Consider the following 96452-nt stretch of genomic DNA (forward strand, 5'->3'; position numbering starts at 1 on the left):
GAGGCCGAGATCGAGAACCTCAGGCACCTGGCGGAGGTCCTCGCCGACCCACGCCCCTAGGGGGTTGCAGTCAGCCGCGCCACGACGGGCCGTTGGCCGCGTACGGCGCGCAGGGGACGGGGTGGGGGGTGTCCGCCCGCAGCGGCCGGCGTCCGTTACCGAGCCCCTGCTCAAGGGGCCGAGCCGCCGGACCGAGGACGGATACCCCCCACCCCGTCCCCGTCCCCGACCCACCACCGAACCGAACGCGCTGCACAAGCCCCCACCGGAGGAGCAGCTGCGCCGCAGGCATTCAGGGGCGCGGGGAACTGCGCACAACGCCCGCCCCCACCGGACCCGCAGTCGTCACGGTCCGGCAACCGGCGGCTGCGACACCGGGCCCGCCCGGTCCAGCAACCCCGTTCGCGCGGCCAGTGCCGCCGCCTCCAAACGAGAGCCCACGCCCAGTTTCATCAGCACCCGCTGCACATGAGTCCGGGCCGTGGACGGCGCTATCCCCATCCCCGCCGCGATCAGCCGCGTGTCCTCCCCGTCGGCCACCCGCACCAGCACCTCCACCTCCCTGGGCGTCAGCATCTGCAGCAACCGCTGCCCCTCGTCGTCCGGCTGGGCCGCGGGATTCAGCAGTTCGCTGAACGCCCCCTGAAGCAACTGCGGAGCAACCGCCGCCTCCCCCGCCCGAGCCTTCATGATCGCCCGCTCGACGCCCTCGATCCGCTCGTCGTGCCGCACATAACCGGAGGCCCCCGCGGCGAAGGCGGCGGCGATCCCCCGAGGACTGGGCACCGGTCCCAGCACCAGTACCGCCACCTGCGGCCGCTCCCGCTTGATCTTCACGACCGGATCGAACATCCCCGGCTCGGCCGGCGTGGCCGTCCCCAGCAGGCACACCTCGGGCGCCCGGCTGATCACCAGCTCCGCCGCCCCCGCGGCAGGCGCCGCCGCCGCGAGCACCCGGTGCCCGCGCAGTTTCAACGCCGAGGCCAGCGCCTCGGCGAGCAATCGGTGGTCGTCGACCACCATGAGCCGAACTCCCATCGAGCAACCCCCCAGTCCCCCCAATGGATCCGCGTGACTGCCCCACTATGGATGCCCACCGATCCCCCCGGACAGGGCCCCCTCCCGGCTCCCCCGCCCTTCATGCCCCCGGAAGCTACACGCTTGTTCGACGTTGCGCTTCCCCTACTGGTGAGAAGTGCCCCGGATCGATGGAATTTCTGGGTTTCGCCTCATTCGCGGTTGAAAGACCTCACGCGTCCTCGGCGAGCTCCAGCCACCGCATCTCCAGCTCCTCGCGCTCCCCGGCGAGGTCGCGCAGTTCGGCGTCGAGGGAGGCCACCTTGGCGAAGTCGGTGGCGTTGTCGGCGATCCGGGCGTGCAGCTTCGTCTCCTTCTCGGAGATCTTGTCGAGCTGCCGCTCGATCTTCTGGAGCTCCTTCTTGGCGGCCCGCTGATCGGCGGAGCTCCCGGCGGGCTTCTCCACGACGGGCGCCGAGGCGGCCGCCGCCTCCTCCATCCGCTGCCGTCGCTCCAGGTACTCGTCGATACCCCGCGGCAGCATCCGCAGGGTGGCGTCCCCGAGCAGCGCGAAGACCCGGTCGGTGGTCCGCTCGACGAAGAACCGGTCGTGGGAGATGACGACCATCGAGCCGGGCCACCCGTCGAGGACGTCCTCCAGCTGGGTCAGCGTCTCGATGTCGAGGTCGTTCGTGGGCTCGTCCAGGAACAGCACGTTCGGCTCGTCCATCAGCAGCCGCAGCAGCTGCAGCCGACGCCGCTCACCACCGGACAGATCCCCGACCGGCGTCCACTGCTTCTCCTTGTTGAAGCCAAAAGTCTCGCAGAGTTGCCCGGCGGTCATCTCGCGCCCCTTGCCGAGGTCGACGCGCTCCCGCACCTGCTGGACGGCCTCCAGCACCCGCAGCGCGGGGTCGAGTTCGGCGACCTCCTGCGAGAGATAGGCCAGTTTGACGGTCCGGCCGACCACGACCCGTCCGCCCACCGGCTGCTTCTCGCCCTCGGTCCGCGCCGCCTCGGCCATGGCCCGCAGCAGGGACGTCTTCCCCGCGCCGTTGACCCCGACGAGGCCGATCCGGTCACCCGGACCGAGCTGCCAGGTCACATGCTTGAGCAGCACCTTCGGGCCGGCCTGGACGGTCACGTCCTCCAGCTCGAAGACGGTCTTGCCCAGCCGCGACGACGCGAACTTCATCAGCTCGCTGCTGTCCCGCGGCGGCGGCACGTCCTTGATGAGCTCGTTGGCGGCCTCGACGCGGAAGCGCGGCTTGGACGTACGCGCGGGGGCGCCCCGCCTGAGCCAGGCCAGCTCCTTGCGGACGAGGTTCTGCCGCTTGGTCTCCTCGGTGGCGGCGATCCGCTCGCGCTCGGCACGCGCGAAGACGTAGTCGGAGTACCCGCCCTCGTACTCGAAGACGTCGCCCTTCTGCACGTCCCACATGCGGGTGCAGACCTGGTCGAGGAACCACCGGTCGTGGGTGACGCACACGAGCGCGGAGCGCCGCTCGCGCAGGTGCTTGGCCAGCCAGGAGATGCCCTCGACGTCGAGGTGGTTGGTGGGCTCGTCGAGGACGATCAGGTCCTGTTCCTCGATGAGCAGCTTGGCGAGGGCGATACGGCGTCGCTCGCCACCGGAGAGCGGCGCGATGACGGTGTCGAGGCCCTGCGGGAAGCCGGGCAGGTCGAGCCCGCCGAACAGCCCGGTCAGCACATCGCGGATCTTGGCGTTGCCGGCCCACTCGTGGTCGGCCATGTCCCGGATGACCTCGTGCCGCACGGTGGCGGCCGGGTCGAGGGAGTCGTGCTGGGTGAGGACCCCGAGGCGCAGTCCGCCGGAGTGCGTGACGCGTCCGGTGTCGGCGTCCTCCAGCTTGGCGAGCATGCGGATCAGGGTGGTCTTGCCGTCGCCGTTGCGGCCCACGACGCCGATGCGATCGCCCTCGGAGACGCCGAGCGAGACACCGTCCAGCAGGGCACGGGTGCCGTACACCTTGCTGACGTTCTCGACATTGACCAGATTGACGGCCATTTCTCTCCTGCCCAGGGGGATCGATCGACCCTCCAGGGTAGTCCGACCGCTAGGGCCCTATCACCGTCGCACCCGGCACCGGCCCCGACGCCGTACGCACCGTCCGGCAGGTGCCGGAGGCGCGCAGCGCGTCCGCGATCTTCGTCGCCGCCCCGGCGTCGCGGGCGAGGAAGGCCGTGGTGGGGCCCGACCCCGAGACGAGCCCGGCGAGGGCGCCCGCGGCACTGCCGGCCGCGAGGGTGTCGGAGAGTTCCGGGAAGAGCGAGAGGGCGGCGGGCTGCAGGTCGTTGGAGACAGCGGCGGCGAGCGCGTCCGGGTCGCCTCCGGCGAGCGCGTCGAGCAGCTGCTCGGAGGCGACGGGCGCGGGGACGTCGAGGCCCTCGGTGAGCCGGTCGAACTCCCGGAAGACGGCCGGGGTCGACAGCCCGCGCTCCGCCACGGCGAAGACCCACGCGAAGCTGCCGCCGACCTCCAGCGTCCTGAGCTTCTCCCCGCGACCCGTCCCGAGCGCGGCCCCGCCCACCAGGCTGAACGGCACGTCACTGCCCAACTCGGCGCAGATGTCGAGCAGTTCCGCACGGGAGGCGCCGGTCCCCCACAGTGCGTCGCAGGCCAGCAGCGCACCCGCGCCGTCCGCGCTGCCGCCCGCCATGCCGCCGGCGACGGGGATGTCCTTGGCGATGTGGAGGTGGACGGCGGGATCCAGACCGTGGCGCTCCGCGAGGGCGATCGCCGCGCGAGCCGCGAGATTCGTGCGGTCCAGGGGGACCTGCGCGGCGTCGGGGCCCTCGCAGGTGATACGGAGCTCGTCGGCGGGGGTCACGGTCACCTCGTCGTGGAGGCCGACCGCGAGGAAGACGTTGGCCAGGTCGTGGAAGCCGTCGGGGCGGGCTGCGCCGACGGCGAGCTGGACGTTGACCTTGGCGGGGACGCGGACGGTGACGCTCACTGCTCGACCGGCTCCTTCGGCGGCTGGGGGGTCGCCCCCCGGGATGACGCGGCCTCCGCGATACGCGCGAACTCCTCGACGGTGAGCGACTCCCCGCGGGCCTGGGGCGAGACCCCGGCCGCCACGAGGGCCGTCTCGGCGGCCGCGGCCGAACCCGCCCACCCGGCGAGCGCGGCCCGCAGCGTCTTGCGGCGCTGGGCGAAGGCGGCGTCCACGACGGCGAACACCTCGCGCTTCGACGCGGTCGTCCTGATCGGCTCGGTCCTGCGGGTGAGCGCGACGAGCCCGCTGTCGACGTTGGGCGCGGGCCAGAAGACGTTGCGGCCGATCGACCCGGCCCGCTTGACCTCGGCGTACCAGTTGGCCTTCACGGACGGGACGCCGTACACCTTCGAGCCGGGCGGTGCGGCGAGCCGGTCGGCGACCTCCGCCTGGACCATGACGAGGGTGCGCTCGATGCTCGGGAAGGTGTCGAGCATGTGCAGCAGCACGGGTACGGCGACGTTGTACGGGAGGTTCGCGACCAGTGCGGTGGGCGCGGGGCCCGGCAGCTCGGTGACGTGCATGGCGTCGGAGTGCACGAGGGCGAAGCGGTCCGCACGGTCGGGCAGGCGGGCGGCGATGGTGGCGGGCAGCGCGGACGCCAGTACGTCGTCGATCTCCACGGCGGTGACGCGGTCCGCGGTCTCGAGGAGCGCGAGGGTGAGCGAGCCGAGGCCGGGGCCCACCTCCACGACCACGTCGTCGTCCCTGACGCCGGCGGTGCGGACGATCTTCCGGACCGTGTTCGCGTCGATCACGAAGTTCTGGCCGCGCTGTTTGGTGGGGCGTACGCCTAGGGCGGCCGCGAGTTCGCGGATGTCGGCGGGGCCGAGGAGGGTGTCTGGGGAGGGGCTGCTCACGTGGACAGCCTAGCCGCGGGCCGGTGGCGGCTCGTCGCGCAGTTCCCCGCACCCCTAGCCGGGTCCCTGCAGGCGGGTTCCGCAGTGCGGCCAGGGGCTCGCTCCCCTGCGTACGTACAGCTTCTTCGCGCGGAGCGTCTGTTCCGCCGCGGGCGCGTCCTGGGGGCGGCCCGAACCCCCCAGCAGCTCCCAGGTCCTCGTGTCGAACTGGTACAGGCCGCCGTACGTCCCTGACGGGTCCACCGCGTTAGGGCGGCCGCCGGACTCGCAGTGCGCCAGGCCCTGCCAGTTCAGGTGGTCCGCGCCCCGCACGGACGTCGGCATCGGCTTCGTGCCCACCCTGACCACCTGTGCCCGGGGTTCCCGCACCGTCTCGACCCCGGTCCGCCGTGGCTTCTGCTGCACCCCGTTGACGGTCCGCAGGGAGTACGTGACCCGCCGCACCCCCGGCATCCCCGTCTGCTGCACGACCTCCGTGCCTTTGAAGAGGGAGTCGTCCTCGCTCCGCTCCTCCCGGAAGGGGATCAGCTCCTCGCGCACTTCCCTGCTCCCGGTGATCCGCAGCACCGTGACGGTCTGCCCCTCGCGGGGAAAGCTCCCGGGCGCCACCGAGGTGGTGTCCATCCCGCTCAGCGTGACCCCCGCCTCATCGACGGCCTCGGCCACGGTCGCCGCGTTGGTCCGGATCGTCCGCGCCCGGCCGTCGGCCATGATCGTCACGGTCCGCTCGGTCCGCACGTCCAGGGCGAGCCCTTCCCGCCCGATCCGCCGGGAGCGCGAGGTGGACACGTACGCGCCCTCCGCACGCACCCCGAGCTGTTCGAGCGCCCCGTGCACCGTCCGTGCCGTGGTCCACACCTCACGCCGGTGGCCGTCGAGCGTGAGCCGCAGGGGGCGCCCGTACCGCACCGCGACCTCGTCCCCGCTTTCGAGCCGTTCGCCGGGTGCGGGTGCGACCACGTCGTGCGCCCCGACCGTGACGCCCTCCTCGGCAAGCAGTTCGCCCGCGTCGTCCGCGAAGGTGTGCAGGGTGCGCGGCTTGCCGTCGACGGTGAGCTCGATCGCCTTGTCCTTGGCGACGAACGCGGTGGTGCCCCCGGCGAGGAAGGCGACGACCAGCGCCTGCGGGAGCAGCCGGCGCATGGCGCTGTCGGGGCGCTCCGCGTACCGGGTCCTGCGTCGGCGGGCGGCCCGACGGCCCACCGCGGCCTGCCGCGCGAGCGGTGGGTCCGGCATCTCGTACGCGGGCCGGTAGGTGTCCTCGTAGGGCAGTGTGCGTCCCGTGTCCGGCGCCCCGTACACCCCGTAGGCGAGCGTCTCGGTGGTGTCCGGACCGGTGGGCGGCATGCCGATACCGCCGTACGGCGAGGGTTCGTACGGCGCGGTCGGGCCGTACGTCTCGTAGGCCTCGTACGTCTCGTACTGCGAGTTGCTCACGACGACACGCTCCAGGGGTCCGGATCGGGCCCACAGAACCTAGCGGAGCGTTCGTCACTCTCCAAAGCGACCCGGCTACCCGGAGTTACGTTCGAGGGGAGTCGGTGACCGTCAGTACCCGAAAGCGCGTGCGGTGTTCGCGGCGAGTGCCGTGGCCAACGCGTCCTCGTCGATGCCGCGCACGGCGGCCATGGCGCGCACCGTGACCGGAATGAGATAGGGGGCGTTGGGCCGTCCGCGGTACGGCGCCGGTGTCAGGAAGGGCGCGTCGGTCTCCACGAGGAGCAGTTCGAGAGGCGCCACGGCCACCGCGTCCCGCAGGTTCTGGGCGTTCTTGAACGTGACGTTGCCGGCGAAGGACATGAAGTATCCGGCGGCGGCGCAGATCTCCGCCATCTCGGCGTCACCGGAGTAGCAGTGGAAGACGGTGCGCTCGGGGGCGCCCTCCTCCTTCAGCACGCGCAGGACGTCCGCGTGGGCGTCGCGGTCATGGATGACGAGCGCCTTGCCGTGCCGCTTGGCCATCTCGATGTGGGCGCGGAAGGACGCCTCCTGCGCCTCCTTGCCCTCGGGCCCGGTGCGGAAGTGGTCGAGGCCGGTCTCGCCGACGCCCTTGACCTGCGGGAGTGCGGCCAGGCGGTCGATCTCGGCGAGCGCCTCGTCCAGCGCCGGTGTGCCCCCCGCCTGCCGAGCGCCCTGCCTCGACCAGCCGTCGGGGTCGCCGTGGACGATCCGGGGCGCCTCGTTGGGGTGCAGCGCGACGGTGGCGTGGACGGCGTCGTACCGGTCCGCCGTCTCGGCCGCCCACCGCGAGCCGCGCACGTCGCAGCCGACCTGGACGACCGTGGTCACCCCGACCGAGGCGGCTTTCGCGAGCCCCTCCTCCACGGTCCCGTCCTGCATGTCCAGGTGGGTGTGGGAGTCGGCGACGGGCACCCGCAGGGGCTCCGGCAGCGGCGGGGCCGCGTTCTTCTCGCGCGGGCTGTTCGAAGGCATGCCCCGATCCTACGAAAGGGGCATGCCCACCCGGACGGCGGAGCGGTCAGCTCGCCTTGCGCTGAAACACGTGCAGCAGGTCCGCCAGGTGCCAGTGGTGGTCCTCGGCCGGCCCCTGGGCGCCGTCCCCGGCCTTCGGTGCCTCCACGGGCCCGGCGGGGGGCGCGGCGTGCTGACGGTGCGCCGCGTCACGGGCGGACGCGACCCGGCCGGGCCGCATGATCCGTACGACCTGGTGGTCGCAGTTCGCGCACGCGGGCTTGGAGAGCGGCGAGGGCACGACCCGTCCGTCCACCATGTACTGCACGAACTCCCGGCCGTCGCCGTCGATGTGGTGCTCTATCTCGTACGACTGCTCCCACCCGTGCCCGCAGCGCATGCAGGCGAAGGAGTAGGACTCGTTGACGACGGCTGTCGCACCGGGGTGCCCTGCGATCTCGCTCATGCCAGCTCCTGTGTGTCCGCTGGTTCGAAGGACGGGTACGTCCCTCACCCCAGTGGACGCCTCCCGGGACCCGATGGCGACAGGCCTGTCGACTGTTGGAGCCGATTTGGACCTTCCTTGCCAAACCGGCCCGCCAGGCCGCTCGGAGCTTTGCATTCCGAGACACCGCTTTGCACGCACATGGGGCGCACGCTCAGAAGTCATGCGCCCTGCTCAGAGGGGGTGTGACCCACCTCATGCAGGCCGTCAGGAAGTGGCGTTCTTCGCCGCGACGACCGCATCGAAAACGACCCTCTTGGGCACTCCGGCCTCGACGGCCACCGCGGCGATCGCCTCCTTGCGCCGCTCCCCCGCCTCCTCCCGCACCCGCACCCTGCGCACCAGCTCCACGTCGTCGATCTCCCCGGCCCCCTTTTCGGGCGCCCCCTCGACGACGACGGTGATCTCTCCCCGGACGCCGTCCGCGGCCCACTCGGCGAGCGCGCCCAGCTCCCCCCGCTTGACCTCCTCGTACGTCTTGGTCAGCTCCCGGCACACCGCCGCCCGACGCTCGGCCCCGAACACCTCGGCCATGGCGGCGAGGGTGTCGTCGAGCCGGTGGGGCGCCTCGAAGTACACGAGGGTGCGCCGCTCCTCGGCGACCTCCCGCAGCCGGGACAGCCGCTCGCCGCCCTTGCGCGGCAGGAACCCCTCGAAGCAGAACCGGTCGACGGGCAGCCCGGACAACGCCAGCGCGGTGAGGACCGCGGACGGCCCCGGTACGGCGGTGACCCGGACGTCCTTCTCCACGGCCGCCGCGACCAGCCGGTACCCGGGGTCGGACACCGAGGGCATCCCGGCGTCGGTGACGAGCAACACGCGTGCGCCGCCGAGGAGTTCGTCGACGAGTTCGGGCGTACGGGCGGCCTCGTTGCCCTCGAAGTACGACACGATCCGCCCCTTGGGCGTCACGCCAAGACCCTGGGTCAGCCGCCGCAACCGCCGGGTGTCCTCGGCCGCGACCACGTCGGCCCCGGCCAGTTCCGCCGCGAGCCGGGGAGGCGCGTCCGCGATGTCGCCGATGGGGGTGCCCGCCAAGACAAGGGTTCCAGTCACGTCCCCATCTTCCCAGCCGCGCCCCGAACCGGACGCATCCGCCCATGCACGGGACTCACACAGCGCCGTTCCTTACGATGGCGCGGTGACCAGTACCGCGTCCTCCACGGACACCCGGCAGGACCAGGCCCCCCAGGACCGGCGGCCGTCGTGGCAGCAGAGGCTGCGCCGTTTCGGCTACACGCCCGAGGCCAGAAGCGATGTGCGGGAGCGCCTGGTGCCGCCGTACGTCACACCCAGCCCGCGGATGTGGCAGGTCCTGGGCGTGCCCGGGACGCTCGCCGAGCGGCTCGCGCGCTGGTCGGGCTGGCTCGGGCCGCTGCTGGTGACGCTGGTGGCGGGGCTGATGCGGTTCTGGAACCTGGGCAGCCCCAAGAAGGTGATATTCGACGAGACGTACTACGCCAAGGACGCGTGGGCGCTCGTCCACCGCGGCTTCGAGCTCAGCTGGGGCAAGAACGTCGACAGCCAGATCCTGTCCTCGAACGGGCACGTGGCGCTGCCGACGGACGCCGCCTATGTGGTGCACCCACCGGTCGGCAAGTACGTCATCGGCCTCGGCGAGCTGATGTTCGGGTTCGACCCGTTCGGCTGGCGGTTCATGACGGCGCTGCTGGGGACGCTGTCGGTGCTGATCGTGTGCCGGGTGGGCCGCCGCATCTTCCGCTCCACGTTCCTCGGCTGCCTGGCGGGCGCGCTGATGACCGTGGACGGCCTGGCGTTCGTGATGGCGCGGACCGCACTGCTCGACGGTGTGCTGATGTTCTTCGTGCTGGCCGCGTTCGCCTGCCTGGTCATCGACCGCGACCGGGCCCGGGAGAAACTCGCGGCCGCGCTGCCGGTGGACTCGTACGGCCTAGTGCGCCCCGACGCGCACATCGCGGACACCCTGTTCCTGGGCTTGCGCCCCTACCGCTGGCTGGCCGGCCTGCTGCTGGGCCTCGCCATGGGCACCAAGTGGAACGGCCTGTTCTTCCTGATCGCCTTCGGCGTCATGACGGTGCTGTGGGACGTGGGCTCGCGCAAGGTCGCGGGCGCGCGGCACCCCTACATGGCGGTCCTCAAGTGCGACCTCGGCATCGCGCTCGGCATGGTGCCGGTGGCGGTCGTCACCTACCTCACCTCGTGGATCGGCTGGATCCTCTCCCCCGCGGACGGCACCGGCGGCTACTACCGCAACTGGGCGGCGACCGACGGCAAGGGCGGCAGCTGGACCTTCCTGCCCGACTGGTGGCGCAGCCTGATCCACTACGAGCACGAGGTCTACAAGTTCAACGTCGGCCTGTCCTCGCCGCACACCTACATGTCCAACCCGTGGAGCTGGATCCTCGACGCCCGCCCGGTCTCCTACTTCTACGAGTCCCCCTCGCCCGGCACCGACGGCTGCCCGGCCGACGCGGGCGAGAAGTGCGCGCGGGAGGTCCTGGCCATCGGCACGCCCCTGCTCTGGTGGGCCGCCTGCTTCGCGATCCTCTACGTCCTGTGGCGCTGGTTCTTCCGCCGCGACTGGCGCGCCGGTGCCATCGCCTGCGGGATCGCGGCCGGCTACCTCCCCTGGTTCAACTACCAGGAACGCACGATCTTCTTCTTCTACACGATCGTCTTCCTGCCCTTCCTCTGCCTGGCCGTGGCCATGCTCATCGGCGCCCTCCTCGGCCCGCCGCGCGCAAGCGAGACCCGCAGGGTGGCGGGCGCCACGGCGGCCGGCGTCCTGGTCCTCCTGATCACCTGGAACTTCATCTACTTCTGGCCGCTGTACACGGGAACAGCGATCCCGATCGACAACTGGCGGTCGCGGATGTGGCTGGACACGTGGGTCTAGCCGCCCGGCGTTCACAAGTGTGATTGAGCACCTGCTTCAACGAATCAGGAAACTCTCACCCCTGCTGTCACACCTCCCGCTTAGGCTGCCCACAACAACGGGGAATCGGGGAGGGGGCCAAACCATGGCCAAGGGGGTGAAGGTCGCTGTCGTCAGCACGGTGTTCGCCGTGATGGTCGGCGGGGCCGGATACGGGGCGTACAACTTCGTCTCGGCGTTGAGCGACGACGGCAGCGGCGGGGTCGGGGACGCCAAGCGGAGCGGGCCGCCCGGTGCCGACGAGATCAAGGAGACCTCCGAGGACTTCTTCGCCGCCTGGGAGAAGGGCGACGCGGCGAGTGCCGCGGCGTTGACCAACAACAGCACTGCGGCCGAGGCGCTGCTGACGGCCTACGGGGCGGACGCGCACATCCGTGCCGTGCACATCACGCCCGGCAGGGCGACCGGCGCGACCGTGCCGTACAGCGTGAAGGCGACGGTGTCGTACGACGGGAAGTCGAAGCCGCTGGCGTACACGAGCAAGCTGACGGTCGTGCGCGGGGTGAGCACCGGCAAGGCGCTCGTCGACTGGCAGCCCGCCGTGGTGTACCCGAAGCTCCAGCGGGACGACCGGCTCGTCACCGGCGAGTCCGCGAACCCCTCCATCGAGGCGGTGGACCGCGACGGCAAGGTGCTGACCAAGGAGAAGTACCCGTCGCTGGGCCCGGTCCTGGACGCCCTGCGCGAGAAGTACGGAACCGAGGCCGGCGGCACCCCCGGCATCGAACTGGCCATCAAGCACCCGGACCAGACGCCCGACACCTCGCTGCTGACTCTCGCCGAGGGCAAGGCGGGCAAGCTGGAGACCACGATCAGCGCGAGCGCCCAGGCGGCCGCCGAGAAGGCCGTGAAGCTGTACGGCCAGTCGTCGGTCGTCGCCGTCAAGCCCAGCACCGGTGAGGTGCTGGCCGTGGCCAACAACCGCACGGACAGCTTCAACGCGGCCTTCGAGGGCACCAAGGCCCCCGGCTCCACCATGAAGATCATCACCGCGGCGATGCTCATCGACAACGGCGTGACCTCGATGAACGGCCCGGCGCCCTGCCCGCCCGAAGCCGTGTGGCAGGGGCAGACCTTCAAGAACCTCACCGGCATGCAGCCCAACGAGGGCGCCTCGCTCGCCAACAGCTTCATGCGGTCCTGCAACACCGCCTTCATCAAGCTGATCGACGAGAAGCCGCTCACGGACGAGTCGCTGACGCTGGAGGCCCAGAACCGTTTCGGGATCGGCGAGGACTGGAAGACCGGCATCGTCTCCTTCGACGGCAAGGTGCCCGCCGTCAGCGGTCCGGACCGCGCGGCCAACGCGATAGGCCAGGGCCAGGTCCAGATGAACCCCCTGAACATGGCCTCGGTGACGGCCACCGCGATCACCGGCGCCTTCCGCCAGCCCTACCTGGTCTCGCCGAAGCTCGACGACCGCGAACTGGCCACCGCGAAGGGGCTGCCGTACAACACCGCCTCCCAGCTGAAGCAGATGATGCGGCTCACCGCGACCCAGGGCACGGCGGTCAAGGCGATGGCGGGGCTCGGCGGAGACATCGGCGCGAAGACCGGTTCCGCGGAGGTCGACGGACAGCAGGTGTCCAACAGCTGGTTCACCGGCTTCCGCGACGACATGGCCGCGGCGGCCATGACGGAGGAGGGCGGCCACGGCGGCGACGCGGCCGGCCCGATTGTCGCAGCTGTGCTACGAGCGGCAGGCTGAAGTCACCCCGGCAGGACGGGGACTCTAGGCTGTTGCCGTCGTTGGGATGGATGAGGGCGACGAGGACCCTGGGAACTGGCGGAGGAAACGAAAGCCGTGGGCAGCAGAAGGCGCGTCGCCGAGCGACGGAAGACCAAGCCCGCCGTGGTCGGCGGGATGATCGCCGTGGTCGTCGGCGGCGCCGGCTTCGGCGTCTACGCGCTGTACGGCGCCGGGGCCGCGGCCGACGACCGGACCCAGAACACGTCCGCGTCCGCCGAGGACCACCGGCCGAAGGTCAAGACCGGCCCGCTGTCCGCGACCGAGGTCACCACCACCGCGACCACCTTCCTGACCTCCTGGCAGCAGGGCAGGGTGAGCGCGGCGGCCGCCGCGACGAGCGACACCAAGGCCGCCACCACCCTGCTCACCGGCTACACCAAGGACGCCCACATCACCGGCGTCACCCTCACCCCAGGCACCCGCACCGGCGACAAGGTGCCCTTCTCCGTGAAGGGCACGGTGTCGTACAAGGGCCTCACCAAGCCGCTCACCTACGCCGGCTCGCTGACCGTCGTCCGCAACACCGCCACCGGGAAGCCGCAGGTCGCCTGGACCGCCTCGGTCGTCCACCCCGACCTCAAGGACGGCGACACACTGGTCACCGGCGAGTCCGGGACCCCGCCGATCAAGGCCGTCGACCGGGACGGCGGCGAGATCACCGAGGCCAGGTACCCGTCTCTGGGCACGGTGCTGGACGGCCTGCGCGACAAGTACGGCAAGAAGGCCGGCGGCAAGGCGGGCATCGAGCTGCGCGTGATCCGCGGCAAGGACTCCAAGTCCTCCGACAAGACCCTGGTGGAGCTCAGCAAGGGCACCCCGGGCACCGTGCGGACGACCCTGAACCCGGGGCTCCAGGAGGCGGCCGAGGCGCAGGTCGCCAAGCAGGCGCGGTCCTCGGTCGTGGTCCTGCGCCCCTCGACCGGTGAGATCCTCGCGGTGGCCAACGCCGGCCACGGCTTCAACACCGCCTTCCAGGGCTCCCTCGCCCCGGGCTCCACGATGAAGGTCATCACCTCCTCGCTGCTCATCGAGAAGGACCTCGCGTCGGCGGACAAGCCGCACCCGTGCCCCAAGTACGTCACGTACGGCGGCTGGAAGTTCCAGAACGACGACAAGTTCGAGATCAAGGGCGGCACCTTCAAGGCGAGCTTCGCCCGGTCCTGCAACACCGCCTTCATCAGCCAGGCGGGCAAGCTGGACAACGACAGCCTGACCAAGCAGGCCCAGCAGGTCTTCGGCCTGTCGATGGACAACTGGGCGATCGGCGTCCCGTCCTTCGACGGCTCGGTGCCGGTGCAGAGCGCGGCCCAGAAGGCGGCCTCGCTCATCGGCCAGGGCGGGGTCCGGATGAACCCGCTGAACATGGCGTCCGTGTCCGCCACCATCGAGTCGGGCACCTTCAAGCAGCCCTACCTGGTCTCCCCCTCGGTCGACAACCGCACCCTGGCCACCGCCTCGCGCACGATGTCCTCGGCCACGCTGTCGCAGCTGCGTGAGCTGATGGCGTACACGGCGGGCTACGGCACGGCGGCCGAGGCGATGTCCGGGGTGTACGGCAACGTCGGCGCGAAGACCGGCTCCGCGGAGGTCGACGGCCAGAAGAAGCCGAACGGCTGGTTCACCGCGTACCGGGGTGACCTCGCGGCCGCGGGCGTGGTCCAGGCGGGCGGCCACGGCGGCGACACGGCGGGCCCGATCGTGGCGACCCTGCTGAAGATGGGCGGCTGACCGCTTACATCGGTCAGCCCCGGACGGGCGCGGCGGCCATGTAGGTGCGGCGCAGGAACCTGAGCAGGGTCTTCTGCTCGAACTGCACCACCGACACCCCGTGCGGCGAGTGGAACTCCACCACGGCCTGCACCCGGCCGCACGGCCACACCCGCACCGCACCGCTGCCGACCGGCGCCCTGAGTCCCTGCTCCAGCAGTGCCCGCGAGAAGGTCCATTCGGGTGTGCCCGGCAGGCCGATCCGTACCGAGCGCGGGTCGCTCTCCGGGTCGTAGCGCAGGACCACCGGGACCGCCTCGTCCTCCGCGATGTCCACGTCCGAAATGATGTGGGCTCGCGCGTACTGTTCGACTACAGACATCGTGACGGCCCTCTCACGCTGCGTAACCTGTGCGGAAGCTGTGCATCCATTCCCTCCCCAGAGTCGCACATTTCCTGTGTTCCGCCCCCGGAGCCGAAAGCCTGCGACTTGCTGTTCGTGGCGCGACTCTCTTGCAAAGAGTTCGCAACAAGCCACTATCATCGAACGGTGCATGTGCCTGACGGATTCATAGACGCCCCCATCTCGGCGGCGACCGGCGTGGTCGCCGCGGCCGCCGTCGCGGTGAGCCTGCGCGGTGCCCGCCGTGAACTGGACGAACGCACCGCGCCCCTGGCGGGCCTGGTCGCGGCCTTCATCTTCGCCGTGCAGATGCTGAACTTCCCCGTCGCCGCGGGGACCAGCGGACATCTGCTCGGCGGGGCACTGGCCGCGATCCTCGTGGGCCCCTACACCGGTGTCCTGTGCGTCTCGGTGGTCCTGCTCATGCAGGGCATCCTCTTCGCGGACGGCGGCCTGACCGCGCTCGGCGTGAACATCACCGACATGGCCGTCGTCACGACGGTCGTGGCGTACGCCGTCTTCCGCGGGCTGGTGAAGGTGCTTCCGCGCAAGCGCGGTTCGATCACCGTGGCCTCCTTCGCGGCGGCCGTACTCTCGGTGCCCGCCGCCGCCGTCGCCTTCACCCTGATCTACGCCGTCGGCGGCACCACCGACGTCTCCATCGGCAAGGTCGCCACCGCGATGATCGGCGTCCACGTCCTGATCGGCATCGGCGAGGCGGTCATCACCGCGCTGACGGTCGGTGCCGTCGTCGCCGTACGCCCCGACCTGGTGTACGGGGCGCGGGGCCTTCAGCAGAAGCTCAAGCTGCGGGTCGACGGCGAGCTGATCGACGTGCCGGACACCGCGCCGGTCGCCGCCGCCCGCTCCCACCGCAAGGTCTGGATCACGGGCCTGGTCGCCTCCCTCGTCCTCGCGGGCTTCGTCAGCTTCTACGCCTCCGCCAGCCCCGACGGTCTGGAGAAGGTCGCCGCCGACAAGGGCATCGACGCGAAGACCGAGAAGCACGCCACCTCCGACTCCCCGCTCGCCGACTACGGCGTGAAGGACGTCGAGAACGCCCGCCTGTCCGGGGGGCTGGCGGGCGTGATCGGCGTCGGCGTGACCGTGGTCGCGGGCACCGGCATCTTCTGGACGGTCCGCAGGCGCCGTACCACCGACGTCTCGCCCGCCGGCACGAGCGGCGTCTGACATGGGCGCCGGACACGCCCACAGGCTCTACCGGCACGGGCACTCGCCCGTGCACGCCCTGCCGCCGCACACCAAGCTCGCGGCGTCCTTCGCCTTCGTGGTGGTCGTCGTCTCGACCCCGCGCGAGGCGATGTGGGCGTTCGGCCTGTACGCCGTCCTCCTGGGCGTCGTCGCGTACGCCGCCCGCGTGCCGGCCGGCTTCCTGCTGAAGCGGCTGCTGATCGAGGTGCCGTTCGTGGCGTTCGCGGTGCTGATGCCGTTCGTCGCGGAGGGCGAGCGGGTCGAGGTGCTCGGGATCTCCCTGAGCGTGAGCGGTCTGTGGGGCGCCTGGAACGTGCTCGCCAAGGGCACCCTGGGCGTCGCCGCGTCGGTGCTGCTGGCCTCCACGACGGAACTGCGCGAACTGCTCCTCGGCCTGCAACGGCTCAGGCTCCCGCCGCTCCTCGTCCAGATCGCGTCCTTCATGATCCGCTACGGCGATGTCATCACCGACGAGATGCGGCGGATGCGGATCGCGCGGGAGTCGCGGGGGTTCGAGGCGAGCGGCGTCAAGCACTGGGGCGTTCTCGCGAAGTCGGCCGGCGCGCTGTTCATCCGCTCCTACGAACGCGGTGAGCGCGTGCACCTGGCCATGGTCAGCCGGGGGTACGCCGGTTCGATGCCGGTCATCGACGAGGTGACCGCGTCCCGGGCGCAGTGGTCGTACGCCCTCGCGCTCCCCGTCGCCGCCCTTGTCGTCTGTGTGCTGGGATGGGCCCTGTGAGCGACCTTGTGAGTACCGCGTCCCTGGAGGTATCCGGCCTCGCCTTCGCCTACCCCGACGGGCACCAGGCCCTGTTCGGCGTGGACTTCTCGATCGCGCGCGGCGAACGGGTCGCGCTGCTCGGCCCGAACGGCGCCGGCAAGACGACCCTGGTGCTGCATCTCAACGGCATCCTGAGCGGCGGGGTGGGCACGGTGAAGGTCGCCGGGCTGCCCGTGGGCAAGCAGCACATGGCGGAGATCCGGCGCCGGGTCGGCATCGTCTTCCAGGACCCCGACGACCAGCTGTTCATGCCGACCGTGCGCGAGGACGTGGCGTTCGGTCCGGCGGCGGCCGGGCTGAAGGGGCCCGAGCTGGAGGCGCGCGTGCGTACCGCTCTGGAGCGGGTCGGCATGGCGGACTTCGCGACCAGGCCCCCGCACCATCTTTCCTTCGGCCAGCGGCGCCGGGTGGCGGTGGCGACCGTCCTCGCCATGGAGCCGGAGATCCTCGTCCTCGACGAGCCCTCCTCCAACCTCGACCCGGCCTCCCGCCGCGAACTCGCCGACATCCTGCGCTCGTTGGACGTGACGGTCCTGATGGTCACGCACGACCTGCCGTACGCGCTGGAGCTCTGCCCGCGCTCGCTGATCCTGAGCGAGGGCACGATCGCCGCGGACGGGAGGACCGCCGAACTCCTCGCCGACGACGAGCTGATGCGCGCCCACCGGCTGGAGCTGCCCTTCGGATTCGATCCGCGGTCCGTGACAATGGGCGCGTGACGAACGAAGAGGACGCCGGATCGCTGCTCCTTGACGACCAGTTGTGTTTCGCGCTGTACGCCGCCCAGCGCGCGGTGACCGCCGCGTACCGGCCGCTCCTCGACGAGCTCGGGCTCACCTACCCGCAGTACCTCGTGCTGCTGGTGCTGTGGGAGCGCGGGGAGACGACGGTGAAGGAGCTGGCGACCGCCCTGCGCCTCGACTACGGCACGGTCTCGCCGTTGCTCAAGCGGCTGGAGGCGGCGGGGCTCGTGCGCCGGGAGCGCGCGGCGGCCGACGAACGCTCGGTCCTCGTGGCCTGCACAGGACGCGCCGAGGAACTCAGGGAGCGCGCGGCCTGTCTCCCGGGCGCTCTGCTCGCGGCGACGGCGCTCGACGGCACGGAGGCCGCGCGGTTGCGCGAGGACCTGCGGCGGCTCGCGCAACGGGCGGATGCGGCGGCCGAGCGCCCTCACTGACCTCCTGTTACCCGAAGTCACTACACCCTGGTGACCCGACGCAGACCTACCGGCCGGTACCTTGTGCACGATGTACTTGCGCGCACTTCTCCGGGGGGAGACCAGCCATGCTTGAGGAAACCGCCGTCGACACCCGGCCGACGAAGATCATGTACGTCGCCGAGGCCACCGCCCACGGCGGCCGCGACGGCTTTGTCACCAGCCAGGACGGCCAGATCGAGCTGAAGGTCGCGATGCCGCCCGCGCTCGGCGGGGACGGCAACGGCACCAACCCGGAGCAGCTGTTCGCCGCCGGGTACAGCTCCTGCTTCCACAACGCGCTGATCCTCGTCGGCAACCGCGAGGGCTACGACCTGACCGGCTCCACGGTCGCCGCGAAGGTCGGCATCGGCCCCAACCAGCACCGCGGCTACGGCCTCGCGGTCGCCCTGAGCGTCTCCCTCCCCGTCCTCGACGCGGACCTCGCGGCGAAGCTGGTGGACGCCGCCCACGAGGTCTGCCCGTACTCGAACGCGACCCGCGGGAACATCGACGTGACGATTCTGCTTGGCTGAGAGGGGCCCGGCGAGAGGCACCGGGCGGCGGCAGGAGGGGTACGGCGTGGACGTGAACGGCACAGTCGCCGAGGGCTTCGAGCCGGTCAGGGACGCGTTCGCGCGGAACTTCGAGGCGCTCGGGGACCGGGGCGCGGCCGTCGCCGTGTACCGGGACGGGCGCAAGGTCGTCGATCTGTGGGCCGGCATCAGGGACATCGACGGCACCGAGCCCTGGGAGCGCGGCACCGCGCAGGTCGTGCGCTCCGCGACCAAGGGCGTCGCCGCCGCCGTACCCCTGCTGCTGCACCGCCGCGGGGAGTTGGACCTGGACGCGCCGGTGGCCGAGTACTGGCCCGAGTTCAAGGCGCGCGGCAAGGAGCACGTGCTGGTCCGGCAGGTGCTGAACCATCGGGCCGGGCTGCCGGTGATCGACCGGCCGCTCACCCCCGAACAGGCCCTGGACCCGCTGAAGGGCCCCGAGGCGGTCGCCGCGCAGGCACCCGTCTGGGAGCCCGGCACGGACCACGGGTATCACGCACTGACCTACGGCTGGATGCTGGACGAGCTGGTGCGACGGGTGACCGGACTCGGGGCGGGCGAGTGGATCGCGCGGGAGATCGCCGGGCCGCTCGGGGCGGAGTTCTGGCTCGGGCTGCCGGAGGCGGAGGAGGCGGCCGGCCGGGCGGGACGGGTCGGCCGTGTCGAGGCGCCGGAGCCCACCGGCGCCCTGCGCGCCCGCCCCAAGCGGTCCGTGACCGAGGCCTACGAGGATCCCGGCTCCCTCACCCGCCGTGCCTTCGCCGCGATCACCCCCTTCCCCGACCAGAACCGACCGGAGTACCGGGCGAGTGCCATGCCCGCGACCAACGGGATCGCGACGGCCGACGGGCTGGCCCGGATCTACGCGGCGACGGTCGGCGAGGTCGACGGAGTGCGGCTCTTCGACCCGGCCACGGTCGCACTCGCCCGCACCGAGGAGTCGGCGGGCCCCGACCGTGTGCTGGTCGTCAACACCCGGTTCGGGCTGGGCTACATGCTGCACGGCAGCGCGTCGCCGTTCCTCGGCGCGGGTTCCTTCGGGCACCCGGGCCGCGGCGGCTCCCTCGGATTCGCCGACCCGGAGACGGGTGTCGCCTTCGGCTATGTCACCAACGGCTTCCGTAAGACGGTCACGGCGGATCCGAGGGCACAGGCGCTGGTCAGGGCGGTGCGGGCGGCCCTGTAGCGGCCGATACGGCTCAGACGTTGATCGAGTGGGACGTCCGTCCGGACACCTCGTCGATCTCGTCGTGCGCCTTGGTCAGCAGCTGCATCGCGAGCTCGTTCAGCGCCCGCGCCCCCGCGACCTCCTCGCCGACCCGCGGCTGATCGGGGTCGCTGCGGTGGCGGCTGGCGTGTCCGTGCGCCCGTACCTCGGTCCCGTCGGGCAGGCGGACCAGCGCGACCGCCTCCGTGTGCCGTTCCTCCTCCCGGAACTCCAGCTCGACATGCCATCCCACAGCGGTGTGCGCCATGACGGTCACCTCCGGAAACCTCTGCTTCCAGGGTGCTCCTCGCCGCGCCTCGATGCACGAGAGCGACGCGAGGCCGTCATGGCGCACACCACGGGTGGCTTCGCCGGCTCCCGGTCAGCCGTCGGACTCCGGCGACGGCAGGTAGGCGCCCGGTACCTCGGCGGGCGTGTAGACCTTCTTGTCGCCGGGGTACGGCTTGGTCCAGGCGTGCGTCTGGTACCAGGTGTAACGGTTCATCTGCTCGGCGTTGGCGTAGTCCGGCACGGCGTGCGGGCCGGTCAGGCGCTGGTGGGAGGCCCAGGTCTTCCACTGTGCGGCGAGATCCTGCTTGGCCGCCGGTACCGCCGCGGTGGTCGGCGCGGGGGCCGCGTCGGCGTCCTGGGCGGCCGGGGTGTCCGGGCCGCAGGAGGGCGTGGGGCTCACTCCGAGGGTCAGCGAGGTGCGGTTGGGCACCGCGGTGAACGGGGTGGTGTCCGGCTTGCTCGTGAACGCCCCGTACATCGGGGTGGCCGCGCTGTCCTTCTGGTTCATCGGGTGGATCCCGAGGATCTGCTCGACCGTGCGGATCATCGTGATCTGGGTGTAGTAGTGGCTGTCGACGGTGCCGTGCTGGGCGTAGGGGCTGATGACCTGGACCGGGGCCCGGTGGCCGTCGACGTGGTCGAGACCGTTCTGGGAGTCGTCCTCCACGACGAAGATCGCGGAGTCCTTCCAGTACTTGCTGTGCGAGATCTCGTCGACCATCCGGCCGACCGCGAGGTCGTTGTCGGCGACCTCGGCGGACGCGTTGGCGGGGCCGCCTGTGTGGTCGTTGGAGAACCAGAACATGTTCAGGTTCGCCGGGCCGTTCTTCTCGAAGTCCTGCTTCCAGATCTGTTCCTTGTAGATGTCCGGGACGTCGAGGTCGAACATCGGGAAGCCCTGCACCGACACGTCGTTCAGGGAGGGGATCGCCGAGCCGGTCTGGATGGGGTACTGGGTCTGCGCCCCGGTCGTGGCCATGGTCTTGCTGTCGCAGTACAGGTTCTGCCAGTTGGCGCCGGCCGGCTTGGACTCGGTCGACTGGAACTCGCCGAAGTCCTTGACCGACTTGCCCACGGCCTGTGCGCCGGTCCAGATGAAGCCGGTCTTCTGGTGGCCCAGCACGTCGTTCTCGGTGTCGTAACTGCGCGTGTACTCACCGGCGGAGGACTCGGTGTACTCCGGGTTGTCCGACTGCATCAGCCAGTTGTGGCCCTCGGCGGAGTTGGTGCCGACGTCGTAGAAGTTGTCGTAGAGGCCGAACTGCTGGGCCAATGCGTGCTGGTTGGGCGTGACGTTCGCGCCGAAGGTCGTCAGGGCCGGGTTGCCGTCGCCCTGCGGGAGGTCGCCGAAGACCTGGTCGTAGGTGCGGTTCTCCTTGACGAGCAGGAAGACGTGCTTGATCGTCGAGGGCTCGCCGAGGCGGGCGGGGACCGGGACGGCCTTGGCGTGGCTCGTGCCCTTGGCGGTGGTGACCGAGCCGGGCGTCCAGCCGTTCTGCTGGAAGACCTTGGCGGTCTGGGACCTGATCACGAGGTCGCTCGGCAGCGTGAACTGCGTGAGGCTGGACGTGGTGTCGTGGGTGCCGTGGCCGGAGGCGGTGGTGGGGCGGCGGGCGTCTATGCCGCGGGTGTTGGAGACGACGACCTGCTTGCCGACCGTGGTGATCTCGGCAGGGAAGTAGTCGGTGGGGAGCAGGCCGACGTAACTGGCGGGCTCCTGGGCGGACTTGTACCGGTACACGGCGACCGCGTTGGCGCGGCCCAGCGTCACCAGCAGGCGGCCGTCGTCGGTGAGGGTGACCGCGTCGGGCTCGTAGCCGACCTTCGCCTCGGGCCAGGGCTGGGTGGCGATGGTCTGGACGACCTTGTCCCTGCGGGTGTCGATGACCGACACGCTGTTGTCGGCGGTGTTGGTGACGAACACCGCGCCCTTCCTCGCGTACACCGCGGTCGGGTGCAGACCCACGTCGATGGTCTGGACGGCCTTGTCCGCGCGGGTGTCGATGACACTGACCGTGCCGGTGGTGGCGGCGCCGGTGTCGGGGTCGGCGGGCACCTGGGTGCCGTACGAGTTCATGGTGGTGTCACCGGCCTTCGCCGGACGGCCGCCCTCGTTGCTGACGTACAACTTCCCGCCGACCAGGGCGATTCCGCGCGGCGCGGTGCCGACGGCCCAGCTCTGCTTGATGGTGCCGGTCGCCGCGTCGAGGGCGACGACCCGGTTCTGGCCGTTGACGGCGGAGTACACGGTGGAGCCGTCGGCCGAGAACACCGCGCCACCCACGAGGGCGTGCTGGGTGCCCACGGCCGGGACGGGGACGGCCGTCGGGCCGGACAGGGTGCCGTCCGCGTTCACGGTGAACTTCGTGTAGCCGTCCGCCTGGCCCAGCCACAGCTGCTTGCCGTCGGGCGAGTAGGCCGGGCCCTCCTGGCCGACCGCGGCGCTGCTGATGCGCAGGTCGTCCGCCGCGTTGGCGCCGATCTTCTGCTTCACCTGGCCGGTCGCGAGGTCCATGATCACCAGCGCCGCGTCGCCGTCGGCGACCGCGGCCGCGAGGTGGGTGCCGTCCGGGCTGACCGTCGACGACATGATCTTGCCGTCGTTGATGACGGTCCGGCTGCCGTACGGCTTGAGGTACTGGTCGCTGGAGATGACCTCGCCCTTGGCGGTGTCCTGCGCGACCTGCTGGGTGCCGAACTGGTAGGTCGAGGCGACCGCGGTGCCGGTGACGCCGAGGGCCACGGCGATACCGGCCGTCACCAGCGTGGTCCGGCGGCTGAGGCGTCTGACCTGCTGGCGGCTCCGGCGCTGCCGAGTTACCTGCATGGGACTATCCCTTCGAGGTGGTGTCCAGCAGCTCGACGTCGCCGTCGAACTGCCACAGCGGGTTGGGCGCGTCCCCGGTGGAGGTCCGCACCAGGAAGTAGCCGTTCACTTCCTTCGGCCCGTCGCCGTCGGCGACGAACCGCCCGTCCGATCCGACGTCCAGCTGATAGACAGCCGTCCCCGCCACCGGTACGCCGGGCAGGTGCCAGGTCACGACACACCGCCAGTCATTGCCCGCCCCCTGCTGAGCGGCCTGGCCGTCGCTCTTGGTGCACGCCGCCGAGGCCCTGAGCTGTGCCTCGGTGACGGCGGGGCGGTGGAGTTGTTCGGTCTGGATGCGGTAGAGGTGGGCGAAGGCCGTGGCGAGGGAGCGCTGGACCTTGGCCTGCGTGATGCCCGACGAGTCGGTCGACACGGCGACCACCGCGACGGTGAGGGCGGTCAGAGCGGCCAGCGGCAGCACGCCCACCGTGAACGCGCGGCGCCCGGCACCGTCGTAGGCGAGGTTGGTGAAGTCCCGCCGCAGGAACAGCAGATGGGCCAGTACGGTCGCGAGCACCGCCCACGCCAGGCTGACGGCGACGCCGATCAGAAGCGGGGCGAGCTGGGCCGGGGCGGTGAACAGGCCGTTCCAGGACAGGAAGGCGTAACCGGGCAGCGCGAGGCGTACGGCGACGGGCAGCGGCAGCATCTGGACGATCTGCATGCCGAGCGCCACGAGCGGCGGCAGCAGGAGCCCCGTCGGGGAGCGGCCGAGGGCGACCGACCCGAGCAGGCCGATCGCGGCGAGGGCCAGGGTCGGGGCGAGGGCGGCGACCCAGGCGAGCAGGACCCTCCCGGCGGCGTCGGACGGGGTCAGCAGATGGCCGTCGAGGCCGACGAGCGGCTGGTTGCCGACGGACGCGAGCCCGCCGACCGCGCTGGAGCAGGCCAGCCCGGCCACGAGCACCAGGATGACGGTGAGGCCGGCCAGCACCTTCGCCACGAAGATCCGCCGCGGTGAACGGACCGCCACCAGCAGATGCCGCCAGGTGCCGAGCCGGTCCTCGGCGGCGAACACGTCACCGGCGACCACCGAAACCAGCAGCGGAAGCGCCCAGGTGCCCGCGAAACCGAGCATCACCAGTGGTCCGGCCCACCCGGTGGCGTGCATCCAGCGGCCGAACAGGGTGTCGGAGGGCAGCGTGCTCTGCTCGCTCACCCCGGCGACGAAGAGCCCCGGCAGGATCCAGCAGGCGAGCACGAGGAGCCGGATCCGCCACTGCGAGACGAGCTTGACGAGTTCGAAACGGTAGCTCCGCGGGACCGAGACGGGCCGCACGGGGACGGGGGTGGCGGACGCGGTGACGGTGGTGGTCATCTGCCTGTCTCCCGGTCCCCGGTCAGGGCCAGGAACGCGGCCTCCAAGGGCGAGACGACAGGCGCGAGTTCGCGCACCGCGACACCCGACGTCACGAGCCGCGCCACCAGGTCGTCGAGGGCGGGCACCAGCGCGCGTACGACGAGCACGTCGGCGTCCCGCGTCTGCCGTCCGGTGTCCTCGGCGATCCGGATGCCGTCCATGCCCTCGGCCAGCCGCCGCGCGGCCTCCGGGTCGGACGTCCGTACCCGGTAGTCGAGTTCACGGCTCTCGGCGGCCAGTTTGCCTAGCGGGCCGGAGAACACGACCCGGCCCGTGGCGAGGATGGTGACCTCGGAGCACATCGCCTCCAGGTCGTCCATACGGTGGCTGGAGACCACGACACTCGTGCCGTCCGCGGCGAGCCGGTTCAGGACGCCGTGCACATGCCGTTTGCCCGCGGGGTCGAGGCCGTTGGACGGTTCGTCGAGCACGAGCAGCCGCGGCCGGGTCAGCAGTGCGGCGGCGAGCCCGAGCCGCTGACGCATGCCGAGGGAGAAGCCGCGGGCCTTGTCGTCGGCCACGTCGGTGAGTCCGACATGGTCGAGCACGTCGTCGATCTCGGCCGTGGGGGCGTCCGGGCCGCGGAGTTCGGCGAGCGCGGCGAGGTTCTGACGGGCGGTGAGCGAGGGGTAGAGACCGGGCCCGTCCACGAATCCTGAGACCCCGTCGGGAGCGGCGAACGCCCGCCCGACCGGCTCGCCCAGGATCTCCAGGTCACCCGCGTCGGCGACGGCGAGCCCCAGCAGGAGCCCGAGCAGGGTCGTCTTGCCGGCGCCGTTCGGCCCGACCAGTCCGTGGATCTGGCCCCGCGTCACATCGAGGTCGACGCCGTCGAGCGCCACGACGTCACCGAAGCACTTGGTGATCCCGCGGGCCCGGACTGCGTGGAGTGCGTCCATGAGTCCCTTGCGTCCCTTCTTTCGCGGTCCGCTGGGACCTTAGGGACGCGACACAACCCGGACACACACGGCTGACTGAACGCCCAGGGAACGAACCGTCAAGGCATCGGCAAGAGTGCAAACAAATGGTCGACGTCGAGCCGGACTAGGGTCAGCTGCGGGGAGGGACCTGCGGGCCGGACGGCTAACCGGCGTGCAGCATCAGCCCGATGCCCGCGACCAGCAGCCCCGCCGCGACGATCCTCGGCGCGCCGAACCGCTCCTTGAAGAACACGGCGCCGATGGCCGCGCCGACGATGATCGAGGATTCGCGCAGGGCGGCCACGGGGGCGAGTTCGGCCTTGGTCTGGGCCCACAGGACGAGCCCGTACGCGGCCACGGACAGGGCGGCGCCGAGGAGTCCGACCCCTGCGAACGGCCGCAGTACGCCGACCAGTCGGCCGCGCCACCGGATGAGGGCGAACGCCGGGATCACCACCCCCTGCACCGCCATCAGCCAGGCGATGTACCCGAGCGAGGAACCGGAGGCGCGCACGCCGAGCCCGTCGACGACGGTGTAGGCGGCGATGGTCAGCCCGGTCGCCAACGCGGCACCGATCGCCGCCCAGTCGGGCCGGCGGCCCCGCAGCCCCCACAGGGCGACGCCGGTGAGTCCCGCGCAGGACAGGGCGATTCCGGCGGCGGCCCACCCGTCCGGCACCTCGTGGGCGAAGAGGGCGGCCAGCACGGTCACGACCAGGGGCGCGGTACCGCGCGCGATCGGATAGGCCTGCCCGAAGTCCCCGAGCCGGAAGGACTTCATCAGCAGGGCGTAGTAGGCGATGTGGATGCAGCACGAGACGAGCAGATACGGCCACGCGCCCGCCGCCGGAACCGCCGCGAACGGGATGATCGCCAGCCCGATGAGCATCCCTCCGCCCGAGATCAGGGTGAACCCGACCAGCTTGTCGGCGATCCGGTGGGCGATGGCGTTCCAGCCGGCGTGCGTGACCGCGGCGAGGAGAACGGCCGCGGTGACCAGCGGCGTCACGGGGTGCGCTCGCGGACGTCCACGAGAGTGGCGCCCGCGTGGGCGATCAGGTCCTTGGGCGCGACGGGGAACACGGCGTGCGGATCGCCGGCGGCGGCCCACACGACGTCATGGTCGAGCAGCGAACGGTCCGCGAGCACCCGGGTCTTCGTCCGGTGCCCGAAGGGCGGCACGCCCCCGATGGCGTACCCGGTCGTCTCCCGTACGACATCGGCCTTGGCCCGGGTGACCTTCTCGACGCCGAGTTCCCGCCGGACCAGTTCGACGTCGACCCGGGACGCCCCGTCCATCAGCACCAGCACCGGCACCCCGTCCGCCGCGAAGATCAGCGACTTGCAGATCTGGCTCAGCTCGCACCCGACGGCAGCGGCGGCCTCGGCGGCGGTACGGGTGGCGTCCGGGAAGCGCCGGATCCCGGCGGTCAGTTCATCGAGCCCCAGTTCCCGCAGGGCCTGGGCGAAACGGGGGTGAGCGGCCTCGGAGCCGCCGGCATCGGTGGTCGTCATGTACGGCACGCTAGCGGTGGGTGTACGGGGCATGCGACCGGGTTACAGGGTCCGCACGCCGGCGAACACGCCATCCCCCTGAGCCGTTCCCCGGTCCCCCCGGACTCTCGTCGTGCAGGATGCCGCCATGACCCCGTCTGCCGCCGTACGCCCTTATCACCCCCAAGACCGCGACGCCCTGGAGGACATCTGCGTCCGCACCGCCCACGCCGGACGGGACAGCCGCCCGCACTACAAGGACCCCGGTGTCTTCCCCGCGGCCTTCGCGTCGCCGTACGTCCATCTCGCACCGGAGCTGGCCTTCGTCCTGGACGACGGGCAGGGGCGGGCCGTCGGGTACGTCCTGGGGACCGCCGACACGCCCCGGTTCGTCGAGGACTACCGGGCCGAGTGGCTCCCCCTGGTGGCCGACCGCTACCCGGAGCCCCGCCACGCGCCGCGCACTCCCGACGAGGAGATCGTCGCGCTTCTGCACCGCCCCGAGCGGATGCTCGTGCCCGAAGTCGCCGCCTACCCAGCCCACTTGCACATCGACCTGCTCCCCGAGTGGCAGGGGCGCGGGTACGGGCGGGCGCTCATGGAGACCTTCCTGCGCGCCCTGCACGAGCGGGGCGTGGCCGCCGTACACCTGTCCATGGTGAGCGCCAACACGCCCGCCCGTGCCTTCTACGACCGTCTCGGCTTCCACGAGATCGCCGTACCGGAGCCCGGGCCGGTCACCTATCTCGGACGGTCCACGGCGGAAGAAGGCCGGTGAGGGCATCCCCCTCACCGGCCGACTCCTGTCACACCGCGTGCGTCAGACGCGTACCAGCTCCCGGTCCTCGTCCGGATCCGCGTCCTTCTCGGTCTGCGTGCGCAGTCCCTCGCCCTCGACGTCGACGTTGGGCAGTGCGCGGTCCAGCCACTTCGGCAGCCACCAGGCGCGGCGGCCGAGCAGGGCGAGGACCGCGGGGACGATCGCCATGCGGACGATGAACGCGTCGAAGAAGACGGCGACCGCGAGACCGAAGCCGATCATCTTGATCATCGACTCGCCGGAGCTGATGAAGCCTCCGAAGACGGACATCATGATGACCGCGGCGGCGACCACGACCCGGGCGCTGTGCTTGAACCCGGTCACGATGGCCTGGCTCGGGGACTCGCCGTGGACGTACGCCTCGCGCATGCGGGTCACCAGGAAGACCTCGTAGTCCATCGCGAGCCCGAAGACCACGCCGACCATGAAGATCGGCATCATCGACATGATCGGGCCGGTCTCCGCCACGCCGAGCACCCCGCCGAGCCAGCCCCACTGGAAGACCGCGACCACGGCACCGAGCGCGGCGAGCACCGAGAGCAGGAAGCCGAGGGCCGCCTTCAGCGGGACGAGGATCGAGCGGAAGACCACGATCAGGAGAAGGAAGGCGAGACCGACCACCAGGGCCAGATACGGGATCAGGGCGTCCGAGAGCTTCTGCGAGAAGTCGACGTTCATCGCGGTGGTGCCGGTGACCAGGACGTCCGCGCCGGTGTCGGACCTGACGTCGGCACTCTGGCCGCGAATGGCGTGGACCAGGTCCTCGGTCTGGGTCGAGGACGGCTTGGAGCCGGGTACGACCGTGATGGTCGCGGTGTCGCCGGCCTTGTTGAAGGCCGGCGGGGTGACCGTGACGACGTCCTTGAGGCCCTTGATCCCGTCGGTCACCGTGCCGGCCGCGGCCTTCGGGTCGTCGCTGTTCTTGGCGTCGACCACGATCATCAGGGGCCCGTTGAAGCCGGGCCCGAAGCCCTCCGAGAGGAGGTCGTAGGCGCGGCGCTGGGTCGTGGACGTCGGCTGCGAACCGTCGTCGGGCAGGCCCAGTTCCAGCTGGCTGACCGGCAGCGCGACGGTGCCGAGGCCGAGCACGCCGAGCAGCAGCACGGCGGCCGGACGGCGGATGACGAAGCTCGCCCAGCGGGTGCCGAGGTTGGGCTTCACCGCCTGCTGGGACGGGGCCGCCTTCTCGGCGGACTTCCCGCGCTTGTCGCCCGCCGGGCGGATCCTGCGGCCCGCGTACCCGAGCAGCGCCGGGATCATGGTCAGCGCGATGAGGACGGCGACCACGACCGTGCCCGCCGCGGCCAGGCCCATCTTGGTCAGCATCGGCACGCCGACGACCGAGAGACCGGCGAGCGCGATCACGACGGTGAGGCCCGCGAAGACCACCGCGGAGCCCGCGGTGCCGGTGGCCCGGCCGGCCGCCTCCTCGCGGCCGCGGCCCTCGGACAGTTCGGCGCGGTAGCGGGAGACGATGAACAGCGCGTAGTCGATGCCGACCGCGAGGCCGATCATCCCCGCGAGCGTGGAGGTGGTGTCGCCGAGGTCGAGCGCCTTGGCGAGGACGGCGATGGTGGAGACGCCGATCCCGACGCCGATGATCGCGGTGAGCAGCGGCAGCCCCGCCGCGACCAGCGAGCCCAGGGTCATGACCAGGACGATCGCGGCGATGGCGAGACCGACGGCCTCACCGATCGCTCCCGCCTCCGGCTGGGCCTGGAGCACGTCGCCGCCGACGTCGACGGTCAGCCCGGTGTCCCGGGCCCCGTCGGCGGCCTTCTCCAGGGCGTCCCGGGTCGCGTCCTTGAGTTCCATGGCGGGGGCGTCGTAGCGGACCGATGCGTAGGCGACCGTGCCGTCCTTGCTCACCGCGTGGGTTGTGAACGGGTCGGTGACGGAGACGACCTCGGAGCCGTCGCCCAGCTCGTTGACGGTCTTCGCGACGGTCGCCTTGTTGGCGGCGTCCGTCATCTTCTCGCCTTCGGGCGCCTTGAAGACCATGCGCCCGGTCGCGCCGTCGGCGCTGGCCCCCGGGAAACGCTGTTCCAGCAGGTCGAAGGCCTTCTGCGCCTCCGTGCCCGGAATGGAGAAGGAGGTCGATCCGGCGGCGGGCGCACTCAGCGCGCCGATGCCGGCGATCGTCAGCAGGGCCACCCATATGAGGGCGACGAAGTGCCGTCGCCGGAAGGCGAGGCGGCCGAGGTCGTAGAGGAAAGTGGCCACGAAGGCGTACTCCCGGTCAGGTCGTGGGTCCAGGGCGACACGGCCCCAGGGCAGGGATGATCAGCCCGACGACGTGAGCGGTTACGTCAGGTGGAGGGCTTGCTGGAACTGGAAAGAGGACTGGGGGTCAGTCGCTCGAAACGCCGAGGGCGGGGAGGACCACGGCGTCGATGTACGAAAGCAGGAACTCCTGCGTCGGCGGCAGCTCGTCGATCATCGTGCGGGCCGCGAAGCCGCCGATCATCATGTGGATCATGAACTCGATCGCCGGGTTGTCGGGTCGCACCTCGCCCCGGTCGATCGCCCGCTGCACCAGTCGGCGGAACTCCGCCATCTCGGGTTCGATGAGGTGCGCGCGGAACGCCTTCAGGAGATCCGGGTTGCCGTGGATCGCCATGGCCAGACCTCGCATGAGCGCGGAGTTCTGCTCCATGGTGCAGTCGTCCGAGCGCATCGTGAGGGCGTGCAGGTCGCCCCTGAGGGACCCGGTGTCGATCTCGTCGAGACCGATACCGCCCGGCTTGGCGTGCCGCACGGCCCTCGCCACCAGCTCGGCCTTGCCGCCCCACTGGCGGTAGAGCGTGGCCTTGCTGGAACGGGTGCGAGCGGCGACGGCGTCCATGGTGACGGCGTCGTAGCCGACCTCCCGCAGCAGTTCGAGCACGGCCTCGTACAGCTCGGCCTCGCGCTCGGGGGTGATGCGGCTGCGACGCGCGGTCGAGACCTCGGTCATGTCACTCACCCTTTCCGCTCCGGAACTTGGAACGCCACCGACTTGGAACGACACTGTTTCGTACGACACGAATGTAGCGCAACCGCCAGCGAAACGAAACGGTTTCGTTCGTGTTGTGGGTCACCCGGGTTCTTCGCCGCTCACCTATGGGCCGTTTTTCATAAGTTGCTCCGGTCCATCCCCCGGAAAAGCATGGGGAGGTGAGCTATCTGCGCCTTCCGCATCTGAGCGGCGACCTGTTGTGCTTCGTCGCCGAGGACGACCTCTGGCTGGCCCCGCTCGACGGCCCGGACCGCGCCTGGCGCCTGACCGTCGACCGCACCAAGGTCGGCCATCCGCGCTTCTCGCCCGACGGCCGCCACATCGCGTACACGAGCTGGCGCAGTGTCGTGCCCGAGATCCACCTGGCGGACGTGGACGGCGGCCCGGCCCGCCGGCTCACGTACTGGGGCTCGACGGACACACAGGTGTGCGGCTGGACCCCCCAGGGGACGATCCTCGCCGTCGCCTCCCACGGCGAGCCCTTCTCCTACTTCACCTGGGCGTACAAGGTCCCCACCGACGGCTCCCCCGGCGACAGGCTCCCCTGGGGCCCGGTCTCCGACATCCAGGTCGCCGACCGCAAGACCCTCCTCCTCACCGGCACCCCGCCGCACGAACCAGCCGCCTGGAAGCGCTACCGGGGCGGCGCCACGGGCCGCCTCTGGCTGCACGGCGAACGCCTGCTGCCCGACCTCGGCGGCCACCTGCACTCCCCCATGTTCGTCGGCGACCGGATCGCCTTCCTCTCCGACCACGAGGGTGTCGGCAACCTCTACTCATGCGCCCACGACGGCTCCGACCTGCGCCGCCACACCGACCACGACGCCTTCTACGCCCGGCACGCCTCCAGCGACGGCACCCGGGTGGTGTACCAGTGCGCGGGCGACCTGTGGATCGTCGACGACCTCCGCGCCGCCGAGCCGCGCAGACTCGACGTACGGCTGAGCGGGCCGCGCGCGGGACGCCGTACGTACCAGGTGCCGGCCGCCCAGCACGTGGACGGCATCTCGGTGGACGAGACGGGCCGCGCGAGCGCCGTCGTCGTCCGCGGCAGCCTGTACTGGCTGACCCACCGGGACGGCCCGGCCCGCACCATCACGGACACCCCGGGGGTGCGGGTCCGGCTCCCGGAGATGCTCGGTTCCGTCGGCCAGGTCGCGTATGTGACGGACGCGGAGGGCGAGGACGCGGTCGAGATCGCGTATCTGCCCCGGGCGACCGGTGACCGCGAGCCGCGACGGCCGGCCTCGGGCGAGCTGGGTCGGGTCCTGGAGCTGGTCTCCGACCCGAGGGGCGAGCGCCTGGCCATCGCCTCGCACGACGGACGCCTGCTCCTCCTCGACGCCACCGAGGACTCTGGGGGGACCTCCCGGACGGAGTCCGGGGGAGGCGAGGTCACCGAACTCATCCGCTCGGTCAACGGCCCGGTCCGCGACCTCGCCTTCTCCCCGGACGGCACCTGGCTGACCTGGTCGCACCCCGGGATCGGGCGCTCCCTGCGCCAGATCAAGATGGCCCGCATCAAGGACCGGTTGATCGTGGACGTGACCAACGGCCGCTTCGAGGACGAGAACCCGGTCTTCACCAGGGACGGCCGCTACCTGGCCTTCCTCTCCTGGCGGGGCTTCGACCCGGTGTACGACGTCCACACCGGCGACCTGTCCTTCCCGCTCGGCTGCCGCCCCTACCTGGTCCCGCTGTCCTCGGCGACCCCCTCCCCCTTCGCGCTGAACCCGGAGGGCCGGCCCGCCGCCGGGGGGCTGGACCCGGCCTCCGACGGCGAGGGCGGCGAGGGGGGCGACAACAGTGCCGTCACGGTCGAGATCGAGGGCCTGGAGAGCCGGGTGACCCCCTTCCCGGTCCCCGCCTCCAAGTACTCGGCACTGCACCCGGTCGCGGGCGGCGGCCTGGTCTGGCTGCGCTGGCCGATCTCGGGCGCGCTCGGCGAGACCTTCGTCAACCCGGACGACACCTCCGAGCGCCCGACCCTCGAACACTTCTCCATCAGCAAGGCGAAGAAGACCGAACTCGTCGAGCACCTGGACTGGTTCGCGGTCAGCGGCGACGGCTCCCGGCTGGTTCTCGTCGACGAGGGCGACCTGCGCGCGACCCCCGCCACCGAGTCCGGCGACAGCGACTCCACCGTCTGGATCGACCTGCGCCGCATCCTGCACGAGGTCGACCCGGCAGCCGAGTGGCGCCAGTCGTACGAGGAGGCGGGCCGCCTGATCCGGGCGTACTTCTGGGAGCCGGGGATGTGCGGCATCGACTGGGACGCGGTACTCGACCAGTACCGCCCGCTGCTCGAACGGATCGCCTCGCCCGACGAGTTCGCCGACCTCCTGCGCGAGGTCCTCGGCGAACTGGGCACCTCCCACGCCTACGTCACCGCCGCCCGCCGCAACGAGGGCCCACCCCACTACCAGCGCCGCCAGGGCCTGCTGGGCGCCAACTTCGTCCTCAGGGACGGCGGCTGGACGGTCCGGCGGATCCTGCCCGGCGACTCCTCGGACTCCAAGGCCCGCTCCCCGCTGGCCGGTACGGGCATCCGCGAGGGCGCGGTCCTCACCCATGTGGACGGCCGCCCGGTCGACGCGGTCACGGGCCCGTATCCGCTGCTCGCGGCGGCGGGCGGTACGACGGTGGAGCTGACGTTCACCCCGGCCGAGGGCGAAGGCCGGGCCCGCCGCGTGGCGGTGGTCCCGCTCCTCGACGAACGCCCCCTGCGCTACCAGGACTGGGTGGCCAAACGCCGAGCCGTCGTACGGGAGTTGAGCGGCGGCCGCTGCGGCTATCTGCACATCCCCGACATGGGCGGCTCGGGCTGGGCCCAGTTCAACAGGGACCTGCGAATGGAGGTCTCCCGCCCCGCCCTGATCGTCGACGTACGCGGCAACGCGGGCGGCCACATCAGCGAACTGGTGGTGGAGAAGCTGAGCCGCAAGATCCTCGGCTGGGACCTGACGAGAAACGCCCAGCCGGTCTCGTACGCCTCGAACGCTCCCCGTGGCCCGGTGGTGGCCCTCGCCGACGAGGCGACCTCCTCGGACGGCGACATGATCACGGCGGCCTTCAAACTGCTGGGGCTCGGCCCGGTGGTGGGCCAGCGCACCTGGGGCGGAGTGGTCGGCATGACTGGCCGCCACCAGCTCGGCGACGGCACGGTGATCACGGTCCCGATGAACGCGGCCTGGTTCGACGCGTACGGCTGGTCGATCGAGAACCACGGTGTCACTCCGGACCTGGAGATCCTGCGCACCCCCCTGGACTGGGCGGAGGGCCGCCACGCCCAACTGGACGACGCGGTACGGCTCGCACTGGACCTGCTGGAGACGACACCTCCGGCGACCCCGCCGAACTACCGGGGCGTACCGAACAGATCACGACCGAAGCTGCCGCCCAGGTGAGGGCTTTGCTTTTAGGGGGCGGCGGCAGGGCTTTTGCCTTCAGGGGCGCGGGGAACTGCGCGAGAAGCCCCACCGGCCTGACACCCGACAACGCACCCGGAACGCACAGGGTGCCCTCCCGAAAACGAGAGGGCACCCTGCACTTCGAGCAGTGACTACATGTCGTAGTCGGGGTCGAGCCGCTCCTGCTCCTCACGCCGGAGCCGCTCGCTCTCCTCGTCCCGCATGCGGTCGCGGTCCGGGCCCTGACCCTGACGGTCCGGGCCCTGGCCCTGACGACCACGCTGGGCCTGCTCCCGGCCCTCCTGGGCCTTCTGCTTGGCCTGCTGCTGCAACTGCTCGGACTTGTCCTGGAACTTGTCCTTCATACCCATGTGGGTTCACTCCCGTGGGGGTGAGGGGAAGAGCCCCTGGCCGGGGCCTCGACCAGATTCACACGCCCGGACAAAGAACGCATTTCGATCAGTTACGGTGCGTAGCGCGAGCCTCCTCGTCCGCCGCCCCACCTGCACCGACGAGTCCCACCCTCATCCCCTCCAACCGCTGCCCGAACCGCCGCATCTCCCGCTGCCCGACGGTCCCGATGAGCCCCGGCAGATACCCGCGCATGCCCTGCATCCCGCGCAGCCACCCCTGCCCGTACACATGGCTGGACCGCCGCTCGATGCCGGTCACGATCCGCTCGACGGCCGGACCCAGCGGATACGTCTTGTTGGCCGGCCACGGCAGCCGCTGCCTGAGCTCGCGCATGACCTCGTCCTGGTCGGCCCCGCGCACCATGTCGGTGTCGGTCCACGACAGATAACCGACCCCGACCCGCACGCCCTTGTGGCCGACCTCGGCCCGCAGACTGTGCGCGAACGCCTCCACACCGGACTTGGACGCGCAGTACGCGGTCATCATCGGCGCCGGGGTGATCGCCGCGAGGGAGGCGATCTGGAGCAGATACCCGCGGCTCTCCATCAGCACCGGCAGGAACGCCCGCGCGGTGACGGCCGATCCGATGAGATTGACCTCGATCACCCGCCGCCACGCCTCCGGATCGGAGTCCACGAAGGGCCCGCCGGTCGCGACCCCGGCATTGGCGACCACGATGTCGACCTTCCCGAACCGCGCCTTGACCTCCTGCGCGACCCGGGCCATCGCCGCATGGTCGGTGACGTCGGCGTACCAGTGATCGCTGTCGCCGTGCAGCCGCCCGGAGAGCTGCTTGAGCGCGTCCGGTTCGAGGCCGACGAGTGCGACCTTCGCCCCGCGCGCCGACAGCTTTCGGGCGAGCAACTCACCCACGCCCCGCGCGGCCCCCGTGACGACCGCGACCTGTCCTTCGAGTCCGACCCTGCTCATGCGCCCTCCTTGACCTGGACGTACGTGGTGACGAGTTCCCGGATCCGGGCGGTGACCGGTTCGGGCGCCTCGACCGGCGTCATATGGCCCACGCCGGGCAGTTCGGTGACCCCGAGGCAGTTCGGCAGCGCGGCGGCCAACCGGCGCGCCTGCACGGGCGGGGTCAGTCGGTCGGCCGTTCCGACGACGACGGCCGTCGGCACGGTGAGCCGCCGTACGCCGTGGTCCAGGTCGAGCAGATCGAGGACCTGCGACCAGGCGTACCGCACCTTGCGCGGGCACGCGTGCACGATCCGCGCGCACGCCTCCACCATGGGCGGGGCCGAACCGGGGCCCATCGTCCCGTACTTGAGGATCCTCAGGGCGAGCGGCGTGACCGGCCCGAGCGGAGCCCGCGCCCCGAGGACGTGCCGGGTCAGCCAGGTGCGCAGCCGCCCGGCCCGGATCGGTACGACGGTCGACTCGGCGACCAGCCGCGACGAACCGGTGCTGCACAGCAGGACGGCGGCCGTGTGCGCCCGGAACTGCGGGCGTTCCGCCGCCGCCATGACCGTCATCCCGCCCATGGAGTGCCCGGCGATCACCGCCTTCTCACCGGGGGCGAGGACCGCCTCCAGTACGGCTTCGAGGTCGTCGGCGAGCCCGTCCGCACTGCACGCCGGGCTCGCCGGACTGCGTCCGTGGCCGCGCTGGTCGTACGCGACGACCCGGTGGTCGACGGCGAGTTCGCGGATCTGGGCGGCCCAGAAGGCGGTGGAGCAGGTCCAGCCGTGGGCGAGGACGACGGGGGGTGCGTCGTCGGGGCCGTGCACCTCCACGTGAAGGCGAGCGCCGTCGGCGGAGAGGACGGTGAGTTCGCGCGCCGGTGCGGGCGGGGCGTACGGCCCGGAGACGACATGGGTCAGCCGGCTCATACGGCGGTCACCTCCGCGTGCGCCGGTACCCGCAGCACCTCGTACTCGGCGAGATCCACCCGCCGGGTCGCCCGCCGGAACTCGGTCGTCGTACCGGGCCAGATGGTGCTGTTGCGGCCGTTCGCGTCCAGGTACCAGCTGGTGCAGCCGCCGGTGCTCCACACCGTGCGCTTCATACGCTCCTGCACCCGGTGGTTCCAGGCCGCCACGGCGGCGGGACGCGCGTCCAGGGCCGCACGACCCCCGAGGACGTCGAGCTGCCGTACGAAGTCGGCCAGGTAGTTCAGCTGGGACTCGATCATGAGGATCATCGAGGAGTTCCCGAGGCCGGTGTTGGGTCCGATGATGGTCATCCAATTGGGGAAGCCGGCCGCGGAGGCACCCCGCAGCGCCTCCATCCCGCCCTTCCACGCCTCAGCGAGCGTCCGCCCGTCCGCGCCGACGACCCGGTCGGCGATCGGCATGTCGGTGACGTGGAAGCCCGTACCGAAGACGATCGCGTCGACCTCGGCCCCGGTGCCGTCGGCGGCGACGAGCTTCGACCCCTCGACACGGCTGAGCCCGCTCGCGACCACGTCCACGTTGGGCTGGGCCAGCGCCGGGTAGTACGTGCTGCTCAGCAGGATCCGCTTGCAGCCGATGCGGTAGTCGGGGGTGAGTTTGGCGCGCAGCGCCGGGTCCTTGATGGCACGGGCCATGTTCCGCTTGGCCAACTGCTCCACGGCACCGAGTTCGTTGGGGCGCTTGGTGAACGCCTGGACCTGCAACTCCCTGACGCCCCACAGCAGTCCGCGCCGGACCTGGGTGGTGAAGGGCAGCTGCCGGTGCAGCAGGCGCTCGGCGCCGCTGATCGCCCGGTCCATCCGGGGCATCACCCAGGGCGGGGTGCGCTGGAACAGCGTGACGCTCCGGGCGAGCGGCTGGATGGCCGGGACGATCTGGATGGCCGAGGCGCCGGTCCCCACCATCGCGACCCGCTTGCCGCGCAGGTCGTAGTCGTGGTCCCAGCGGGCGGAGTGGAAGACCTTGCCCGGGAAGGAGTCCAGTCCCGGGATGTCGGGGATCCTGGGGTCGGAGAGCGGCCCGGTGGCGGAGACGACGAGGTCGGCCGAGAGCGAGCCGCTCGCGGTCTCGATGTCCCACCGCAGCTTCTCGCCGTCCCAGGTCATCCGCTTCACCTCGGAGTTGAGGCGGATGTGCGGGCGGAGCCGGAAGACGTCCGTCACATGCTCCAGATAGGCGCGGATGTGCTCCTGCCCCGAGAAGGTACGCGGCCAGTCGGGGTTGGGCGCGAAGGAGAACGAATACAGATGGGACGGCACATCGCACGCGCACCCCGGATAACTGTTGTCCCGCCAGGTACCGCCCACACTGTCGGCCCGCTCCAGCACGACGAAGTCGGTGACGCCCTCCCGCCGCAGCCGTACGGCGGCCCCGAGCCCACCGAACCCGGACCCCACCACCGCCACCCGCACATGCTCGTGTTCGGCCATGCCGACGCCCTTCCCTGCGCGACTCTGCCAGTGAACACTGGCGCAATGGGAGGGTAGAGCAGCTCCGTACCGATGGGTAGGGGTCGGGGGGAAGGACGTTGACATCAGCGGCTGCCGCCGCGGGTACCGGCGGTACAACATAGGCTGCGGACGTGACGGACAAGCGCGAATACCGCATGGAGGAACTGGCCCGCCTGGCCGGCATCACAGTGCGCACCCTGCGCTTCTACCGCGAACGCAAGCTCATCCCGCCCCCGCGCCGCGAGGGCCGTATCGCCTGGTACGACGACCACCACCTGGCCCGCCTGCGCACGATCGCGGCACTCCTGGAGCGCGGCCACACCCTCACCGGCATCGCGGAACTGGCGGAAGCCCTCGACCACGGCCGCGACGTCGCCGACGTCCTGGGTGTGGCGCCTCCCACCGAGGAGGAGCCGGTCCGCCTCACCCCCGAGGAACTCGCCGCCCGCTTCGAGGGAGAGGTGACCCCGGAGAACCTCGCGGCCGCACTCGACCTCGGCTACCTCGGCACCGACGGCGACGAGATCGTCCACATCAGCCGCCGCCTCCTGGACGTCTCCTCCGCCCTGGTCCGCGAGGGCATTCCCCTGGGGGAGGTCCTGGCGGCCGGCAAACGGGTCCGCGAGCACGTGGACGACCTGGCGGAGATGTTCGCCGAGCTGGTCCTGCGCCACGCGAGCGAGGACGACCTCCAACGCCTGCGCCCCCTGGCGCGGAGCGTGGTGGAGGCGGAACTGTCACTGGCGCTGGACCGGCGGTTGCGGAAGCGGGACTAGAGGTCGAAGACGACCGTCACGGGAGCGTGATCCGACCACCGCTCGTCATGACTGGCGGCCCGCTCCACAAACCCCTTCATCGCCCGCCGAGCAAGCCCGGGAGTCACGACGGCAAGGTCGATGCGCCATCCTGAATCGTTGTCGAACGCCCGCCCCCGGTACGACCACCACGAGTACGGCCCCTCCGCGTCCGGATGCAGCGACCGTACGACGTCGACGTAACCGCCGTCGGTGGGCTCCAGCACCCGGCTCAGCCAGGCCCGTTCCTCCGGCAGGAACCCGGAGCTCTTCTGGTTGGCGCGCCAGTTCTTGAGGTCGGCCTGCTGGTGGGCGATGTTCCAGTCGCCGCAGACGACGACTTCGCGGCCGTCGGCGGCGGCGCGTACCCGCAGGTCCTTCAGATAGGCGAGGAACTCGTCCATGAAGCGGACCTTCTCGTCCTGCCGCTCGGTGCCGACCTCGCCGGAGGGCAGGTAGAGGGAGGCGACGGTGACACCGGGCAGGTCGGCCTCGACGTACCGCCCGCTGGTGTCGAACTCGGCCGAACCGAAGCCGATCCGGACCCGGTCGGGCTCGCGGCGGGTGTAGAGGGAGACACCGGCACGTCCCTTGGCGGCGGCGGGCGCGTGCACGACATGCCAGCCCTCGGGACCACGCACGCTCTCGGGCAGCTGCTGCGGCTCGGCACGCACCTCCTGCAGGCAGAGCACGTCGGCGGAGGTGTCCGCGAGCCACTCCACGAAGCCCTTCTTCGCGGCGGCACGCAGTCCGTTCACATTGGCGGAGGTCACAGTGAGCACCCCGGAACGATACCGGCACACTGGAGGGCATGATGATCCGCCGTGTCCCCTTCGACCACCCCGACGCCGTGAAGCTCAACGACCAGGTCCAGGCCGAGTACCACATCCGCTACGGCGACGGCGGCGACGCCACCGAGCTGGCCCCGACGGACTTCGAGCACCCGAACGGCGTGTATCTGATCGCGTACGACGAGCGGGACAGCCCCGTGGCCACGGGCGGCTGGCGCGCTCAGGACACCAACGGCGAGGGCAACCTGGACGGCGACGCCGAGCTCAAGCGCATGTACGTGATCGAGGAGATGCGCGGCCGCGGTCTCGCCCGCCGCATCCTCACCGCTCTGGAGGACCACGCCCGCGCGGCCGGCCGCCTGCGCATGGTCCTGGAGACCGGCACCAAGCAGCCGGAAGCCATCGCCCTGTACACGTCCAGCGGCTACGAGCCCTGCGTGAAGTTCGGCTACTACCGCTTCCACGAGGAGAGCCGCTGCTTCGCGAAGGCGCTGTGAGAGCGCCGGACACATGACAGAAGACCCGCTCCTGAATCAGGAGCGGGTCTTCATGATGCGTGGACCTGAGGGGATTTGAACCCCTGGCCCCCTCGATGCGAACGAGGTGCGCTACCGGACTGCGCCACAGGCCCTTGCAACGAGTGAAACTCTAGCATCCCCGTCCGGGTGCTTGGAAATCCGTTCCGGGCTGGTCAGAGACGGGCTCCCCCGAGGGCGGATCCCGTCCCGTCCGTCACTCGTTGGCCGCGCGCGGCCGCTCGCCTTCCTCGTACTGGTCGAAGAGCGGCGTACGGCCACGCTCGCGTGCCCGGCGTGCGGAGGCGGCGCGACGGGCGTCGGTGCGACCGTCCGCCTCGGGCCTGTCCTCCGCGTCGGCGGACGGGTCCTCCGATCCCCCGTCCTCCGCGACGGGCGCCGCGTCCTGGCCGGAGTGCTCGGGTGCCACCGCGCTGGACCGGGCCGAACTCCACGCGTCCGGGGCGCCGAGGTCCACGTCCGCGGTGGCCCGTGGAGCGACCGGCGCGGTCACGTACGTCGGCAGCGGCACCGGGACCGGGTCCCAGCTGTCCCCGTGCCCGGGCCTGCGCTGCCGTTCGCGCTGCTGGTCGACCCACTCTGCGTGGTCGGTCTGCTCGACGAGGGCGCGCCGGTCGGCGGCGAGCGCGGAGAGTCCGGGATCGGTCTCGACTCCTGGTCCCTCTTCCGGTTCGTCGGCGTCCACGCCGGTGCTCACGGAGGTGCGCCGGCGCGGCTGTCGGGCCCGCTCCCGCAGATGCTGGGCGGCGAGCTCGGCACGGCGCCGGTCCATCTGGTAGGCGAAGCGGCGGCGTTCCTGGGAGCGCAGGTACGCGATGTACGCGCTGAGCATCACCGCGGGGACGCCGGGCGCCCACAGGAAGGCGAGTCCTCCGACGGCTGCGACGATCGTGCCGAGCGTGAAGGCGAGGAAGAGCATCACCGTCGTACGCCGACGGCGTGCGAGTGCCTTCGTACGCCGGGCGCGCGCCGCGGCCGCTTCCGCTGCGGCCGTGCGCCGGGCGGCCGACGCGGGTGTCTGCTTCCGCGTCGGGGCGCCGCCGTGTTCGTGCGCGGACGCGGGCGGGTTCGTTTTCGCGCGCGCTTGGTCGCCGTGCCCTGTCTCCCGGTCGGCTTCCCGCGCGGAATCGCGCGCCGCCTCCCGGCGCTCCGAAGCCGACGGCTGGACCGTCGCCTGGGTCTGCGGACGGGTCGGAGGCATGGCGAAGGCCCGGACGTCCACCGAGTCGGTGACGGCATCCGGTTCGTCGGCGCCGTGCTCCCCCTCGTCGGTGGAGCGCGCGCGCAGGTCCTTGGCGTACCGACGCTCCATGCCCGCCCGTCCGGAGAGCAACCGGATGGCGGTGCTGAAGCGTTCCGTCGGACGGGCCTCGTTCAGCTCGTCCTGCCTACGGAGCCACATAGGCACCAAGTAGGCGGCCCAGGCCCCGACAATGACTGCGTAGATGAGGCCGCTGCTGCTCACGCCTCACACGGTAGAGGGGTTTGCGTGAGGCCATCTGCCAATTGCGCCGGTGTGTCGCACGATCTGGCTGATATTTCGAGCTTTTTTTGTGACCGATCCGATCAGCAGACCACCCCAGTCGCGAATTCAATGCCCCGAGACGGTCATGCACCGATCATTTTCGAACACTTATTCAATTTTCAGGTTCCGTCCGCCGCCTATGCGGGATTGTCGTGCGGCGTACTGCGGGAGCGTGCCCGCTGCCAGCGCCTGAGCAATCCGTCGGGCACCTCTTCCGCGGTGAGCGCGAACACCAGATGGTCCCTCCAGGCCCCGTCGATGTGGAGATAGCGCGGCCGCAGCCCCTCCTCGCGGAATCCGAGTTTCTCCACCACCCGTCGGCTGGGCACGTTCTCGGGGCGAATGCAGACCTCGATGCGGTGCAGACCGACGGTACGGAAACAGTGGTCCACGACAAGCGCCACCGCGGTCGGCATCACCCCGCGCCCGGCCACCGACTGGTCCACCCAGTAGCCGACGTGCCCCGAGCACATCGAGCCCCAGGTGATCCCGGCGACCGTCAACTGCCCGACCAGCTGGCCCCGGTACTCGATGACGAACGGCAGCATCCGCCCCGCGTTCGCCTCGGACCGCAGGTGCCGGACCATCTGGCGGTAGGTCGGCCGGTGCGCGATCGGGCCGCTCGGGGTGGGCGGCGGGATGGTCGCCTCCCAGGGGCGCAGCCAGTCCCGGTTGCGCCGGTTCACCTCGCGCCAGACCCGCTGGTCGCGCATCTTTATCGGCCTCAGGACGACATCGCCGTCCGCCAGTACGACGGGCCAGGACGGGCTGTTCAGCTCGCACCCCCACTGCCGGCGCCGGGTCTTGGGTGGTCGCCGCCGCGGATCTGGTCGACGGCGTGGATCAACAGGGGCTCCAGGACGGCCAGTCCGTCCTTCACCCCGCCACTGGAACCCGGCAGGTTGACGATCAGTGTGCGTCCCGCCACCCCGGCCAGGCCCCGGGAGAGCGCGGCGGTCGGCACCTTCTCCCGTCCGAACGCCCGGATGGCCTCCGCGATGCCCGGCACCTCGTACTCGATCACCTCGCGGGTCGCCTCGGGGGTGCGGTCCGTGGGCGAGATGCCGGTGCCGCCGGTGGTGACGACGACGTCGTATCCGGCATCGACGCCCGCACGCAGGGCGTCCCGGACCGGGTCGCCGTCGGGGACGACCTGCGGCCCCTCGACCGTGAAGCCGAAAGCGCCGAGTCCCTCGGCGATCAGCGGGCCGCCCTTGTCCTCGTAGACACCGGCGGCGGCCCGGTTGGAGGCGGTGACCACCAGAGCGCGATACGTCATGCCCGGCTCCAGTCGCCCGACTTGCCGCCCGTCTTCTCCTCGACCCGTACGTCCGTGATGACCGCTCCCTTGTCGACCGCCTTGACCATGTCGATCACGGTGAGCGCGGCGACGGACACCGCGGTGAGGGCCTCCATCTCGACGCCCGTGCGGTCCGTGGTCTTCACGGTGGCCACGATCTCCACGGCGTCCTCCGCGACCGACAGATCCAGTGTCACACCGGACACCGACAACGGGTGGCACAGCGGAATCAGATCCGGGGTGCGCTTGGCGCCCATGATGCCCGCGATCCGCGCGGTGGCCAGGGCGTCGCCCTTGGGGACGCCCTCGCCGCGCAGCAGCTCGATCACCCTGGGCGAGACGAGGACACGTCCACTCGCGCGTGCGGTGCGTGCGGTGACGTCCTTGCCGGAGACATCGACCATACGGGCGGCTCCCGCCTCGTCGATGTGCGTCAGTCGGTCCTGCGTACTCATGGTTGTGCGGCGCTCCCGGTCCGGCCTGTTGTGCGCGACACGGTACCGCCAACCAGGAGTGCTCAGCCGAGCAGGACCACTTCGACCTCGGTGCCGGGCTCTACGGACTCCACGTCCTCCGGTACGACGATCAGCGCGTCCGCCTGTGCGAGGGCGGCCACCAGATGGGAGCCGGCGCCGCCGACCGGGGCGACCGCGCCGTCGGCGTAGGCACCGCGCAGGAACTGGCGGCGGCCCTTGGGCGAGGTCAGCGCCTTGTCCGAGGTCAGGGTGGCCCTGGTCCGCGGCCGGTGGACGTCGTCGAGGCCCATGAGGGTGCGGATCGCGGGGCGGACGAACAGCTCGAAGGAGACGTACGACGACACCGGGTTGCCCGGCAGGGCGAGGAGCGGGATGTGGTCGGGGCCGATGGTGCCGAAGCCCTGGGGCTTGCCGGGCTGCATGGCGAGCTTGCGGAAGTCGACGCCGCTGCCCGGCTCGTCCTCGTCGCCCACGGAGGACAGCGCCTCCTTGACGACGTCGTAGGCCCCGACGCTCACGCCTCCCGTGGTGACCATGAGGTCGGCGCGGACGAGCTGGTCCTCGATGGTGGAGCGCAGGGTCTCGGCGTCGTCGGCGACGGCGCCCACCCGGTAGGCGATGGCGCCGGCGTCCCGGGCGGCCGCGGTGAGGGCGAAGCTGTTGGAGTCGTAGATCTGCCCGGTGCCGAGACTCTCGTCGGGTTGGACGAGTTCGCTGCCGGTGGACATGACGACCACGCGCGGACGCGGGCGCACGCGTACGGTGCCGCGGCCGATGGCGGCGAGCAGGGCGATCTGCGGCGGGCCGAGGACGGTTCCGGCGTCCAGGGCGCGGTCACCGGCCCGGACGTCGCTGCCCTGGGCGCGCACATGCGCGCGCGCCTCGGCGGGCCGGTACACGTGTACGTGCCCTTCGGCGCCCTCGGGGGCGAGGCTGCGGGCGCGCATCCCGCTGACCGGTCCCTCGCCCAGGCCTCCGTCGGTCCATTCGACGGGTACGACGGTCTCGGCGCCGGGCGGCAGCGGGGCACCGGTCATGATGCGGGCGGCCTGCCCGGGGCCGACGTGCAGCAGCTCTGCCTGGCCCGCCGCCACGTCCCCGACGACGTCGAGGACGGCCGGGAACTCCTCGCTGACGCCCGCCACGTCCGCGACCCGCACCGCGTACCCGTCCATGGAGCTGTTGTCGAACGGGGGCAGGGACACCGGGACCGTGATGTCCTCGACCAGGACGCAGCCCTGGGCGTCGAGCAGTTGCAGCTCGATGGGTTCGAGGGGGCGGACGGTCGCGAGGATGTCCTCCAGGTGTTCGTCCACCGACCAGAGGTGGTCCTGGCCGGCGGGGCGGGGTGCGGCGCTGCTCAAATGCCTACATCTCCTCGGCTACGTAACTGCGAAGCCAGGCACGGAAGTCCGGGCCCAGGTCTTCACGTTCGCACGCGAGTCTGACAATGGCACGCAGATAGTCGCCGCGGTCGCCGGTGTCATAGCGGCGGCCCTTGAAGACGACGCCGTGCACCGGGCCGCCGACCTTCTCGTCCTGCGCGAGCTGCTGGAGGGCGTCGGTGAGCTGGATCTCGTTGCCCCGGCCCGGCTCGGTCTTGCGGAGTATGTCGAAGATGCGCGGGTCGAGGACGTAGCGGCCGATGACCGCGTAGTTCGACGGGGCGTCGGTGGCGTCCGGCTTCTCGACGAGGCCGCTGACCCTGACGACGTCGCTGTCCTCGGTCTCCTCGACGACGGCACAGCCGTAGAGGTGGATCTGCTCGGGCGCGACCTCCATCAGCGCGATCACGCTGCCGCCGTGCTGCTCCTGCACCTCGATCATCCGCTGGAGCAGGGGGTCGCGGGCGTCGATCAGGTCGTCGCCGAGGAGGACGGCGAAGGGCTCGTGGCCCACGTGGGGGGCCGCGCACAGGACCGCGTGGCCGAGGCCGCGGGGGTCGCCCTGGCGGACGTAGTGCATGGTGGCGAGGTCGCTGGACTCCTGGACCTTGGCGAGCCGACTGCGGTCGCCCTTCTTCTGGAGGGCGGACTCGAGCTCGTAGTTGCGGTCGAAGTGGTCCTCCAGGGGGCGCTTGTTGCGTCCCGTGATCATGAGGACGTCGTCGAGGCCCGCGGCGACGGCCTCCTCGACCACGTACTGGATCGCCGGCTTGTCGACCACCGGCAGCATCTCCTTGGGAGTGGCCTTGGTCGCCGGCAGGAAGCGGGTGCCGAGCCCAGCTGCCGGAATGACAGCCTTGCTGATCCGAGGGTGCGACTGAGTCATGTCCGCACCCTATCCGGTGCCTTTGCCTGGAATCTGGGGATCCGGTTAATAAGCTCTTATATGAGCGTATTGAAAGGGTACGGGTGCAGACTTTGAGTCATGTCGGACGTCCAGGCGAGCCTGACAAGCGAACGTTGCGACGAGAGTACCTGGCGGTGAGAAACAGGTTGACGGCTGATGACGTGCGGGAAGCGGCTTCCGCGCTGGCCGGCCGGGCCCTCGGACTGCCCGAGCTGGCGCGTGCGCGCACGGTGGCGGCGTACGTCTCCGTGGGGAGCGAGCCGGGGACACTCACGCTCCTCGACGCGCTGCGCGAGCGGGGCGTACGTGTCCTGCTCCCGGCACTCCTGCCGGACAACGATCTGGACTGGGGCGCCTACACCGGCGAGGGCTCGGTCGCACGCGTGCAGCACGGCGGGAAAATGGCCCTCTTCGAGCCCTCGGGCGAGCGGCTGGGCCCGGACGCGGTGACCGGCGCCGACGTCGTGCTGCTGCCCGGCCTCGCGGTGGACGGGCGTGGGATGCGCCTGGGGCGCGGTGGTGGGTCGTACGACCGGGTGCTCGCGCGCCTGGAGCGCTCGGACGCACGACCGGCGCTCGTGGTGCTCCTGTACGACTCCGAGGTCGTCGCGCATGTCCCGGAGGAGGCACACGACCGCCCGGTGCACGCGGTGGTGACGCCGTCGGGCGTGCGCCGCTTCCAAGACCCGGAATGAAGAACCCTGAATGAGAAAGGGCCCCTCCACGCGCGCGTGGAGGGGCCCTTCTGCGGCCTTACGGCTTCAGCACCAGCGTGTCGGTCGTGCTCTTGTCGACGGCGTCGTCCGAGAAGGACCAGTCCAGCAGCTCGCCCTTGGCCCACTTTCCGGTCTGGTCGGTGTAGTGCGCGCTGTAGGCGTGCCCGGAGGCGCCGGTGAGGTTGATCCACTTCGACTTGTCGAGGTCGCCGAGGTTGACCACCATGCGCATCGACGGCACCCAGACCACGCCGTAGCCGCCCGCGGCGTTCCAGCCGGTGGCGTTGACCGTCGCCTCACCGCCGCTGAGCTTCCAGGGGCCGCGGTTGAGCATGTACTGGAGGAAGCCGGGTCCCTCGACGCCCATGGTCTGGTTCTTCAGGAACAGGCGGTGCAGCCGGCCCCAGCTCCAGGTGTCGATGTCCTTGCCGAGCTTGGCGGTCAGCTCCCAGCGGGCGTCGATCATGGCGCGCTTGAACAGCCCGTCGCGGTCGGTGGCCGCGGGCCGGTCGCCCACGCCCTTCGGGGTCTTCCACCAGTCGCTGTTCTCGTCGTCCATGAGGTTGCGCACGACCTCGAACCAGCGGTCGCCGCCGTCGGGCTGCGCCTGGTCGGCGTCGCGCTGACCGCACTCGCGGACCTTGTCCGTCTGGTCGGCGGGCCCGGTGGTGTTGAGCGCGTCGACCCACAGGCACTGGCCCTTGACCCGCAGCTCCTTGGGCAGCTTGTTGCCGAAGGCGAGCTTGAGGATGTTGCGCCACACCGCGTTGAAGTAGGCGGCCGCGGCCGAGTCGGCGTCCTGGGTGTAGTCCCAGCCCTCCAGGAGCTCCTGCGCCTGACGGACGTCCTTGTCCGCGACGTCGATCTTCAGCAGCTTCGGTACGAGCAGCTTGGCGATCTCGCTGCTGTTGTCGAGCTGCATCTGGCGCATGTCGTCGGTGGAGACCTTGCCGCCGCCCTTGATCTTCTGCTCGATCAGATCGGTGATGCGCTGGCTGCGGGTGCCGTAGCCCCAGTCCGTGGTGAGCGTGTAGGGGTACTTGTCCTTGTCGATCACGGCCTGGTTGGCGGTGACGATGTAGCCCCGCTCCGGGTTGTACTCGTAGGGCAGCTCGTCCTGCTCGATGTACTTGCCGGTCCAGGCGTACTTGGGGTCCCAGCCCGGGGCCGGGATGGCGCCGGTGTCGCCCTTGGCGCGGATCGGGATGCGGCCGGGCAGCGTGTAGCCGATGTTCTCGGAGTCGGCGTAGACGAGGTTCTGCGAGGGCACGTCGAACAGGGCCGCCGCCTCACGGAAGTCGCTCCAGTTCGACGCCCTGTCCATCGCGAACACGGCGTCCATGGAGGTGCCGGGGTCCAGGGCGGTCCAGCGCAGCGCGACGCCGTAGCCGTCGCCGCGGTCGGGGGCCGCGTTGTCTACGGTGGCCTTCTTGCCGACCTTCACGAGTTCGTCGTAGCGGTCGGACAGCAGGGGGCCGTTGTTCGTCTCACGGACGACGATCTTCTTGGACGCGCCGCCGGCGACCTTGATGGTCTCCTCGCGCGTGGTGAAGGGCTTGGTGGTGCCGTCGTACAGGTAGCCGTCGCCGGAGAGCTTCTCCAGGTACAGGTCGGTGACGTCGACCCCGGAGTTCGTCATGCCCCAGGCGATCTTCGCGTTGTGGCCGATGACCACGCCGGGCATGCCGGCGAAGGTGTAGCCGGAGACGTCGTACTGGCACTTGCTGGAGACGGTCCGGCAGTGCAGGCCCATCTGGTACCAGACGGACGGCAGCGAGGCGGACAGGTGCGGGTCGTTGGCGAGCAGGGGCTTGCCGGTGATGGTGTGCGGGCCCGCGACGACCCAGGAGTTGGAGCCGATGCCCTGGCCGTTGACCCCGACGGCCGTGGGGACGTCGTCCAGGACGTTGTAGAGGCCCGAGAGCTGGCTCTGGAGGGCCGAGGCGGTCGAGGAGGCGGTCGACGACGAGGTGGAGGCCGACGTGCCCGTGGTGCCGCTGGTGGACGTTCCGGCGCCACTCGTTGAGGTGCCGGTGCCGCTCGTGGACGTTCCGGTGCCGGACAGGCCGTTCTCCTGCGAGCTGCCGTTCTGCTCGAAGGTCTGGGTCAGCTCGTCGAACTGGCCCTCCTGGACGATCGCCTGGTTGCGGCTGTACGGGTAGTCGGGGTACAGGTCGGCGATCTGCTTCGGGCCGAGGCGGCTGGTCATCAGGGCGCGGTCTATCTCGTCCTGCATGTTGCCGCGCAGGTCCCAGGCCATCGCCTTCAGCCACGCCACCGAGTCGACGGGGGTCCACTGCTCGGGCTTGTAGTCGTTCTCGAAGCCGAGCGCCGCGTACTCCAGGGAGATCTGCTTGCTGCTCTTGCCCTGGAGGTAGGCGTTGACTCCCTTGGCGTACGCCTGGAGGTACTTCTTGGTGGAGGCCGACAGCTTGGTGTCGTACTCCTTCTTCGCGACCCGGTCCCAGCCCAGCGTGCGCAGGAACTCGTCGTCCTTGACCTGGCCCTTGCCGAACATCTCCGACAGGCGCCCGGAGGTCATGTGCCGGCGCACGTCCATCTCGTAGAACCGGTCCTGCGCCTGGACGTAGCCCTGCGCCATGAACAGGTCCGCGTCGGAGGAGGCGTAGATCTGCGGGATGCCGTGACTGTCGCGTTTGACGTCGACCGGGCCCGACAGTCCGTCGAGCTCGATCGAGCCCTTGGTCTGCGGGAAGGACGCGCGGACGGTGCTCACCGACCAGTACCCGCCGAAGGCGACCGCGCCGATGACGGCCAGCACGAGGAGGAGAACAATCAGGCGGGCTCGGCGCCCCTTCTTCCTGCCGGACTTGCCGGGCTGCTGACCCGATGAGGCGGTGGTGGTGGGGGGCATCGCTGTCCTTGCTGTCCTAACGCGAGCGGCAGGGCGGGCTGTGCTTCTTGACGGGGAGCCCGTGTCATGTCCCCGGCCGGATCAGCGCGCGGCGTCTGGAGGGGACATGACGCAGGCTCTGCGCGCTGGAGCAACCATAGGCGCAGGGCCCGGGCGGACTTGACGCGGAGTGGGGAACCAGCGCGCACGAGCGTTCGATCTTGCCTCGCGGAGTGTCAAGAAATCGTCAAGAGTTAGGTAAGGTAACGAAGTACTTGGATGCGTGGCCCCACCGCTTCGTGTCCTATGTACGTGAGCTCACGCGCGCGTGATGCCGTGAGCCAGGGAAGGGAACGGCCGCTGACTGTCCACCACCTCAACCAGCTCCTGCTCGTCTGCTCGCTCGTCCTGCTCGTCGCCGTGGCAGCGGTCCGGATCTCCTCGCGCAGCGGGCTCCCCAGCCTGCTCGTGTACCTGGGGATCGGCATCGCCATGGGCCAGGACGGCGTCGGCGACATCCACTTCGACAACGCCGAACTGACCCAGGTCATCGGGTACGCGGCCCTGGTCGTGATCCTGGCCGAGGGCGGTCTCGGCACGAAGTGGAAGGAGATCAAGCCGGCCCTGCCGGCCGCCACCGCGCTGGCGCTGGGCGGGGTCGCGGTGAGCGTCGGGGTCACGGCGACGGCCGCGCACTACCTGATCGGCCTCGAGTGGCGCCAGGCGCTCATCATCGGGGCGGTCGTCTCCTCGACGGACGCGGCGGCGGTCTTCTCGGTGCTGCGCAGGATCCCCCTGCCCGCGCGCGTGACGGGCACGCTGGAGGCCGAGTCGGGCTTCAACGACGCCCCGGTGGTCATCCTGGTGGTCGCCTTCTCCCAGACCGGTCCGATCGAGCACTGGTACACGCTGATCGCCGAGATAACTCTGGAGCTGGCCATCGGCGCCGCCATCGGTATCGCGGTGGGCTGGCTGGGCTCCTGGGGCCTCAGGCACGTCGCGCTGCCCGCGTCCGGTCTCTATCCGATCGCCGTCATGGCGATCGCCGTCACCGCGTACGCGGCGGGCGCGCTGGCGCACGGCAGCGGGTTCCTCGCTGTCTATCTCGCCGCCATGGCGATGGGCAACGCCAAGCTGCCGCACTGGCCCGCCACCCGCGGTTTCGCCGACGGGCTCGGCTGGATCGCCCAGATCGGCATGTTCGTCCTGCTCGGCCTGCTGGTCACCCCGCACGAACTGGGCGACGACGTACTGCCCGGGCTCGTCATAGGGCTGGTGCTGACCATGGTGGCGCGACCGCTGAGCGTCTTCCTGTGCCTGACGCCGTTCCGGGTGCCCTGGCAGGAGCAGACGCTCATGTCCTGGGCCGGACTGCGCGGAGCCGTCCCCATCATCCTGGCGACGATCCCCATGGTGAGCGGCATCGAGGGCAGCCGTCGCGTCTTCAACATCGTCTTCGTCCTGGTCGTCGTCTACACCCTCGTGCAGGGTCCGACGCTGCCCTGGCTGGCACGCACCCTGCGCCTGGGCGGCGACTCCGACGCCGCCGACCTCGGCATCGAGTCGGCGCCCCTGGAGCGGCTGCGCGGGCACCTGCTGTCCGTCGCGATCCCCGAGGGTTCCCGGATGCACGGCGTCGAGGTCAACGAGCTGCGGCTGCCTGCCGGGGCCGCGGTGACTCTGGTCGTCCGCGATGCAAAATCGTTCGTCCCGCTGCCCACGACCGTGCTGCGACGCGGGGACGAGCTGCTCGTCGTCGCCACCGACCCGGTCCGCGACGCCGCCGAACGGCGCCTGCGCGCGGTGGGCCACGGCGGCAAACTGGCCGACTGGCTGGGCACGGGCGAAGCCGACGGCTCACGTTAAGGGTGTGTTACGCGCCCCCTGTACGATGAGGGCTGACCCCTGATCGAACCAACTCTGCCTGACGCAGAGCTGGCGCGACCGTATGGCGGCCGAGACGTCCCTGAGAGTGCTCTTCGGCATCTACCGCAGTCCGCGCAAGAGGACAGCTCTCGGCGCCCCCGCACAGGCGCGCTACCAGGCGGCAGAAAGGCACGGGCCGTGGCATCCACGGTCACCTCCTCCCGCCCGGGATACGGGCAGCTGCTGCGCACCCGCGGCGCCTGGACGTTCCTGCTCCCCGGCTTCGCGGCACGCCAGCCGTTCGCGATGCTCACCCTCTCCCTCGTGCTGCTCGTGCAGCACACCACCGGCTCTTACGGTGCGGCGGGCGCCGTCGCGGCCGTCACCGGTGTCTCCATGGCGCTGTTCGCGCCGTACAGCGGCCGTCTCGCCGACCGCCACGGGCAGCGCGCCGTACTGATCCCCGGCGTCCTGGTGCACACCCTGTCGGGCCTGTCCCTGACCGCCCTCGCCCTCACGCACGCACCCCTGTGGGCGCTGTTCGCCGCGGCCGTGCCCACCGGTGCCTCGGTGCCGCAGATCGGGCCCATGGTGCGCGCCCGCTGGGGCGTCAAGCTCCAGGACTCGCCCCTGATGACCACGGCGGCGGCCTTCGAGTCCGTCACGGACGAGCTGACCTTCGTCTTCGGCCCGCTGCTGGCCACCGCCCTGTGCACCGCCGTCCACCCCGCCGCGGGCCTGCTGACGGAGGCGTCGCTGACGCTGCTGGGCGGCCTGCTGTTCGCCGCGCAGAAGAGCACGCAGCCGACCGTCACCGCGGTCGACGGGCACGCACGCGTGGAGCACGCCTCGGCGCTGCGCGTCCCCGGGGTGCGGGTCCTGATCGTGACCTTCCTCGGCATCGGTTCCGTCTTCGGCGGCATGCAGGTCTCGCTCGCCGCGTTCAGCGAGTCGATCGGCGAGCCCGGCCTGAACGGTGTCCTGTACGGCGTCTTCGCCGCGGGCAACATGCTCTCCGGTCTGGTCTGCGGGGCCATCGCCTGGAAGGTGGCCCCCCAGCGGCGCCTCGTCGTCGGCTACGGCGCCCTCGCGCTGACCGCCTCCGGACTGTGGGCCGCGCACTCGGTGCTCGTCCTGGCCGGCCTCGGCCTCCTGGTCGGCATGTGCATCGCGCCCGCCCTGATCACCGGCTACACCCTGGTCGAGGACCTGGTCCCGGCCGGCGCCCGCACCGAGGCCTTCACCTGGCTGACCGGCGCGGTGGCGCTCGGCCAGGCGGCCGCCGTCACGATCGCCGGACAGCTGGAGGACCGCTTCTGGGGCGGCGTCGGGTTCCTGGTGCCGATGGGCGGCACTCTGCTCGCCCTGGCGACCCTCGTGGCGCTGCGTTCCCGCCTCGCGGCACGCCCCCGCGGCCGGACCGTCGCGCGTGGCGTCGGTCACCGAGTGCCGGTGGCAGTGGACTGATTCTCAGGAATACGTCACTATGGACCATCGTTAGCACTCATTGAGTGAGAGTGCCAGGAGGAAGACAGTGCCCACCTACCAGTACCAGTGCACCGAGTGCGGCGAGGGCCTCGAGGCGGTGCAGAAGTTCACCGACGACGCTCTGACCGAGTGCCCCAACTGCCAGGGCCGCCTCAAGAAGGTGTTCTCCGCGGTCGGCATCGTCTTCAAGGGCTCCGGCTTCTACCGCAACGACAGCCGCGGCTCCTCGTCGAGCAGCTCGCCGGCGTCGTCGTCCTCGAAGCCGTCGACGTCCACCTCGTCGTCGTCCGAGTCGTCCTCTTCCACTTCGTCGTCCTCCTCGGACTCGAAGTCGTCGAGCTCGGGCACCACGTCCAGCAGCAGCTCCGCCGCATAGGTCTCACATTCGGGACCCTGCCGTCGTACGACGGCAGGGTCTTCGGTGTTTCCCCGGCCCGGCCGCCGCTGGTTTCCGGGTCCGGATACTGTGCTGGTCATGGCGAACGCAGAGATCGGTGTAATCGGCGGCTCGGGCCTCTACTCGTTCCTCGAGGACGTGACCGAGATCCAGGTGGACACCCCCTACGGTCCGCCCAGCGACTCCCTCTTCCTCGGCGAGGTCGCCGGCCGGCGGGTCGCCTTCCTGCCCCGGCACGGACGCGGCCACCATCTGCCGCCTCACCGGATCAACTACCGGGCCAATCTGTGGGCGCTCAGGTCGGTGGGGGCACGGCAGGTCCTCGGACCGTGCGCGGTGGGCGGGCTGCGCCCCGAGTACGGGCCGGGCACCCTGCTGGTGCCGGACCAGCTGGTGGACCGTACGAAGTCCCGCGCCGGAACGTACTTCGACGGGCTGCCACTGCCGGACGGCGGCCTGCCGAACGTGGTGCATGTGTCCCTGGCCGACCCCTACTGCCCCGTCGGGCGGGCGGCCGCGCTGAAGGCGGCCCGGGGCCGGGACTGGGAGGCGGTGGACGGCGGCACGCTGGTCGTGGTCGAGGGGCCGCGGTTCTCGACCCGCGCCGAGTCGGTGTGGCACCAGGCGCAGGGCTGGTCGGTGGTGGGCATGACCGGCCACCCCGAAGCCTCCCTCGCCCGTGAACTGGAGCTCTGCTACACGTCGTTGACCCTGGTCACCGACCTCGACGCGGGCGCCGAGACCGGTGAGGGCGTCTCGCACGACGAGGTGCTGCGGGTGTTCGCGGCGAACGTGGACCGGCTGCGGGACGTGCTGTTCGACGCGGTGGCCGCGCTGCCTGCGAACGGGGAGCGGGACTGCCTGTGCGCGAACGCGCTGGGCGGGATGGATCCGGGGTTCGAACTGCCGTAGCAGGGGCGGAAGTTCTCGTTCGGGTGAGGGAGTTTTCCACAACCGGCCGGTAGTGCACCGGCCTCGGCGGGATTCGGCGCGAAGCCGCATCGTGGCAGCGCAAGCCGTCGTCCCGTCGCTGGTGGTGGTCCTCATGTCCTTCGCTCCGTCCCCCTCTCCCCTCGTTCCGTGCCCGCCCGGCACCGATGCTCCCCCGACCTGCGAGGTCCCGCACTTCGCACCGGTGCGGGTTCGCGGCGGGCAGCATCGGCTACGGCGGTTCGTAAGGAACCGCAGGCGTGCCGTGGCCCTCGGCCTGGCCGTCACCGCGGCCGCGCTGGTGGCGGCGGGTCCGCGGGGCGGCGACGGGGCGCGGGGGCACCCGGCGACCGCGCTCGGATCCGTGCGGGCGCACCGTGCCGTGGAGACGGTGTCGGCGCCGGTGCGCATCGCCGACGGGGCGACGGTCCGGCTGCTGCGGCCCGGGGACCGGGTCGACGTGATCGCCGCCGAGGAGTCGGCGCTGGGCGGGGATGCCCGGGTGGTCGCGCGCGGGGCACGGGTGACCAAGGTGCCGGAGCCGCTGGACGACGCGACCGAGGGCGGGGCGCTGGTCGTGCTCTCGGTGCCGCGGTCGACGGCGGCCCGCCTCGCGGGCGCGAGCGCGACGGCACGGCTGGCGGTGACGCTGTGTTGAGCCGTGTGATCCGTCCGTTGCGGGAGCTTCCGTCAAGTCCGTCCTTCGAGCCACCCAATTGGACAGGGTCACCTCGCGTTGACGTAGGTTGCGGAGCTGTTTGTTCCACAACCTGTGCGTGCGAGAAGAGGCCTCTAGGTGAGCGAGAAGAAGCCGAGCGTCTTGGAGGGCTTCAAGGCCTTCCTGATGCGGGGGAACGTCGTCGATCTGGCAGTCGCGGTGGTCATCGGCGCCGCCTTCACCAACATCGTCAACTCGGTGGTGAAGGGAATCATCAACCCGCTGGTCGGGGCCATCGGCACCAAGAACCTCGACAGCTACAACTCGTGCATCAAGGCCCCCTGCACGGGGACCGGCGACAGCGCGTCGGGCGTACGGATCCTCTGGGGTTCGGTCCTCGGCGCCACGCTCACCTTCGTGATCACCGCGGCCGTCGTCTACTTCCTGATGGTCCTGCCGATGTCGAAGTACCTGGCTCGGATGGAGGCCCGCCGGAAGGCGAAGGAGGGCACGCACGAGATCATCGAGGTGACCGAGCTGGAGGTCCTCAAGGAGATCCGCGACGCCCTGGTCGCCCAGCGGGGCTCGGGCCACGACGGGCGCTAGCGAACCGGGCCGTGCGGCTCGCTCAGAGGTGGTGGGGCGGCTTCTCGTCGAGGAAGCGCTTCAGGTCGGCCGCGCTGTCGCCGTCGGTGCGCGGCCGGTCGCCCCAGCCTCCGTCGGTGTCGTCCGAGGACTGCTGGTCCAGCGGATCGTCGAAGACCAGCGCGGGCTTGGGCTCGCGGGGCTCGGGGCGGGGGACGCTACTCATGACTCCAGGGTACGGCCCTGCCGGGCGCCCACCGTGGGAGCGCCCACCCACACCCACCCCGGTCCCGGCCCGGCCTCCCGGCCGACCGGGGCCGGTGAACAGTCCACAAGCGTTTCCGGACGGTATCTGCTGTGCTTGGCTCCATGACGTTCAGTCCGACCCGCAGTCCACTGCGCAGAATCACCGCCCGCGGCCGGGACGAGGCGCATCGGGTCGCCTCGCCGCTGGAGCTCTTCTTCGACCTGTGCTTCGTCGTGGCCATCGCCCAGGCGGGCGTTGCCCTGGTCCACGCCGTGGCCGAGGGGCACGCCGGCGAGGGGATCCTCAACTACGCGATGGTCTTCTTCGCCATCTGGTGGGCGTGGATGAACTTCACGTGGTTCGCCTCGGCGTACGACAACGACGACGCGTTGTACCGGGTCGTCACCCTGGTCCAGATCGCCGGGGTCCTGGTGCTGGCGGCCGGGGTGTCCAGGGCGTTCGAGGACCACGAGTTCCTGGCCGTGTGGTTGGGCTATGTGATCATGCGGCTGGCACTGATCGCACAGTGGCTGCGGGTGGCACGTGCGACCGAGGGCGCGGAGCGGACGATGGCCCTGCGGTACGCGTTCGGCGTGCTGCTGTGCCAGGTCGGCTGGCTGGGGCTGCTGGTGCTGCCGGAGGGCGGCCGGCCCTGGGTGTTCCTGGTGATGGCGGTGCTGGAGATGTGCGTGCCGCCCTTCGCCGAGAGGGACCATCCGACGTCGTGGCATCCGCATCACATCGCGGAACGCTACGGGCTGTTCACGATCATCGTGCTCGGCGAGACGATCGCCGCCGCCACGGTCGCCGTGAAGTCCGGCATCGACGAGCACGACGCGCTGAACGAGCTGTTGCCGATCGCCGCGGGTGGACTGCTGATCGTCTTCGCCGCCTGGTGGATCTATTTCGTGGTGCCCATCCACGGTCATCTGCGCTCCAGCAGACAGGCTTTCCTGTGGGGTTACGGTCACTACGTGGTGTTCGCCTCGGCCGCCGCGATCGGGGCGGGGCTGGAGGTGGCCGTGGAGCAGGCCGTCGGCAAAGCGCACATCTCGACACTGGCCGCGTCGGCCGCGGTGACCCTGCCGACCTCGCTCTATCTGCTCACCGTCTGGCTCCTGCACGCGCGGTACTTCAAGGTGGGCATCTCGCAGCAACTGGTGCTGCCGGTCACGGCGTTGCTGGTGATCTGCTGCACCTTCCTGGGCGAGCGAGCGGTACTCGCGGCGGGCATCGTGGCGGCGCTGGCCGTGGTGACCGGGACGACGCTGAGCGCGCGGATGGCGGCGCGGGAGAGTCAGGAGCCGGCCCGGGTGGCCTGACCTCGTCCGGCCGGGACGGTGGCTGGACGAGACTGGTCCCATGACAGTTGACGCTCTGACGGATGTCGCGGGGGTGCGCGTGGGGCACGCGACGCGTACCGGCGGCGGTTGGCTCACCGGCACCACCGTCGTGCTCGCCCCGGAGGGCGGGGCCGTCGCCGCGGTGGACGTGCGCGGCGGAGGGCCCGGCACCAAGGAGACGGACGCGCTCGATCCGCGCAACCTGGTGCAGAAGGTCGAGGCGATCGTGCTGACCGGGGGCAGCGCGTACGGGCTGGACGCGGCCTCCGGGGTGATGGCCTGGCTGGAGGAGCGGGGCCGGGGGGTGCGGGTCGGACCGGATCCCGCGCATGTGGTGCCGGTCGTGCCTGCCGCCTGTGTCTTCGACCTGGGGCGGGGCGGGGACTTCCGGGCCCGGCCGGACGCGGCGACCGGGCGGGCCGCCGTCGAGGCCGCGGCGGCGAGTGCCTTCGGTGCGGAGGTTGCGGTGGGGTGTGTGGGGGCGGGGACGGGGGCCGCGGTCGGGGCGATGAAGGGCGGGGTGGGGACGGCGAGTGTCGTCCTGCCCTCGGGGATCACCGTGGCGGCGTTGGTGGTGGCCAACGCGGTGGGGGCGGTTTCTGATCCGGAGACGGGGGTTCTGTACGGGGAGTTGTTCGAGGGGCGGGTGCGGTACCCGGAGGAGCGGGTGCATGAGGCCGCGCTCCGGCGGCTCGCCGAGACCGCGGCGAAGAACGCGCCGCCCCCGCTGAACACCACGCTCGCGGTGGTGGCCACGGACGCGGAACTGTCGAAGGCTCAGGCCCAGAAGGTGGCGGGGACCGCTCACGACGGCATCGCGCGTGCCGTGCGGCCGGTGCACCTGCTGCACGACGGCGACACGGTGTTCACCCTGGCCACGGGGGCACGGCCGCTCGACGCCGGGGACCCACTCGCCCTCAACTCCGTGCTCGCCGCGGGCGCGGACGTGGTGACACGCGCGATCGTGCGGGCGGTGCGGGCGGCGGAGTCGGTGGAGGGGGCGGGTGGGGCGTGGCCTTCCTACCGGGAGTTGTACTGGTCTGGAGCGTGATGCCCGCAGCGGCCTGCATGGGTTCGGTAGTCGGCTGTCTGCGGGCCGGTGGGGGCTGACCGCGCAGTTCCCCGCGCCCTTGGGGAGTTGCGGTCACCCGGGCCACGACGTGCCGTCAGCTCCGATCCACCCACGGGGCGGCACAGGCCGCCGCAGGCATCAGGGGCGCGGGGAACTGCGCGCCCGGCCACCACGGACCCGCGCCCGCCCCACAACCTCACCCGGCACCCCCGCGGGCGCATTCGTCGCGCTCTCAGGGAACCCGGGCAGGGACCGGGTCCGGGTCCCTCCCCCTTCATAGGGGGGTGGAGCGGACCGTGCACACCACACGAATATGGAGTATTTCGTGACAACGCCGGACACAGCAGCGCGGCGCGCACTGGGGGCCTGTGCCGTCCTGATGGTCGGCGCCCTCACCCTCACCGCGTGCGGAGGCGACTCCGACACCAAGAGTGCGGGCAAGGGCGGCAAGGACCCCGCGAAGACCTCCGCGGCGCAGATCGCGTTCTCCGCCAGGAACGGTTCGACAGGCGCGTCGATCAACTCGACCGGCGTGAAGGTCAGCGACGGCACGCTGACCGGCGTGAAGATGACGGAGGCGGGCACGGGGCAGGAGATCCCGGGGTCGTTGGCCGCGGGCGGCGGGAGCTGGAAGCCCAGGGAGCAGCTGGAGCGGGGGACGAAGTACGAGATAGCCGCGACGGCGAAGGACGCGGACGGCAGGGCCGTGACCTCGAAGTCCGTCTTCACGACCGTCTCGAAGGCGAACAGCTTCATCGGGACGTACACGCCGGACGACGGGACGACGGTCGGTGCGGGGATGCCGGTGTCGTTCACCTTCGACAAGGCGATCAGCGACAAGAAGGCCGTGCAGTCGCACATCACCGTCAGCTCCAGCAGCGGCCAGCAGGTGGTCGGGCACTGGTTCGGGGCGCAGCGGCTCGACTTCCGGCCCGAGGAGTACTGGAAGTCCGGATCCAAGGTCACGATGAAGATCGACCTGGACGGGGTCGAGGGCGCCGACGGCGTCACCGGTGTGCAGGAGAAGACCGTCAGCTTCACGGTCGGGCGCTCGCAGGTGTCCACCGTGGACGCCGACACGCAGACCATGAAGGTCGTACGGGACGGCCGGACCGTCAAGTCGGTGCCGATCTCGACGGGCAGCCCGAAGTTCACCACGTACAACGGGCAGATGGTGATCTCCGAGAAGTACAAGAAGATCCGCATGGACAGCCGGACCGTCGCCCTCGCCAACGCGTACGACATCCCCGATGTCCCGGACGCGATGCGGCTGACGCAGTCGGGGACCTTCATCCACGGCAACTACTGGTACAGCAAGGGGAATCCCCCCTTCGGGCGCACCGGCACCAGCCACGGGTGCGTCGGTCTGCGGGACGTCAAGGGCGGGCAGGCGGACACCCCGGCCAAGTGGTTCTACGACAACTCGCTGGTCGGGGACGTGGTGATCGTGAAGAACTCCCCCGACAAGACGGTGGCGCCCGACAACGGGCTGAACGGCTGGAACATGTCATGGAACGAGTGGGTCACGGGGAGCGCCGTCAGCGCCTCCTGATCATCGCAAGGCCCTCCCGACCGGGAGCTTTTGACGGATCGTCGGGCCGTGTGGGAATTTCCCGCCCGGCCCGGCCGTTTTCCGGACGCACGTTTTCTCGGTTCCCGGACATGATGTCCGACCGAGGGGCTACGGTATGCACCCACAAGGTGACATGCAGCAACGCCGGGAGAAACCTTGAGCGTTCCGTACGAGACGGCAGCGTACGAACCACCCGAGTCGCCCGAGTCTCCGGAGGAGCACCTCGCGCGGCTCCTCGGTCGTGCCCTGAACTCCTTCGAGCTGCCCGACGAGACGATCCGGCGACTGGACTGCGCGCTGGCGTACGACAGTTCGCTGCACTCCGCGCACCACAGCGCGGGGCTGCACCGGGAGACGTACCGGCACACGTGGCTGCTCGCCGACGGCTCGGCGCTCACGCTGTGGGAGCTCGTCCACAACACCGCGCGGGACAGCGTTCCGCAGCACGAGGTGTACGTCGACGAGGAGGAGCTGCGGGCGGCGACCGCGCGGCTGCCGTTGCCGCAGGACACGCCGGACTTCGAGCTGCCGGTGACGGTGCAGCTCTCGCCCGTGCAGCCACCGCGGCACGCCTACGTCCCGGACGACTCGGCGGACCACGCGCGCCGGCTCCTGCGCCGCGCGGAGAACGCGGACCGGCCGGATGAGCAGACGGCCGCACTGCTGGCGGAGGCGTTCGCCCACCAGATCACGCAGGCGTTCGGGCGGCCGTGCCGGGCGGGCCGCGCCGGGCTGGGTTTCTCGCTGTACGAGCACGCGTTCCTGCTGCGCGACGGAGCGGAGATCTCCCTGTGGGAGGTCGAGCACACGGCGACGCCCGACGGGCGGCACATGTGCGAGGTGTACGTCTCCGAGGACGCGGCCCGCGACGCCATGGAGCGGCGGGCGGCGCAACTGTCCTGAGCCGGCCGACAGTCCGGCTCAGCGACCGCCGCTGAGCTGTCGTACCAGGCCCGCGAACGCGTCCTTCTCCGCCGGAGTCAGCTCGACGCGCTCATGACCGGGAGCGGCCGGGCGCGGGCGCGGGAGGGCGGGCAGACCATGGGCGACGCGCCACACGACGGCCTCGTGGCGGCCATGGCGCAGCATGTAGGCCAACCCCGCGGTCCAGGCGACGACCACCAGGACGAGCAGGGTCACACCAAGCAACTGGTAGACGGAGACGTGCTCAGGCATGCGTTCCAGTAGACACCACGGTCCGGGACTTTGGCCCCGGACCGTGACGTATCTCGCAGGTGCCGTGAACGCCTCACGGCCGCCCCAAAGGGGCAGTTCCTATGCGGCGACCGGCTGCTTGGCCTCCGCCCTGGCGGCGGGCGCCGCGGTGGCCGCCGCCCCGGGGACCGGCTTGCGCATGCTCTTCAGGACGACCACTAGGGCGGTTGTGACACAGACGCCCGCAGCGATGGCGATCAGGTAGAGGAACGGGCTGCCGATCAGCGGGACGACGAAGATGCCGCCGTGCGGGGCGCGCAGGGTGGCGCCGAAGGCCATCGACAGGGCGCCGGTGACCGCGCCGCCCGCCATCGAGGCCGGGATGACCCGCAGCGGGTCGGCCGCCGCGAACGGGATCGCGCCCTCGGAGATGAAGGACGCGCCCAGGACCCAGGCGGCCTTGCCGTTCTCGCGCTCGGTCTGCGTGAAGAGCTTCTTGCGGACGGTGGTCGCCAGCGCCATGCCCAGCGGCGGGACCATGCCCGCGGCCATCACGGCGGCCATGACCTTCATCGCGGAGTCACTCGGGTCCTGCACGGCGATTCCGGCGGTGGCGAAGGCGTACGCGACCTTGTTGACCGGGCCGCCGAGGTCGAAGCACATCATCAGGCCGAGGAGGACGCCGAGCGCGATCGCGTTGGTGCCGGAGAGACCGTTGAGCCAGTCCGTCATGCCCTTCTGGGCCTCGGCGATGGGCTTGCCGATCACGACGAACATCAGGAAGCCGACGATCAGTGAGGAGATCAGCGGGATCACCACCACCGGCATGATGCCGCGCAGCACCGGCGGGATCTTGATGCGCTGGATCGAGAGGACCACGGCACCCGCCAGCAGACCGGCGACCAGGCCGCCGAGGAAGCCCGCGGCGATGTTGGAGGCGATCATTCCGCCGACGAAGCCGGGGACGAGACCGGGGCGGTCCGCCATGCCGTACGCGATGTATCCGGCGAGGACCGGGATGAGGAAGCCGAAGGCGACCTGGCCGATCTGGAACAGCAGGGCGCCCCAGCTGTCGATCTCGGTCCAGGAGAAGTGCTTCATGACCGAGGGCGCGCTCGCGATCTGCCAGCCGCCGATCGCGAACCCGAGGGCGAGCAGCAGGCCGCCCGCGGCGACGAACGGGACCATGTAACTCACGCCGGTCATCAGCCACTTGCGGAGCTTGGTGCCGTAGCTGTCGCCGGACTCGCCGGCCCGCTCGACCGGCGTCCCCGCGCCCGCGCCGGCGCCTGCCGTCACCTCACCGCGCGCGGCCTTCCCGCGCACCTCGGTGATCAGTTCCGCGGGCCGGTTGATGCCGGCCTTCACGCCGACGTCGACGGTGGGCTTGCCGGCGAAGCGGTCCTTGTCGCGTACGGGGACGTCGTGCGCGAAGATCACGCCGTCCGCCGCCGCGATGACGGCCGGGTCGAGCCGCTCGAACCCGGCCGAGCCCTGCGTCTCGACGACGATTTCGACGCCCGTCTCGCGGCCGGCGTTCTCCAGCGACTCGGCGGCCATGTAGGTGTGGGCGATTCCGGTCGGGCAGGAGGTGACGGCGACGATCCGGAAGGGGGTCTCAGGAGCGTCGGGAGCAGTGGTGGCCGTTGCGGCATCGGCGGAGGCCGCCGCCGATGCCGCAACGGAGTCTTCGGTGGCGCCCGGGGTGGCCTCGGGGGCCGTCGGCGCCTCGTCCCCGCGGATCAGCGCCGCCGCGCTCCCCGGGTCGCCCGCGGACCGCAGCGCGTCGGTGAACTCGGTGTTCATCAGCTGCCGCGCGAGGGAGGACAGGATCGTCAGGTGGGCGTCGTCCGCGCCGGCCGGTGCGGCGATCAGGAAGATCAGGTCGGCGGGGCCGTCCGGCGCGCCGAAGTCGATCCCGGCGGCGCTGCGCCCGAAGGCGAGCGTCGGCTCGGTGACGTGTTCGCTGCGGCAGTGCGGGATGCCGATGCCGCCGTCGAGGCCGGTCGGCATCTGTGCCTCGCGGGCGGCCACGTCGGCGAGGAAGCCCTCCAGGTCGGTCACCCGGCCCAGGGCGACCATGCGCTCGGCGAGGGCTCGGGCCGCCGCTTCCTTGGTATCGGCGGACAGGTCGAGATCGACCAGGTCCGCGGTGATCATGTCGCTCATCGCGGGCTCCTTCGCACGCGTATCGCCCGGGGGGTGGGGTGGGCGTAAGGGGTGGGGACGGGGGTGGTGCGGTGGGGGTTCTCGGGGAGGAGGGCGGCGGCGCGGAGTAACAGCGCCGGTACGGCCGTGGCGGCGTCGCGCGGGATCGCCGTACCGGAAACCGCGGCGGGGCCGCTCATGACACCGGCTCCTTCAGTACCCGGTCCACCGGCACCTCGGCCGTGACCGTCACCGCGGCTGGGTCCAGGTCGTCCGGCGTCGGCATCACGCTGCCCGGGAGCTGGACGGCCGCCGCGCCGTGCGCGACCGCGGAGGCGAGGGCCGCGGGGCCGCTGCCGCCCGCGATGAGGAAGCCGGCCAGCGAGGAGTCACCGGCGCCGACATTGCTGCGTACGGCCGCCACGCGGGCGCTGGCGAACCAGGTGCCCGAGCCGTCCACGAGCAGCTGCCCGTCGGCGCCCAGGCTCGCGAGGACTGCCCGTGCCCCCATCTCCCGCAGTTCCTCGGCCGCCTTCACCGCGTCGCCCACGGTGGACAGGGGGCGTCCGACGGCCTCCGCGAGCTCCTCGGCGTTGGGCTTCACCACGTCGGGCCGTTCGCGCAGCGCCTCCAGGAGCGCGGGCCCCGAGGTGTCCAGCGCGATCCGTGCACCACCGGCGTGCGCCCGCGCGACCACCTCGGCGTACCAGGAGGGTGCGAGCCCCCGGGGCAGGCTCCCGCAGCACGCGATCCACGAGGCGTCACGCGACTGCGTGCGGACCGTCTCCAGCAACAGCTCCTGCTCGGCGTCCGACAGCTCGGGACCCGGCGCGTTGATCTTCGTGAGCACCCCGTCCGACTCGGCGAGCGCGATGTTCGACCGGGTGGCGCCCGCGACCGGCACCGGCGCCACCTCGATGCCCTGCGCGTGGAGCAGGTCCGCGACGAGCGCTCCCGGCGCCCCGCCCAGGGGCAGGACCGCGACCGTGCGCTGCCCGGCGGCCGTGACGGCCCGCGAGACGTTGACGCCCTTGCCGCCGGGGTCCATGCGTTCACCGGTGGCGCGGATGACCTCGCCGCGCTCCAGGGACGGGACCTCGTACGTACGGTCCAGGGACGGGTTCGGGGTGACGGTGAGGATCATGCGCGCACTACTTCCGTGCCGCCACGCTCGATGGCGACGGCGTCTTCGGGGCTCAGCCCGCTGTCGGTGATCAGCAGGTCCACATCGCTCAGGTCACCGAAGCGGGCGAAGTGCTCCTGGCCGTGCTTGGCGGAGTCGGCGAGCAGCACCACGCGGCGGGCGGCGGCGATCGCCGCGCGCTTGACCGCGGCCTCGGCGAGGTCGGGAGTGGTGAGGCCGTGCTCGGCGGAGAAGCCGTTGGCCGCCACGAAGAGGACGTCGGCGCGGATCTCGCCGTACGCCCGCAGCGCCCAGGCGTCCACGGCGGCGCGCGTACGGTGCCGTACGCGCCCCCCGACGAGGTGGAGCTGAATGCCGGGGTGGTCCGCGAGGCGGGCCGCGATCGGCAGGCTGTGCGTGACGACGGTGAGCGAGGCCTCCAGCGGAACGGCGGCCGCGAGGCGGGCCACGGTCGTGCCGGCGTCGAGGATCAGGGTGCCCTCGGTCGGCAGTTCGGCGAGGGCCGCCTTGGCGATGTGGTCCTTCTCGTCGGCCGCGGTCGTCTCGCGCTCGGCGAGGTCCGGCTCGAAGTCGAGTCGCCCGGCCGGGAGGGCCCCGCCGTGCACCCGGCGCAGCAGCCCCGCGCGGTCGAGGGCCTTCAGGTCGCGCCGGATGGTCTCCGCGGTGACCTGGAACTCCTCGGCCAGCGAGACGACGTCCACCCGGCCGCCGTCACGGGCGAGCCGGAGGATCTCCTGCTGTCGCTCCGGTGCGTACATGTCCGCTCACCTCCGACTGATGCCCGAACGTGTGGTTTCAGTCGGGAGGCTACGCCCGGATTTCCGGAAAGTAAACAGGTTCGGACGCCATCCGGGCATGAACGGACTTCACCAGGGGTCCTGAATGCAACAAGAGGGCCCGGTACCCAGCAGGTACCGGGCCCCACGACTCGGGTCTCAGGAGACGAGCTCGGGCTCCTTCTCCTCCACCACGGGAAGCTCGGTGGCCCCCTCCACATGCAGCGCGGGCCGCTTGGGCAGCGCGAACATCAGCAGGAAGATCACGACCATCACCGCCGCGACCCACCCGAGCGCGTGCTGGAAGGCGTCCACGAAGGCCGGGCCCAGCTGTTCCGGCCGCACGTCGTCGCCGACGACCCCGAAGAAGACCACCGAGACCAGCCCGAGTCCGAGCGCGTTGCCCATCTGCTGCACGGTGTTGATCAGCCCCGACGCCGAGCCGGCGTGCTCGCGCGGCACCTCCGACAGCACCGCGTCCGTGAGCGGCGCGACGATCAGGCCCATGCCGGCGCCCATCACGACCAGCGGCAACGCCATCTGCCACGAGCTGATCGACATGCCGTACCGCTCGGCCTCCCAGAGGTAGAGCAGCACCCCCACCACCATCAGCAGCGCGCCGGCCTGGAGCACCCCGCGGCCGAACCGCGGCACGAGCTTCTGCACCGAGAGCCCGGCGGCCGTGGACACGGCGAGCGAGAACGGCACCCCGGTCAGCCCCGCGCGCAGCGGGCTCCAGCCCAGCCCGGTCTGCATGTACAGCGTCCACACCAGGAAGAAGATGCCGAGGCCGACCCCGAACACGGTCTGCACCGCGATCCCGGCCGCGAAGCTCTTCACCTTGAACAGCGACAGCTCCACCAGCGGCGACCCGTCCCGCTCGCCCTTGCGCTTCTCGTAGGCCACCAGTGCCGCGAACACGAGGGGCGCACCCGCCATCGACACGTACCCCCACAGCGGCCAGTCCAGCTCCTCGCCGCGGGTCAGCGGGTAGAGCAGCATCAGCAGCCCGAGCACGACCACGGCCACGCCCACCAGGTCCAGCTTCAGCGCCCGCGGCGCCTTGGACTCGGTGATGAAACGGCTTCCGAGCACGAGCCCCATGATCCCGACCGGCAGGTTGATGAGGAAGATCGGCCGCCACTCCAGCCCGAAGAGGTTCCACTCGGTCAGCAGCGCCCCGAGCAGCGGACCGGAGACGGCCCCCAGTCCGACGACCGCGCCGAACAGCCCGAACACCTTGCCCCGCTCGTGCGCCGGGAAGGTCGCGTGCACGATCGACAGGACCTGCGGCACCATCATCGCCGCCATGCCGCCCTGCAGGATCCGGGCCGCGACCAGCATGTCCGGGTTCGCGGCGAAGCCGCACAGCGCCGACGCGAGCGTGAACCCGCCGATGCCGACGAGGAACAGCCGCTTGCGCCCGTGGATGTCACCGAGCCGCCCTCCGGTGATCAGCCCCGCGGCGAAGGCGAGGGCGTAACCGGCGGTGATCCACTGGATGTGGCTGACGGAGGCACCGGAGTCCTGCCGGATGGACGGTATGGCGATGTTGACGATCGTGACGTCGACGAGGTCCATGAAGGCCGCGGTCATCACGATGGCGAGGGCGAACCAGCGACGCCGGTCACCCGCGGCGGGCTGTGCGTCGAGGGGACCCGAAAGGGTGGTCTCGGTGGAGGTCATACCAAGAAGCTACGGGCCCATTAGGTCAGATCGTGTCCTACTCATACGGCATTCTCGAACTCATGACGACGGACACCCCGGCACGGCTCCTGACGCTCCTCTCCCTCCTCCAGACGCCCCGCGAATGGCCCGGCGGCGAGCTCTCCGACCGGCTCGGGGTCTCCCGCCGCACGGTCCGGCGGGACATCGACCGCCTCCGCGAGCTGGGCTACCCGGTCCAGGCGACCAAGGGCTCCGACGGGGGCTACCGGCTCGTCGCGGGCAAGGCCATGCCCCCGTTGGTCCTCGACGACGAGGAGGCGGTGGCCATCGCGGTCGGGCTGCGGGCCGGGGCGGGGCACGCGGTCGAGGGGGTGGACGAGGCGTCCGTACGGGCGCTGGCGAAACTGGAACAGGTCCTGCCCTCCCGGCTCCGGCACCGGGTGTCCACCCTCCAGGCGGCGACGACTCCGCTCACCAGCGGGGACGGGGCGAGCATCCCGACCGAGACCCTGACCGTGATGGCGTCCACGGTGGCCGGACACGAACGGCTCCGGTTCGCCTACCGCGCGAAGGACGGCGCCGAGTCCCGACGGGTCGTGGAGCCGTACCGTCTGGTCTCCACCGGGCGGCGCTGGTACCTCGTCGCCTACGACCTCGACCGCGGCGACTGGCGGACCTTCCGGGTCGACCGGGTGGACGACCCCTTCGCCACGGGGGCGCGGTTCGCACCGCGGGAGTTGCCGACGGGGAGTGCGGCGGAGTATCTGCGGCAGTCGATGTACCGCCGCCAGGAGACGTACGAGCTGGTCGTGACGTTCGAGGCGGATGTGTCGGTGGTGGGGGCGCGGGTGCCGGGATGGATGGGGGTGCCGGAGCCCCTGGGCGCGGGACGGTGCCGGTTGCGGGCGCCGGTGGGGGACTCGGTGGAGTGGATGGCGGTGCGGTTGGCGATGACAGGGGTGGAGTTCCGGGTGCAGGAGCCGCCGGAACTCGTTGACACGGTGCGGGAGTTGGGGACACGACTGGTACGGGCGGCGGGGGAAGTCGCCTGAGGGGGTGGGAAGTTCGGAAGTCGGGCGACCGCGGGGAACTGCGCAGAACGCCCGCCCCCACCGCACGTGCACCCGCCCAGGAACCCCCCGTTCAACCGCCGGAGGCATCCGCGGCGATGTGACAGAATCTCCCCTTCGGTGGGTCACCCCGTGGTTCAGGTACGGGGTGACCCACCGTTCGGGTTTGCGGGGTCGCGAAAAAGAGCCGGACCCCGGCGCCCGGGGGGAGGGGCGCCGAGGTCCGGCTCGGGGAGAGTCCCGGCGCCGGGGGGGGGTTGCGTCGGGACTTGGTTCAGGAGGGTCCGGCGGGTCCGAAAGCATGACCTCCGGGACTCGAACATGTGGACCCTGAAGTCTTGTGCCCAGGGTCCGGCAGGTTAAGCGGCCTAGTACAGCCATGTTTACGCGGTCTTTCGCCACCCGGCGTACGCGGGTCCGCCCCGCCTACGCCGCCGCGTCGAACCCGGTGGACCGCGCCAGCTTCTTCAGCTCCAGCAGGGCGTGCTTCTCGATCTGCCGGATCCGCTCGCGGGTGAGCCCGTGCTCCTTGCCGACCTCGGTCAGCGTGCGCTCGCGCCCGTCCTCGATGCCGTACCGCATCTTGATGATGGACGCGGTGCGCTGGTCGAGGCGGCCGATGAGGTCGTCCAGTTCCTCGCTGCGCAGCAGCGTCAGCACCGACTGCTCCGGCGAGACCGCCGACGTGTCCTCCAGGAGGTCGCCGAACTGGGTGTCGCCGTCGTCGTCCACCGACATGTTCAGCGAGACCGGGTCGCGGGCCCAGTCCAGGACGTCGATCACGCGCTCGGGGTTGGAGCCGAGCTCGGCGGCGATCTCGGCGGGCTCCGGGTCGCGGCCGTGCTCGCGGTTGAACTCGCGCTGCACTCGGCGGATGCGGCCCAGCTCCTCCACGAGGTGGACGGGCAGCCGGATGGTGCGGGACTGGTCGGCGATGGAGCGCGTGATGGCCTGACGGATCCACCAGGTCGCGTACGTCGAGAACTTGAAGCCCTTGCGGTAGTCGAACTTCTCGACCGCGCGCACCAGGCCGGCGTTGCCCTCCTGGATCAGGTCGAGGAGGGGCAGGCCGCTGCGGGGGTAGCGGCGGGCCACGGCGACGACCAGGCGGAGGTTGGAGCGGATGAACACGTCCTTGGCGCGCTCACTCTCCTCCACCAACGCCTCAAGCTCCTCGCGGGTGGCGTCCGCCTTGGCCTCCTCGAACCCGTCGAGGACCTGTCGGGCGAACACACCCGCCTCGATGATCTGGGACAGCTCGACTTCCTTGGCGGCGTCGAGCAGCGGCGTACGCGCGATCTCGTCGAGGTACATGCCGACCAGGTCGCGGTCGGCGATCTCGCCGCCATGGACGCGAACACTGCGTGCCGCGTCGGTAGACCCGCCGGTGGCGGACTTACGACGGGCGACGGCACGGGTTGCCATGCGTGCTCCCTTGCGATGTTGGGTCAGCGGGTGGTCCTACGGACGCTGGGTCCCGGCTCCGGTTGCTTTCCGGACTCTCCTCGGGTGCCCTGCATCCGATGGAAACAACGACTGGAAACCGGACAGAATTCCCAAGCCGTGCCGCTATTTTTCTGATCTTGCAGTACCCTGTCCGGCCACGCGAGGAGACGCGATGTCATCGGAACGTACAGAGGTGCAGGTCAGGCCGGGAGTCGAAAGCGACCTCGGGGCCCTCACCGACCTCTACAACCACTACGTCCGTGAGACGCCGATCACATTCGACACCGCCGTCTTCACCCCGGAAGAGCGCCGCCCTTGGCTGCTCTCCCACCCTGAAGACGGCCCGTACCGTCTGATGGTTGCCACCGACACGGACCCGCCAGGAACCTCACAGCGGATCCTCGGGTACGCCACATCCAGCCCCTTTCGCGCGAAGCCCGCGTACGCGACCTCCGTGGAGGTCACCGTCTACCTCGCCCCGGACGCGGGTGGCCGGGGCGTCGGCACACTCCTCTACAAGGCTCTCTTCGAGGCGCTGGCGGGCGAGGACCTGCATCGCGCCTACGCGGGCATCGCACAGCCCAACGAAGCGTCCACGCGGCTGCATGAACGCTTCGGGTTCCGGTACGTCGGCACCTACCGGGAGGTGGGCCGGAAGTTCGGCCGCTACTGGGACGTGGCCTGGTACGAGAAGGACCTGTAGGCCTCACGGAAAGGCTCAGCCGAACTGGACCGACCGCTTGGCCATCCCCAACCAGAACCCGTCGATGACGGACTTCTGCGTGTCCAGCTCACCGCTCACGTCCGCCGCGCCCATGGTGACGAAGAGAGGCGCGAAGTGCTCGGTGCGGGGGTGGGCGTAGCGCCCGGCCGGGGCCTTGTGGAGGAAGTCCAGCAGGGAGTCCACGTCCCGGGCCTCCAGGGCCCGCCGGCCCCAGTCGTCGAACTCGGAGGACCAGGTGGGCACTCCGGAGCCGGTGTGGCGCAGGGCCGCGAGATTGTGGGTGAAGAAGCCGGAGCCGACGATCAGGACGCCCTCGTCGCGCAGGGGGGCCAGCTTGCGGCCGATGTCCATCAGCTTGACGGGGTCGAGGGTCGGCATGGAGATCTGCAGGACGGGGATGTCGGCCTCGGGGAACATCTCGACGAGGGGGACGTACGCCCCGTGGTCGAGTCCGCGGTCCGGGATGTCCTGCACGGGGATGCCGGGGGCACGCAGCAACTTGCGTACGGACTCGGCGAGTTCGGGCGCGCCGGGGGCACCGTACGTCACCTTGTAGTAGTGCTCGGGGAAGCCCCAGAAGTCGTAGACGAGCGGGACGGTCCGTACCGCGCCGAGGGCGAGGGGGGCCTCCTCCCAGTGGGCGGAGACCATGAGGATCGCCTTGGGGCGGGGCAGGTCCGCGGACCAGGCGGCGAGCTCACCGGGCCAGATCGGGTCGTCGGCGAGCGGCGGGGCGCCGTGACTCAGATAGAGGGCGGGCATGCGCTCCAGCGTGTCGGCGGACATGGTGGGGACTCCTCCGGTACTTCCGATGCACTGAGTGCTTCAAATTTAAAGCTTCTTATGACATGACTGTACGCCTCATTTGTTTAAGCTTCAAGGAGAAAGCTCGTAGAGTGGGAGACATGAACACGGCACCCGCCCCCGACGAGGAGCCCCAGTGGCTCGACGACGAAGAGCAGCGCACCTGGCGCTCGTACGTGCACGCCACGACTCTTCTTGAGGACCACCTCGACCGCCAGCTCCAGCGGGACGCCGGCATGCCGCACATCTACTACGGGCTGCTCGTCGGCCTCGCCGATGCCCCGCAGCGGCGGCTGCGGATGACCGAGCTGGCCATGAAGGCGAAGATCACCCGGTCCCGGCTCTCGCACGCGATCGCCCGTCTGGAGCGCAACGGCTGGGTGCGCCGGGAGGACTGCCCCGACGACAAGCGCGGCCAGTTCGCGGTGCTCACGGAGCCGGGCCTGGAGATGCTGCGGGGCGCCGCGCCGGGCCATGTGCGGGCCGTACGCAACGCCGTCTTCGACCGGCTCACCCCGGAACAGCAGAAATCCCTCGGCGAGATCATGCAGATCATCGCCGAGGGGCTCCAGCCGAACGAGGCGGGCGCGGATCTGCCCTGGCTCCGCTGAGCCGCTCACTCAGCGGGACCAGGGCAGTTCCTGGGGTCGTACGTACGGGGCGTCCCCTTCCCCGTACGTACGTGATTCTCGAAGGGGTACTACCGACCGGTCGCCGTCAGTGAGCGACGACCGGGATCGCCAGCTCCTCCTCGGCACCCTCTCCGGAGCCGGTCACGGCGGTCGTGTCCGGGCGGCCGGCGTTGACGAGGGTCACGACGATCGCGGCGGCGAGCACCAGCATGCCGACGGCGAACCAGATCGCGTTGGTGTAGCCGTGCACCTGGCCCTCCAGCGCCACGAGCTGCGCCTGCGACTTGGAGGTCGCGGAGCCGATGTGGTCGGCGATGTAGGAGGTCGTGGCCGACGCGGCGATCGTGTTCAGCAGGGCCGTACCGATCGCGCCGCCCACCTGCTGCGAGGTGTTGACCATCGCGGAGGCGACACCGGCGTCACGGGGCTCGACGCCCAGGGTGGCCAGGGACATGGCGGGCATGAACGCCGTACCCATGCCGAGGCCGAGCAGCAGCATCGCGGGCAGGATCGTCGAGGCGTACGACGAGCCGATCTCCAGCTGCGTCATCAGCAGCATGCCGACCGCGGCGACCAGGAAGCCGGGGCCCATCAGCAGACGGGCCGGCAGGCGGGTCATCAGACGGGTGCCGATCTGGGTGGAGCCGACCATCATGCCGACGATCATCGGCATGAAGGCGAAGCCGGTCTTGATCGGCGTGTAGCCCTTCACGATCTGCAGGTAGTAGGTGAGGAACAGGAAGGTGCCGAACATCGCGATGATCGCGATGCCGAGGGAGAGGTAGATCCCGCCGCGGTTGCGGTCGGTGATCACGCGCAGGGGCAGCAGCGGGGCCTTGACCCTGGCCTCGGTGATGACGAAGGAGATGAGCAGGACCGCGGAGGCGACGAACATGCCGACGGTCACGGAGTCGCCCCAGCCGTCGGACTCGGCGCGGGTGAAGCCGTAGACCAGCGCGACCAGGCCCAGGGTGGACAGCAGGACGCCGGGGATGTCGAGCGGGTTGCGGTTGCGGCCGCCCTCGGGCTCACGGATGACGAAGTACGCGCCGAGCGCGGCGACGATCGCGAACGGGATGTTCACGAAGAACGTCCAGCGCCAGTCCATGTACTCGGTCAGCACACCGCCGAGGATGAAGCCCACGGCGCCGCCGCCACCGGCGATCGCGCCGTAGATACCGAAGGCCTTGGCACGCTCCTTGGCGTCCGTGAACATCACGGCGAGCAGGGAGAGCGCGGCGGGCGCGAGCAGCGCGCCGAAGACGCCCTGGAGGGCACGGGCGCCGAACATCATGGCGCCGCTGGTGGCCGCGCCGCCCAGTGCGGAGGCCAGCGCGAAGCCGATCAGGCCGACCACGAAGGCGTTCTTTCGGCCCCACAGGTCGGCTATGCGGCCGCCGAAGAGCAGAAGTCCGCCGAAGGCGAGCGCGTAGGCCGTGACGACCCACTGGCGGTTGCCGTCGGAGATGCCCAGGTCGGTCTGGGCTGACGGCAGGGCGATGTTCACGATGGTCGCGTCGAGAACGACCATCAGCTGGGCGAGCGCGATGAAGACGAGTGCTTTCCAGCGGTTGGCGTCACCGGACCCGGCCGGTGCGCCGGGAGCCTTTGCGGCTGTTTCAGACATGGGGGTACCCACTTCGGGACTTCGGAACGGAAAAAGGATGTCTTAAGGGGACGGTCCGTCTTCGGTGACGGCCGGTCGAAAGTCGTTGTAGAGACAGTGCTCGCGCTCTGAACTAATCGGTTCTCGTCGGTCGGATCAGGCCTGGCGGAGGTCCTCCATGCTCAGCGCCGCGCCCGGCAGTTCGGAGCGGGCCGGGGCCCGCAGTCCGTCCAGGAACAGCTGAAGGGTGCGGTGCACGAACCCGTCGAGGGTGAGGCAGCCGGTACCGGCCGGGGGCCGGGACAGCTGGGCCACGGCGACCATCAGGTCACCGACGCTCACGTCCGCGCGGAGCTGACCGGCCGCCCTGGCCCGGTCCATGAGCTGCTCGACGAGCTGCTCGATGCGTTGACGTGCTGCCACCAGGTCGGGGTGGTGCTGGTCGAAGGTGCCCTGGACCATCGGGCACAGTGCCGTGATCCGCTCGTCGGCGGAGGCGTGCACGAAGCGCTCCAGGGCATCGAAGGCGTCCCCGGTCTGCGCGAGTGCGAGCTCGGCCGCCTCGGACGTCCGGTCCATGACGGAGCAGACGACCTCACGGACGAGCGCGTCGCGGTCGGGGAAGTTGCGGTACACCGTGGCGTTGCCGACGCCGGCCCGGCGCGCGATCTCGTCGAGCGGCACATCGGGGCCGAACTCGGTGAACATCTCGCTGGCGGCGGTGACGATCCGCTCGCGGTTGCGCAGGGCGTCGGCGCGGGGCGCTTTGCGCTGCACGGTGAGAGCGGTCTGCACGGTGTGCTCCTCTGCTGGCGGGTGATCCGGGGACTCGGTCCCCGTTTCGCTCGGACACAGGTCTAAACGGGGAGACGCTCCCCGGTTATTTCAGGTTGAGGAGAAATCCTGTTGTGACCTGAGTCACAGGTTCTGCGATACCCACGTTCGGTCTCCTCCAGCGGGCGTGCACCCCTCCACCGGCCCAGGGTGATCGAAGAGGTGCAGCCCTCCGACCAGCGGCTGCCGTGCTCCGAAGGGTGCTCGCATGCCGTGGAACAGACGTCGCATACGCCCGCGCCGCCTCGCTGCGCTCGCGTCCGTGACCGTACTGACCCTCGCAGTCAGCACCTCGGCCGGCACCGAGCGCCTCGTCCCCGAGGCCACGACCGCCGGCCCGGTCGCCCTGAACCGCTCCGAAAGCCACGGCGCCTGTCTGATCAGCGGCGGGCCGGCCGTCCAGATGTCCGAGGGTCTGCCCACACCCGGCGGCTACTCCCGCTCCACCGGCACCGTCCGCGCCCTCACCCTGATGATCGACTTCTCCGACGTGCCCGGCTCCGGCACCGCCCTGGACCGCTTCCGCGAGTTCTTCCCGCAGACCCAGGAATGGTTCCGCACCAGTTCCTACGGCCGTCTCGACTACCACCCCGAGGCCCCGATCACCGACTGGCTGCGCATGCCGAAGTCCTTCCGGGCCTACGGCATAGAGCGCGGCGCCCCCTTCGACCCCGGCTACCGCCGACTCATCCAGGACATCGTGACCGCCGCCGACCCCAGGGTGGACTTCCGGTCGTACGACTTCCTGAACGTCCTGGTGACCCCGAACGCGGGTCCCTCCGCCCTGGACACGGTCCTGTCGGTGACCTTCGCCGGCAACTCCGACGCCCCGGTCGCCGACGGCGTCCCCGTCGCCAACGCCTCCTTCGTGTACTCCCGTCAGGACGACGGCTCCGGTTCCTACCCGCAGACCGGCTACCGGGTCCTGCCCCACGAGAACGGCCATGTCTTCGGGCTGCCCGACCTCTACACCCAGGACGGCGGGGGCGCGGCCGGCCACTGGGACATCATGAGCGAGGACTGGGGCGCCAACAACGACCTCCTCGGCTGGCACAAGTGGAAGCTCGGCTGGCTGGACGCGACCCAGGTCCACTGTGTGACGGCGCCCGGGACCTCGGAGTACTCGCTGACCCCACTGGCCCGGTCCGGCCCCGGCACCAAGCTCCTCTTCGTCCCCTTCGGCCGCCGCACCGGCTACGCGGTCGAGCTGCGCACCCGCGGGGGCAACGACGAGACGGTGTGCCGGCCGGGCGTCCTCATCTACAAGGTCGACGCGGACGTGGACACCGGGCGGGGGCCGGTGCGCGTGTACGACTCGCGGCGGAACAGCGGAGGCTGCACCCGCAGCCCCAACGTCCACGCGGAACTCTCGGACGCGCCGTTCGCACCCGGGGAGGAGTTCCGGGACCCGGCCAAGGGGATCCGGGTGCGGGTGCTGGGGGTGGACGGGGACGGGGACTACCGGGTGTCGGTGACGCGGGGGTAGGGGCGGAGCGGAAGCGCCGGGTCGGACGACCGTGGGCGTGCCGCGAGCGCCGTTCGGATTACCGTAGGCCTGCCGCGACCGCCGTACCGGAGAGCCGATGCCCGCTGAGACCACCACTTCCCCGCCGGTGCCGGTGCCGGGGCCGGAGTCTGCCGTGCCGGCCGAGGCGGTCGCGCCGCTGATCCGGGGGGTCAGGGTGCTGCGGGAGCTGACCGAGGCGGGCGGGACGCTGAGCCTGAGCGGCCTGGAGCGGGCGACGGGCCTGGCGCGTTCCACGGTCGACCGCATCACCTCCACGCTGGCCCGCATGGGATACGTCCGTCTGGACGGCCGGGACGCGGTGACGACCCCCCGGCTCATGGAACTCGGCAACGCCTATCTCGCCGCCCTGCGCCTGCCCGCCCTGCTCTCCCCGCGGGCCGACGCCCTCGCCGACGAGCTGGACGAGTCGGTGTCGCTGGCGGTCGCGGACCGCGACGGCATCCGCTTCATCCACCAGGCCACCCGCCGCCGCGCGATGTCCCTCAGCTTCCGCATCGGGGACCTGCTCCCGGCCGAACGCACCGCGCCGGGGCCCCTGTTCGCGTCCGAGTGGACGGACGACGACTGGCGGACCTGGCGCGAACGCCGGACGGCGGACCCGGCGAACCGGGGCTTCCCGGCCGTACCCCCTCGGGAACTCCCGCTCCTGGACGAGGAGTTCGAGGCTGCGGCGGCACAGGCGGGCCGCAACGGCTGGGCGCTGGACGACCAGTTGATCGAACCGGGACTGGTGGCGGTCTCCGTCCCGGTACGGGACCCGCGCACCGCCCGGATCGCCTGCGTGGCGAACGTCGTGAGCCACACCAGCCGCCACTCGGCGGCGGACCTGCGCGAGACCCTGCTGCCGCGACTGCGGGCGACGGTGGCCGAGATGGAACGCGAGCTGGCGTCCGCCCCGGAGCCGGACCCGGGGCCGCCCCCCACGGACCTCGCCTCCTGGATCGGCACGTCCAAGACCGAACTGGGCCGCGACTTCGTCGAGTCCCTGGCCCGGGGTCTCACCGTGCTGACGGCGTTCGGGGAGGGCCGGGCCGCGCTGACCCTGACGGACGTGGCGCGGGCGACGGGCCTCGCCCGGGCGACGGCCCGCCGGGCCCTGATCACCTACGAACACCTGGGCCTGGTCCGCCAGCAGCCGGAGTCCCGGACCTTCACCCTGACCCCGAGGGTGCTGTCCCTGGGCTTCCCGCCCCTGTCCCGCACCTCCCTCCCCCGCATCGCCACCCCGCACCTGACGGACCTGTCGGCGCGGGTGGGCGAGTCGACGGCACTGGCGGTCCTGGTGTCCTCGGGACCGACCGCGGAGATCCAGTACACGGCACGGGCGATGTCCCCGCGGATCATGAGCGTGGACATCAGGGTGGGCACCCGGCTGCCGGCCGCGGCGACCTCCCTGGGCCGGGTCCTGCTGTCGGACACGGAGGACTCCGCCGCCTTCGCCCACGTCCGCACCCAGGGCTACGCCCTGCTGGACGAGGCCTGGGAAGACGGCCTCCGCACCATCGCCGTCCCCCTGCGCGACCGTACGGGCCGGGCGGTCGCCGCCGTGAACGTGGCCCTGCACGCGGCGGGCCGCACCCCCGAGGAGTGCGTCGACGAACTCCTCCCCGAACTGCGCCTGACGGCGAGCCGCATCGAGACGGAACTCCGGGCGGCGGGCCACTTCACGAAGGTCGCGCTTCTCTGACCCCGTCGGCGTTCCTTCCCGTTTTTCAGTGCCCGTGACGGGCTACTGACCAATTCCCCGCGGCCCGAGACTCGGTTCCGGCCGTCGGCATTCCCCCTCGTCGACGTGCCCAGGAACCATCCACCGACCCACGGGGAAGCGAGACCTCACCTTGCTGAACAAGCACAGCCGGACCGGCAGAAGTGCCGCGTACGGGATACCGGCGCTGCTGGCGGTCGCCGGGCTCACCGCCACCGCCGCCGTCACCCCCGCCGCGGCCGACGCGTCCGCCGCGGCACCGGGCACCGCGCTCCGGGCCACCGCCCATGTGACGCTGCTGACCGGTGACACCGTCGGCGTCGACAGCCGGGGCCACCTCGCCGGCGTCCGACCGGGCAAGGGCCGCGGCGGCATCGGCTACTCGGTGCGGAGCTTCGGCGGCCACACCTACGTCATCCCCCGGGACGCGGTCCGGCTGCTGGCCCGCGGGAAGCTGGACCGCCGTCTCTTCGACGTCACGGAACTGGTCGAGGACAAGTACGACGACGCCCATCGCAAGCGGCTGCCGCTGATCGTCGCCTACAGGGGCAGCGCCGGGACCCGGGCCGCCGCCCGGAGCACCCTCGCGGCCGACACCGACTCGGTGCTGGACCTGCCCGCCGTCCACGGTGAGGCGGTCACCGCCGACAAGCCGGACACCGCGAAGGTGTGGCAGGCCCTGACCGAGCCCGCGGACCGGGGCAGCGTGACGACCGCACCCGGCATCGACCGCGTCTGGCTGGACGGGCGCGTCCGTACGACCGCGGAGACCGCAGCCGGTGCCCCCGCCGCCGATGCCCCCGACCCCAAGGGCGGGGTCACGCAGATCGGCGCCCCCTCCGCCTGGAAGGCCGGTTACGACGGCAAGGGCGTGAAGGTCGCCGTCCTGGACACCGGTGTCGACGCCACCCACCCGGACCTCAAGGGCCGGATCCTCAAGGCGAAGGACTTCTCCGGATCCGGCTCCACCGACGACAAGGTGGGGCACGGCACCCATGTCGCCTCCACCGTCGTCGGCTCGGGAGCGGAGAGCGACGGCAAGTACGAGGGGGTGGCGCCGGGCGCGCGACTCCTCGTCGGCAAGGTCCTCGACGACACCGGCGCCGGAGCGGACTCGGCGATCATCGCCGGGATGCAGTGGGCCGTGGCACAGGGCGCCAAGGTCGTCAGCATGAGCCTGGGCTCCACCGACGCCACCGGGACGGACCCGATGGAGAAGGCCGTGAACGACCTGTCGGCCTCCTCGCACGCCCTGTTCGTGATCGCCGCGGGCAACGAGGGACCGTCCGACACGACCGTCGACTCCCCGGGCTCGGCCGCCTCCGCGCTGACCGTCGCCGCGGTGGACGGCGACGACCGGCTCGCCTCCTTCTCCAGCCGCGGCCCGACCGCGGACGGCGCCCTGAAGCCGGACATCGCCGCACCCGGCGTCGACACCGTCGCCGCGGAGGCCGTCCACGGCACCCTCGGCGAGGAGGTCGCACCCGGGTACGTGACGATGTCGGGCACCTCCATGGCCACCCCGCACACCGCGGGCGCCGCCGCCATCCTCGCCCAGGAACACCCCGACTGGACCGGTGACCGCATCAAGGCCGCGCTGACGGCCTCCGCGAAGCCGCTGACCGGCACCACCGCCCACGAGACCGGCGCGGGCCGCGTCGACCTGACCCGGGCGACCGGCACCGAGGTCACCACCGAGCCGTCCTCCGTCGATTTCGGCACAGCCGCCTGGCCGCACAGCGACGACAAGCCGGTGAGCCGCACGCTCACCTACCGCAACGCGGGCACCGAGCCCGTCACCCTGGACCTGACCACCGCCGCCACCGGCCCCGGCGGCACGAGCGCGCCCACCGGCATGTTCACCGTCTCCCCGGCCCGGCTCACCGTCCCGGCCGGCGGCACCGCACAGGCCACGGCCACCGCCGACCCCCGCCTCGGCAGCGCCGACGGTGCCTACTCGGGCGCGGTCACCACGAGCGGCGGCGGGCAGAGCACGCGCACCGCACTGGGCGTGGTCCGGGCGGGAGAGTCGTACAAGCTGAAGCTGACGGTCACCCGGCGCGACGGCAAGCGCGACGACGTCCCCGATGTCACGGTGGCGAACCTGGACACCGGCAGGCAGTACACGCCCTTCGACGACGGCAAGAACCACCCCGACGGCACGGCCACCGTGCGGTTGCCCGAGGGTCACTACGTGATCGACGCCCAGAGCATCGACGACACGGGACGCGAGGCCGTGATGGTGGCGCCGCGCCTGGTGCTCGACCACGACACCTCGCTCGCCCTCGACGGGCGCAGGACAAAGCCGGTGAAGGTCACCGCCCCCGACCGTGGGGCGAAGCTGCGCGACGCGCAGGTCCTCTTCGCGGCCCGTGGCGCCAAGTCCGCCTACGACTACGCCGGCGGAACCACCGTCGACAGCACCACCTACCTCGGCCAGATCGGCTCCGGTGCGCCGGCCGCCTCCTTCGTCGCCCAGCTCGGCGGGATCTGGCAGCGCACCGCCACCTCACCGGCGTACGACCTGGTCAGCACCCGCAAGGGCGGCTACTTCAACGGACTGACCCGCACGTTCGCCTCCACGCAGGGCATGGCCAAGGTGACCGCCTCGGTCGCCACCGCCCTGTCCCGGGCCGAGACCGCTCCCCAGACGGACTGGTCCTACGCGGGCTGGCCGCAGCTCGGCCGGGCGTCCCTCGGGGTGACGGGCGAGCTGCGTGCGGCGCCGACCGCGTCGCTCGTGCAGTACCTCAGCGCCGACCGCGGACTGAGCTGGTACCTGGGCGCCCGGGTCGTCAACGGCATGCACAACGAGGACGCGGTCTCCGCGCTCACCGCCCGCCGCTTCGCACCCAACCGCGCCTACCGGGTCACGTTCAACGGCGGTGTCGGCGGACCGGCCGTCGGGGCGGGCATCGGCGGCACGCGGACCGGCGGCTACTACAACGTGTGTGTGCCGATGTTCGCGGACGGCGCGGGGAACTTCGGCTACTTCCCCAGGACCACGATCACCACCAGGCTGACCACCGGCTCCCGGGTCGTCGGCTCCTTCACCGAGGACACCTGCCCGCAGGTCTACGGCCGGCTCCTCGCCCAGAAGACCCGCTACCGGCTGTCCGTCAGCGCCGACCGCGGCTCGGACGTCAAGGTCAGCGACCGGGTCGACGCGGTGTGGACCTTCGTCTCCGGTGACGCGGGCGACAGCACGGCCGTCGCGTTCCCGCTCTCCGTGGTCCGTTTCCACCCGAAGCTGAGCCTGACCGACACCGCGAAGGCGGGCGCCCGCCTCACCGTGCCGCTGTCCCTCCAGGGCCCGGCCGCGGCCAAGGGGCACCTGAAGTCGCTGACCGTGAGCGTGTCGTACGACGGAGGCCGCACCTGGAGGCCGGCGGCCGTGCACCAGGACCGCACCGGCAAGCGGTACCTGACCCTCACCCACCCGAAGAAGGCCGGCACGGTCACGCTCCGCTCGTCCCTGACCGACACGGACGGCAACACCTACACCGGCACCATCCACAACGCCTACCGCACGGTGCGCTGACCTCGCTGTCCGACAAATGGGCCGGAATTGCCTCGGAGAGGAGGAGAAACGTACCTTGGGCGCCCGTTCGATGGTCGGTGAGGCTCGAGAGGTACGCCCGGTGGGACGACGCGAGAAGCCGGTGGACCCCGATGCCGGACCCGTGCAGCGGCTGGCGTACGACCTGCGCCTGCTGCGCGAGAAGGCGGGGAAGCCGCCGTACCGGGAGATGGCCGAGAAGGCGGGCTACTCGACAACGGCGCTCTCCCAGGCGGCGGCCGGCGACCAGCTGCCCTCGCTCGCGGTCGTCCGGGCCTATGCCGAGGTGCTCGGCGCGGACCCGGAGGAGTGGGAGGGGCGCTGGCGCGAGGCGGACGCGGAGGTCCGGGTGCCGTCCGCCGGGGAGCGGGCGCCCTACCGGGGCCTGGCGCGGTTCGAGCCCGGCGACAGCGACCTCTTCTTCGGCCGGGACAAGCAGGTCGGCGAGCTGCTGGAGCTGGTGCGCGCGCACCGGTTCGCGGCCGTGTTCGGCGCGTCCGGCAGCGGCAAGTCGTCGTTGCTGCGGGCGGGGCTGATCCCGGCGCTGCGGACGGCGGAAGGGGGCGAACGCCCGGCGGTGATCCGTGTCCTCACCCCGGGCGACCGGCCCGCGCACACCCACCAGAACGCGCTCACGCCGCTGGACGGCGAGCTGGACACCTGGGTGGTCGTCGACCAGTTCGAGGAGTTGTTCACCCTCTGCCACGACCGCGAGGAACGCGACCGCTTCCTCGACCTGCTGCTGCGCGCCCGCGACGAGTCGAGCCGGCTGCGCGTGGCCATCGCCGTCCGCGGTGACTTCTACGGCCACTGCGCCGGCCATCCCGGGCTCGCCGAGGCGGTCAGCCGGGCGAACCTGCTGGTCGGGCCGATGAGCCGGGACGAGTTGCGGGAGGCGATCACCGGTCCCGCGAGCGCCGAGGGGCTGAACGTGGAGCGGGTGCTGACCGCCCGGGTCATCGACGAGGTCGCCGAGCAGCCGGGCGCCCTGCCGATGCTCTCGCACGCCCTCCTCGAGACCTGGCGCCGGCGCCGCGGCCGGACCCTCACCCTGGCCGGATACGAGGAGACGGGCGGGGTGCGCGGAGCGATCGCCGCGAGCGCCGAACAGGTCTACGGCGATCTCGCCCCGGAGCAGGCCCGTACCGCCCGTCGCATCCTGCTGAGGCTGATCGCCCCCGGCGACGGCGCCGCCGACACCCGCCGCCCCGCGTCCCGGGCCGAACTCGGACCCGGCGCGGAGGACGTCCTGGAACGCCTCGCCGCCGCCCGCCTGGTCGCCCTGGACGGCGACACCGTCGAACTGGCCCACGAGGTCCTGATCACCGGCTGGCCCCGGCTGGCGGAGTGGATCGAGGCCGACCGGGAGCGGCTGCGCGCGCAGCGACAGCTCGGGGAGTCGGCCCGCGCCTGGGAGGAACTGAACCGGGACGCGGGCGCGCTGTACCGGGGGACGCGGCTGGCGCGGGCGGAGGAGCTGTTCGGCGGCGAGACCCCGTCCGTACGGCACCCGCACGACTCTGAACGGCGGCCTCACGACTCTGAACGGCAGCCTCACGACTCTGTAAGCCACCCGCACGACTCTGTGCGGCACCCGCACGACTCTGTGCGGCACCCTCACTACGACGATCTCGCCCCGCTGGAGCGTTCCTTCCTCGCCGCCTCCCTCGCCGGCCGGGACGCCGAGCAGATGGCCGGGGTGCGGGCCGCTCGGCGTACCCGGAATCTCAGCGTGGGGCTCGCGGTGTTCCTCCTACTGGCGCTGGCCGCGGGGCTGCTGGCCTGGCAGCGGAACCAGGTGAGTGAGGAGGAGGCGGCGAAGGCCGCCGCCCGGCGCCTGGCCACGGTGTCCGAGAGCCTGCGGTCCAGTGACCCCCGTACGGCCGCCCTGCTCTCCGTCGCCGCGTGGCGCCTGGCCCCGCTGACGGAGTCCCGCTCGGCCCTGCTGGAGTCCCTGTCCCGGCCGGAGCGGGACGCCTACACCGATCCCCGGACCGGCGAGAACACCCGCCGTTTCCTCACCGGCCAGGGCCGCACCCTCGTCACCGTCACGGGCCCCCGGGTCACCGTGCGGAACATGGCCGACCACCGGGTCACCGCCACGTACCACCTGCCCAGCGCCTCGGAGGCCTCGCAGATGGGCCCGGACGCCCGCTTCCTCGTCCTCACCGGCGAGGGCGGCGACACCCTGTGGGACTTCACCGCCGGTGAGTCCGCCGCCGACCTGGCCGAGACGAGCTACTGGGGGGCGGCGGCCGACGGCAGCGCCTATGTCACCGGGCCCTCGGACGGACCGGGCCCGGTACGGGTGCGCCGGACCGGCGACGGCAAGGTCCTGTTCACCAAGGACATGTCGGGCGGCCCGACCGACGTCTCGGTCGGTCCGGGCGGCCGCCTCCTCGCCCTGTGCACGGCCGGAGGCGCACCTCAGGTGTGGGACACCGTCCACGGCAGACGGCTGCCGGGCGCCTGGGAGAAGGCGGACGGCACGGTGTGCGGCACCGGTTCGGGCGCGGACGACGGCTCCCGGCTGCTGCGGCTGAGCGCGGACGGCCGGCGCCTGGCCTCCGTCCACGGCACCACGGCGACCGTCTGGGACGTCTCGGCCGGACGGACCCTTGCCGACTTCACCAGCGGCGACGCCACCGGCTTCAGCGACGCCGCGCTCTCCCCGGACGGGGAGTTCCTGGCCACGGCGGACGGCCAGGAGGTCGCCGTATGGCAGATGGCGAACGGCGGCGGACTGGTCTTCCGTACGCCGACGGCCGGGGCCGAGGTGCGGGAGCTGACCTGGGACCCCGACCGGCGCAGCAGGACCCTGCGCTATCTGGACGGCGCCACCGTCCACACGGACAACCTGAGCGACCGTCTGAACACCCCCTGGCGGAGCACCCCGACGGACGCGACCGCGCTCAGCCCGGACGGCACGGTCCTGGCCACGGTCACCGATGCCGGCTCCGGGTCCGGCTCCGGATCCGGGTCCGGCTCCGGATCCGGTAAGGCCTTCCGTCTCGACCTGCGCGCCACCCGCGGTGGGGCGGCCCTCGCGCACGCCACGCTCGGTCCGCTGCCCGGCGGCGATGGCGACGGTGACGGTGGCGGGATCCCGAAGCTCGCCTTCACCCCGGACGGCAAGGCTCTCGCCGTCGCCGACACGGTGTCCGCACACGGCTCCCTGCGGCAGCGCTTCACCGTCTGGGACGTCGGCGCCCACCGCGTCCGTACGACGTTCGAGACGTCCGGCGCGGCCGACCGTGCCGTCTCCGGGATCGCCCTCGGCCCCGGCGGCCGGACCCTGCTGGCCGTGCGCGACGCGAACGGCGGCGGCACGGTCGAGATGTGGGACACCGCCACCCACCGCCGTACGGCCGGTCCCAAGGGCGTCCTGTATCCGGGCACGCTCGCCCTGCGGCCCGACGGCGGACTGCTCGCCGGCTCCTCCGACCAGTACGCCGAGCTGCCCTCCGGCCGGGTCACCGGGCGCCCCCTGGCCGACGGCCGGCAGGTCACCGCGCTGGCCTTCAGCCCCGACGGCACCCGGCTCGCCGTCGGCGACAGCACCGGGCACGTCACCCTGTGGGACGGCGAGCTGCGCAACCGCCTCGGCATCCTGACCGGCACCTCCGACACCGCCGCCCAGGGCGACGCCGAGGCGGTGAACGTGCTCACCTTCTCCGCCGACGGCGCCACCCTGGCGGTCGGCGGAGCGAACGGCACCCTGCGGCTGTGGGACACCGCCGGGCAGCAGCAGCTCGGCACCGACCTGCCGACCGCGGGCGACGAGATCGACGCCCTCGCCTTCACCCGCGACGACTCGGTCCTCTACGCGAGCGGCCCGAACGTGCTGCTCCAACGGCACCCCGTGGCCCCGGCCGACGTCGTCCGCGTCCTGTGCGAGCGGTTCGACGGCGGCCTCACCGAGGCGCAGTGGCGAACCTATGTGTCCGACGCGCCGTATCGGCGCGTGTGCCCCTGAGGTTTTTTGTTCAGGGGGACGTCGACGGTCGCTGAAAAAAGCCCCTGACCTGCACGATCGGGTTTCGGAAAACCCCTTCGACCCCAGGTTGCGGCCCCATGCGCACTCATCGTCTCCTCCCCTCCCTCCTGCTCCTCGGCTCGCTCGCCCTGGCGACGGCCTGCTCGTCCGGATCCCCCGGAACGGCGAGCGGGACCGCCACCGCTCGGCCCGGAGCGTCCGCCGCCCCCTCCCCCACGCGGACCGTCGACCCCGCGAGGATCAAGGGTCTGCAGATCGTCAGCGACAACAGCGAGTCCACCTCGTGCGCCTGGGCGACCAGCTACCCGGACGTGCCCGGCGCGACCGCGATGACGGCCGAGATGAAGAAGGACGTCCAGTGGCGCCTGGCGGCCTTCCGCGCGTCGTGCGAGGACGGTTCCGCGTCCGACGACGGCGGCGAGCTCAACATCAGCCACCAGTTCCTGGTCGCCTCCGGGGACGTCCTCGGCGTCCGCCTCACCACCCTCGGCGGTAGCGGGGCGGGCAGCGGACTGGGCCGGCGCACCTACTGGTACGACGGCGGGGCGGGCAGGTCCCGCACCGCGCTGGACCTCGTCGACAGCGGCTCCCGGGAGGCCTTCCTCGCCGCGTTGAGGAGCGGGCTCGAAGGCCGCGAAGGCACCGACCCGGACACCCTGGACCAGGCGTTCGGCGACCGGTCGGCCCTGACCGGCGAGCTCGACGACATGGCCTTCACCGCGACCGGCGGACTGCGGGTGACCTTCGACCCCGGCGCGGTCGGGGCCGGGGCCGCCGGGTCCTACGTCGTGACCCTGCCCAAGGCCACGGTCACGCCCTGGCTGTCCGCCTTCGGCAAGCGCGTCCAGGAGCAGAGCGTCAGCCCGTCCGGCTCGCTCGACCTCGGCGCGACCGCCACTCCCACGCCGGCGGTCCCCACGCACACCGCCTCCGGCGACGACGACACCGACTGCGAGCAGGTCAAGTGCGTCGCCCTGACCTTCGACGACGGCCCGTCGGCCACGTACACCGCGACCCTCCTCACCCATCTCGCCCAGTACGACGCCCGGGCCACCTTCTTCACGGTCGGCCAGAACGTCGTCGCCCACCCCGCCCTGGTGCGCGCCGAGGTCCGCGCGGGCAACGAGGTCGGCAACCACTCGTACAGTCACCCCGACCTCACCAAGCTCACCGCCGAGGAGGTCGCCTACCAGCTGAACCGCACGAGCGCCGCGATCAAGGCGGCCACCGGCCAGGCGCCCACCCTGTTCCGCCCGCCCTACGGCGCCGTCAACAGCACCGTCCGCCAGGCCACCCGGCTCTCGGCGGTGCTGTGGACCCTGGACACCGAGGACTGGAAGTACCCCGACGCCGCAAGGGTCGCCCAGTCGGTCATCTCCAAGGTGAAGCGCAACGACGTCGTCCTCCTGCACGACATCCACCCCACGTCCGTCGCCGCCGTACCGCAGATCCTGCGCACCCTCTCCGCCCAGGGCTACCACTTCGTCACGGTCAGCCATCTGCGGGCGACGATGTGACGCACGGCGACCGGGGCCGCGGGCTTGATTCGCACGGCACCGAGCCGATCCTGTGGACGTGTCACCGGCCGGACCAACCGCAAGTGGACGATCACCTGGCCCAGCCCTGAACCGGGAAGAACACCGACGCCTCGATCGGCTACCCTGTCTGACGTCGGCTCGCCTTCGTAGCTCAGGGGATAGAGCACCGCTCTCCTAAAGCGGGTGTCGCAGGTTCGAATCCTGCCGGGGGCACCAGCGCAAAGGCCCCGGACCGATCATGGTCCGGGGCCTTTGACATCCACCTCTGACGTCAGCACGGGCGGTCACTCACGACCGGGGCGCCGCTTTTCGGAGTAGCCGGTCCATGTGGCTCATGGTCTCGCGCTGAGGGTCCTGGACGACGTATGTGTAGACGTCCAGGATGGCGGAGACGTCGTCGGACGCGCGTCATCTCTCCCCTGCCTTGGTGCGGCAACTTCCGGCCGGAGGCGGTTGCCAGCGAGGGGGCCGATGTAGAGGGCAGGCGGCGGGACGGCGCGGCGACGGCGGCTCTTCGGATCGTCGGCGTGCAGGACACCACCGCAGGGCGGGGTCCGACCAGCGAACGTCGACCACCCCTCATGTCATACTGACGAGAATTGGTCGGCCGTCCCTGGAGGCCCGTTGTTGAACGCCAAGTACGACTTATTCATCTCGCACGCCTCTGAGGATAAGGAGGAATTCGTGCGCCCCCTGGCTGCGTCCTTGATGCAGCTCGGACTGAAAACCTGGTACGACGAGCACTCCCTCACGGTGGGCGACAGCCTCTCCGCCTCGATCGACAAGGGACTTCAAGAATCAAACTACGGCCTCGTCGTACTCAGCCCCAGCTTCCTGAGTAAACCATGGCCCGAATATGAATTTCGAAGCCTGATCACATTGGAAATGGGTGACAGAAAGAGGATCCTTCCCGTCTGGTATCGCGTCGACCGAAGAGAGGTCATGCGGTTCAGTCCGCACCTTGCCGACAGATACGCATTCGATGCTACGGACAAGGGTCCGTTCCTCGCGGCTCTCGAGGCGCTGCGTGTCACGAAGCCGGAGGCGTACGCCAAGCTGTACCGGATGCATGCCGCCGAGAAAATTTCGATGCCCCTCGAAAAGTTGGCACCCAACCCCATGCTCGGGCCACCGCTGACGCAGCCGCAGTTGAGGAGGATCAGATTCATCCGCGAAGCTCTCATGGATGTATTTCCACAGAGCTGGAATGAGACCGTCATCTCCTTCAGGCGAGACCTTCCTCAATTTCGCGACGGTGAAATTGAGGTGTGGGAGTGCATTGCGGGAACCTACTTGCGGGTTGCAAGAAAATTCACTCTTGGCCGCAAGCGGAGGCAGGCTCTTTTTAAACTCCTCCTCGGCGATACTCTCGGTACACCTATACCGGATGACCCCAACCAACCCGCCTGGGTCCGAGCCGCAAGTGTCGAATTTGGCTCCGAACTTCCCAACGAGTGAACTCGTCAAGGGGTCGGGGCAGGTCGAGATCGCGCCGGCACCCGCACGTGCCACGGCTCGACAACCTCCAAGGCGCCTGCCTGGTATTACGGTCCCACCCTGTTCCGCTTCGCCCACTGGGAGGGCGGTCACCGAGCTCATGCGCATCGCCGACAGAGGGAAGCCCACCGCCGCGGTCATCGACTAATTCCCCTTCCTCGCCAAGGCCTCCCCCGCCCTCGCCGCCGAGTTCTGCGAGATCACCGACCCGCGCACCGCGCTGCTCACCCACGCCATCGTCGGCGGCACCCCCTGGGTCAAGCGGCTGCAGTGCCACAGCGCCACCGGCGTCACCGACGAACCGCGTCACCTCGCCGAGAACGACCCCGTCGTCCAGCTGATCGGTCCGGTGCGCCTCCACCACGGCGGCTGACCCTGGCGCAGCCGCCGCCTCCGCACCCGCACCCGCACCCACCTACGGAACCCGCCGCTGGAAGGCGGACTCGCGGGTGTCGGCGCAGGACGGGGCGTGCTGCCCGTTGGGTGGCGGGCGGACTGGGTCTATCGTCGGAATCCTGGGGCCAGGAGGAGGAGGACGGCCGGTGATGCCGCAGGACGAGGCCGTGATCGGCTGCACAGGGAAGGTACTCATCGGAACGCGCGGATCCGCGGGCCCCGGTGAGGTCCTGGTGCGGGTCAGAGGCGGCTCCGAGACGTTTCTCGCCTGGTCGGAGGATCCCCTGCCCATGGGCGCGACGGTGCTCGTGATCGAATCACGTGGATGCCGGGAGGTCGGCGTCATCGAGTGGGTGGATCCATTGGACGCGCTCGGCGGCGACACCGCCGACGCCGACTGAGGAGTACAAGCATGTTCGGATACCGCGTCCCCGCTCCCGACGAGGCGATGTTGATCTCGGGGGGCCGGCGGGGACTGGGGGGCGCGCCTTTCCGAGTGGTGACGGGGCACGGCAAGTTCGTGATCCCGTTCTTTCGCAAGACCCGCTTCCTGACCCTGTCGATGTGCGAGTCCGAGGTCACCGAGACCTGTGTGACCCGGCAGGGCATCGCGCTGCACGTCCGCGCGGTCATCGCGTTCAAGGTCGGCAACGACCACGAGAGCATCATCAACGCGGGCCAGCGCTTCCTCTCCGACCAGGACCAGATGTCGGTCCTGACCGGCCGTATCTTCGCCGGCCACCTGCGGGCGATCATCGGCTCGATGACGGTCGAGGAGATCGTCACCGAGCGGCAGAAGCTCGCGGCGGAGGTCCTGGACACCTCCAAGACCGAGATGGCCAAGATCGGTCTGATCGTGGACTCGTTGCAGATCCAGTCGATCGACGACGGCGACGCCGGCTACATCGACGCGATGTCCGCGCCGCACAAGGCGGCCATCCAGCGGCAGGCCCAGATCGCCCAGGCCCAGGCCACCCAGGCCTCCGCCGAGGCGGAGCAGGAAGCGGCCCGCAAGCAGGCCGAGTACGCCCGGCAGACCGCCGTCGTGAGGGCGGAGTACTCCGCCGAGGTGGACCGCGCCCAGGCGCATGCCTCCCAGGCCGGGCCGCTGGCGCAGGCCCATGCCCAGCAGGAGGTGCTCGCCGCCCAGACCGAGCTGGCCGAGCGCCAGGCCAAGCTGCGCCAGCAGCAGCTGGTGGCCGAGATCGTGAAGCCCGCCGAGGCCGAGGCCGAGCGGATCAGGGTGCTCGCCGCCGCCGACGCCCAGCGCATGAAGATCCAGGCCGAGGCGGCGGCCTCGTACGACCGGGTCGCGCTGGACCGGATGCTGATCGACCAGCTCCCGCAGATCGTGAAGGAGGCGGCCGGCGGTCTGGCCGGCGCCAACGTCAACGTCCTCAACGGCGCGGACGGTCTCGGCGAGATCGCCGCCGGCCTGGTGTCCCAGGGTCTGACGATTCTCGACTCGGTCCGCCAGAACCTGAACGGCCAGGACTCCAACGCCCAGGACTCCAACGGCCGGCGCCCGGAGCAGAGCGAGAACAACGGCCTGCTCCAGCTCCCCACCAGCAAGGAGAAGAGGTCCGACGACGGTCCCACCCGCGTCGACTAGGAGCGGCGATCAGCCGGTGGCCCGCCGCGGGCGTCGGCGGCGGGCTCCAGGCGTTCGGTGCGGGGGTCCTCGGCTTCTGAGGCAGGGCGAGGACCCCCGCCTCAGAAGCTGAGAACCCCTGCCTCAGAAGCTGAGAACCCCCGCCTCAGGAGCTCAGGACCCCTGCCTCAGGAGCTGGTGAGCACCACGAGTCGTTGCGTCGCCCGGGTCATCGCCACGTACCGGTCGACCGCCCCCTCGACGCCCTCTCCGAAGTTCTGCGGGTCCACGAGGATCACCAGGTCGAACTCGAGGCCCTTGGAGAGCACTGGGGTCAGGGAGTGGACCCGGGGCGTCGAGCGGAACCCGGGGTCGCCGATGACGCAGGCGATGCCCTCGGGGTGGGTGGTGAGCCAGGTGTCGAGGATCCGGTGCAGGTCCGAGACCGGGCCGTGGGTGACCGGGATGCCGGTGCTGCGGATCGACGTGGGGACGTTGGCGTCGGGGAGAGCCGTGCGGATGACCGGCTCGGCCTCCTTCATGATCTCTTCCGGGGTGCGGTAGTTGATGCTCAGGGAGGCCATCTCCACACGGTCCAGGCCCACCCGCTCCAGCCTCTCCTGCCAGGACTCGGTGAAGCCGTGCCTCGCCTGGGCGCGGTCGCCGACGATGGTGAAGCTGCGGGACGGGCAGCGCAGCAGCAGCATCTGCCACTCCGCGTCGGTCAGTTCCTGTGCCTCGTCCACGACGACGTGCGCGAACGGGCCGGCCAGCAGGTCGGGGTCGGCGATGTGCAGGGCGGACTCGTCCACCAGGGCGTGGTGGAAGTCCTCGCCGCGGAGCATCGTCACCAGGCCCATGCCGTACTCGTCGTCGGCGACCGCGCTCAGGTTGTCCACGACCGTGGCCATGCGCTCGCGTTCGGCGGCGACGGTGGCCTCGTTGCGGCGCCTGCGGCGGGAGATCTCCGGGTCGCCGAGCCGCTGGCGTGCCGCGTCCAGGAGCGGCAGGTCGGACACCGTCCAGGCCTGGCCCTCGGCGCGCTGCAAGGTCCGTACCTCTTCGCGGTCCAGCCAGGGAGCGCACATCCGCAGGTAGGCGGGGACGGTCCACAGGTCGGAGACCAGGTCGGCCGCCTCCAGGAGCGGCCACGCGCGGTTGAAGGCGGTGAGCAGTTCCCTGTTCTGGCGCAGGGACTTGCGGAGCAGCGCCTCCGGGGCGTCGCCCTCGTGCCGGTCGACCAGGATCGTGAGCAGTTCGTTCCAGACCTGGTCGCGCGCGTCGTTGTGCGGGGCGCCCTCGGCCGCGTCGAACGCCTCGGCCCAGTCGGCGGCGGTCAGCGGGATGTCGGACCAGTGGGTGGTGACGGTCATGCCCTCGGTGGGCGGCTCCTCGTAGAACCGTACGGCCTTCTCGATCGCCCGGACCAGGTCCGCCGAGGACTTCAGGCGGGCCACCTCCGGGTCGGTCTCGACGCCCGCTGCGGCTCCCTCGGCCACGAGGTCCCGGAGGACGCAGGTCTGCACGCCCTCCTCGCCGAGGCTGGGCAGGACGTCGGAGACGTAGGCCAGGTAGGGCCGGTGCGGGCCGACAAACAGGACGCCGCCGCGACGGTGGCCCAGACGCGGGTCGGAGTGCAGGAGGTAGGCGGAACGGTGCAGGGCGACGACGGTCTTGCCGGTGCCGGGCCCGCCGTCGACGACGAGCGCGCCACGGGATCCCGCGCGGATGATGGCGTCCTGGTCGGCCTGGATGGTGCCGAGGACGTCCCGCATCCGTTCGGAGCGGTCGGTGCCGAGGCTGGCGATGAAGGCGGACTGGTCGTCGAGCGCGGCGTGCCCGGCGAAGCCGTCGGGGGCGAACACCTCGTCCCAGTAGTCGCTGATCCGGCCGTTCGTCCAGCGGTACCTGCGGCGGCTGGCCAGGCCCATCGGGTTGGCGTGGGTGGCCCCGAAGAACGGCTCGGCCGCCGGGGAACGCCAGTCGACGAGCAGTCGGCGGCCCGTGCTGTCCGTGAGGCCGAGCCGTCCGACGTAGACGGGCTCGGCGTCGTCCGCGCCGACCATGTGTCCGAGGCACAGGTCCAGGCCGAAGCGGCGCAGGGTGCGCAGCCGGGCGCCGAGGCGGTGGACCTCCGTGTCCCGGTCCATCGCTTCCTGGCCGATGCCGCCGGGCGCCCTCAGGGTGGTGGCGAGGGTGTCGGACAGTTCGGCGGTCGTCTGCTCCAGGCACGCCGCGATGGCCGCGAAGTGCTCCTCGTCGGCGGCGATCAGCGTCGGGTCGGCCTTGGCGGCGAGGCGCTCGGGAAGGTCGAACACGCTGGTGGGCAGGGAATTCAAGTCAGCAGCTCCGGTTCGAGGTCAGCGGCCGTGGGGCCTACGGCCGGTAAGTGTGCGCCTCGACGGGGGCCTTGCCGCAAGTCCCCTGGTGCGCTATACGTTGAACACGGCAAGGAGGTGTCGACCTCCCTGCCTTTTCTTATGCCCCAGGGTATCCGGAAGCGTTTCGAAACATTCGGAGCTAGCCCGCCTCCATTCCCCTCCACACCCTCCGATCTTCCGAAAGATTTCGACGATTTCCTCAGGTGAGAGGGATCTCGAAGCATTCGAAACATCTGCCGAAACTGTTGACGCTTGACAGGGGCAGGCCAAAACTGTGGGACATGACTGACACACCCGCACACCCGACGCGCCGCAGCGTCTGCGGCCTCCTGCTGGCCACCGGAGCCACGCTGGCCCTGCCCGGCACCGCCGAGGCGGCCACGGTCATCACCACGAACCAGACCGGGACCAACAACGGCTACTACTACTCGTTCTGGACGGACGCCCAGGGCACCGTCTCCATGACCCTGAACTCCGGCGGCAACTACAGCACCTCCTGGCGCAACACCGGCAACTTCGTGGCCGGCAAGGGCTGGAGCAACGGCTCCCGCAGGACCGTGAACTACTCCGGCAGTTTCAGCCCGTCCGGCAACGCCTACCTGGCCCTCTACGGCTGGACCTCGAACCCGCTCGTCGAGTACTACATCGTCGACAACTGGGGCACCTACCGGCCCACCGGAACGTACAAGGGCACCGTCACCAGCGACGGCGGGACGTACGACATCTACCAGACCACCCGCTACAACGCCCCGTCCGTGGAAGGCACCAAGACCTTCAACCAGTACTGGAGCGTGCGGCAGTCGAGGCGGACCGGCGGCTCGATCACCACCGGCAACCACTTCGACGCCTGGTCCCGCGTCGGCATGCCGATGGGCAGCTTCAAGTACTACATGATCCTCGCGACCGAGGGTTACCAGAGCAGCGGCAGCTCCAACATCACGGTGGCGTGATGAGGGCCCGGGCGCACATCCCGTTACTGGCGACCGCCGCTCTGGCCGCCGCCGGCACCCTCACCGTCCCCGCCGCCGCTGCCCCCGCGCAGGCCGCCGCCTGCTCCGGATACGTCGGCCTCACCTTCGACGACGGTCCGGGCAGTGGCACCACCACCCTGCTCAACTCCCTGAAGCAGTACGGGCTCAGGGCCACCATGTTCAACGAGGGCCAGTACGCCGCCGCCAACCCGGCGCTCGTCAGGGCCCAGGTCAGCGCCGGGATGTGGGTCGGCAACCACAGCTACACGCACCCGCATCTGACCCAGCAGAGCCAGGCCACGATCGATTCGGAGATCTCCCGTACCCAGCAGGCGATCGCGAACGCCGGTGGCGGCACACCGAGGCTGTTCCGGCCGCCGTACGGCGAGACCAACGCGACCGTGAAGGCCGTAGAGGCGAAGTACGGGCTGACCGAGGTCCTGTGGCAGGTCGACTCGCAGGACTGGAACAACGCCAGTACCGACGCGATCGTCTCGGCGGTCGGCCGGCTCACGGCCGGGCAGGTCATCCTCATGCACGACTGGCCCGCCAACACCCGCGCGGCGATCCCGCGCATCGCACAGACACTGGCCGCCAAGGGGCTGTGCTCCGGCATGATCTCGCCCCAGACCGGCCGCGCGGTGGCGCCGGGCTGAACCAGAGCCCCAGCGATCAGCACCGTTGCCACACCACGGTGATCCGGCCTCGGGATCCGCACCAGCGATCCCGCCACGGTGATCCGGCTCGGTGAACCGGGCTCGGCGCGGCGGTCGTTCCCCCTCGGACCGCCGCGCCGAACGCCGAATACCGGTCACCAGTCACCAGTCACCGGAAGACCGTGCGCATACGACGCCGTCAGGGACGGCAGCAAGGCGGCAGCGCTCAGAGTTCCGGCCCCCCACACACGGCGTAACCCCCCTTGTGGGCGAGGGCCGTTGACTCCGTTCGGCTGCGAATCCCTCGATTTCCCGACCGGGGCGCGGCATTGGCGCAATCATGAGCGGCAGGTGCGGCGAGCACGTACCACTGAGTGCCATTCGCGCCACAACTCTCAAGATCCGTAGCCTACTTGACGCGTTCTCCGCGCGTCGCCCCGGAGGGAAACGCAGCCATGGCCACTCCCCTGTCCGCCGCGAAGATGCTCGCCGTACTGAAGGCCGAGGGCCTGACCGTGCACGAGCACTCCGGCTGGAAGACCCACAACCGCGACGCCGCGTCCGGGAAGTCCTTCGGCCCCGTCATCGGGGTGCTGATCCACCACACCGGCGGTCACAACGACAAGGAGCTCTGCTTCAAGGGCAGATCCGACCTGCCTGGACCGCTGTGCCACGCCTGGCTCGGCAAGACCGCCGGACTGTGGATGATCGGCAACGGCCGTACCAACCACGCCGGTTACGCCGACATCGATGTCCTGAACGCGCTCCGCGAGGAGAAGCCGCTCCCGCACGACGACGCGGCGAAGGCCGACGGCAACGACTGTCTGTACGGCCTGGAGATCGAGAACCTCGGCAAGGGCGGGGACCCCTACCCGGCAGCGCAGTACCGCCAGGCCGTGCTGTGGGCGGCGGCGATCTGCCGGGCGCACGGGTGGAGCGAGAAGTCCGTCGCCGGGCACAAGGAGTGCCAGCCGGGGAAGATCGACCCGAGCTTCGACATGGACGACTTCCGGGCCGCGGTGAAGAAGCAACTGGCCGTGGAAACCGGCAAGACGGAGCCGACGAAACCGGCGGGCAAGCCCCGCGTCGACCTGTCCCGGTTGGTCAAGGCCGCGAAGACCGACCCCGGGGCCAAGCAGGGCCACGTCAGCTACATGGTCGGCACCAACCTCACCGAGGCCGCCCTCGTCGAACTCGGCTATCTCTCCAAGTCCTATGCCTCGGACGGTTCCTTCGGCTCCACGACCGTCGCCGCCTACGCCAAGTGGCAGCGCCACCTCGGCTACACCGGCACCGACGCCAACGGCATCCCCGGCAAGGTCTCGCTGGCCAGGCTGGGCGAGAGGACGGGACTCTTCACGGTCGTGGCCTGACCGCCGGGCCCACCGCCGATCCGCCGCCTACCGCCACGCGCCGCTGCCGGCCCGCCGCCGTGCGCCGAGTTGCGGGTCGGCGCGGTCCCTGCGGTACTGGCTGTACCGGCTGTATCTACCGAGCAGTCGTGGGGTCCTCTCTACAGGGAGAGGAGACACATGATGGCCAAGCGTCTGGTGGTCTGTTGTGACGGGACCTGGAATCTCGCCGACCAGTCGAGCAAGACGAATGTCGCCAAGGTGGCCCTGGCCGTACGGCGACGCTCCGCTGCCGGAACGGAACAGCGGGTGTACTACCACAGCGGGGTCGGCACGAACCGGCGGGAACGGCTGCGGGGCGGGGCCTTCGGTGTGGGCCTCTCACGCAACGTGCTCGACGCCTACCGCTTCCTGATCCACACCTACGAACCCGGGGACACCCTGTACCTGTTCGGGTTCAGCCGGGGCGCGTTCACCGCGCGCAGCCTGGCCGGGCTGGTGCACAACTGCGGCATCCTGCGCCCGGAACAGTGCGACCGGATCGACGAGGCGTGGGCGCTGTACCGCAGCCGCGCCGACAAGCCGACCAGCGTGGCCGCGACGCTGTTCCGCGGGGCGTACTCGTACGAGACGGAGATCCGTTTCGTGGGCGTCTGGGACACGGTCGGCTCCCTGGGCATCCCGGTTCCGGCGCCCCGGCTCCTGCAGCCGCTCGTCGACCGCTTCAACCACCGCTGGGCCTTCCACGACACCACCCTCAGCAGGTCGGTGAACGGCGCCTTCCAGGCCCTGGCCGTGGACGAGGAGCGCTCGGCGTTCCCACCGACGCTGTGGCAGCAGCAGGAAGGCGCCGAACGGAACCAGGAGCTGCTGCAGGTGTGGTTCGCCGGGGTGCACCTCTCCGTCGGGGGCGGCGAGAAGGACCCGGGCCTGTCCGACATCACCCTCCTGTGGATGGTCCGGCAGGCCGCCCGGTACGGCCTGGAGTTCGACCCCCGGGTCCTCAGCGCGGATGGACCGGACAACATGCGCCCGCAGGAGTGCGCCGACTTCGCCGTCCACCCCGACCCGATGGGCCCGTGGGTCCCGTCCCGGAAGGGCTTCTACCGGGTCTTCCGGCCCCTGCACCGGCCCATCGGGCAGGAGCGGGACCAGCAGGGCCGCCTCGTCGGCCACGAGTTCCTGGCCGACACGGTCCTGCGCCGCCGCGAGGGCAAACCCGGCTATCGCCCGCCGGCGCTCGAGACCTATCTGAAGGAGTTCGGGGAACGGAACGTCAAGACAGTCCCCCTCGCCTTCACCGAGGTACCGGTCGAGACTCCGGGCGGTCAGGGGCCACGTCATCCGGACCACGCCGCCTCTCCAGAGCGAATGGCATCAGGGTCACCGCGGTCGACGCGGTCGCCATCAGGGTGAGCCGAACTCGTCGTCTTCGTCCCGGTGACGCCGGGCGCGGCTGGGCCACGTGGGAGGAGCCGGGGCGGTACGCCCTCGTCTACGGCTGCGCGGGCGCCCTCGCCGACCCGGGCGCCCCGAGCGTGCCCACGAGCCTGGGCACGCTGCTCGGTGCTGGTGGACGCGGGGCTGGGTGGAGCGGCGGCGGGCGGGGCGGTCGGTGCTGTATGTGCGGACGGCGGGCGGGGAGGTGCTGATGGAGGGCGTCGAGGGCCGGACCCGGGGATTCACCGGGCGGAGTTAGCATCCGCTCATGACGACTACAGATGGTTCCTCCCCCCTCGACGTCGAGATCGGTGCGCTCACGGGCGGCTCCGCCGACCTCGCCCAGTACGCCGGCAAGGCCGTCCTCATTGTGAACGTGGCCTCCAAGTGCGGGCTCACCCCGCAGTACAACGGGCTGGAGAAGCTCCAGGAGCGGTACGCGCAGCGGGGCTTCACCGTGCTCGGCGTGCCCTGCAACCAGTTCCTCGGGCAGGAGCCCGGCAGTGCCGAGGAGATCGCGGAGTTCTGCTCGGCGACGTACGGCGTGACCTTCCCGCTGACCGAGAAGGTCGAGGTGAACGGCGAGGGGCGGCACGCGCTGTACGAGCGGCTCGTCGATGTCGCCGACACGGAGGGGCACAGCGGGGACATCCGCTGGAACTTCGAGAAGTTCCTCATCGGGCGGGACGGGTCGGTCGTGGCCCGCTTCTCCCCGCAGACGGAGCCGGAGTCGGACGAGGTCGTGACGGCCGTGGAGAGCGCGCTGGCGTAGGCGGCTGCGGGTGCGCCGTGGCTGGTCGCGCAGTTCCCCGCGCCCCTGGAGGCTGTGGTGCCGGCCCCCACAGCGCCCTGTCTGCTCCACCGTGTGTCACCCTCCAGTTGCGGATCATGAACACAGAGCATGACGTAAC

General features: G+C 71.0%; 81 protein-coding genes, 2 tRNA genes and 1 pseudogene. 42 read left to right on the forward strand and 42 right to left on the reverse strand.

The features are described from left to right. Positions 1-345 precede the first annotated feature (345 nt). From ABZT93_RS32750 to rsmI, 8 genes are all read right to left on the reverse strand, one after another. Complete coding sequence (locus ABZT93_RS32750) at positions 346-1038, reverse strand: response regulator transcription factor (protein ID WP_356111511.1); 693 nt, start codon at positions 1036-1038, stop codon at positions 346-348. A gap of 211 nt (positions 1039-1249) precedes the next feature. Beyond that, positions 1250-3046, reverse strand: coding sequence for an ABC-F family ATP-binding cassette domain-containing protein (locus ABZT93_RS32755; protein ID WP_356111513.1), 1797 nt, complete (start codon positions 3044-3046; stop codon positions 1250-1252). Positions 3047-3095: 49 nt separating this feature from the next. Beyond that, complete coding sequence (locus tag ABZT93_RS32760) at positions 3096-3995, reverse strand: 4-(cytidine 5'-diphospho)-2-C-methyl-D-erythritol kinase (protein ID WP_356111515.1); 900 nt, start codon at positions 3993-3995, stop codon at positions 3096-3098. Beyond that, positions 3992-4897, reverse strand: coding sequence for a 16S rRNA (adenine(1518)-N(6)/adenine(1519)-N(6))-dimethyltransferase RsmA (rsmA, locus tag ABZT93_RS32765; protein WP_356111517.1), 906 nt, complete (start codon positions 4895-4897; stop codon positions 3992-3994). The genes ABZT93_RS32760 and rsmA overlap by 4 nt, the downstream gene beginning before the upstream one ends. 54 nt (positions 4898-4951) lie before the next feature. Further along, positions 4952-6334 (reverse strand): ubiquitin-like domain-containing protein, encoded by a 1383-nt coding sequence (locus ABZT93_RS32770; protein ID WP_356111519.1) that lies wholly within the window; start codon positions 6332-6334, stop codon positions 4952-4954. Between the two features lie 111 nt (positions 6335-6445). Next, positions 6446-7330 (reverse strand): TatD family hydrolase, encoded by an 885-nt coding sequence (locus tag ABZT93_RS32775; RefSeq protein ID WP_356111521.1) that lies wholly within the window; start codon positions 7328-7330, stop codon positions 6446-6448. Between the two features lie 46 nt (positions 7331-7376). Beyond that, positions 7377-7775, reverse strand: a complete 399-nt coding sequence (locus ABZT93_RS32780; RefSeq protein ID WP_356111523.1) for a hypothetical protein — start codon at positions 7773-7775, stop codon at positions 7377-7379. Positions 7776-8021: 246 nt separating this feature from the next. Beyond that, positions 8022-8870, reverse strand: coding sequence for a 16S rRNA (cytidine(1402)-2'-O)-methyltransferase (gene rsmI / locus ABZT93_RS32785; protein ID WP_356111525.1), 849 nt, complete (start codon positions 8868-8870; stop codon positions 8022-8024). A gap of 85 nt (positions 8871-8955) precedes the next feature. Here rsmI and ABZT93_RS32790 point away from each other — a divergent pair, with 85 nt between their 5' ends. The 3 genes from ABZT93_RS32790 (at position 8956) to ABZT93_RS32800 (ending at position 14209) form a co-directional block, all read left to right on the forward strand. Further along, the gene (locus ABZT93_RS32790) at positions 8956-10692 is read left to right on the forward strand and encodes a phospholipid carrier-dependent glycosyltransferase (RefSeq protein WP_356111527.1); all 1737 of its coding nucleotides are present in this window, start codon (positions 8956-8958) and stop codon (positions 10690-10692) included. 124 nt (positions 10693-10816) lie between these two features. Then, on the forward strand, positions 10817-12439 hold the full coding sequence (locus ABZT93_RS32795; RefSeq protein ID WP_356111529.1) for a penicillin-binding transpeptidase domain-containing protein: 1623 nt from the start codon (positions 10817-10819) through the stop codon (positions 12437-12439). Positions 12440-12535: 96 nt separating this feature from the next. Beyond that, positions 12536-14209, forward strand: a complete 1674-nt coding sequence (locus tag ABZT93_RS32800; RefSeq protein WP_356111531.1) for a penicillin-binding transpeptidase domain-containing protein — start codon at positions 12536-12538, stop codon at positions 14207-14209. Between the two features lie 13 nt (positions 14210-14222). Here ABZT93_RS32800 and ABZT93_RS32805 read toward each other — a convergent pair whose 3' ends face one another. Beyond that, a complete protein-coding gene (locus tag ABZT93_RS32805; RefSeq protein WP_356111532.1) occupies positions 14223-14570 on the reverse strand; it encodes an SsgA family sporulation/cell division regulator in 348 nt (115 codons plus the stop codon). Between the two features lie 168 nt (positions 14571-14738). Here ABZT93_RS32805 and ABZT93_RS32810 point away from each other — a divergent pair, with 168 nt between their 5' ends. From ABZT93_RS32810 to ABZT93_RS32835, 6 genes are all read left to right on the forward strand, one after another. Further along, a complete protein-coding gene (locus ABZT93_RS32810; protein ID WP_356111534.1) occupies positions 14739-15782 on the forward strand; it encodes an energy-coupling factor ABC transporter permease in 1044 nt (347 codons plus the stop codon). A 1-nt stretch (position 15783) separates the two neighbouring features. Continuing rightward, positions 15784-16545, forward strand: coding sequence for a cobalt ECF transporter T component CbiQ (cbiQ, locus tag ABZT93_RS32815; protein ID WP_356111536.1), 762 nt, complete (start codon positions 15784-15786; stop codon positions 16543-16545). Beyond that, positions 16533-17306 carry an ABC transporter ATP-binding protein gene (locus ABZT93_RS32820; RefSeq protein WP_356111537.1) on the forward strand — a complete coding sequence of 258 codons (774 nt, stop codon included), beginning with the start codon at positions 16533-16535 and terminating at the stop codon, positions 17304-17306. Before cbiQ ends, ABZT93_RS32820 begins: the two co-directional genes overlap by 13 nt. Further along, positions 17303-17764 carry a MarR family transcriptional regulator gene (locus ABZT93_RS32825; RefSeq protein WP_356111539.1) on the forward strand — a complete coding sequence of 154 codons (462 nt, stop codon included), beginning with the start codon at positions 17303-17305 and terminating at the stop codon, positions 17762-17764. The genes ABZT93_RS32820 and ABZT93_RS32825 overlap by 4 nt, the downstream gene beginning before the upstream one ends. Positions 17765-17871: 107 nt before the next feature. Then, on the forward strand, positions 17872-18318 hold the full coding sequence (locus tag ABZT93_RS32830; protein WP_356111541.1) for an organic hydroperoxide resistance protein: 447 nt from the start codon (positions 17872-17874) through the stop codon (positions 18316-18318). Positions 18319-18364: 46 nt separating this feature from the next. Next, entirely contained in the window at positions 18365-19525 is a 1161-nt protein-coding gene (locus tag ABZT93_RS32835) for a serine hydrolase domain-containing protein (RefSeq protein ID WP_356111542.1), read from the forward strand. A 13-nt stretch (positions 19526-19538) separates the two neighbouring features. Here the strand turns inward: ABZT93_RS32835 and ABZT93_RS32840 are convergent, their stop codons facing one another. The 6 genes from ABZT93_RS32840 to ABZT93_RS32865 all read right to left on the reverse strand — a co-directional run bounded on the left by ABZT93_RS32840 (position 19539) and on the right by ABZT93_RS32865 (position 26501). Next, positions 19539-19814, reverse strand: coding sequence for a DUF1876 domain-containing protein (locus ABZT93_RS32840; RefSeq protein ID WP_356111544.1), 276 nt, complete (start codon positions 19812-19814; stop codon positions 19539-19541). A 114-nt stretch (positions 19815-19928) separates the two neighbouring features. Further along, on the reverse strand, positions 19929-22664 hold the full coding sequence (locus tag ABZT93_RS32845) for a bifunctional YncE family protein/alkaline phosphatase family protein (RefSeq protein WP_356111546.1): 2736 nt from the start codon (positions 22662-22664) through the stop codon (positions 19929-19931). 4 nt (positions 22665-22668) lie between these two features. Then, positions 22669-24024: an ABC transporter permease gene (locus ABZT93_RS32850; protein WP_356111548.1), complete on the reverse strand. Its 1356-nt coding sequence runs from the start codon at positions 24022-24024 to the stop codon at positions 22669-22671. Continuing rightward, a complete protein-coding gene (locus ABZT93_RS32855) occupies positions 24021-24965 on the reverse strand; it encodes an ABC transporter ATP-binding protein (protein WP_356111550.1) in 945 nt (314 codons plus the stop codon). The genes ABZT93_RS32850 and ABZT93_RS32855 overlap by 4 nt, the downstream gene beginning before the upstream one ends. Positions 24966-25149: 184 nt before the next feature. After that, positions 25150-25995, reverse strand: coding sequence for an EamA family transporter (locus ABZT93_RS32860; RefSeq protein ID WP_356111552.1), 846 nt, complete (start codon positions 25993-25995; stop codon positions 25150-25152). Further along, positions 25992-26501, reverse strand: coding sequence for a YbaK/EbsC family protein (locus tag ABZT93_RS32865; protein ID WP_356111554.1), 510 nt, complete (start codon positions 26499-26501; stop codon positions 25992-25994). Before ABZT93_RS32865 ends, ABZT93_RS32860 begins: the two co-directional genes overlap by 4 nt. 127 nt (positions 26502-26628) lie before the next feature. On the opposite strand from ABZT93_RS32865, the gene ABZT93_RS32870 reads away from it, so the two are divergent. Beyond that, positions 26629-27258, forward strand: a complete 630-nt coding sequence (locus ABZT93_RS32870; protein WP_356111556.1) for a GNAT family N-acetyltransferase — start codon at positions 26629-26631, stop codon at positions 27256-27258. Between the two features lie 42 nt (positions 27259-27300). Here ABZT93_RS32870 and ABZT93_RS32875 read toward each other — a convergent pair whose 3' ends face one another. After that, a complete protein-coding gene (locus tag ABZT93_RS32875) occupies positions 27301-29523 on the reverse strand; it encodes an MMPL family transporter (RefSeq protein WP_356111558.1) in 2223 nt (740 codons plus the stop codon). 127 nt (positions 29524-29650) lie between these two features. Next, positions 29651-30256, reverse strand: a complete 606-nt coding sequence (locus tag ABZT93_RS32880; RefSeq protein ID WP_356111559.1) for a TetR/AcrR family transcriptional regulator — start codon at positions 30254-30256, stop codon at positions 29651-29653. 200 nt (positions 30257-30456) lie between these two features. On the opposite strand from ABZT93_RS32880, the gene ABZT93_RS32885 reads away from it, so the two are divergent. Continuing rightward, a complete protein-coding gene (locus tag ABZT93_RS32885; protein ID WP_356111561.1) occupies positions 30457-33705 on the forward strand; it encodes a S41 family peptidase in 3249 nt (1082 codons plus the stop codon). A gap of 155 nt (positions 33706-33860) precedes the next feature. Here the strand turns inward: ABZT93_RS32885 and ABZT93_RS32890 are convergent, their stop codons facing one another. The 4 genes from ABZT93_RS32890 to ABZT93_RS32905 form a co-directional block, all read right to left on the reverse strand. After that, positions 33861-34079, reverse strand: coding sequence for a hypothetical protein (locus ABZT93_RS32890; protein WP_356111563.1), 219 nt, complete (start codon positions 34077-34079; stop codon positions 33861-33863). Positions 34080-34167: 88 nt separating this feature from the next. Further along, the gene (locus tag ABZT93_RS32895; RefSeq protein ID WP_356111565.1) at positions 34168-35052 is read right to left on the reverse strand and encodes an SDR family oxidoreductase; all 885 of its coding nucleotides are present in this window, start codon (positions 35050-35052) and stop codon (positions 34168-34170) included. Further along, the gene (locus tag ABZT93_RS32900; protein ID WP_356111568.1) at positions 35049-35966 is read right to left on the reverse strand and encodes an alpha/beta hydrolase; all 918 of its coding nucleotides are present in this window, start codon (positions 35964-35966) and stop codon (positions 35049-35051) included. Before ABZT93_RS32900 ends, ABZT93_RS32895 begins: the two co-directional genes overlap by 4 nt. Beyond that, on the reverse strand, positions 35963-37459 hold the full coding sequence (locus ABZT93_RS32905; protein ID WP_356111569.1) for an NAD(P)/FAD-dependent oxidoreductase: 1497 nt from the start codon (positions 37457-37459) through the stop codon (positions 35963-35965). Before ABZT93_RS32905 ends, ABZT93_RS32900 begins: the two co-directional genes overlap by 4 nt. A gap of 152 nt (positions 37460-37611) precedes the next feature. Here ABZT93_RS32905 and ABZT93_RS32910 point away from each other — a divergent pair, with 152 nt between their 5' ends. After that, positions 37612-38256, forward strand: a complete 645-nt coding sequence (locus ABZT93_RS32910) for a MerR family transcriptional regulator (protein ID WP_356111570.1) — start codon at positions 37612-37614, stop codon at positions 38254-38256. Here ABZT93_RS32910 and ABZT93_RS32915 read toward each other — a convergent pair. Continuing rightward, the gene (locus tag ABZT93_RS32915; RefSeq protein WP_356111572.1) at positions 38253-39056 is read right to left on the reverse strand and encodes an exodeoxyribonuclease III; all 804 of its coding nucleotides are present in this window, start codon (positions 39054-39056) and stop codon (positions 38253-38255) included. The two genes, ABZT93_RS32910 and ABZT93_RS32915, sit on opposite strands and share 4 nt — an antisense overlap. Before the next feature lie 29 nt (positions 39057-39085). Here ABZT93_RS32915 and ABZT93_RS32920 point away from each other — a divergent pair, with 29 nt between their 5' ends. Then, a complete protein-coding gene (locus tag ABZT93_RS32920) occupies positions 39086-39562 on the forward strand; it encodes a GNAT family N-acetyltransferase (RefSeq protein WP_356111573.1) in 477 nt (158 codons plus the stop codon). A gap of 60 nt (positions 39563-39622) precedes the next feature. Here the strand turns inward: ABZT93_RS32920 and ABZT93_RS32925 are convergent. The 7 genes from ABZT93_RS32925 to galU all read right to left on the reverse strand — a co-directional run bounded on the left by ABZT93_RS32925 (position 39623) and on the right by galU (position 45173). Beyond that, positions 39623-39696: transfer RNA gene (locus ABZT93_RS32925), tRNA-Ala, on the reverse strand. 101 nt (positions 39697-39797) lie between these two features. Beyond that, on the reverse strand, positions 39798-41066 hold the full coding sequence (gene glpR, locus ABZT93_RS32930; protein WP_356111575.1) for a gephyrin-like molybdotransferase receptor GlpR: 1269 nt from the start codon (positions 41064-41066) through the stop codon (positions 39798-39800). 197 nt (positions 41067-41263) lie between these two features. After that, entirely contained in the window at positions 41264-41902 is a 639-nt protein-coding gene (locus ABZT93_RS32935; protein WP_078960150.1) for a GNAT family protein, read from the reverse strand. After that, complete coding sequence (locus tag ABZT93_RS32940; protein ID WP_356111577.1) at positions 41899-42405, reverse strand: MogA/MoaB family molybdenum cofactor biosynthesis protein; 507 nt, start codon at positions 42403-42405, stop codon at positions 41899-41901. Before ABZT93_RS32940 ends, ABZT93_RS32935 begins: the two co-directional genes overlap by 4 nt. Continuing rightward, entirely contained in the window at positions 42402-42881 is a 480-nt protein-coding gene (moaC, locus tag ABZT93_RS32945; protein WP_356111579.1) for a cyclic pyranopterin monophosphate synthase MoaC, read from the reverse strand. Before moaC ends, ABZT93_RS32940 begins: the two co-directional genes overlap by 4 nt. A 62-nt stretch (positions 42882-42943) precedes the next feature. Next, positions 42944-44266: a gephyrin-like molybdotransferase Glp gene (gene glp / locus ABZT93_RS32950; protein ID WP_356111581.1), complete on the reverse strand. Its 1323-nt coding sequence runs from the start codon at positions 44264-44266 to the stop codon at positions 42944-42946. A 4-nt stretch (positions 44267-44270) separates the two neighbouring features. Beyond that, complete coding sequence (gene galU, locus ABZT93_RS32955) at positions 44271-45173, reverse strand: UTP--glucose-1-phosphate uridylyltransferase GalU (protein WP_356111583.1); 903 nt, start codon at positions 45171-45173, stop codon at positions 44271-44273. A 92-nt stretch (positions 45174-45265) separates the two neighbouring features. Here galU and ABZT93_RS32960 point away from each other — a divergent pair, with 92 nt between their 5' ends. Then, a complete protein-coding gene (locus ABZT93_RS32960) occupies positions 45266-45889 on the forward strand; it encodes a 5-formyltetrahydrofolate cyclo-ligase (RefSeq protein WP_356111654.1) in 624 nt (207 codons plus the stop codon). A 58-nt stretch (positions 45890-45947) separates the two neighbouring features. On the opposite strand, the gene ABZT93_RS32965 is transcribed toward ABZT93_RS32960, so the two are convergent. Further along, complete coding sequence (locus ABZT93_RS32965) at positions 45948-48785, reverse strand: penicillin acylase family protein (RefSeq protein ID WP_356111585.1); 2838 nt, start codon at positions 48783-48785, stop codon at positions 45948-45950. Between the two features lie 285 nt (positions 48786-49070). On the opposite strand from ABZT93_RS32965, the gene ABZT93_RS32970 reads away from it, so the two are divergent. The 6 genes from ABZT93_RS32970 to mscL all read left to right on the forward strand — a co-directional run bounded on the left by ABZT93_RS32970 (position 49071) and on the right by mscL (position 54709). After that, entirely contained in the window at positions 49071-50630 is a 1560-nt protein-coding gene (locus ABZT93_RS32970; RefSeq protein WP_356111586.1) for a potassium/proton antiporter, read from the forward strand. A 198-nt stretch (positions 50631-50828) separates the two neighbouring features. After that, positions 50829-52097 (forward strand): MFS transporter, encoded by a 1269-nt coding sequence (locus tag ABZT93_RS32975; protein WP_356111588.1) that lies wholly within the window; start codon positions 50829-50831, stop codon positions 52095-52097. Between the two features lie 67 nt (positions 52098-52164). Beyond that, complete coding sequence (locus ABZT93_RS32980) at positions 52165-52494, forward strand: FmdB family zinc ribbon protein (RefSeq protein WP_356111590.1); 330 nt, start codon at positions 52165-52167, stop codon at positions 52492-52494. A 99-nt stretch (positions 52495-52593) separates the two neighbouring features. Then, a complete protein-coding gene (locus ABZT93_RS32985) occupies positions 52594-53427 on the forward strand; it encodes an S-methyl-5'-thioadenosine phosphorylase (protein ID WP_356111591.1) in 834 nt (277 codons plus the stop codon). A gap of 133 nt (positions 53428-53560) precedes the next feature. Continuing rightward, positions 53561-54103 (forward strand): hypothetical protein, encoded by a 543-nt coding sequence (locus ABZT93_RS32990; RefSeq protein ID WP_356111656.1) that lies wholly within the window; start codon positions 53561-53563, stop codon positions 54101-54103. 138 nt (positions 54104-54241) lie between these two features. After that, positions 54242-54709 (forward strand): large conductance mechanosensitive channel protein MscL, encoded by a 468-nt coding sequence (gene mscL, locus ABZT93_RS32995; RefSeq protein WP_356111592.1) that lies wholly within the window; start codon positions 54242-54244, stop codon positions 54707-54709. A gap of 22 nt (positions 54710-54731) precedes the next feature. On the opposite strand, the gene ABZT93_RS33000 is transcribed toward mscL, so the two are convergent. Next, positions 54732-54914, reverse strand: a complete 183-nt coding sequence (locus ABZT93_RS33000; RefSeq protein WP_356111594.1) for a hypothetical protein — start codon at positions 54912-54914, stop codon at positions 54732-54734. Positions 54915-55057: 143 nt separating this feature from the next. Between ABZT93_RS33000 and ABZT93_RS33005 the strand changes: the two genes are divergently transcribed. The 4 genes from ABZT93_RS33005 to ABZT93_RS33020 all read left to right on the forward strand — a co-directional run bounded on the left by ABZT93_RS33005 (position 55058) and on the right by ABZT93_RS33020 (position 59826). Then, the gene (locus tag ABZT93_RS33005) at positions 55058-56257 is read left to right on the forward strand and encodes a low temperature requirement protein A (RefSeq protein ID WP_356111596.1); all 1200 of its coding nucleotides are present in this window, start codon (positions 55058-55060) and stop codon (positions 56255-56257) included. A gap of 40 nt (positions 56258-56297) precedes the next feature. Continuing rightward, a complete protein-coding gene (locus ABZT93_RS33010) occupies positions 56298-57329 on the forward strand; it encodes a P1 family peptidase (protein WP_356111597.1) in 1032 nt (343 codons plus the stop codon). 346 nt (positions 57330-57675) lie between these two features. Then, the gene (locus ABZT93_RS33015; protein ID WP_356111598.1) at positions 57676-58902 is read left to right on the forward strand and encodes an Ig-like domain-containing protein; all 1227 of its coding nucleotides are present in this window, start codon (positions 57676-57678) and stop codon (positions 58900-58902) included. Between the two features lie 177 nt (positions 58903-59079). After that, on the forward strand, positions 59080-59826 hold the full coding sequence (locus tag ABZT93_RS33020) for a DUF6227 family protein (RefSeq protein ID WP_356111600.1): 747 nt from the start codon (positions 59080-59082) through the stop codon (positions 59824-59826). An 18-nt stretch (positions 59827-59844) separates the two neighbouring features. On the opposite strand, the gene ABZT93_RS33025 is transcribed toward ABZT93_RS33020, so the two are convergent. The 6 genes from ABZT93_RS33025 to ABZT93_RS33050 all read right to left on the reverse strand — a co-directional run bounded on the left by ABZT93_RS33025 (position 59845) and on the right by ABZT93_RS33050 (position 65832). After that, positions 59845-60099 (reverse strand): hypothetical protein, encoded by a 255-nt coding sequence (locus ABZT93_RS33025; RefSeq protein ID WP_356111602.1) that lies wholly within the window; start codon positions 60097-60099, stop codon positions 59845-59847. A gap of 99 nt (positions 60100-60198) precedes the next feature. After that, entirely contained in the window at positions 60199-62247 is a 2049-nt protein-coding gene (locus tag ABZT93_RS33030; protein ID WP_356111604.1) for a fructose-specific PTS transporter subunit EIIC, read from the reverse strand. Continuing rightward, the gene (locus ABZT93_RS33035) at positions 62244-62426 is read right to left on the reverse strand and encodes a hypothetical protein (protein ID WP_356111606.1); all 183 of its coding nucleotides are present in this window, start codon (positions 62424-62426) and stop codon (positions 62244-62246) included. The genes ABZT93_RS33030 and ABZT93_RS33035 overlap by 4 nt, the downstream gene beginning before the upstream one ends. After that, positions 62423-63370: a 1-phosphofructokinase gene (gene pfkB, locus ABZT93_RS33040; protein ID WP_356111607.1), complete on the reverse strand. Its 948-nt coding sequence runs from the start codon at positions 63368-63370 to the stop codon at positions 62423-62425. The genes ABZT93_RS33035 and pfkB overlap by 4 nt, the downstream gene beginning before the upstream one ends. Continuing rightward, positions 63367-64128 (reverse strand): DeoR/GlpR family DNA-binding transcription regulator, encoded by a 762-nt coding sequence (locus tag ABZT93_RS33045; protein WP_356111608.1) that lies wholly within the window; start codon positions 64126-64128, stop codon positions 63367-63369. The genes pfkB and ABZT93_RS33045 overlap by 4 nt, the downstream gene beginning before the upstream one ends. A gap of 177 nt (positions 64129-64305) precedes the next feature. Next, positions 64306-65832: an MFS transporter gene (locus ABZT93_RS33050; RefSeq protein ID WP_356111610.1), complete on the reverse strand. Its 1527-nt coding sequence runs from the start codon at positions 65830-65832 to the stop codon at positions 64306-64308. Between the two features lie 62 nt (positions 65833-65894). Here ABZT93_RS33050 and ABZT93_RS33055 point away from each other — a divergent pair, with 62 nt between their 5' ends. Then, complete coding sequence (locus tag ABZT93_RS33055) at positions 65895-66866, forward strand: YafY family protein (RefSeq protein ID WP_356111612.1); 972 nt, start codon at positions 65895-65897, stop codon at positions 66864-66866. A gap of 444 nt (positions 66867-67310) precedes the next feature. Here ABZT93_RS33055 and ABZT93_RS33060 read toward each other — a convergent pair whose 3' ends face one another. Next, positions 67311-68309, reverse strand: a complete 999-nt coding sequence (locus ABZT93_RS33060; protein WP_356111614.1) for a sigma-70 family RNA polymerase sigma factor — start codon at positions 68307-68309, stop codon at positions 67311-67313. A gap of 193 nt (positions 68310-68502) precedes the next feature. On the opposite strand from ABZT93_RS33060, the gene ABZT93_RS33065 reads away from it, so the two are divergent. Continuing rightward, complete coding sequence (locus ABZT93_RS33065) at positions 68503-69033, forward strand: N-acetyltransferase family protein (protein ID WP_356111616.1); 531 nt, start codon at positions 68503-68505, stop codon at positions 69031-69033. 15 nt (positions 69034-69048) lie between these two features. Here ABZT93_RS33065 and ABZT93_RS33070 read toward each other — a convergent pair whose 3' ends face one another. Continuing rightward, positions 69049-69840, reverse strand: coding sequence for a class III extradiol ring-cleavage dioxygenase (locus ABZT93_RS33070; protein ID WP_356111618.1), 792 nt, complete (start codon positions 69838-69840; stop codon positions 69049-69051). 119 nt (positions 69841-69959) lie between these two features. On the opposite strand from ABZT93_RS33070, the gene ABZT93_RS33075 reads away from it, so the two are divergent. Continuing rightward, positions 69960-70469 (forward strand): MarR family transcriptional regulator, encoded by a 510-nt coding sequence (locus tag ABZT93_RS33075; RefSeq protein WP_356111620.1) that lies wholly within the window; start codon positions 69960-69962, stop codon positions 70467-70469. Positions 70470-70575: 106 nt separating this feature from the next. On the opposite strand, the gene ABZT93_RS33080 is transcribed toward ABZT93_RS33075, so the two are convergent. Together ABZT93_RS33080 and ABZT93_RS33085 are read right to left on the reverse strand one after the other, a co-directional pair. Then, the gene (locus ABZT93_RS33080; protein WP_356111622.1) at positions 70576-72117 is read right to left on the reverse strand and encodes an MFS transporter; all 1542 of its coding nucleotides are present in this window, start codon (positions 72115-72117) and stop codon (positions 70576-70578) included. Between the two features lie 135 nt (positions 72118-72252). Then, positions 72253-72891, reverse strand: coding sequence for a TetR/AcrR family transcriptional regulator (locus ABZT93_RS33085; protein WP_356111624.1), 639 nt, complete (start codon positions 72889-72891; stop codon positions 72253-72255). Between the two features lie 247 nt (positions 72892-73138). Here ABZT93_RS33085 and ABZT93_RS33090 point away from each other — a divergent pair, with 247 nt between their 5' ends. The 9 genes from ABZT93_RS33090 to ABZT93_RS33130 all read left to right on the forward strand — a co-directional run bounded on the left by ABZT93_RS33090 (position 73139) and on the right by ABZT93_RS33130 (position 88762). After that, positions 73139-74416: a M6 family metalloprotease domain-containing protein gene (locus tag ABZT93_RS33090; protein ID WP_356111626.1), complete on the forward strand. Its 1278-nt coding sequence runs from the start codon at positions 73139-73141 to the stop codon at positions 74414-74416. Between the two features lie 97 nt (positions 74417-74513). Further along, positions 74514-76145, forward strand: coding sequence for a helix-turn-helix domain-containing protein (locus tag ABZT93_RS33095; RefSeq protein ID WP_356111628.1), 1632 nt, complete (start codon positions 74514-74516; stop codon positions 76143-76145). Positions 76146-76296: 151 nt separating this feature from the next. Continuing rightward, positions 76297-79704 (forward strand): S8 family serine peptidase, encoded by a 3408-nt coding sequence (locus ABZT93_RS33100; RefSeq protein ID WP_356111630.1) that lies wholly within the window; start codon positions 76297-76299, stop codon positions 79702-79704. A 100-nt stretch (positions 79705-79804) separates the two neighbouring features. Next, a complete protein-coding gene (locus ABZT93_RS33105) occupies positions 79805-83698 on the forward strand; it encodes a helix-turn-helix domain-containing protein (protein ID WP_356111632.1) in 3894 nt (1297 codons plus the stop codon). A gap of 98 nt (positions 83699-83796) precedes the next feature. Beyond that, complete coding sequence (locus ABZT93_RS33110) at positions 83797-85236, forward strand: polysaccharide deacetylase family protein (RefSeq protein WP_356111634.1); 1440 nt, start codon at positions 83797-83799, stop codon at positions 85234-85236. A gap of 161 nt (positions 85237-85397) precedes the next feature. After that, positions 85398-85473 (forward strand) — tRNA-Arg (locus tag ABZT93_RS33115). A gap of 411 nt (positions 85474-85884) precedes the next feature. After that, positions 85885-86715: a toll/interleukin-1 receptor domain-containing protein gene (locus tag ABZT93_RS33120; RefSeq protein WP_356111636.1), complete on the forward strand. Its 831-nt coding sequence runs from the start codon at positions 85885-85887 to the stop codon at positions 86713-86715. A 584-nt stretch (positions 86716-87299) separates the two neighbouring features. Continuing rightward, positions 87300-87551 carry a hypothetical protein gene (locus tag ABZT93_RS33125; RefSeq protein ID WP_356111638.1) on the forward strand — a complete coding sequence of 84 codons (252 nt, stop codon included), beginning with the start codon at positions 87300-87302 and terminating at the stop codon, positions 87549-87551. Positions 87552-87562: 11 nt separating this feature from the next. Beyond that, positions 87563-88762, forward strand: a complete 1200-nt coding sequence (locus ABZT93_RS33130; protein ID WP_356111640.1) for an SPFH domain-containing protein — start codon at positions 87563-87565, stop codon at positions 88760-88762. 167 nt (positions 88763-88929) lie between these two features. On the opposite strand, the gene helR is transcribed toward ABZT93_RS33130, so the two are convergent. Beyond that, complete coding sequence (gene helR, locus ABZT93_RS33135) at positions 88930-91080, reverse strand: RNA polymerase recycling motor ATPase HelR (RefSeq protein ID WP_356111642.1); 2151 nt, start codon at positions 91078-91080, stop codon at positions 88930-88932. A gap of 323 nt (positions 91081-91403) precedes the next feature. Between helR and ABZT93_RS33140 the strand changes: the two genes are divergently transcribed. The 6 genes and pseudogenes from ABZT93_RS33140 to ABZT93_RS33165 all read left to right on the forward strand — a co-directional run bounded on the left by ABZT93_RS33140 (position 91404) and on the right by ABZT93_RS33165 (position 96313). Further along, positions 91404-92072 carry a glycoside hydrolase family 11 protein gene (locus tag ABZT93_RS33140; RefSeq protein ID WP_356111644.1) on the forward strand — a complete coding sequence of 223 codons (669 nt, stop codon included), beginning with the start codon at positions 91404-91406 and terminating at the stop codon, positions 92070-92072. After that, positions 92072-92749: a polysaccharide deacetylase family protein gene (locus ABZT93_RS33145; RefSeq protein WP_356111646.1), complete on the forward strand. Its 678-nt coding sequence runs from the start codon at positions 92072-92074 to the stop codon at positions 92747-92749. The genes ABZT93_RS33140 and ABZT93_RS33145 overlap by 1 nt, the downstream gene beginning before the upstream one ends. Positions 92750-93204: 455 nt before the next feature. Further along, a complete protein-coding gene (locus ABZT93_RS33150; RefSeq protein WP_356111648.1) occupies positions 93205-94122 on the forward strand; it encodes an N-acetylmuramoyl-L-alanine amidase in 918 nt (305 codons plus the stop codon). A 162-nt stretch (positions 94123-94284) separates the two neighbouring features. Then, the gene (locus ABZT93_RS33155) at positions 94285-95517 is read left to right on the forward strand and encodes a DUF2235 domain-containing protein (RefSeq protein ID WP_356111650.1); all 1233 of its coding nucleotides are present in this window, start codon (positions 94285-94287) and stop codon (positions 95515-95517) included. Beyond that, positions 95518-95800: pseudogene (locus ABZT93_RS33160) on the forward strand (transcriptional regulator); the annotation flags it as partial. A 9-nt stretch (positions 95801-95809) separates the two neighbouring features. Then, complete coding sequence (locus ABZT93_RS33165; RefSeq protein WP_356111652.1) at positions 95810-96313, forward strand: glutathione peroxidase; 504 nt, start codon at positions 95810-95812, stop codon at positions 96311-96313. The last annotated feature ends 139 nt before the right edge of the window (positions 96314-96452 follow it).

Origin of the sequence: Streptomyces sp. NPDC005303 (assembly GCF_040607335.1) — a bacterium.
In the GTDB taxonomy this organism is placed as follows: domain Bacteria; phylum Actinomycetota; class Actinomycetes; order Streptomycetales; family Streptomycetaceae; genus Streptomyces.

Coding starts and splice junctions, on each gene's coding strand:
- ABZT93_RS32750 (WP_356111511.1), bottom strand. CDS start 1,038: ATGGGAGTTCGGCTCATGGTGGTCGACGACCACCGATTGCTCGCCGAG.
- ABZT93_RS32755 (WP_356111513.1), bottom strand. CDS start 3,046: ATGGCCGTCAATCTGGTCAATGTCGAGAACGTCAGCAAGGTGTACGGC.
- ABZT93_RS32775 (WP_356111521.1), bottom strand. CDS start 7,330: ATGCCTTCGAACAGCCCGCGCGAGAAGAACGCGGCCCCGCCGCTGCCG.
- ABZT93_RS32780 (WP_356111523.1), bottom strand. CDS start 7,775: ATGAGCGAGATCGCAGGGCACCCCGGTGCGACAGCCGTCGTCAACGAG.
- ABZT93_RS32795 (WP_356111529.1), top strand. CDS start 10,817: ATGGCCAAGGGGGTGAAGGTCGCTGTCGTCAGCACGGTGTTCGCCGTG.
- ABZT93_RS32805 (WP_356111532.1), bottom strand. CDS start 14,570: ATGTCTGTAGTCGAACAGTACGCGCGAGCCCACATCATTTCGGACGTG.
- cbiQ (WP_356111536.1), top strand. CDS start 15,784: ATGGGCGCCGGACACGCCCACAGGCTCTACCGGCACGGGCACTCGCCC.
- ABZT93_RS32820 (WP_356111537.1), top strand. CDS start 16,533: ATGGGCCCTGTGAGCGACCTTGTGAGTACCGCGTCCCTGGAGGTATCC.
- ABZT93_RS32830 (WP_356111541.1), top strand. CDS start 17,872: ATGCTTGAGGAAACCGCCGTCGACACCCGGCCGACGAAGATCATGTAC.
- ABZT93_RS32840 (WP_356111544.1), bottom strand. CDS start 19,814: ATGGCGCACACCGCTGTGGGATGGCATGTCGAGCTGGAGTTCCGGGAG.
- ABZT93_RS32845 (WP_356111546.1), bottom strand. CDS start 22,664: ATGCAGGTAACTCGGCAGCGCCGGAGCCGCCAGCAGGTCAGACGCCTC.
- ABZT93_RS32850 (WP_356111548.1), bottom strand. CDS start 24,024: ATGACCACCACCGTCACCGCGTCCGCCACCCCCGTCCCCGTGCGGCCC.
- ABZT93_RS32855 (WP_356111550.1), bottom strand. CDS start 24,965: ATGGACGCACTCCACGCAGTCCGGGCCCGCGGGATCACCAAGTGCTTC.
- ABZT93_RS32865 (WP_356111554.1), bottom strand. CDS start 26,501: ATGACGACCACCGATGCCGGCGGCTCCGAGGCCGCTCACCCCCGTTTC.
- ABZT93_RS32870 (WP_356111556.1), top strand. CDS start 26,629: ATGACCCCGTCTGCCGCCGTACGCCCTTATCACCCCCAAGACCGCGAC.
- ABZT93_RS32880 (WP_356111559.1), bottom strand. CDS start 30,256: ATGACCGAGGTCTCGACCGCGCGTCGCAGCCGCATCACCCCCGAGCGC.
- ABZT93_RS32890 (WP_356111563.1), bottom strand. CDS start 34,079: ATGGGTATGAAGGACAAGTTCCAGGACAAGTCCGAGCAGTTGCAGCAG.
- ABZT93_RS32895 (WP_356111565.1), bottom strand. CDS start 35,052: ATGAGCAGGGTCGGACTCGAAGGACAGGTCGCGGTCGTCACGGGGGCC.
- ABZT93_RS32900 (WP_356111568.1), bottom strand. CDS start 35,966: ATGAGCCGGCTGACCCATGTCGTCTCCGGGCCGTACGCCCCGCCCGCA.
- ABZT93_RS32905 (WP_356111569.1), bottom strand. CDS start 37,459: ATGGCCGAACACGAGCATGTGCGGGTGGCGGTGGTGGGGTCCGGGTTC.
- ABZT93_RS32920 (WP_356111573.1), top strand. CDS start 39,086: ATGATGATCCGCCGTGTCCCCTTCGACCACCCCGACGCCGTGAAGCTC.
- ABZT93_RS32940 (WP_356111577.1), bottom strand. CDS start 42,405: ATGACGTATCGCGCTCTGGTGGTCACCGCCTCCAACCGGGCCGCCGCC.
- moaC (WP_356111579.1), bottom strand. CDS start 42,881: ATGAGTACGCAGGACCGACTGACGCACATCGACGAGGCGGGAGCCGCC.
- galU (WP_356111583.1), bottom strand. CDS start 45,173: ATGACTCAGTCGCACCCTCGGATCAGCAAGGCTGTCATTCCGGCAGCT.
- ABZT93_RS32965 (WP_356111585.1), bottom strand. CDS start 48,785: ATGCCCCCCACCACCACCGCCTCATCGGGTCAGCAGCCCGGCAAGTCC.
- ABZT93_RS32970 (WP_356111586.1), top strand. CDS start 49,071: ATGTACGTGAGCTCACGCGCGCGTGATGCCGTGAGCCAGGGAAGGGAA.
- ABZT93_RS32985 (WP_356111591.1), top strand. CDS start 52,594: ATGGCGAACGCAGAGATCGGTGTAATCGGCGGCTCGGGCCTCTACTCG.
- ABZT93_RS32990 (WP_356111656.1), top strand. CDS start 53,561: ATGTCCTTCGCTCCGTCCCCCTCTCCCCTCGTTCCGTGCCCGCCCGGC.
- ABZT93_RS33000 (WP_356111594.1), bottom strand. CDS start 54,914: ATGAGTAGCGTCCCCCGCCCCGAGCCCCGCGAGCCCAAGCCCGCGCTG.
- ABZT93_RS33005 (WP_356111596.1), top strand. CDS start 55,058: ATGACGTTCAGTCCGACCCGCAGTCCACTGCGCAGAATCACCGCCCGC.
- ABZT93_RS33010 (WP_356111597.1), top strand. CDS start 56,298: ATGACAGTTGACGCTCTGACGGATGTCGCGGGGGTGCGCGTGGGGCAC.
- ABZT93_RS33025 (WP_356111602.1), bottom strand. CDS start 60,099: ATGCCTGAGCACGTCTCCGTCTACCAGTTGCTTGGTGTGACCCTGCTC.
- ABZT93_RS33030 (WP_356111604.1), bottom strand. CDS start 62,247: ATGAGCGACATGATCACCGCGGACCTGGTCGATCTCGACCTGTCCGCC.
- ABZT93_RS33035 (WP_356111606.1), bottom strand. CDS start 62,426: ATGAGCGGCCCCGCCGCGGTTTCCGGTACGGCGATCCCGCGCGACGCC.
- pfkB (WP_356111607.1), bottom strand. CDS start 63,370: ATGATCCTCACCGTCACCCCGAACCCGTCCCTGGACCGTACGTACGAG.
- ABZT93_RS33045 (WP_356111608.1), bottom strand. CDS start 64,128: ATGTACGCACCGGAGCGACAGCAGGAGATCCTCCGGCTCGCCCGTGAC.
- ABZT93_RS33050 (WP_356111610.1), bottom strand. CDS start 65,832: ATGACCTCCACCGAGACCACCCTTTCGGGTCCCCTCGACGCACAGCCC.
- ABZT93_RS33055 (WP_356111612.1), top strand. CDS start 65,895: ATGACGACGGACACCCCGGCACGGCTCCTGACGCTCCTCTCCCTCCTC.
- ABZT93_RS33060 (WP_356111614.1), bottom strand. CDS start 68,309: ATGGCAACCCGTGCCGTCGCCCGTCGTAAGTCCGCCACCGGCGGGTCT.
- ABZT93_RS33065 (WP_356111616.1), top strand. CDS start 68,503: ATGTCATCGGAACGTACAGAGGTGCAGGTCAGGCCGGGAGTCGAAAGC.
- ABZT93_RS33070 (WP_356111618.1), bottom strand. CDS start 69,840: ATGTCCGCCGACACGCTGGAGCGCATGCCCGCCCTCTATCTGAGTCAC.
- ABZT93_RS33075 (WP_356111620.1), top strand. CDS start 69,960: ATGAACACGGCACCCGCCCCCGACGAGGAGCCCCAGTGGCTCGACGAC.
- ABZT93_RS33080 (WP_356111622.1), bottom strand. CDS start 72,117: ATGTCTGAAACAGCCGCAAAGGCTCCCGGCGCACCGGCCGGGTCCGGT.
- ABZT93_RS33090 (WP_356111626.1), top strand. CDS start 73,139: ATGCCGTGGAACAGACGTCGCATACGCCCGCGCCGCCTCGCTGCGCTC.
- ABZT93_RS33095 (WP_356111628.1), top strand. CDS start 74,514: ATGCCCGCTGAGACCACCACTTCCCCGCCGGTGCCGGTGCCGGGGCCG.
- ABZT93_RS33110 (WP_356111634.1), top strand. CDS start 83,797: ATGCGCACTCATCGTCTCCTCCCCTCCCTCCTGCTCCTCGGCTCGCTC.
- ABZT93_RS33125 (WP_356111638.1), top strand. CDS start 87,300: ATGCCGCAGGACGAGGCCGTGATCGGCTGCACAGGGAAGGTACTCATC.
- ABZT93_RS33130 (WP_356111640.1), top strand. CDS start 87,563: ATGTTCGGATACCGCGTCCCCGCTCCCGACGAGGCGATGTTGATCTCG.
- ABZT93_RS33140 (WP_356111644.1), top strand. CDS start 91,404: ATGACTGACACACCCGCACACCCGACGCGCCGCAGCGTCTGCGGCCTC.
- ABZT93_RS33145 (WP_356111646.1), top strand. CDS start 92,072: ATGAGGGCCCGGGCGCACATCCCGTTACTGGCGACCGCCGCTCTGGCC.
- ABZT93_RS33150 (WP_356111648.1), top strand. CDS start 93,205: ATGGCCACTCCCCTGTCCGCCGCGAAGATGCTCGCCGTACTGAAGGCC.
- ABZT93_RS33155 (WP_356111650.1), top strand. CDS start 94,285: ATGGCCAAGCGTCTGGTGGTCTGTTGTGACGGGACCTGGAATCTCGCC.
- ABZT93_RS33165 (WP_356111652.1), top strand. CDS start 95,810: ATGACGACTACAGATGGTTCCTCCCCCCTCGACGTCGAGATCGGTGCG.